This is a genomic window from Streptomyces sp. NBC_01549 (assembly GCF_026339955.1).
In the GTDB taxonomy this organism is placed as follows: Bacteria; Actinomycetota; Actinomycetes; order Streptomycetales; family Streptomycetaceae; genus Streptomyces.
This window is the reverse complement of the sequence record NZ_JAPEPW010000001.1, coordinates 519,044-634,386: the sequence shown is the minus strand read 5'-3', so window position 1 is coordinate 634,386 and position 115,343 is coordinate 519,044. Positions and strand designations below refer to the sequence as shown.

Below are 115,343 nucleotides of genomic sequence, written 5' to 3'. Positions count from 1 at the left end.
GATCGACCGCGCCGACGACGGCGAGCGCGTGCTGCGCACCGTACGGGAGCTCGTCGACCGGGCCGCCGTCGTGCCGGCCACCTACGGCCGGGTGGACCCCGAGTTCCTCTTCGACCGCAGGCCGAACGAGGAGCGTATCGGGCAGCTGTCCTTCGACGACCTCCACCGGCACGACGAGGGCGATCCCCACGGGCACCACGACCACCTGCACTCCGCCTACGAATCGCTGTCCTTCACCTCCGAAGTGCCGCTCGAGCCCCGGAAGTTGATGGACTTCCTCGACAGCAGGCCCGAAGGGCTCTACCGCATCAAGGGGTACGTCGACTTCGGCGCCCACGACCACCGCAACCGCTACTCCGTGCACGCCGTCGGGCGGTTCCTGCGCTTCTACCCGGAGCCCTGGGCCGCCTCCGACGTGCGGCTGACACAGCTCGTGCTCATCGGCTCGGGCATCGACGCGCCCGCCCTCGGCAAGGAACTGGAGGCGTGCGAAGAGGACGCCCCACACGCCGACGAACACAGCATGTGGGGCGTCCTCCGCTACGTTCAGGACAACCACGTTCAGGACGGCCAGGTTCAGGACGCCCACGTACAGGACGAGGAGCCCGACGGTCTCGAAGAGACCGGTTGATCTACACGGGGCCCGCCACCACCGACACCGTCTTCGCCAGGGACACGCCCGAGCCGTCGCGGCGCGGGTCGATCTCCGGCAGCTCGGCCGGTGTGCCGTTCTTCTGCGCGGCCCGCGCCGGAGCCGCGCCCGCCCAGGCCAGCGAGAGGCAGTCCTCGCCCTTGAGGAACCGCTGGCAGCGCACGCCACCTGTGGCGCGGCCCTTGCGCGGGTACTGGTCGAAGGGCGTCAGCTTGGCCGTGGTCTGGACGGAGTCGTCCAGGGTGCCGCGCGAGCCCGCCACCGTGAAGACCACCGCGTCCACCGCCGGGTCGACGACGGTGAAGGAGATCACCTTCGCGCCCTCGGTGAGCTTGATGCCCGCCATGCCACCCGCCGCCCGGCCCTGCGGGCGGACCTGCGAGGCCTGGTAGCGCAGCAGCTGGGCGTCGTCGGTGATGAAGACCAGGTCCTCCTCGCCGGTGCGCAGCTCGACCGCGCCGACGATCCTGTCCCCGTCCTTGAGGGTGATGACCTCCAACTCCTCCTTGTTCGAGGGGTAGTCGGGGACCACACGCTTCACGACACCCTGCTCGGTGCCGATCGCCAGGCCGGGCGAGGACTCGTCGAGCGTCGTGAGACAGACCACCGTCTCGTCCGGCTCCAGCGAGGACAGGAACTCCGGGATCGGCGCGCCTCCGGAGAGGTTGGGCGCCGACGCCGTCTCCGGCAGCTGCGGCAGGTCGATCACGTTCAGCCGGAGCAGGCGGCCCGAGGACGTGACCGCGCCGATCTCGCCGCGGGCCGTCGCCGACACCGCGGAGACGATCAGGTCGTGCTTGGTGCGCTTGGCGTCCTCGGCCTCCCCGAAGGGGGCGCCATTGGCCGTACGGGCCAGCAGGCCCGTCGAGGACAGCAGCACCCGGCACGGGTCGTCGGCCACCTGGAGAGAGACCGTCGCGGCGGGGGTGCCCGCGGACTCCAGGAGCACCGTGCGCCGGTCGGTGCCGAACTTCTTGGCGACCGCGGCCAGTTCCGCGGAGACCAGCTTGCGCAGCTCCGCGTCCGAGTCGAGGATGCCGGTCAGCTCGTCGATCTCTCCGTTGAGCCGGTCGCGCTCCGACTCCAGCTCGATGCGGTCGAACCTGGTCAGACGGCGCAGCGGCGTGTCCAGGATGTACTGCGTCTGGATCTCGGAGAGCGAGAAGTGCTCGATGAGGCGCTCCTTCGCCTGCGCCGAGTTGTCGCTGGAGCGGATGAGGCGGATGACCTCGTCGATGTCCAGGAGGGCGACGAGGAGGCCCTCGACCAGGTGGAGACGGTCGCGCTTCTTGCCGCGGCGGAACTCACTGCGGCGGCGCACGACGTTGAAACGGTGGTCGAGGTAGACCTCGAGGAGCTCCTTGAGGCCCAGGGTGAGCGGCTGGCCGTCCACCAGTGCCACGTTGTTGATGCCGAAGGACTCCTCCATCGGCGTCAGCTTGTAGAGCTGCTCCAGGACCGCCTCCGGCACGAAGCCGTTCTTGATCTCGATGACCAGTCGCAGTCCGTGCGAACGGTCGGTGAGGTCCTTCACATCGGCGATGCCCTGCAGTTTCTTGGCGTTGACCAGGTCCTTGATCTTGCTGATCACCTTCTCCGGACCGACGGTGAAGGGCAGCTCGGTGACGACCAGGCCCTTGCGGCGCGCCGTGACGTCCTCCACCGCCACCGTGGCACGGATCTTGAAGGTGCCGCGGCCCGACTCGTAGGCGTCCCTGATCCCGGTCAGGCCGACGATCCGGCCGCCCGTGGGCAGGTCGGGGCCCGGTACGTACTTCATCAGCGTGTCCAGGTCGGCGCCCGGATAGCGGATCAGGTGGCGGGCGGCCGCGATGACCTCGCCGAGGTTGTGCGGCGGCATGTTCGTCGCCATACCGACGGCGATCCCGGACGATCCGTTGACCAGCAGGTTCGGATACGCCGCCGGGAGGACGTCGGGCTCCTGCTCCTGGCCGTCGTAGTTCGGCGTGAAATCGACCGTGTCCTCGTCGATGGACTCGGTCATCAGTGACGTGGCGTCGGCCATCCGGCACTCGGTGTAACGCATGGCGGCCGGCGGGTCGTCATTGCCGAGCGAGCCGAAGTTGCCGTGGCCATCGACCAGCGGCAGGCGCATGGAGAAGGGCTGGGCCAGGCGCACCAGCGCGTCGTAGATCGACGCGTCGCCGTGCGGGTGGAGCTTACCCATGACCTCGCCGACGACGCGGGCGCACTTCACATACCCGCGGTCGGGGCGCAGCCCCATCTCGTTCATCTGGTACACGATGCGGCGGTGCACGGGCTTGAGGCCGTCACGGGCGTCCGGCAGGGCTCGCGAATAGATGACCGAGTACGCGTATTCGAGGAAGGAGCCCTGCATCTCGTCCACGACGTCGATGTCGAGGATCTTCTCCTCGTACGAGTCGTCGGGCGGCGGGGTCTTCGTGCTGCGGCGGGCCATCGCTGCTGCGGCTCCTTCACAGTCTCTGCCGGGGCATGAACGGGTTCTGACGCGCACCATTGTGGACCGCCGCACTGACAACGCCGACCGCGACCCGTCCATAGGGGCTTCCCGGAGCCCGGTTCCGATCGCTCACGGCGAACGGAAGTCCGGCCTCCCACCTCAGGAATTCTCGCTCTCGGCGTACGAGGTGCGGGAACTTCGCCACCTGTCGGCGCGCTTGCATACAGTGGCAGGACCGGCAGGAATTCTGCAGTTTCCGCGATCGAAGGGACGTACATGCCCATGGGTCACACGGCCACAGCTGAGGCAGGCTCCGGCGGCCTGACAGCGACCGAGCACCGCCTGGCCAACGGCCTGCGCGTGGTGCTCTCCGAGGACCATCTGACCCCGGTCGCGGCGGTGTGCCTCTGGTACGACGTCGGCTCACGGCACGAGGTCAAGGGCCGTACCGGCCTTGCTCACCTTTTCGAGCACTTGATGTTCCAGGGCTCGGGCCAGGTGAAGGGCAACGGCCACTTCGAACTGGTGCAGGGCGCGGGTGGCTCCCTCAACGGAACGACCAGTTTCGAGCGCACCAACTACTTCGAGACGATGCCCGCCCACCAGCTGGAGCTCGCGCTCTGGTTGGAGGCCGACCGCATGGGCTCGCTGCTGGCCGCGCTCGACGACGAGTCCATGGAGAACCAGCGGGACGTCGTCAAGAACGAGCGCCGCCAGCGCTACGACAACGTGCCCTACGGCACCGCTTTCGAGAAGCTGACCGCGCTCGCGTACCCCGAGGGCCACCCCTACCACCACACCCCGATCGGGTCCATGGCGGACCTGGACGCGGCGACCCTGGAGGACGCCCGCGCCTTCTTCCGCACCTACTACGCGCCGAACAACGCGGTGCTCTCCGTGGTCGGGGACATCGATCCGGAGCGGACGCTCGCCTGGGTCGAGAAGTACTTCGGCTCCATCCCCGGGCACGACGGCAAGCCCGCCCCGCGCGACGGCTCGCTGCCCGAGGTCATCGGCGAGCAGGTGCGCGAGGTCGTCGAGGAGGAGGTCCCGGCGCGCGCCCTGATGGCCGCCTACCGGCTCCCGGAGGACGGCACGCGCGCGGCCGACGCGGCCGACGTGGCGCTCACCATCATCGGTGGCGGCGAGTCGTCCCGGCTCTACAACCGGCTCGTACGCCGCGACCGTACCGCCGTCGCGGCCGGGTTCGGGGTGCTGCGGCTCGCCGGAGCGCCCTCCCTGGGCTGGCTGGACGTGAAGACGTCCGGTGACGTCGAGGTCCCGGTGATCGAGTCCGCCGTCGACGAGGAGCTCGCCCGGTTCGCCGAGGAGGGCCCCACGGACGAGGAAATGGAGCGCGCCCAGGCCCAGTTGGAGCGCGAGTGGCTGGACCGGCTGGGCACGGTCGCGGGCCGCGCCGACGAACTGTGCCGGTACGCGGTCCTGTTCGGCGACCCCCAGCTCGCCCTGACGGCCGTACAGCGCGTCCTGGACATCACGGCCCAGGAGGTCAAGGAGGTCGCCAAGTCCCGTCTGCGCCCCGACAACCGCGCGGTGCTCGTGTACGAGCCGATCGCTGCCGACACCACCGAAGAGGACGAGGAGGCGGCGAAGTGACCGAGCTCGCCACCATGGACTTCCACCCGCAGCCCCAGGCCGGCCGGCCCAAGCCCTGGGCCTTCCCGGCGCCCGAGCGCGGCACGCTGGACAACGGCCTGACCGTGCTGCGCTGCCACCGCCCCGGCCAGCAGGTCGTCGCCGTCGAGGTGCTGCTCGCCGCGCCGCTGGAGGCCGAGCCCGCAGGCCTCGACGGCGTCGCCACGATCATGGCGCGCGCCTTCTCCGAGGGCACCGACAAGCTCTCCGCCGAGGAGTTCGCCGCGGAGCTGGAGCGCTGCGGCGCCACTCTCGACGCGCACGCCGACCACCCCGGCGTACGGCTGTCGCTCGAAGTGCCCGTCTCGCGCCTGCCCAAGGCGCTCGGTCTGCTCGCCGACGCCCTGGCGGCACCGGCGTTCGCGGACAGCGAGGTCGAGCGACTGGTGCGCAACCGGCTCGACGAGATCCCGCACGAGACGGCCAACCCGGCCCGCCGCGCCGCCAAGGAGCTCTCCAAGGAGCTGTTCCCGGCGACCTCGCGCATGTCGCGCCCGCGCCAGGGCACCGAGGAAACCGTCCAGAAGATCGACTCGGCGGCCGTCCGCGCCTTCTACGACAAGCACGTGCGCCCCGCCACGGCCACCACCGTGATCGTCGGCGACCTGACCGGCGTGGACCTCGACGAGCTGCTCGCCGAGACGCTCGGCGACTGGACCGGCTCGTCCGGCGAGCCGCGCCCCGTGCCGTCGGTCACCGCCGACGACACCGGCCGCGTGATCATCGTGGACCGCCCCGGCGCGGTCCAGACGCAGCTGCTCATCGGCCGCGTCGGCGCCGACCGGCACGACCGTGTGTGGCCCGCCCAGGTGCTCGGCACGTACTGCCTCGGCGGCACCCTCACCTCGCGTCTGGACCGCGTCCTGCGCGAGGAGAAGGGCTACACCTACGGTGTGCGGGCGTTCGGCCAGGTCCTGCGGGCCGCTCCGGACGGAACCGGTATCGCGATGCTCGCCATCAGCGGTTCCGTGGACACCCCGAACACCGGCCCGGCGCTCGACGACCTCTGGAAGGTGCTGCGCACCCTCGCTGCCGAGGGGCTGACGGACGCCGAGCGCGACATCGCCGTGCAGAACCTGGTGGGGGTGGCGCCCCTCAAGTTCGAGACCGCGGCGGCCGTCGCGGGCACGCTCGCGGACCAGGTCGAGCAGTACCTGCCGGACGACTACCAGGCGACGCTGTACCAGCAGCTCGCCGCGACCGGCACCGTGGAGGCCACCGCGGCCGCCGTGAACGCGTTCCCGGTGGACCGTCTGGTGACCGTCCTCGTCGGTGACGCCGCGCAGATCCAGGAGCCCGTCAAGGCCCTCGGAATCGGTCAAGTGACCGTCGTGTCGGCGGAGTAGAGGCTCAACAGAGGCCGGCGGGAGGCCGGCCGGAAGCGGAGCCGCACGCGGAGCGGAAGAGCACGACTCCGTAGGGCCCGGGTGACTGAAGAGTCGCCCGGGCCCCTTTTTGCTCGGATTTTCGCCCGGACCTCATCCCCAAGATGTCCGTATTGGTAGGGAGGTTGCCCGTCTGCCCTGTGGCATGCACTACAAAAGCCGTGATCCGTTTGTTGATTGAAAGACGCCCCGTCTAGCGTCGGTCCGGCTGTTCGTCAGGCAGTGCGCCGCGCCCGCGGCACCGGACAGTCATCGCCGAGTCCCCGTACGGCGCGAGCCAGGGGAGCCGGGGACCCATACGCAGTCCCTGGGGTGAATCGGACGCCCTCCCTGGAGGGAGTCCGTAGGAGACCTTCCTGCTCCGAACCCGTCAGCTAACCCGGTAGGCGAGAGGGAAGGAAAGGATCAGCCCCTACATGGCGTTCACCTGTGGCCCCGGGAAACACCGCCGTCCGAGCCGCGTGAAGCGCTCCACCACGAACGCCGTCGGCGTCGCCGCGCTCACCACCACCGGTGTCATCGGAACCCTGGCCGCTCCGGCGCTCGCCGCGGACGCCTCCGTCGAGCAGACCGGGCTGACCCAGGCCGTCACCCTCGGGGACAAGGTCGCCGCGCAGATCGACGCTCAGGCCGCCGCCCAGCAGCGCGCCGCCGACGAGGCCGCCGCGCGCAAGAAGGCCGAGGAAGCCGCGCGGAAGAGGGCCGCCGAGGAGGCGAAGAAGGAGCGCGAGGCCAAGGAGCGTGCCGCCCGTGCCGCCGAGCGCAAGCGTCTCAACACCTTCGTCCTGCCGATCACCGGCTCGTACATCTCCACCGGCTACAAGACCGGTGGCAGCCTCTGGTCCTCCGGCAGTCACACCGGCGTCGACTTCCACGCCGCCTCCGGGACCTCGGTCCACGCGGTCGGCTCCGGCACGGTCGTCACGGCCGGCTGGGGCGGCGCCTACGGCAACCAGATCGTCCTGAAGATGCACGACGGCACCTACACGATGTACGGCCATCTGTCGTCCATCGGCGTCTTTGTGGGTCAGACGGTCACCCCGGGCCAGCAGATCGGCCTCTCCGGCTCCACCGGGAACACCACCGGGCCGCACCTCCACTTCGAGGCCCGCACGACGGCGGAGTACGGCTCCGACATGGACCCGGTCGCCTACCTCCGCTCGCACGGCGTGAACGTCTGACGCCCGTACACCCCGAACGTCCGACGACCGGCGTCAACACTTCCGAAGCCCCGGCTCCCCCGAGCCGGGGCTTCGTTGTTTCGAACGGCTGTCTGTCCAAAAAATATCCATGGATTCCGGCCCGCCATCGGAAATTCCGGCTCTCTGCAATAGAGTCACTGAACAAGCGTCAATCGACCGCGTTTCGCGGGGATTAAGGCGGAGGTCCGGTCATGCGCGTTCCCGCGCACTCGGTATGCACGGCGATTCGTGACGACATCGTCGCGGGTGTCTACGAGCGCGGCAGCCGGCTCACCGAGGAACTGCTCGCGCGTCGCTACGGCGTCTCGCGGGTCCCCGTGCGCGAGGCCCTGCGCACGCTGGAGGCCGAGGGCTTCGTCGTCACCCGTCGGCACGCGGGCGCGTGCGTCGCGGAGCCCACCGAGCAGGAGGCGGCGGACCTGCTGGAGATGCGCATGCTCCTGGAGCCGCTGGGCGCCGCCAGGGCCGCGCAGCGGCGCACCGAGGCTCACCTCAAGGTGCTTCGAGGCCTGGTCAGACTGGGCCAGGAGCGGGCCAGGAGGGGGAACAGCGAGGATCTGCGCTCGCTCGGCGGCTGGTTCCACGAGACCCTCGCGCAGGCCTCCGGAAGCCCCGCCCTGACCTCTACGCTGGCCCAGCTGCGGCACAAGATCGCCTGGATGTACGCGGTCGAGGCGCCGGCCAACCCGGCGGAGTCCTGGGCGGAGCACGGCGGGATCGTGGACGCGGTGGCGCGCGGCGACAGCGAGCGGGCGCGGGCCGTCACGGCGCTGCACACGGAGCGCGCGGCGGTCGCGCACCGGCTGCGTTTTCCCGGCGGGGGAGATCGTCCGGAGCGCGTGAGGACTTCGCAACATCCCGTAAACATGACGGGCGTGCGTCATTAACACCGGCACCGTATACAAAGAGAGGTAATTCGCGGGGGATTATTTTTGCTGCCCGCAATTAGGAAAAGCGAAGGGCCCGCCCGATGTTTTCAGGCGAGCCCTTCGAATGTGTACGGGGCGGGGTCTTTTGGTGCGAAGACCACTCCGGCCATCAATTCGGGAACCCCGTGTGGGGGCTCCTTCTCAGACGGTCTCGGGGAGCTCCTCGAGACCCTCCGCCACCAGCTTCGCCAGCCGGTCGAGCGCGGCGTCCGCACCCTCGGCGTCCGACGCGAGGACGATCTCCTCGCCGCCCTGGGCGCCGAGGCCGAGGACCGCCAGCATGGAGGCCGCGTTGACGGGGTTGCCCTCCGCCTTGGCGATCGTCACGGGGATACCGGAGGCCGTGGCCGCCCGGACGAAGATGGAGGCGGGACGGGCGTGGAGGCCCTCGGCCCAGCCGACGTTGACGCGGCGCTCAGCCATGTGATGCTGCCCTTCAGGTGTTCAGGGTTGTCTAGACCAGTGTTCCACAACGTGAAGCGAGTCCGGGGAAAGGTGTTGTTCCTCTCCCGGACTCCGGCGTCGGATCCCGGCCTGGATCCGACGTCGGTGCCCTCAGCCTGCCCCGCGCCGTTGTCGGACGCGAGCCGTACTCTGGGCCCCATGCAGACCTCGTCGGACCGGCACGAGTACCCCTCCCACTGGGAGGCCGACGTGGTGCTGCGCGACGGCGGCACCGCCCGCATCAGGCCCATCACCGTCGACGACGCCGAGCGGCTGGTGAGCTTCTACGAGCAGGTCTCGGACGAGTCGAAGTACTACCGCTTCTTCGCGCCCTACCCGCGCCTGTCCGCCAAGGATGTCCACCGCTTCACGCACCACGACTTTGTGGACAGGGTGGGACTCGCGGCCACGGTCGGCGGCGAGTTCATCGCCACCGTACGCTATGACCGTATTAATGCCGATGGTCGGGCCGCCTCCGCACCCGCCGACGAGGCCGAGGTCGCCTTTCTCGTGCAGGACGCCCACCAGGGCCGTGGCGTCGCCTCGGCCCTCTTGGAGCACATCGCGGCCGTCGCCAGGGAGCGGGACATCCGCCGGTTCGCCGCCGAGGTGCTACCCGCCAACACCAAGATGATCAAGGTGTTCACGGACGCCGGGTACCAGCAGAAGCGGCACTTCGAGGACGGCGTCGTCCGCCTGGAGTTCGACCTCGAACCCACCGACCGCTCGCTCGCCGTGCAGCGCGCGCGGGAGCAGCGCGCCGAGGCACGGTCCGTGCAGCGCCTGCTCGCGCCCGGCTCGGTCGCCGTCATCGGAGCGGGCCGTACGCCCGGCGGGGTGGGACGCAGCGTCCTCGACAACCTGCGCGCGGCCGGGTTCACCGGCCGCCTGTACGCCGTGAACAAGGCGCTCCAGGAGAAGGAGCTCGCCGGGGTCCCGGCCCACCGCTCCGTCCGTGACATCGCCGAGCCCGTCGACCTCGCGGTCGTCGCCGTGCCCGCGCCGTACGTCCCCGAGGTCGTCGCGGAGTGCGGCGAGCACGGGGTGCAGGGCATCGTGGTCGTCTCCGCCGGGTACGCCGAGAGTGGCCCCGCCGGACGCGAGCGCCAGCGCGCACTCGTCCGCCAGGCCCGTACGTACGGGATGCGCATCATCGGACCGAACGCCTTCGGGATCATCAACACCTCCCCCGAGGTGCGCCTCAACGCCTCGCTCGCGCCCGAGATGCCGCGCCCCGGGCGGATAGGCCTGTTCGCCCAGTCCGGCGCGATCGGGATCGCCCTGCTCTCCCGGCTGCACCGGCGCGGCGGCGGCGTCACCGGCGTGACCGGCGTGTCCACCTTCGTCTCCTCCGGGAACCGGGCGGACGTGTCCGGCAACGACGTACTCCAGTACTGGTACGACGACCCGGACACCGACGTCGCCCTGATGTACCTCGAATCCATCGGCAACCCGCGCAAGTTCACCCGCCTCGCCCGGCGGACGGCAGCGGCCAAGCCGCTGGTCGTGGTCCAGGGCGCGCGGCACGCCGCCGCTCCCCAGGGGCACGCCGTACGGGCCACACGGCTGCCGCACGCCACCGTGTCCGCGCTGCTGCGGCAGGCCGGGGTGATCCGGGTCGACACGATCACCGAGCTGGTCGACGCGGGGCTCCTGCTGGCCCGCCAGCCGCTCCCCGCGGGACCCCGGGTGGCGATCCTCGGCAACTCGGAGTCCCTCGGGCTGCTGACGTTCGACGCGTGCCTCGCCGAAGGACTGCGACCGCTGCCTCCCCTGGATCTGACCACGGCGGCTTCGGCGGACGACTTCCACAGGGCGCTGACGCACGCCCTCGCCGATGACCGGTGCGACATCGTGGTGGTGACCGCCATACCGGCGGTGGGGGAGACGTCGGCCCAGGACGCGGCCCTGGCAAAGGCCCTGCGGTCGGCCTCGGCCTCGGCCCCGGCGAAGCCGGTGCTCGTGGTGCACGTCGAGCTCGGTGGACTCGCGGAGGCCCTGTCCGCGGCGGCCAGCACCGCACCACAGACGGCGTCCACGGCACCCGGCGCAGGCCAGACACCCCGTCCCGCCGAACGCCCGGCCGCCGCGGTGAGCGACCCCTCGCAGGCGAGCCCCCGGCTCATCCCCGCCTACCCCGCCGCCGAGCGTGCCGTCCGCGCCCTCGCCGAGGCCGTGAAGTACGCCCAGTGGCGGCGTGAGGTGGCCGACCCCGGCAAGGTCCCCGAGTACGAGGACATCGACGAGAAGGGCGCCGCCGAGCAGATCGACGAGGTGCTCTCCCGGGGCTCCGGACTGACGCTCGCCCCCGAGGCCGCCTGTGTGCTGCTCGGGCGGTACGGCATCGACGTACACCAGGCGCGGCCCGCGCCGACACCCGACGAGGCCGCCGCGGCCGCGCGGACCCTCGGCTACCCGGTGGCACTCAAGACCACCGCCCCGCACCTGAGGCACCGTGCCGACCTGGGCGGCGTACGCCTGGACCTGACGGACGAGGCGCAACTGAGGAGGGCGTACGCGGAGTTGACCGACCTCTTCGGGACGCCGGAGGTGCTGCGCCCGGTCGTGCAGGGCATGGCGCCACGCGGGGTCGACACGGTCGTACGGGCCGTCATCGACCCGGCGGCCGGAGCGGTGCTCTCGTTCGGTCTCGCCGGAGCCGCGTCGGAGCTGCTCGGGGACACGGCACACCGGCTGGTTCCGGTCACCGACCGGGACGCGAGCTCACTGGTCCGGTCGATCCGGACGGCGCCGCTCCTGTTCGGCTGGCGGGGCTCGGCGCCGGTCGACACCGCGGCCCTGGAAGAGCTGATGCTGCGCGTCTCGCGGCTGGTCGACGACCATCCCGAGGTCGTCGCCGTCTCCCTGGAGCCCGTGGTGGTCGCCCCGCGCGGCCTGAGCGTGCTCGGCGCCACCGTGCGGCTGGCCCGCGCCCCCGTCCGCGACGACCTCGGCCCCCGCACGCTTCCCGTCGTCTGAGCCGTACCGGTCCCGTCGCCCGCGCCGTGCCGTCCCGCGCCGTGCCGTCCCGTGTCGTCCCGTGCCGGCCCGTCCTGCGAGCCGCACCGGCGCCCGCCGCCGTAGACGATTCGTTCTGATCCGTCCACGACAGACACCCGCGAGCGGTGCCTCGCAGTCAGTGGGCCACCGTAGGATGGACGTCATGGCCAAGACCAGTACGACGACCCAGGGGCTGCGAGCGGCGATCGAGCGCAGCGGCTACTACCCGGCCCTCGTGGCCGAGGCGGTGGAGGCCGCGATCGGCGGCGACACCATCCGGTCGTACCTGGTCCATCAGGAGACGACGTTCGACGCCAACGAGGTGCGCCGGCACGTGACCGTGCTCGTCCTCACCGGCAACCGCTTCATCGTGAGCCACACCGACGAGCAGAACGCGGACACGACCTCACCGACGCCCTACGCCACCACATCGACCGAGTCGGTGAAACTCGGCCGGATCTCGTCGGTCGTCGTCAGCCGCGTCGTCGCCAACCCGGAGTCGTACACGCCAGGCACACTGCCCCGCGAGGTCGTCCTGACCATCGGCTGGGGCGCGGTCTCCCGTATCGACCTGGAGCCCGCGGCGTGCGGCGACCCCAACTGCGAGGCGGACCACGGCTACACGGGCAACTCGACGGCGGACGACCTGAGCCTGCGCGTCAGCGAGGCCGGGGACGGTCCGGAGACGGTGCGCCAGGCTCTCGCCTTCGCGCAGTCCCTCTCCGAGGCGACCGCGGACGTCGCCCGCTGATGGCGCTGCCCACCTGGGACCACCCGGAACCGCTGGCCATTGATTCCGCGCCCGTCCCCGAGTACGGCGCGGGCTCGCTCGCCGATCTGCTGCCCACCCTCGCCGCCGGCATGGGCGTCCCCGGCATGAGCACCGCCATACCGGAGCTGACCGGGGCCGACCGGAACTGCGTCTTCCTGATCGACGGTCTCGGCTGGGAGCAGCTGAAGGCGCACCCGGACGAGGCCCCCTTCATGAGCTCCCTCCTCGGGAGCTCGCGCGGCGGCACCGGCCGCCCGCTCACCGCGGGCTACCCGGCGACCACCGCGACCTCCCTGGCCTCCGTCGGCACGGGCCTGCCGCCCGGTGCGCACGGTCTGCCCGGCTACACCGTGCGCAACCCGAGGACCGGCGAGCTGATGAACCAGCTGCGCTGGAGTCCCTGGACGGAACCCCGTGTCTGGCAGCCGTACCCCACCGTCTTCCAGCTCGCGGACGCGGCGGGTGTGCACACGGCCCAGGTCTCGTCCCCGACCTTCCAGAACACCCCGCTCACGAAGATCGCCCTGAGTGGCGGATCGTTCCACGGGCGGCTGTCGGGCGAGGAGCGCATGGATCTCGCGGCCGAACAACTGGCTGCCGGTGACCGCTCGTTGGTGTACACCTACTACGCCGAGGTGGACGGCAAGGGCCACCGCTTCGGCGTCGACTCGGACCCCTGGCGCGGCCAGCTGATGTACGTCGACCGCCTGGTCCAGCGCCTCGCGGAGCAACTGCCGCCGCGCGCGGCGCTGTACGTCACCGCCGACCACGGCATGATCGACATCCCCTTCGACGAGCAGCACCGCATCGACTTCGACGAGGACTGGGAGCTGCGCGCGGGAGTCGCCCTGCTGGGTGGCGAGGCCCGGGCCCGGCACGTGTACGCCGTCCCCGGTGCCGAGGCGGACGTCCTGACCTGCTGGCGCGAGGTGCTCGGCGAGCAGTTCTGGGTGGCTTCGCGTGACGAGGCGATCGCGGCGGGCTGGTTCGGGCCGCAGGTCGACGAACGGGTGTACGCCCGGATCGGAGACGTCGTGGCGGCAGCCTGCGACGACGTCCTGATCATCGCGTCCGAGCGGGAGCCGAAGGAGTCGGCGATGGTCGGCAACCACGGTTCGATGGTGCCGGCGGAGCAACATGTTCCGCTCCTGGAAGTGCGTACCTGACCCCTCTCCCTCCGCCTGCCTCCCTTCTTGCCGAAAGGTGCTCAACTCCCCATGCCCGAGCTGGTGTTCTTCTCCGGAACGATGGACTGCGGGAAGTCGACGCTGGCTCTCCAGATCGAGCACAACCGCTCGGCCCGGGGCCTGCAGGGCATGATCTTCACGCGCGACGACCGCGCGGGAGAGGGCAAGCTCTCCTCCCGCCTCGGCCTGGTCACGGACGCCGTGGAGGTCGCCGACGACCAGGACCTGTACGCCTACCTCGTCGACCACCTCTCCCAGGGCGGCCGGGCGGACTACGTGATCGCGGACGAGGCCCAGTTCCTGGCCCCCGGACAGATCGACCAACTGGCCCGGGTGGTCGACGACCTGGGTGTCGACGTCTTCGCCTTCGGTATCACCACCGACTTCCGCTCCAAGCTCTTCCCGGGCTCCCAGCGCCTCGTGGAGCTCGCCGACCGGGTCGAGGTCCTCCAGGTCGAGGCCCTGTGCTGGTGCGGCGCCCGCGCTACCCACAACGCCCGCACGATAGGGGGCGAAATGGTCGTCGAGGGCGCCCAGGTGGTCGTGGGCGACGTCAATCAGGCGGAGGACATCGGCTACGAGGTCCTGTGCCGCCGACACCACCGGCGCCGGATGACGGCGGCGACGGCCCGCGCGGGCGCCCTTTCGCCGGACGTACTGCCGATCGCCTCCGCCTGACCTCGGCGCACAGCGCGCATCACCGCTCGGTGCGGATCACCGAGAACACCGCGCCCTCCGGGTCCGCCACCGTGGCCACCCGTCCGTAGGGCGAGTCGTGGGCCGCCTTGAGGAGGTGTCCGCCGAGGTGGGTGGCCTCGGCGACGGCCTCGTCCACGTCCGCGACCTCGAAGTACGTCAGCCAGTGCGAGCCTCGGTCGCGGGGCAGCCCGTGGCCGACTCCGTGCATGCCGGCCACCGGGCGGCCGTCGATGTGCAGGGTCACGTAGTCGAAGTCGGCCGAGACGACCGCCTCCGGCTCGTGTCCGAAGACCCCCTGGTAGAACTTGACGACGCTCTCGGTGTCGCGGGTCAGCAACTCGATCCAGGCGGGCGTGCCGTGCACCCCGTGGAGCGCCGTGCCCAGATGGGCCGCCGCCTGCCAGACCCCGAAGACGGCGCCTGTGGGGTCCGAGGCGATCAGCAGCCGCCCGGCCTCTCCGGCGTCCAGGGGACCCACGCCCACGGTGCCGCCGCAGTGCCGTACCGACTCGGCGGTGTGGTTCACGTCCTCCGAGGCGAAATACGGCGTCCAGGCGACCGGCAGATGCCGGTCGGATGGCATCTGTCCGATCCCCGCCACCTCGTGGCCGTCGAGCAGGGCCCGCGCATAAGGGCCGAGCTGCCGCGGGCCCGGCTGGAACTCCCAGCCGAACAGCTCTCCGTAGAACTCCTGGGTCGTCGCCATTCCGTGCACCATCAGGCTCACCCAGCAGGGCACGCCGGGCGCGTGCCGAGCGTTCGTGGTGCCTTTCGGGCCGGCCGACTCCCGTGCCTCGGTCATCGTCACTCTCTTCTCGGCCCCTCGCGGTGGCCGTTCACCTTCCGCCTACCAACCGCGTACCGCAATCGCGCGCGTGCACGCCCCGTGCCGATGCTCGCACCACCCGTCACCCTGCGCGCCCCGACGGCGTCATCGTGTAGCGGTCCACCGCCGGAGAATGCCCGATGTGCCGTTTCCCATCCGTTTCCGCGCGATTGCCGGGGGGTGTCCATCGGCTGTACAGCATGTGCCCGATCCCGTACGCCGGGTGATCGGACCTGTCCGGCCGAGCAGAGTAGCCGGACCTGGACGCCGGGGCCACCCCGTAGGCGAGGATGGTGGCCATGAACGCCATCATCTCCGCATCCGAACTCGCGAGCGATCTGGTGGGACCGAACCCGCCGGTCGTGCTCGACATCCGCTGGCAGCTCTCCGTGGCCACGGCCGCCGGGGCCGCTCCCTTCGACGGCAGGGCCGCCTACGAGGCAGGGCACATCCCCGGCGCGGTCTTCGTCGACCTGGATGCCGAACTGGCCGGGGAGCCGGGGGAGGGCGGCCGCCATCCACTGCCCGACCTGGAGGTCTTCGGCGCCGCGATGCGGGCCGCCGGGGTGTCCACGGACCGGGATGTCGTCGTGTACGACGGTGGCGTGGGGTGGGCCGCCGCGCGGGCTTGGTGGCTGCTGGGCTGGACGGGTCATCCGGCGGTGCGCGTGCTTGACGGCGGGCTGGCCTCCTGGAGCGGGCCGGTGGCCTCGGAGGTTTCGAAGCCCGCCCCCGGAACCTTCGAGCCGGTACCGGGCGCCCGGCCGCTGCTGGACGCGGACGGGGCCGCCGCGCTCGCCCGTACGGGGCTGCTGCTGGACGCCCGGGCCGGTGAGCGCTATCGGGGCGAGGTCGAGCCGATCGACCCCGTCGGCGGGCACATCCCGGGCGCGGTCTCGGCGCCGACCGCGGAGAACGTCACGGAGACCGGCGAGTTCCGGCCATCGGACGAGCTCGCTGAGCGCTTCAAGTCCCTCGGCGTGACCGGCACTTCGGAGGTCGGCGTCTACTGCGGCTCGGGCGTCTCCGCCGCCCACGAGGTGCTGGCGCTCGCCGTCGCGGGCATCCCGGCAGCTCTGTACGTGGGTTCCTGGTCGGAGTGGTCGCGGGACGGCGGCCGTCCGGTCGCGGTGGGCCCCGACCCCCAGTAACGGCACGTCGCGGCTGGCCCCGACCCCGAGTAACGGCAAAGGGGCCCGCTCCAGCCTGGCGCGGGCCCCTTTGCCGTACAACCGACTAATCCTGCTTCTTCCGTCGTGTCCCGAAGACGATCTCGTCCCAGCTCGGGACCGCCGCTCTGCGGCCCGGGCGGACGCCGTCGGCCTCGGCCTGGCGGTCGGTCGCGCCGACGAGACGGTCGCGATGGCTGCCGACCGAGCGGGGCATGAGTACGTCCGCGTAGGCGGAACCGGCACCGGCCGAGGCCGCGGGGGCCGGGGGCTCCTCCGCCTCGGGCTCGGTGGGGGGCTCCTCCGTCGCCGGGAGTTCCGTGGTGGCGGGCCGCTCGGGCACCACCATGTCGCCCCGGAAGCTGGGCACCGCTTCCAGGAGGCTGGTGAGCGAGTCGCGGTCGCTCACGCTCTCCTCGACCGGCTCGGGGGAGGGCCCGGGCAGGCTCGGGCGCTCCATCTGCCGGTCCAGGGCACGGTCCAGCGGACGGTCGCGCGGCAGCCGTGCGATGCGCGGGACGAACGGGAAGCTCGGTTCGGGGGCCGCGAGATCGTCGGACTCGCCGATCAGCGAGCGCGCCTCGTCGTCGACGGCCTGGACGAGCCGCCGGGGCGGGTCGTACGTCCAGCTCGCCGAGTGCGGTTCGCCCGCGACCAGGTAGACCAGCAGCACTTCCCACGTGCCGTCGTCACGACGCCACGAGTCCCACTGGACGGTGTCCTTCTCGGCGCCCCGGATCAGCAGCCGCTCCTGGACGGCCTCGCCGAGCTGGGGTCCGGCGTTCTCACCGGGGCGGCGGACAGGAGTCTTTCGGGCCCGCTCGGCCATGAAGGCGCGCTCGGCGAGCACGGGGCCCTCGAAGCGACGCACCCGGTCGACGGGGATTCCCGCGAGCTGGGCGACTTCCTCCGCGGAGGCGCCGGCGCGTATCCGCGCCTGGATGTCTCGGGGGCGGAGATGGCTCTCCACCTCGATCTCGATCTGGCCGAGGCGGGGACGGTCACCGCGAACAGCGGCGCGCAGACGCTCGTCAATCGGAAGCGTGTACTCCGTGCTGTCCGCAGCCTTCAGCACCAGCCGTGTGCCGTCGTTAGAGACGGCCACGACACGCAGTTCGGGCATGGGGACCTCCCGGGTGGTGCCTGCCGACGTCACGTGCGTCGCTGCTTCCGCTAGTCGAGTGTGGCCTGCCCGGGTGCAGCCTGCCACAACCTTGCCGAGTTGCCCGGCGTGTCGGGCACGGGCCCGGGGTCGCCGTTATGGCACGGTTACCTATTCGCAACGCTAAGTGACGAACTCCATCACCCTGTGCAACGAGCCCCCTCCCGGCGGTCCTGTCAGGCCCCGGACACCCTGGCGGGAGTCCGGACCCAGGGCTCGCAACAGTACTCCATTCGGGCCACGTGCGTGGATCGGCGCGCCGCCCAACTTCTAGTGGGGGGTGGTAGTTGGCCGTCCGTTGCGCCGTATTCGTGACCTTGAAACGTGTCGTACTTCACGTAATCGCCGGAAACGGAACTAAAGGTTTCGCCTATTCGTCCCTTTCTCGTGCAAGCGGTCGAGAAGTACGGGAAAGGCAGGCAAGGTCCGGGGATGCGTGAGAAGTCGGCTGGTGGCGAGGAACCGAGGGCGAAGGAGGGGGAACAGAGGAAGAAGCGGGTGGACCTGAGCCTTCCGCAAGTGGCGGGCAGCGCCGTGGCCGCGGTGGTGGCGGCCAAACTCGCCTCCTACTTCGGGGTGTACGGGACGATCCTGGGCGCCGGAGTGGTCAGCGCGATCGCCACCTGTGGGGGCACCGTCTTCCAGCACTTCTTCAAGCGCACCGGCGAGCAGCTCCGCGATGTGACGGTCCAGACGAAGCCGAGGCCCCAGCAGACCCCGGTGACGGGGCAGTTCACCGAGGGCACCGTCTACCGCGCCAGGGTCAGGAGCTGGAAGCGGCCGCTGGTGGCCGCGGCGCTCGTCTTCGGCGTCACGATGGCGGGGATCACGACGTACGAGCTGGTGTCGGGGCAGAGCTTCAGCGGCGACGGCACGAGCACCACCGTCGGTGACGCCTTCAAGAGCGGCGGCTCCAGCTCCCACTCCAAGCCCGGTGCGACGCCGTCGAGCGGATCCTCGTCGAGGGAGCCGTCGGCCACCGACAGCACCCCCGGCACCGAAAGCGGTTCCGGCGCCGACGCCCCTCAGGGTGATGGCGGTGCCACGACCCCGGCGCCGACGCCGAGTTCCAGCGCCGCTTCGCAGGCGCCGGCCGACACCCCGGCGCCCACGGACGGTTCGTCTACGAGCCCAGCACCCGACGCAAGTAGTCGTTCCCGAAGCGCCGATCCGGGTCAAGCCGGTCCCTCAGTGCCGTGAACTCGCCGAAGCGCGGATACACCTTCGAGAAGTACTCCGCGTCGCGGGTGTGCACCTTGCCCCAGTGCGGGCGACCCTCGTGCGCCGTGAAGATCCGTTCGGCCACGGTGAAGTACGCCTGATAGGGCGTACCCCTGAACATGTGGACGGCGATGTAGGCGCTCTCCCGACCGGACCCCGTGGAGAGCGTGATGTCGTCCGCGGGGGCCGTACGCACCTCGACGGGGAAGCTGACCCGCAAGGACGAGCGGTCGACCATCTTCTTCAACTCGCGCAGCGTCTCGACGAGCGCCTCGCGCGGAACGGCGTACTCCATCTCCACGAAGCGCACCCGGCGCGGAGAAGTGAAGACCTTGTAGGGAATGTCGGTGTAGGTCCGCGCGGACAGCGCGCGGCTGGAGATCTTCGCGATCGTCGGGATGGTGGCGGGCACGGCGCGGCCGACCAGATTGGCCACCTGGAAGACCCCGTTGGAGAGGAACTCGTCCTCGATCCAACCACCGATCTGTCCGATGGGCCTCTCCGGGCCGGCGCTGCGGTTGTTGCGCTTGGTGTTGCAGTTGCCGGTGTGCGGGAACCAGTAGAACTCGAAGTGCTCGTTCTCCGTGAAGAGTTCGTCGAAGTCGGCGGTGACCTTGTCGAAGGTCATCGGCTCCTCGCGGGCCGTGAGCAGAAAAATGGGTTCTACGGAGAAGGTGATCGCGGTGACGATCCCCAGGGCGCCGATGCCGACGCGGGCGGCCGTGAAGACCTCGGGGTTCTCCTTCTCGGAGCAGGTGAGGAGCGAGCCGTCCGCGGTGATCAGCTCAAGGCCCTTGATCTGCGCGGCGATCGAGGCCGAGTCGCGGCCCGTGCCGTGCGTTCCGGTACTGGTCGCGCCCGAGACCGTCTGCTCCATGATGTCGCCCATATTCGTGAGCGACAGCCCCTCGCGCGCGAGAGCCACATTGAGACGCTTGAGCGGGGTGCCCGCCTCGACGGTGACGGTTCCGGCCTCGCGGTCGATGTTGCGGATGCCGGTCAACAGTTGAGGGCGGATCAACACGCCGTCGGTCGCGGCGGCGGCCGTGAAGGAGTGCCCGGTGCCGACGGCCTTGACCCTCAGGCCGTCGTCGGCCGCCTTGCGAACGGCCGCGGCGAGCTCCTCGACCGAAGCGGGGGCGACCTCCCGCACGGGACGGGCGGTGACGTTCCCCGCCCAGTTACGCCACGTGCCACTCTTCCCGCTCACTGTGGTGCTCATGGGTCCCCTCCCGCTGCGGAACCGGCCTGCTCAGCCGGCGATACCCGAGGAATCCGACCGCGACCGCGACGGCTCCGGACACCGCCGGAACCCCGTACCCGGCCTTCGCACCGGCGGCGTCGATCACCCAGCCGGCCACGGAGGAGCCGAGCGCGACCCCGACCGCGAGTCCGGTGCTCACCCAGGTCATGCCCTCGGTCAGTTTCGCGCGTGGTACGTGCTGTTCGATGAGGGACATCGTCGTGATCATCGTGGGAGCGATGGACAGGCCCGCAACGAACAGCGCCACGGCCAGAAACGGCAAGTTTCCGACCAGTAGCAGGGGGATCATACTCACGGCCATGGCGCATATGCCCAGCAGCCACCGACGTTCGGGCGCCCCGTTGAGGTGCAGCAGTCCGAACACGGCTCCCGCCACGCAGGAACCCGCCGCGTAGAGGGCCAGAACCACGCTCGCGGCACCCTTGTGGCCCTGCTCCTCCGCGAAGGCCACGGTGACCACGTCCACGGCCCCGAAGATCGCTCCCGTCGCCACGAACGTGGCCACGAGGACCTGGAGTCCGGCCGCGCGCAGTGCCGAGCCACTGGTGTGCTGCTCACGCGGATGTGGCACGGGCTCGGTCGCGTGCTGGGAGGTGAGCCAGAAGACGCCCGCGGCCAGGAAGCAGGCGGCGAGCAGCGGACCGGCCTCCGGGAACCACACCGTGGACAGGCCGATGGAGAAGATCGGCCCGAAGATGAAGCAGACCTCGTCCACCACGGACTCGAAGGAGTACGCGGTGTGCAACTGCGGGGTGCCCCCGTAGAGGGCCGCCCAGCGGGCCCGGACCATCGCGCCGATGCTCGGGACGCAGCCGATCCCCGCCGCGCAGAGGAACAGCACCCAGTCCGGCCACTCGAAGTGCGCGGCCAGCAGCAGCCCGGCGGCCGCGGTGAGCGCGAACAGGGTGACGGGGCGCAGCACCCGCCGCTGACCGTGCCGGTCCACCATCCGGGAGACCTGTGGGCCCATCACCGCGGCCGCCAGCGCCATGGTCGCCGACAGCGCGCCCGCGAGCCCGTACCGCCCGGTGAGCTGGGAGATCATCGTCACCACGCCGATGCCCATCATCGACAGCGGCATCCGGCCGAGGAAGCCCGCGGCGGAGAACCCCCTGGAGCCGGGGGCGGCGAACAGGGCGCGGTACGGGCTCGGCACGAGGGGTCTCCGGTGGGCTCGGCCCGACCGCACGGTCACCGCGTGCGGCCGGACTCCGGTAAGGCGTGAAGATGGCCAATACAGCTTACTGGTTAGGTGACCCTAACGCCTCGGTCGGGTCCTCCCCGATTCCGCTCGTCACGTGGCTGTTGTCCGGCTGTCAGCGACGGATGGCAGGATCGGACGCATGCCAGATGCGCTCGATGCCACCCCCTACGACGCCCTGCTCCTGCTCTCGTTCGGCGGCCCCGAAGGCCCGGACGACGTGGTTCCGTTCCTGGAGAACGTGACGCGGGGGAGGGGCATCCCCAAGGAACGGCTGAAGGAAGTGGGGCAGCACTACTTCCTGTTCGGCGGGGTCAGCCCGATCAACGCCCAAAACCGTGGCCTGCTCGACGCCCTCCGCAAGGACTTCGCCGACCACGGCCTGGACCTGCCCGTGTACTGGGGCAACCGCAACTGGGCGCCGTACCTCACCGACACCCTGCGTGAGATGGTCGCCGACGGCCGCCGCCGCGTCCTCGTCCTCGCCACGAGCGCGTACGCCTCGTACTCGGGCTGCCGGCAGTACCGCGAGGACCTCGCCGGCGCCCTGGCGACCCTGGAGGCCGAGGGCCTGGAGCTGCCGAAGATCGACAAGCTGCGGCACTACTTCAACCACCCCGGCTTCGTGGAGCCCATGATCGAGGGCGTCCTGAAGTCCCTCGCCGAGCTCCCCGAGGACGTACGGGCGGGCGCGCACCTCGCCTTCACCACGCACTCCATCCCCACCGCGGCCGCCGACACCTCCGGCCCGGCCGAGGACCACGGCGAGGGCGGTGCCTACGTCAAGCAGCACCTGGATGTGGCACGGCTGATCGCCGACGCCGTCCGCGAGGAGACCGGCATCGAGCATCCCTGGCAGCTTGTGTACCAGTCGCGTTCCGGAGCCCCGCACATCCCGTGGCTAGAGCCCGACATCTGCGACCACCTGGAGGAGCTGCACGGGGCCGGGGTCCCGGCCGTCGTGATGGCCCCCATCGGGTTCGTCTCGGACCACATGGAAGTTCTGTACGACCTCGACACGGAGGCGAAGGCCAAGGCGGAGGAGCTGGGACTGCCCGTGCGCCGCTCGGCCACCGTGGGCGCCGACCCCCGCTTCGCGGCGGCGATCCGCGACCTCGTCCTGGAGCGCGCCGCGACAGAGAACGGGCTGCGGGTGACACCCTGCGCCCTGGGCGCGCTCGGCGCGAGCCACGGCCTGTGCCCGGTGGGCTGCTGCCCGGCCCGTGCCCCGAAGCCCGCCGCCGCGGGCGCCGACAGCCCGTACGCCTGAGGAGCACCGTGATCGAGCCCCTGCACACCGAACTGCTCCAGCTGGCGCACGACGCGGCCCGCCGCGCCGGCGCGCTGCTGCGGGACGGCCGCCCGGCGGATCTCACGGTGGCCGCCACCAAGTCCAGCCCGATCGACGTCGTCACCGAGATGGACATCGCCGCCGAGAAGCTGATCACCGACCTGATCTCCCAGCACCGCCCCCATGACGGCTTCCTCGGCGAGGAGGGCGGCGCCAGCGAGGGCACCAGCGGCATCCGCTGGGTCGTGGACCCGCTCGACGGCACCGTGAACTACCTCTACGGGCTGCCGACCTGGGCGGTCTCCATCGCGGCCGAGCAGGACGGCGAGACCGTCGTCGGGGTCGTCGCGGCACCGATGCGCGGCGAGACCTACAGCGCCGTGCGCGGCCGGGGCGCCCGGGCCACCGGAGCGTGGGTCGGCGAGCGCCGGCTGGCCTGCCGTCCCTCGCCGCCACTGGACCAGGCCCTGGTCTCGACCGGCTTCAACTACGTGACCGAGGTCAAGGTCCACCAGGCCGAGGTCGCCCATCGGCTGATCCCACTGCTGCGCGACATCCGGCGCAGCGGTTCGGCGGCCGTCGACCTGTGCGACGTGGCCGCGGGCCGCCTCGACGGCTACTACGAGCGCGGCCTGCACCCCTGGGACCTCGCGGCGGGCGACCTGATCGCCCGTGAGGCGGGCGCCCTGACCGGTGGACGCCCCGGAGAGCGCCCTGCGGGCGATCTCGCGGTCGCGGCCTCCCCGGGCGTCTTCGAGCCCCTCCAGCGGCTTCTGGAGGAGTTCGGCGCCTGGCACGACTGAGGACTCCCGCCGTCCTCGGTCCGTACAGCGGCTACGTAATTCGGTACGCACAACTACGGAGCGGGGCCCCGGCACTGGATCGATGCCGGGGCCCCGCTCTTGTACGAACTGCTCAGACGCGCGACGCGCCGACCTCCACACCGTGCTCGGCGGCAAGGCGGCGCAGGTCCTCGAGTTCGGCCTGCTCGACCTCCGCGAGGAAGTCGTCGCCTGTTTCGCGAGCCCGCGTCAGGTCGGACTCGGTCGCCCTTATGCGCTGCAGAAGTCCTGCGGTGAATGCGTCCATGCTGCGCCCCCTCGTCCTGGGTCGTGGGTCGTTGGCACGGGGGTGTGCCGTTGGGAAGGGGCGATCACGTCTCCAGAGGGTGCCCAGCGCTGCCCGGGCTGGGCGGCGACGGTGCCGGACACCCACGTCCGCTCTGCGGAAGCGGTTGGACGTACCACAAGGTGGCTTGCCACATGCAGAGCGTGATCGCGGGGTGTAAAGCCGTCCTCCCCCGGCTCCCTTCAGTGGAAACCTCAACCCGACGAGAAAATCTGGCATTCCCGGGGGCCGGAACCGGCGTACTGGGCGCCTCTCACCCGTCTTACAGCCGGTTTATGGCCGAAAAGGGCAGGATGGAGGCCTTACCCGTGACAGACCCCCTGCCCGCGTGCGCCGAAGTGGCGCTACGCGGGTGGACAGAGGAAGGACAAGCGACGTGCGCGTACTCGTCGTCGAGGACGAGCAGCTGCTCGCCGATGCGGTGGCCACCGGACTGCGCCGGGAGGCCATGGCCGTCGACGTCGTGTACGACGGCGCGGCCGCCCTGGAGCGCATCGGCGTCAACGACTACGACGTGGTCGTCCTCGACCGCGACCTCCCGCTCGTGCACGGCGACGACGTCTGCCGCAAGATCGTCGAGCTCGGCATGCCCACGCGCGTGCTGATGCTCACCGCCTCCGGCGACGTCAGCGACCGTGTCGAGGGCCTGGAGATCGGCGCCGACGACTACCTCCCCAAGCCGTTCGCGTTCAGCGAGCTGACGGCACGCGTGCGTGCCCTCGGACGTCGTACGAGCGTGCCGCTGCCGCCCGTCCTGGAGCGTGCCGGGATCAAGCTCGACCCCAACCGCCGCGAGGTCTTCCGCGACGGCAAGGAGGTCCAGCTCGCGCCCAAGGAGTTCGCCGTCCTGGAGGTGCTGCTGCGCAGCGAGGGCGCCGTCGTCTCCGCCGAGCAGCTTCTGGAGAAGGCCTGGGACGAGAACACGGACCCCTTCACCAACGTCGTCCGGGTCACCGTCATGACCCTGCGCCGCAAGCTCGGGGAGCCACCGGTCATCGTCACCGTGCCCGGCTCCGGCTACCGGATCTGATCCCCGGTGGCCACGACTCCCGCGCCTCCCACGGCGCCTCCGAAGCCCACCTGGGACCCCAGAAGGGCGGAACCCCCGTTCCCCTGGCTGCGTCCGACCATTCGCATACGGCTCACACTGCTGTACGGCGGCATGTTCCTGATCGCCGGCATCATGCTGCTGTCGATCATCTATCTGCTCGCGGCGCAGGCGTTGAACGTGGGCAGTGACCTCCCCTTCAAGATCCTCTCGGGGCAGGTGGGAAGCAGCAGCTGCAACTTCCCGTCGAACCCGACGGCGAACGAGCTCAACAACGCGATGAACGCCTGCGTGAACCAGCAGCGTCAGCACGCCCTGGACGACCTGCTCAGCCGCTCCCTGCTCGCCCTGCTCGGCCTCGCGATCATCGCCTTCGCCTTTGGCTACGCGATGGCGGGCCGCGTCCTGTCGCCGCTCGGCCGGATCACCCGCACCGCGCGCGCGGTGGCGGGCTCGGACCTGTCCCGGCGGATCGAGCTGGACGGCCCGGACGACGAGCTGAAGGAGCTGGCGGACACCTTCGACGACATGCTGGAGCGGCTGCAGCGGGCCTTCACCGCCCAGCAGCGGTTCGTCGGCAACGCGTCGCACGAACTGCGCACCCCGCTCGCGATCAACCGCACGCTCCTCGAGGTGCACCTGTCCGACCCCGGAGCCCCGGTGGAGCTGCAGCAGCTCGGCAAGACGCTGCTCGCCACCAACGAGCGCAGTGAGCAGCTCGTCGAGGGCCTGCTGCTGCTCGCCCGCAGCGACAACCAGATCGTGGAGCGCAAGCCCGTGGACCTCGCCGAGGTCGCCACACAGGCCGTCGACCAGGTGCACGGCGAGGCCGCGGCGAAGGGCGTCAAGATCCGCGGGGAGCGCGCCGCGGCGGTCGTCCAGGGCAATGGCGTCCTGCTGGAGCGGATCGCCCTGAACCTCGTCCAGAACGCGGTGCGGTACAACGTGTCGGAGGACGGCTGGGTCGAGGTCACGACTCTGGTCCAGCACGGACACGCGGTACTGGTGGTCTCGAACACAGGTCCGGTGGTTCCCGCGTACGAGATCGACAATCTTTTTGAGCCTTTCCGGCGGCTGCGCACGGAGCGTACGGGCAGCGACAAGGGCGTGGGTCTCGGCCTGTCCATCGCCCGGTCGGTGGCCCGCGCACACGGTGGCCATATCGCGGCAGAGCCGCGCGAGGGGGGTGGGCTCGTGATGCGCGTCACCCTTCCTATCTGAGAGCATGTCGCGGACACGCGACGATGTTCGCTTTGCGCGGAAATTTCTGGTCGCCCATCCGGGAGGCTCGTGTGTGATCGATCACAAGGGCGAGTTTCTGGCCATCTACTCTCCGTGGCCACGCAGGCTGTCGTAAAGCCGGGAAAATCCGGGTTTTCGGGGGTCTAGATCACGGGAAGTACACGGTGGGACGCCTTTGAAGTGGGCCCTTCGGACCGTGTACGGTCCGCATCGCCATCCAAGCCGATCACTCATGAGGAGTCCGGTTGGGTGTCGATTGAGTAACAGACCTTGATGTGAGGCAAAATCTCCGCCTCAGGTCGGGCACAAGTCCGGCCTCTCACGCGTTACGTGCGCTGAGACACCGCAGACACCCAGAGGGGGAGAGCGACATGGCAACGGATTACGACACCCCACGCAAGACCGACGACGACGTCGACTCGGACAGCCTTGAAGAACTGAAGGCTCGCCGGAACGACAAGTCGACGTCGTCGGTCGACGTAGATGAGTTCGAGGCCGCAGAAGGCCTGGAGCTGCCCGGAGCCGACCTCTCGAACGAGGAGCTGGCTGTCCGGGTGCTGCCCAAGCAGCAGGACGAGTTCACTTGCATGAGCTGCTTCCTGGTGCACCACCGCAGCCAGCTGGCCCGCGAGAAGAACGGTCAGCCGATCTGCCGCGACTGCGACTGAGGCAGGGTCGGCCGTGACTGGCTCGACCCCTCCTTGGAAGCGCCGCTTCCCCTCACGGGCGGCGGACGAAGGGCCCTCAGACGGCCCTGAAGGCGTGCGTGACGACGAGCGGGGCTCTTCCCGACCAGGATCAGCCTCGCTCGAGCGGGCGCCCGCCACAGCGCCGACAGGCGCTTTTGCGCGGGCCGCAGAGGTGACGCCGGCCGGAGACCCCGGACCGGCCGACGATCCGGTGCCGGCGGACGCCTCTGTGCCCGCCACCGGCCGCCGTGCGGCCGACGTCCGGGACGGGGTCAGAAAGAGCGTTCAGAAAGGCGGCAGCAGGGCCAGGGCGGGCCTGTCCTACCTTGCCGACCGGATCATCGACATCGCGCCGCGCGTCCCCGTACGGGACCTCGCGACCCTCCGCAAGCAGTTCCCGGGACTCACCCCCGAACAGCTCGCGGACAAGCTCGTCGCGGGTGCGGCCAACGCGACGTCCACCGTGGGCGCCGGGATCGGTGCCGCAGCGATGCTGCCGGTGCCGCCCGCGATGCCGACCGAGCTCGCCGCCGAGATCACCGGGGTCGCCGCGATCGAGCTGAAGCTGATCGCCGAGCTCCACGAGGTCTACGGCCTGCGGCCGCCGGGCAATCTCAAACAGCGCAGTACCGGGTATCTGAACTCCTGGTCCTCCGAACGCGGGATCGACGTGACCAGACCGTCGACGATCAACGCCGCGCTGGGCGGCCAGATGAAGCGTGAGCTGCGCCAGCAGATCATGAAACGGATGGTCCGGGATCTGCCGAACCTGATGCCGTTCATGGTGGGCGCGGCGGTGGGGGCGGTCATGAACCGCCGGGACACCAAGCGCCTGGCGGCGCGTATCCGCAAGGACCTGCGCAAGTCCCAGGTGCCGTGGGACGCGCTGTTGGAACTGCCGCCCCTGGAGAAACCGACGGATCCACTGCGGATCGGGGAGATCCCCAAGGAACTGGGGCACTGAGCCCCGCCTGACCACCGGCCGCCCGCGGAGCGGAGACAGCGGCGGAGCGGCAGTACTCGGGTGCAGAGGCGCATGGGCCGTGGACTGGTGTGCGCGGGTGCGCAACCGTCACACGAAGGCGCGCCCCTGATTCCGAAGGCCCTACGCCGCGGCCCGAGCCGCCTCGAGCGCCGCGATGAGGCGCTCCGGCTCCCTGGTCGACAGGTACAGGTACGGCGTGGGGTCGGCCGGGTCGGTGACCTGGACGCGGAGGGCCGTGGGGATGTACGCCCGCAGGAGCATGAAGGCACGCGGGTCCGCCTTGAACGTGCGCCAGGCGCGCGCCTCCTCCTGGTCCAGGATCTCCGCGTCGCCCAGGGCCGTGACCGGGATCTTGGCCTCACCCGCGATCAGGGAGTCACCGACGACCCGGATGCGGATCGACCCGTACGCGCTCGCCACGACCGCTGAGACCGCCGTGCCGCCGACCAGCCCGCCCAGCAGCGGCAAGGTGCCGAAGGGGAGGAAGATCAGGGCCATCGCTATCCCGGTCAGGAAGCAGATCGCCCACCAGCTGCGGGGGGCGGTGAGGCGTTCTTCGTACGGGGAGGCGGAGAGCTGCATGAAGCCAAGCTTGGCACGGTGCGAAGACTTGGTGGACGCGCGGGTAAGGTCTGCGGCTGTGAGTCGTACTTCCGCAGCTCTGAAGCCTCCCGCCGACGCCGTCGCGCCGGTGCGGCATGCCGACGCGCCCGCCCCCGGCGAGCTCCTCGGCGCCCACTACGAACAGTGTTTCGGGTGTGGCGGGGAGCAGTCGCACGGGCTGCACCTGGAGGCACGCGCGGGGGAGGGCGTCACCGTCACGGCGGAGTTCACCGTACGGCCCGCCCACCAGGGCGCCCCGGGTCTCGCTCACGGCGGAGTGCTGGCCACCGCCCTCGACGAGACGCTCGGCTCGCTGAACTGGCTGCTGCGCACCACCGCGGTCACCGGCCGCCTGGAGACCGACTTCGCCCTGCCCGTCCCCGTGGGCACGGTGCTGTATCTGGAGGCCGAGGTCACGGCGGTGGCAGGCCGCAAGATCTACTCGACCGCCACCGGGCGGATCGGCGGCCCCGACGGGCCCGTCGCCGTTCGCGCCGACGCCGTCTTCGTCGAGGTCAAGGTCGACCACTTCATCGACAACGGCCGTCCGGAGGAGATCCGGGCCGCCATGAACGAACCGGACCAGATCCGCCGTGTCCGTGCCTTCGAGGTGAACCCGTGACCCGCGAGCCCCGTCAAGAACTCGCTGTGCTGATCCGCCGCGTCGACCCGGACGTACCGCTCCCCGAGTACGCGCAACCGGGTGACGCGGGAGCCGATCTGCGCACCACCGAGAGCCGTGAACTGAAGCCGGGTGAGCGCGCCGTACTGCCCACGGGTGTGTCCATCGCGCTGCCCGAGGGGTACGCGGCCTTCGTGCACCCGCGTTCCGGGCTGGCCGCCCGCTGCGGTGTCGCCCTCGTGAATGCCCCGGGGACGGTTGATGCCGGGTACCGTGGGGAGATCAAGGTGATCGTGGTGAATCTCGACCCGCATGAGTCGGTGCGGTTCGAGCGCTTCGACCGGATTGCTCAACTGGTCGTCCAGCAGGTCGAGAAGGTCCGCTTCCAGGAGGTCGCGGAACTTCCCGATTCGGCGCGGGCTGCCGGGGGCTTCGGGTCCACTGGCGGTCATGCCGCCGTGGGCGGCACAACGGGTGGGAATCGATACGCTTCGGTCGTATCCGACCGGGAAGGACAGTGACGTGTTCGGACGTCGCAAGAAGGGCAGTGCCGCCGAGGACGCGGCGGGCGAGGCCGAGCAGGTCGTCGACAGTGTCGACACTGAGGCGGACGAGGCGGAGCGCGAGCGCGTGAGGCTCGAGCCGGAGCCGCGACCCGACGGACCCTGGGACGACTCGGAGGTGCGGGACCCCGCCGAGGGGCGCGTGGACCTGGGCGGTCTCTTCGTCCCCGGAGTCGACGGGATGGAGCTGCGGGTCGAGGTCGCGGGTGACGCGATCGTGGCGGCCACCGTCGTCCTCAAGGACAGCGCCATCCAGCTGCAGGCCTTCGCCGCTCCCAAGCGCGAGGGCATCTGGGGCGAGGTGCGCGAGGAGATCGCCTCCGGCATCACGCAGCAGGGCGGTGTCATCGACGAGGTCGAGGGCCCGCTGGGCTGGGAGCTGCGGGCGCAGGTGCCGGTGCAGCTGCCGGACGGCACGGGTGGTTTCCAGGTCGTGCGGTTCGTCGGCGTGGACGGCCCCCGCTGGTTCCTGCGCGGAGTGATCTCCGGGCAGGGCGCCGTGCAGCCGCAGGCCGCGGGTCTGCTGGAGCAGATCTTCAGGGACACGGTCGTCGTACGCGGTGAGGGTCCGATGGCCCCGCGCGACCCGATCGTCCTGAAGCTGCCGAACGACGCGCAGATGGTGCCCGAGGGTGTCCAGCAGGAGGAGCAGAGCGGTTCCCGCTTCTCCGGAGGCATGGGACAGCTGCAGCGCGGACCGGAGATCACCGAGGTCCGCTAGGTCCTGTCGTCGCAGGGCAGACGGGGATTTGACGACAGGGCTCAGGACAGGCCTAGGACCTGTCTGTCGGACTTCGCGGGCAGAGCAGCCACAGGGCTTCAAAGGGCCGCACCCCTCGACGGGGGTGCGGCCCTTTCTTGTGCGCGATCCCTTGACGGGCGGTTGGTCTGTACCTATGGTCTCGGCCCAGCGCCTGAGTTCACGGAGGCGCTCATCGTTCACATACGAGAACGGATGGCCCCCCACCATGCGCCGTACCGCCCTCCTCGCCACCGTCACCGCCCTCGTCGCGGGCGCCCTCGTCTGGCCCGCCGCCCGACAGGCCGACGCCGCCCCCACCACCTTCGCGCACCCCGGAGTCACGGTCTCCAGGAGCCAGCTGGACTTCGCCCGCACCAAGGTCAACGCCGGGGCCCAGCCCTGGAAGGCCGCGTACGACCAGATGATGGCGAGCAAGTACGCCGACCTGAACCGCGTCCCGAAGCCCCGCGCGACAGTGGAGTGCGGCTCCTACTCCAACCCCAACTACGGCTGCACGGACGAGCGCGAGGACGCGATAGCCGCGTACACCGACGCCCTCGCCTGGTACATCACCCGCGACGACCGGTACGCGCAGAAGTCCATCGCCTTGATGGACGCCTGGTCGGCCGTGATCAAAGAGCACACCAACAGCAACGCGCCCCTGCAGACCGGCTGGGCCGGCTCCTCGTGGCCCAAGGCCGCCGAGCTCATCAAGTACACGTACACCGGCACCTGGGCCAACTCCGGCCGTTTCGCGACCATGCTGCGCACCGTCTACCTCCCCGAGGTCATCAACGGCTCCAACTCCAACGGGAACTGGGAACTGTCGATGATGGAGGCCGCCGTCGGCATCTCCGTCTTCCTTGAGGACCGGACGTCGTACGACAAGGCCATGGCGAAGTTCCGGACCCGCACGGCCGCGTACGTCTACCTCTCCTCCGACGGCGCGCTGCCCAAGACCGTGCCGAGCCAGAACCTCGACACCACCGCGAAGATCGTCAACTACTGGCAGGGGCAGTCCACCTTCGTCACCGGGCTCACTCAGGAGACCTGCCGCGACTTCACGCACACCGGGTACGGCATCTCGGCCATCTCGCACATCGCCGAGACCAGCCGGATCCAGGGCGAGGACCTGTACGGCACCGACGTCGGCGAGCGGCTGCGGCAGGCGCTCGGATTCCAGTCGAAGTACCAGCTGGGCGAGGCGGTACCGAGCTGGCTGTGCGGTGGCTCCCTCACCCTCGGGCTGGGGCCGGTGACCGAGACCGGCTACAACGCCCTGCACAACCGCTTGGGCATCGCCATGACCAACACCCAGAAGCTGACCGAGCAGAACCGGCCGTCCGGCAGCAACAACCTCTTCGTCGCCTGGGAGACTCTCACCGACGGGGACAATCCGAACTGACGCCCTGTCCGGCCGGGCGCCCTGGTGGCGACACCGGGGCGCCCGGCCGGCGGGGAAGGTATTCGCCCGGTGGACCGGGGAGGGACATGAGCCAGGTCGAGGTCGCCACAAAGACCATGGTGCGCGTCGAGAAGGTGCATCGCTGGTACGGCGGTGGAGCCGCCGTCGTACCCGCCCTGCGCGGCGTCTCCTTCGACGTGCCACGCGGCGAACTGGTCGCCCTCACGGGCCGCCCCGGGTCCGGCAGGACCACGCTCCTCAACCTCGTCGGCAGCCTCGACGAACCGGACGCGGGGCGGATCACCGTCGACGGGTTCGCGCTGGACGGGCTCGGCGAGGACGGCCTGCTGGAGCTGCGCAGGGACCGGATCGGCTTCGTCTTCCAGCCCCTTGGGCTCATCCCGCTGCTCACGGTCGCCGAGAACATCGGTGTGCCGCTGAGGCTGCGCGGGGTCGCCGGGCACGCGCGCGAGGAGCGGATCGCCCGGCTGCTCTCGCTCGTCGGGCTCACCGACCACGCGGCGTGCCGGCCCGGGGAGCTCACCGGCGGGCAGCAACAGCGTGTGGCGATCGCGCGCGCCCTCGCGGGCGAACCCGCGCTCCTCGTCGCCGACGAGTTCGCGGCCGGGCTCGACGCGGGGAGCGGCCGTGCCCTGATGGAGCTGCTGCACGTGATCGTCCGCAGCGAACAGGTGACGGCCCTGGTCTCCCCCTCCCGGGCCACCCCGCTCGACCTGGCCGATCGGGTCATCGAGCTGCGCGACGGAGGGATCGTCGAGCACTGAGTCGGGCGGCATCAGGGTTGCGTCAAAGACGGCCGCCGGCCGGCCTCCCACCCCATTTGTCGAGATTGTTGGCCGTAAGGTCGACGCTGCGTACACAGCGGTGACAGGAAGACAATGGGGCCATGGGACGCGGCAAGCTTCGGATCTACCTCGGTGCGGCACCGGGCGTCGGCAAGACGTACGCGATGCTCTCAGAGGCGCACCGCCGTATGGAGCGGGGTACCGACTGCGTCGTCGCCTTCGTGGAGCACCACAACCGGCCGCGCACCGAGGTGATGCTGCACGGCCTGGAGCAGGTTCCGCGCAAGCAGCTCGAGTACCGTGGCTCGGTCTTCAGCGAGATGGACGTGGATGCCGTCCTGCTCCGCGCCCCGGCCGTCGCTCTGGTGGACGAACTCGCCCACACCAATGTCCCCGGCTCACGCAACGCCAAGCGCTGGCAGGACGTGGAGGAGCTGCTCGCCGCCGGGATCGACGTCGTCTCCACCGTCAACATCCAGCACCTGGAGTCACTGGGCGACGTCGTCGAGTCGATCACGGGTGTACGGCAGCGCGAGACCGTCCCGGACGAGGTCGTGCGGCGGGCGGACCAGATCGAGCTGGTCGACATGTCGCCCCAGGCGCTGCGCCGCCGTATGGCGCACGGCAACATCTACAAGTCCGACAAGGTCGACGCGGCCCTGTCCAACTACTTCCGCCCCGGCAACCTCACCGCACTGCGTGAGCTCGCGCTGCTGTGGGTGGCCGACCGGGTCGACGAGTATCTGACCGAGTACCGCAGCGAGCACCGGGTCTCGAAGATCTGGGGCTCCCGTGAGCGGATCGTGGTCGGGCTGACCGGCGGTCCCGAGGGGCGCACACTGATCCGCCGGGCCGCCCGGCTCGCCGAGAAGGGCGCGGGCGGCGAGGTCATGGCCGTGTACATAGCCCGCAGCGACGGACTGACCTCCGCCTCGCCCAAGGAGCTCGCCGTCCAGCGCACCCTGGCCGAGGACCTGGGCGGCACCTTCCACCATGTCGTCGGGGACGACATACCGGTCGCGTTGCTCGACTTCGCGCGCGGGGTGAACGCCACCCAGATCGTGCTCGGCTCCTCGCGCCGCAAGACCTGGCAGTACGTCTTCGGGCCCGGCGTCGGCGCCACCGTCGCCCGGGAGTCGGGCCCCGATCTGGACGTCCACATCGTCACCCACGACGAGGTCGCCAAGGGGCGCGGGCTGCCCGTCGCCCGGGGCGCCCGGCTCGGCCGCTCCCGGATCATCTGGGGCTGGCTGATCGGAGTCGGCGGCCCGGTGGTGCTGGCCCTGCTGCTGAACACCATCCACCTCGGCCTCGCCAACGACATGCTGCTGTTCCTGACGGTGACGGTCGCGGCGGCGCTGCTCGGCGGACTCTTCCCGGCCCTCGCCTCGGCGGCCTTCGGCTCGCTGCTGCTGAACTACTACTACACGCCGCCGCTGCACCGGCTGACGATCGCCGACCCCAAGAACATCGTCGCCATCGCGATCTTCGTCGGGGTCGCCGTCTCCGTGGCCTCGGTCGTGGACCTCGCGGCCCGACGCACCCATCAGGCGGCCCGGCTGCGCGCCGAGTCGGAGATCCTCTCCTTCCTCGCGGGCAGCGTGCTGCGCGGCGAGACCAGCCTGGAGGCCCTGCTGGAACGGGTCCGGGAGACCTTCGGGATGGAGTCGGTCGCCCTGCTGGAGCGGGCCGGCGACGTCGACCCGTGGACGTGCGCGGGCAGCGTGGGCCCCCAGGCACCGACACGGCCCGAGGACGCGGACGTGGACATGCCGGTCGGCGACCACATGGCGCTCGCGCTGTCCGGACGCGTCCTGCCCGCCTCCGACCGCCGGGTGCTCGCCGCCTTCGCCGCCCAGGCCGCGGTCGTCCTGGACCGTCAGCGCCTCCAGCACGAGGCCGACCAGGCCAAGGAGCTGGCCGAGGGCAACCGCATCCGCACCGCGCTGCTGGCCGCCGTGAGCCATGACCTGCGGACCCCGCTGGCCGCGATCAAGGCCGCCGTGTCCTCGCTGCGGTCCGACGACGTGGCCTGGTCGGAGGAGGACCAGGCGGAGCTCCTGGAGGCGATCGAGGAGGGCGCCGACCGCCTCGACCACCTGGTGGGCAACCTGCTCGACATGTCCCGCCTGCAGACCGGTACGGTCACCCCACTGATCCGCGAGATCGACCTCGACGAGGTGGTCCCGATGGCGCTGGGCGGCGTACCCGAGGGCAGTACCGAGCTGGACATCCCCGAGACGCTGCCCATGGTCGCCGTCGACCCCGGCCTGCTGGAGCGCGCGGTCGCCAACCTCGTCGAGAACGCCGCCAAGTACAGCCCCGCCGACGAACCGGTCCTGGTGTCCGCGAGCGCCATGGCCGACCGGGTGGAGGTACGGGTGGTGGACCGCGGCCCCGGAGTCCCGGACGAGGCCAAGGACCGCATCTTCGCGCCCTTCCAGCGCTACGGCGACGCTCCCCGCGGCGCGGGCGTCGGCCTCGGCCTCGCGGTCGCCCGCGGCTTCGCCGAGGCGATGGGCGGCACACTGAACGCCGAGGACACGCCTGGCGGCGGACTCACCATGGTGCTCACGGTCCGGGCGGTGGACAACCGACGCGCCCTGGCCACGGCAACAGCAGAAAGGCAGGCTTCATGACCAGGGTGCTCGTGGTCGACGACGAGCCGCAGATCGTGCGTGCCCTCGTGATCAACCTGAAGGCACGCCATTACGAGGTCGACGCGGCCGCCGACGGCGCCGGTGCCCTCCAGCTCGCCGCCGCCCGCCATCCGGACGTCGTCGTCCTCGACCTCGGGCTGCCCGACATGGACGGCGTAGAGGTGATCAAGGGGCTGCGCGGCTGGACCCGGGTGCCGATCCTGGTGCTCTCCGCCCGGCACTCCTCGGACGAGAAGGTCGAGGCGCTCGACGCAGGTGCCGACGACTACGTCACCAAGCCCTTCGGCATGGACGAGCTGCTGGCCCGGCTGCGCGCCGCCGTGCGCCGCGCGGAGCCGACCGGGGGCGGCGAGGACGACGTCGTCGTCGACACCGAGGACTTCACGGTCGACCTGGCCGCCAAGAAGGTCAACAGGGCGGGGCGGGACGTACGGCTCACCCCCACGGAGTGGCACCTGCTGGAGGTGCTGGTGCGCAACACCGGCCGCCTGGTCAGTCAGAAGCAGCTGCTCCAGGAGGTGTGGGGACCGTCGTACGGCACCGAGACGAACTATCTGCGGGTCTACATGGCGCAGCTGCGCCGCAAGCTGGAGGTGGACCCCTCGCATCCTCGGCACTTCATCACGGAACCGGGGATGGGATATCGGTTCGAGAAGTAGTCCCTGCGGGAAGGGGTACAGGGCGGGCAGGGCCACAGGAACGGCACAGGCGCGCGGAGGAGCGCTGGTGAGCGCACGCGTTCATCCGACGTCAGCGCTCCCCGGTACGCTTTCGGTATGAGTGCTGTTCCTCGTTCCGAAAAGCCGGCGGGCCGGTTCCGGCGCATGATCGACCGGCTCTCCTCGTCCCAGGAGGACCTGGAGTCCGAGGAGCTGCGCGAGGACTCCGAGACCGCGGGGTGTACGCGTATCGGTGACTGCCACGACCGACAGATCGTCACGGTTACTGGTACCTTGCGCACGGTCACTCTGCGCCCACGGGCCGGAGTCCCGGCCCTCGAGGCCGAGCTGTTCGACGGTTCGGCCGCCCTGGACGTGGTCTGGCTCGGCAGACGCTCCATCGTGGGCATAGAGCCGGGACGCAAGTTGATCGCCTCGGGCCGGATCTCGATGAGCCGGGGCCGTAGGGTGCTGTTCAATCCGAAGTACGAACTCAGACCCCTTGGACGGGAGTAGCCGGTGACGTCGCTCGACAAGCCGACCGAAGACGCCCAGGACGCCCAGAACGCCCAGCAGGACGCGCGGGCGGTGACCGAGGCCGCACTCTTCGAGGCGTTCGGCGGCGTGCGGGGCATGGTCGAGACGGTGGTGCCCGGCCTGCTCTTCGTCACCATCTTCACGATCAACAAGAACCTGCACTGGTCGGCGATCGCCGCCCTCGGGGTGTCCCTGCTGCTGGTCGTGGTCCGCCTCGCGATGCGGGACACCGTCAAGCACGCCTTCAGCGGCGTCTTCGGCGTCGCCTTCGGCGTGGTCTTCGCGATGATGACGGGCAACGCCAAGGACTTCTATCTGCCGGGCATGCTCTACACGCTCGGCCTGGCCGTCGCCTACATCGTCACGACCCTCGCCGGCGTGCCTCTGATCGGTCTGATCCTCGGCCCGGTCTTCAAGGAGAACCTCTCCTGGCACACCCGCAACCCCGGCCGCAAGAAGGCGTACGCGAAGGCCAGCTGGGCCTGGGGCCTGATCCTGCTCGCCAAGTGCGCGATCCTCTTCCCGCTCTACTGGTGGGCCAACACCGCCCAGCTGGGCTGGGTCCTGATCGCGTTGAAGATCCCGCCCTTCCTGCTGGCCGTCTGGCTGACCTGGGTGTTCCTGGCCAAGGCCCCTGCGCCCATCGACGTGTTCGCCGAGATGGAGGCGGAGGAGCAGGCCGAGAAGGACCGCAAGGCCGCCCTCGCGAACGAGTCCGGTGACGAGGCCACGGCCGGCCGTCACCGCCGCGACGCGTAGCGGTTTCCCGTACGACGGCGGGGGCGCCCGGAGATCTCCGGGCGCCCCCGCCGTCGTATCGGAGCTGTCGGGGCCGACTGGCGACTAGTACTGCAACCGCATCTGGAGAATGTGGCCTCGGCGTTTATAGTGGGAGCGGCGGGCTCGGGCTTGGCTGCGTCGTCGGAAGCGTGACCAGTGCAGATGGTGCTCGTTGCTGTGACAGTGGCGCGTGACGACGACGTGGCCCATCAACCGGCGGATCTCCGGGACGCTGAGGGGTATGAGGTCTTGCTCGTCGTCGAGAGTGCCCCTTTGTGGCTTCTGCGGCGCGGACGGCGGTCAGGTAGGCAAGGGCGGCCATGGCCAGGGTGATGTGGCGGTACCAGGCCCGGTAGAGCCGCACCTGGTAGTGGTCCAGACCGCACTCTCCCTTCGCGGTCTGGAAGCACTCCTCGACCGCCCACCTCGCGGCAGCTACTTTGACCAGGTCTTTCAGTCGGGAGGCGACCGGGCCGTAGCAGACGTAGTAGGCGATCTCGCTCGGGTCGCTGACGCTGCGTCGGGCCAGCACCCAGTGCCCGAAGCCGTTTTCCCAGGACGGGCGGATCGCGACACGCGCCCAGTCGTAGATCCGCTCACCGTGCGCGCCGGCCCCGCCGGAGATTCGTTTCCACCGCTGGCGGGGCAGCGCGGCGACCAACTGGTCCACCCGCGTGTCCGCCCCGTGCGTGGTGATCACAGTGTCGTTGACCTTCGTAGCCAGCACGTGCGCGACCCGACGTTCCTCCAGCCACACTCGCAGGTGCTTGACCTGCCCGTATGCCTCGTCAGCGGTGACCCACGCGAACGGGACACCCGCGTCGATGGCGCGTTGCAGCATCCACTTGAAGTGCTCGTTCTTGGTCGCGAAGGGGACCTCGTCGTCGATCCCGGCCGCGCGGCAGCGGTCACGGTCATCCGTCCAGGAGACGGGGATGTAGAGCTCGCGGTCGATCAACGCCCGCCCCTGGCGGAGGCGTAGGCCAGGAATGTTCCGATCTGGCTGTTCTCCGTGCGGCCGGCTGTGCCGGTGTACTGCCGCTGGACGCCGGCGGACTTGGTGCCCTTCTTCAGGAAGCCGGTGTCGTCGCCGATCAGCACCGCGTCCTTGGCGCCGATGGTCTCCACGACGAAGTCCCGGACATCGTCGCGGACCGCGTTCTCGTCCCAGTCGGAGTGGTTGAGCAGGCGCTGGACGCCGTCGGGGCGCAACTGCCCGACCTGCTCCGACAGCGTCCACCCGTTCTTCTTCTCAAGCGGCGCGAGCAACCCGTTCAGGTAGTCCGACGCCCGCTCGCGGGGCTCCGACCTGCCGAAACGGTGGGCGAACCGGGCATGGAACCCGGCTATCCCCTCGGACCACGACTCGACCTGCTCAACCGTCAACGATTCATCGCACAGTCGGAACAACGAGCCAACCCAGCACCTGTCACGGCAGATGCGGTTGCAGTACTAGCTCGTCGCGTCGTCGCGGCGGACCGAGAGCAGGTCCTCGAGCTGCTCTTCGCGGGCCTGGGCGGCCACGAAGAGGAGTTCGTCGCCCGCCTCCAGGGAGTCCTCGTGGGAGGGGGTGAGGACGCGGGTGCCGCGGATGATCGTGACCAGGGAGGTGTCCTCGGGCCACTCCACGTCGCCGACCTGGGTGCCGGCCAGGGCCGACTCCGGCGGGAGGGTCAGCTCGACCAGGTTCGCGTCGCCGTGGCTGAAGCGCAGCAGCCGGACCAGGTCGCCGACGCTCACCGCCTCCTCGACCAGGGCCGACATCAGACGCGGGGTGGAGACCGCCACGTCCACGCCCCAGGCCTCGTTGAACAGCCACTCGTTCTTGGGGTTGTTCACGCGGGCGACGACGCGCGGGACGCCGTACTCGGTCTTCGCGAGCAACGAGACGACCAGGTTGACCTTGTCGTCACCGGTGGCCGCGATGACCACGTTGCAGCGCTGCAGCGCCGCCTCGTCCAGCGAGGTGATCTCGCAGGCGTCGGCGAGCAGCCACTCCGCCTGCGGGACGCGCTCGACCGAGATGGCGGTCGGCGCCTTGTCGATCAGCAGAATCTCGTGCCCGTTCTCCAGGAGCTCGCCCGCGATGGAGCGGCCGACGGCACCGGCACCGGCAATGGCGACCCTCATCAGTGACCGCTCTCCTCTTCGGGGCCCTCGGCGAACGACGCCTCGACCTTCTCAACGTCGTTCGTGCGCATCATCACGTGCACGAGGTCGCCCTCCTGCAGCACCGTCTGCGAGGAGGGCAGGATCGCCTCACCCAGCCGCGTGAGGAAAGCCACACGCACCCCGGTCTCGTCCTGGAGACGGCTGATCTTGTGGCCGACCCAGGCGGCGGAGGCGTGCACCTCGGCGAGCTGCACCCCGCCGGTGGGGTCGCGCCACAGCGGCTCGGCGCCCGAGGGGAGCAGCCGCCGCAGCATCTGGTCGGCCGTCCAGCGGACGGTGGCGACGGTCGGGATGCCCAGGCGCTGGTAGACCTCGGCGCGGCGCGGGTCGTAGATGCGCGCCGCGACGTTCTCGATGCCGAACATCTCGCGGGCCACCCGGGCGGCGATGATGTTCGAGTTGTCACCGCTGGAGACGGCGGCGAAGGCGCCGGCCTCCTCGATGCCCGCTTCGCGCAGGGTGTCCTGGTCGAAGCCGACTCCGGTGACACGACGGCCGCCGAAGCCGGAGCCCAGTCGTCGGAAGGCGGTGGGGTCGTGATCGATCACAGCGACCGTGTGCCCCTGTTGCTCCAGGGTCTGGGCGAGAGCGGAACCCACTCTTCCGCAGCCCATGATGACGATGTGCACGACCGTCCTTCCGGATGTGATTGGTTACGGCTCAGGCTGAACAGGGTCTCAGACCGCCGCCCAAGCTACACACGCGCGGTCGATCAGGGGCACCCCTGTGCACGTTCGCCTGCGCGTCTTCGACGATCAGCGGCGATTGAAGCTGCGCACACTGAGAAGAGTCAGGATTCCGAGTCCGACGAGTCCTGCCGTGGCACCGATGAGCTCAGCGGTCGCATGCATGGAACCTCCATAGTGGGGCAAACAGGGGCTTTGTCATATAGGCATGCGGAAGTACGTGGCTACGGAATCCGCAACGGGACCCCTTCCCGTTTTCACTCGGAGAGCAGATGTCGAGCGGCGGGTGGGCGACGTCCCGTTCGAACGCTTACGATCCTCTGCGTGTCCAAACTGACCGACGTGCCCAAACGGATCTTGATCGGGCGCGCACTGCGCAGTGATCGGCTCGGGGAAACCCTCCTGCCGAAGCGCATCGCACTCCCCGTCTTCGCGTCCGACCCGCTCTCCTCCGTGGCCTACGCACCCGGGGAAGTGCTTCTGGTCCTCTCCATCGCGGGCGTGTCGGCCTACCACTTCAGCCCCTGGATCGCGCTCGCGGTCGTCGTGCTGATGTTCACGGTGGTCGCTTCCTACCGGCAGAACGTGCACGCCTACCCCAGTGGTGGCGGCGACTACGAGGTGGCCAACACCAACCTCGGCCCCAAGGCCGGCCTCACCGTCGCCAGCGCGCTGCTCGTGGACTACGTCCTCACCGTCGCCGTGTCCATCGCCTCCGGCATCGAGAACCTCGGCTCCGCGATCCCCTTCGTCGTCGAGCACAAGGTGCTGTGCGCCGTCGTCGTCATCGTGCTGCTCACGTTGATGAACCTGCGCGGAGTGAAGGAGTCCGGAAAGCTCTTCGCGATTCCGACGTACGTCTTCGTCGCGGGCGTCTTCATCATGATCGCGTGGGGTGCCTTCCGCGGGCTCGTACTGAACGACACCATGCGCGCACCGACGTCCGACTACCACATCAAGGCCGAGCACCAGGGCCTCGCGGGCTTCGCGCTCGTCTTCCTGCTGCTGCGTGCCTTCTCCTCCGGCTGCGCGGCGCTCACCGGCGTCGAGGCCATCTCCAACGGCGTTCCCGCCTTCCGCAAGCCCAAGTCCAAGAACGCCGCGACCACACTCGCGGCGATGGGCCTGCTCGCCGTCACCATGTTCTGCGGCATCATCGCCCTGGCCATGACGACCAAGGTCCGGATGGCCGAGAACCCGGCCACCGACCTGATCCACAACGGCGTCCCGATCGGCTCCGGATACGTCCAGAACCCGGTGATCTCGCAGGTCGCCGAGGCGGTCTTCGGCAAGGGCAGCCTCCTGTTCATCGTGCTCGCCGCCGCGACCGCGCTGGTCCTGTTCCTCGCGGCGAACACCGCGTACAACGGCTTCCCGCTGCTCGGCTCGATCCTCGCCCAGGACCGCTATCTGCCGCGCCAGCTGCACACCCGCGGCGACCGCCTCGCCTTCTCCAACGGCATCGTGCTGCTCGCGGGCGCGGCCACGCTCCTGGTCGTCATCTACGGCGCCGACTCGACGCGGCTGATCCAGCTCTACATCGTCGGCGTCTTCGTGTCCTTCACGCTCAGCCAGACCGGCATGGTCCGGCACTGGAACCGCCACCTGCGCACCGAGAAGGACCCGGCCAAGCGCAGCCATATGATCCGCTCCCGCGCGATCAACGCCTTCGGCGCCTTCTTCACCGGTCTGGTGCTGGTCGTCGTCCTCGTCACCAAGTTCACCCACGGCGCCTGGGTGGCCCTGCTCGGCATGGTGATCTTCTACGCGACGATGAGCGCGATCCGTAAGCACTACGACCGCGTCGCCGAGGAGATCGCCGCTCCCGAGGGGCCCTCCGACGACAGCGTCCGCCCCTCCCGCGTCCACTCGGTGGTCCTGATCTCCAAGATCCACCGCCCGACCCTGCGCGCCCTCGCCTACGCCAAGCTGATGCGCTCCGACACCCTCGAAGCGCTCAGCGTCAACGTCGACCCGGCCGAGACCAAGGCGCTGCGCGAGGAGTGGGAGCGGCGCGGCATCGACGTACCGCTGAAGGTCCTCGACTCGCCGTACCGCGAGATCACGCGGCCGATCATCGAGTACGTCAAGGGCCTGCGCAAGGAGTCCCCGCGCGACGCGGTGTCCGTGATCATCCCCGAGTACGTGGTCGGCCACTGGTACGAGCACCTGCTGCACAACCAGAGCGCCCTGCGGCTCAAGGGGCGGCTGCTGTTCACGCCCGGTGTGATGGTGACCTCCGTGCCCTACCAGCTGGAGTCCTCCGAGGCCGCGAAGAACCGGGCCCGCAAGCGGCAGGACTGGAACGCGCCGGGTGCGGTGCGCCGGGGTCCGGCGGAGGAGCGTCCGAAGGAGACCTCGAACACCAAGGGCTGACGGTCTTGTGGTGAGCGGCCGGGCAACGTCCACGTAGACTGGTGGGCTGTTGTCCGGCCGCTCGTCGTTCCGCGACCCCTTCCTTCATCCCCTTTCGCATCTGGAGTCACCCCGCCATGCAGGCAGAACCGAAGAAATCGCTGGTGGGGGAGGAGTACGAGGTCGAGATCGGCCCCGTGGCCCATGGCGGGCACTGCATCGCCCGTACGAGCGAGGGCCAGGTCCTCTTCGTCCGGCACACTCTGCCCGGGGAGCGCGTCGTCGCGCGCGTCACGGAGGGCGAGGAGGGTGCGCGCTTCCTGCGCGCGGACGCGGTGACGATCCTCTCGGCCTCCAAGGACCGCGTCGAAGCCCCCTGCCCCTATGCCGGCCCAGGCCGCTGCGGCGGCTGCGACTGGCAGCACGCCAAGCCGGGCGCGCAGCGCCGCCTCAAGGGCGAGGTCATCGCCGAGCAGCTGCAGCGGCTCGCGGGCCTCACGCCCGAGGAGGCGGGCTGGGACGGCACGGTGATGCCCGCCGAGGGCGACAAGCTGCCCGCCGGCGAGGTCCCAGCCTGGCGCACGCGCGTCCAGTACGCCGTGGACCCCGACGGCAACGCCGGACTGCGCCGCCACCGCTCGCACGAGGTCGAGCCGATCGAGCACTGCATGATCGCGGCGCCGGGCGTCAGCGAACTCGGCATCGAGGAGCGCGACTGGTCCGGCATGGCCTCGGTCGACGCGATCGCCGCGACCGGTTCCCAGGACCGCATGGTCATCCTGGAGCCCCGCCCCGGCGCCCGCCTGCCCCTCGTGGAACTCGACAAGCCCGTCTCGGTGATGCGCGTCGAGGAGCACGACGGCGGCATCCACCGCGTCCACGGCCGCGCGTTCGTGCGCGAGCGGGCCGACGGCCGTACGTACCGTGTCGGCAGCGGCGGCTTCTGGCAGGTCCACCCGATGGCAGCCGACACCCTGGTCAAGGCCGTCATGCAGGGCCTGATGCCGCGCAAGGGCGAGATGGCGCTCGACCTGTACTGCGGCGTCGGCCTCTTCGCGGGCGCCCTCGCGGACCGACTGGGCGACAAGGGCGCGGTCCTCGGCATCGAGTCGGGCAAGCGCGCGGTCGAGGACGCCCGGCACAACCTCGCCGCCTTCGACCGGGTCCGCATCGAACAGGGCAAGGTCGAGTCGGTCCTCCCGCGCACCGGCATCACCGAGGTCGACCTGATCGTCCTCGACCCGCCCCGCGCCGGCGGCGGCAAGAAGACGGTCGAACACCTCACCTCCCTGAGCGCCCGCCGCATCGCGTACGTCGCCTGCGACCCGGCGGCGCTGGCCCGCGACCTCGGGTACTTCCGCGACGGCGGGTACAAGGTGCGGACGCTGCGGGCGTTCGATCTGTTTCCGATGACGCATCACGTGGAGTGCGTGGCGATTCTGGAGCCGGGGGCGAAGGGGATCTGACCTGCGGTTTTGCGGTTTGGGTGGGTTGCTCGACCTGTTTCCATCCGTGGAGCGGGTCGAGTGCCCGGCTTGACCCTTGAAGCCGCCTGAACTGCGAATTCATCAGGGAGTCGCTTGCGTCGGCGACGCCTTCAAGGTCTCGATCGGAGATTCTTGACGCTCGTATGACGCTCGAATCAGGAGTCTCAACCTCACGGGCCTCTCCGGCTCCTGCCCTGCGGACCGGGCCATCGGCCAGGGGGAAGCAATCCGGCAGGGTGTCCCGCTGCACCTTCCAGCCGTGCGAGCTGACATCCCGGCCTCAGGCTCGTTGCAGCTGAGAGCGCGGCCCGTCCAAGTCACAGAACGTGGCGCCGTAGTCCGAGGACCTGAGTGGCTAGTGTCACCTCGCCACCTAGATACCAGTCAGGTATCATCGCTGTATGGCGATGACACTCCGACTCCCCGATGACCTTGATGCAAAGCTTACCGAGCGTGCTCGTCGGGAACACCGCAGCAAGCAGGAACTTGCCATTGAGGCCATCCGTGACGCCCAGAATCGGGCCGAGCTGAAGGTCGATGACGTCCTGGCCGAGCTCATGGACAGCGATGCGGAAATCCTGGACTACCTGAAGTGACCGAAGTGCGCTACATCCAGATCGACGAGATTCTGGCCATCGCTCGCACGGTCAACGGTACCGAGCACAGCGTGCGTGACATGGGACTTTTGGTGTCAGCTATTGAGCGGCCCCGGACCAACGTGTTCGGAGCTGAGCTGTATCCCACGCTGCACGAGAAGGCGGCGGCACTGCTGCACTCCGTTGCCCGCAATCACGCGCTGATCGATGGCAACAAGCGCACCGCCTGGCTCGCCATGCGCGTCTTCCTGCGGCTCAATGGCGTCAGTGCCAGTACCCTTCCGCCGCCCGTCTCCATTGCCGGCCCGTTCGTCGAGGAAGTCGCGCAGGACAACGTCGATGTACCGGTCATTGCCAAGCGCCTGTCGGCCTGGTTCCCCGTTTCCTGACAATCGACGACGTGAGGGACGGGCGCCTGCGCCCGGGCCTCACTCACCCCGCTCAGGTCAGGCTGGAACCGGGGCGTAGGCGCAGACCGGGCACCGCGCAGCGGCAACTCCATGATCCCCGGGCGGCCCTGTGACGCGTACGGCGATTCCAGCAGACGTCGCCGGAACTTCTCCCGGTACGGCAAGAGGAGGCCCTCGGCCACCTCCCCCGAGAGATATTCCTTCGTGGAAGCGGGCGCTGTGCATTGGAGGGATCCGGCTCGGAGCGATCACACCGCCCTGCGGTGCGGGCCTTGCCGGGGCACGTCTCCACGCGGAAATGGCATCCGTTCTGGCCTGAGTGGGGAGGTGGCAACGACCCCGGCCAGGGGTGAGAGCCGGGGCCGTTGCGCGGGCTCCCGCCGATTCCGGTGCGGTCGGTCGCGGCGGGGGCGTCTCGGGGATGGGGATCAGACGAGGACGCGGAGCCCGGCCGGCAGGCCGAACTGGTCCCGGGACCATCCCTCGTAGATGCTGTCGGCGACGTTGCACAGGTGGTTCATCGCGGCGTGGACGTCGCGCCAGTAGCGCTGGAAGGGCTGGTCGCGGCGGAGCGAGCCGCCGCCGGCCCGGCGGAAGAGCTCGTCCACGGCGTCGGTGGCGCGGCGGGAGGCGCGGACCTGGTTGCGGCGGGCCTCGGCGCGGGCCTCGATGGTGACGGTCTTGCCAGCGAGGACGTCGTCGTACATGCGGTCCATGGTGGCCAGCAGGTGGGTGCGGCTGGCGTCCAGGTCGGCGGCGGCCTCGCCCAGGCTGGACAGCTGGTGCGGGTCCTCGGCGGCCCGGCTCCCGACGATGGTGACGCGCTGGCGGGTGTAGGCGAGGAAGGCGGCGAGCGCACCTTCGGCGATGCCGAGGGTGGAGGCGCTGATGGCGCTGGAGAACATCACGCCGAACGGCATCGCGTACAGGGGGTTTCCGGGCCGGTTGCGTTCGGCGAGAACGCCTTCGCTCACTTCGTGCGCGTCGAGGGCGCGGTGGTCGGGAACGAAGGCGTCCCGGACGATGATGTCCTTGCTGCCGGTGCCCGCGAGGCCGATCACGTCCCAGCTGTCCTGCTGGATCTCGTAGTCGGCGCGGGGCAGGACGAAGTGCCGCATGTCCGGCGGCATGGGGATGTTGCCGTCGTCGTCGGTGACGATGCCGCCCAGGACGGCCCAGTCACAGTGGTCGCTGCCCGAGGCGAAGGGCCAGCGTCCGGAGAACAGGTAACCGCCCTCGACCCTGCGGGCGCGGCCGTTGGGCGCGTAGGGGGAGGAGACCCAGGTGTCGGCGTTCTCCCCGTGCTCGCCCCACAGCTCCTGCTGGAGTTTCCGGTCGGCGAGGGCCAGCTCCCAGGGGTGGATGCCGACGACGCCGCCCACCCAGCCGGCGGCGGGGTTGCGGGCCGCGAGCGCCATCACGGTGCGGTAGAACTCGCCGGGTGTGGCCTCGTAGCCGCCGAACTCGCGGGGCTGCAGCAGACGGACGACTCCGGCGGAGCGCATCATCGCGGCGGTCTCGTCGGTGAGCCGGCCTGCTTCGTCGTCCTTGACGGCCTGCTGTTCGAACTGCGCGGCGAGCTTCTCGACGCGCTCGGTTACCTCGTGCATGAAAGTGAAACCTCGTCCTTGAGGGGCAAGTGGACCAGTGGACCAGTGGACCAGTGGGTCGGTGGTCAGTGCTGGTCGATGAAGTCGGCGACCAGGCGGTTGAACTCGGAAGCGTGCTCCAACTGCGCCCAGTGGCCGCAGCGGTTGAGGAGCACCAGGCGCGAGTCGCGAATCGTCGACACCAGGCGCAGTGAGTTCTCGAAGTGGACGACACGGTCGTCACGTCCGTGGATGAGCAGCGCGGGCGCGGAGATGGCCGCGATCTCGCTGTCGGTGGCGGAGGTGCCGACCTGATGTGTCCGCTGCAGGTACTCCAGGAAGTTCTTCAGGTGGTCGGGGCGGGCCTGCGCGGCCGCGGCCCGGGCACGGGCGAGTTCCTCACGGTCGGGGCCGCTGTGGAAGGTCATGACGTCGACCAGTTCGGCCATGGTGGCTTCTGTGGGCTCCGCGTAGCCGCGGACGAGGACCTTCAGTCCCTCGCTGGGGCCGTCGCCGGGGCCGAAGAGACAGGGACCGCCCTTCCCCGCGGGCGCGCCCATGGTGACGAGGTGCGAGACGCGGTCGGGGTGCAGGGCGGCCAGCCGCAGGGCGGTCATGCCGCCCATGGAGTTGCCCACGAAGGCGGCCTTCTCGATGCCGAGTTCGTCGAGGAACTGGATCGCGACGGCGGTGTGGTCCCGCTCCTCTCCTTCGACGGTGTCGGACCGGCCCCAGCCCGGCATGTCGACGGCAAGTACCCGGTAATGCTCCGCGAGCGCGGGAATGTTGGCGGAGAAGTTGCTCCAGCCGGTGGCGCCGGGACCGCTGCCGTGCAGGAAGATCACGGGGTGGCCCTTGCCTGCCTCGTTGTAGTGCAGCGTCCAGTCCTTGGTGGTGACGGTGCGGCTGGTGTTTTCCTCGGTGAGGACGACGGCTGTCACAGCCAGGCTCCTTCCAGGGGCAGGGACGAGAGGGCGGCGGTCGCGGTGGTGGAGGTTCCGTACCGGCCGCGGTGGAAGACGAGCGGGCGTTGCGCCTGTTCGCCGGGTCGCAGGGCGAGTCCCGTGACGTGGCCGACGACGAGGTCGTGGTCGCCGACGGGGTGGTCGTCGGCGAGTCGGCAGTCGGCCCAGGCGATGGCGTCAGTGAGGACCGGTGAGCCGGTCGGGCCCGGCACCCAGTCGACGGCGGCGAAGCGGTCGACGTCCCGGGACGCGAAGACGCGGCAGACGGCCTCGTGGTCTTCGCCGAGGATGTTGGCGCAGAAGGCTCCCGCGGTGCGGATGCGCGCCCAGGTCGAGGAGTTGCGGTCGGGGAAGAACCCGACCAGTGGCGGGTCGAGCGAGATGGAGGTGAAGGTGCCTACCGCCATGCCGATGGGACCTTCCGGGGTCATTGCGGTGATGACCGCGACACCGGTGGGGTAGTGCCCCAGGACTCTGCGGAAGGTGGCAGGGTCCTGGTGGTCGACGAGTGTCACCGCGGGCTCTTTCTGTCGTTCCTGTACGGCGGGCTGCACAGGGCGCTCACGCCTGCTGGACGCGGGTGATGAGGGCGGGCGGCAGTTGCTTGGACGCCTCGGGCTGGTGGTGCCCCCAGATGCTGAAGCGGTCGAAGGTGCGCGACTCCCAGGAGAGGTCGTCCACGGCGATGCCGCCCCAGCCGTCATCCGGGCGCTCGACGGGCTGGACATCGAGATCGTGGTCGCTGCCGACGCCGCGTCCCGCGAACAGCTCGGCGAACTCCCGGGCAACGTCCGGGTCCTCGACTCGCCGCCCCTGCACCTGGTGCTCGGCGACTGCGACGCCATCGTCCACCAGGGCGGCTCGGGCACCGTGTTCAACGCGATCCGCGCCGGCCTCGGCCAACTGGCCATCTCCCACATGGCCGACCAGGACAACATCTCCGCCGCGCTCGCCGAGTCGGGCGCCGGCATCCACCTGCAGGGAGAGCAGGCGGACGAGCAGGCAATCCGCGCCGCGGTGATCAGGCTGCTGGAGGACCCCGAGATCCGCACCGCGGCGGATCGGCTGCGCGCCGAGATGCTCTCCCAGCCGACCCCCGCCCACGTGGCCGCCGAACTCGCCGAGTTGGCCACCGCATCCACCCACCACTGAGGAAGAGGGATCGTGACACAGACCACCGTTTCCACCGATCGACGAGTTCACCCTGCTCAACATGGCCCAGGCGGTACGCCGCGCCGGAGTGCTGTGCGCCGGGCTCGACCTCGCCGTGTTCGACACGATGGCGGACGGCCCGGCCGAGGCCGAGACCGTCGCCGCACGGCTCGGCGTGCCCCCTCGGGGCGTACGCGTCCTGCTGCGGGCGCTCGCCGCCATCGAACTGCTCCACACGGACGGCGAACGGTTCTGGCTGGCTCCGGGCGTCGACCGCATCCTGGTCAAGTCGAGCCCCGGCTACTTCGGCGACACCCTTCGGCTCGCGGTCAGCCGCTACGAGTGGGAGGCCCTGGGCCACCTCTCCGACGCGGTCAAGCGCGGCGGGACCGTGCTGGACACCAACGCCGAGACCCCCGAGTACCCGTTCTGGGAGGACCTGGCCCGTAATCCCACCCCGCACACGCCCCTGATCGCCGACCTGCTGGCCGACACGCTGGCCCCGTGGACGGCGGGCCGCGAGCGCCTGGACATCCTGGACGTCGCCTGCGGGCACGGGCTGTACGGCTACACGGTGGCGCAGCGCAACCCACAGGCCCGGGTCCGCTCCGTGGACTGGGCCAACGTCCTGGAGCACTCCCGGGGCCACGCGGAGTGCCTGGGTGTGCTGGACCGGGTCGAGCTGACCTCCGGTGACATGTTCGAGCTGCCGCTGGGCGGCCCGTACGACCTGTCGCTGATCACCAACGTGCTGCACCACTTCTCCGCAGAGCGCGCCGGGGACATGCTGCGACGGCTGGCGGAGGCGACCCGGCCGGGCGGGCGGATCGGCATCGTCGCGGTCACTGCGGACGGCCGCGACCCGGCCTCCGATCCGGTGCCCCACCTGTTCGCCGCGTTGATGCTGGCCTGGACTCACGAGGGCGATTCGCATGCGCTGGAGACGTACCGGGACCTGCTGACCGCCAACGGCTTCGGGGAGCCGCAACTGCACCAGATGGACGGGGTGCCGCTGCGCCTTCTGATCGCCGAGCGGATCTGACCCGCTGCCCGATTCCCTCTCTCGACCGAAAGGCACGTGATGACGAACGCCACGTCGAACGCCCCCTCGCTGGCCGACGCCCGCGAGATCCTCCAGCTCAATGTCGCCTACACCCGGGCCCGAGTGCTGCACACCGCCCTGGAGCTGGACCTCTTCGAGTTCCTCGCCGAGGGCCCGCGTACCGAGGCGGAGATCCGCGAGCAGGGTCGGCTGCACTCCCACCTCGTGAGCGACTGGCTGGACGCGCTGGTCGGGCTCGGCCTGCTGACCTTCGACGGCGTCAGGTACGCCAACACCCCCCGCGCCGAGCACTTCCTGGTCTCGGGCCGCCCGCACTACATCGGCGGCGCCGTGCTCCAGCACGGCCGGGTCCACTACGAGTTGTGGAACCGCTTCGCCGACGCGCTACACGACGGCAAGGCCACTTCGGGGAAGAACATCACCGCGGGCGCGGTGGTGGAGGAGCATCCGGACCTGGACCGGGCCCGCCGGTTCCTCGACCACATGGACACCTTCAACCAGTTCGTGGCCGCGGAACTGAGCCAGGTCCTGGACTGGAGCCGGTGGGCCACGTTCGTGGACGTCGGCGGGGCCCGCGGCAACGTCGCGGCACAGTTGGTGCTGGACCACCCGAACCTGAAGGGCTCGGTCTTCGATGTGCCCGGCATCGAGCCGCTGTTCGACGAGCACATGGCGGCCCGCGGTACCGCGGGCCGGGTCGGCTTCGTGGGCGGCGACTTCTTCGGCGATCCCCTGCCCGCCGCCGACGTGATCCTCTTCGGCCACGTCCTGCACGACCACCCCGAGGAATCCCGCAAGAGGCTGCTGGCCCAGGCGTTCAGTGCCCTGCCCCCGGGGGGCACGCTGCTGGTCTACGACGCGATGCTCGACGACACCTCCGAGGCGGGGGCGTATCTGCAGAGCCTGGTGTGCTCCGTCATCCTCGACGGCGGCTCGGAGTACCGGGTGTGGGACATCTCGGCCTGGGCGGAGGTGGCCGGCTTCAAGGTGGAGCGGGTGATTCCCCTGGACACGATGACGCACGACCGGCTCCTGGTGGCCCGTAAGCCTGCCTGACCGCGGCAGTACGGCGGTCCCGCGAGCACACCGGGCCCGCCGTACCGTCTGCCCGACGACTCCGCACGGCCGGACGACCGATGCACGCCGTCCGCAGTACCGGGACCGACCGTACGGCCGGACCGAACCCGCACGAAGATGCGCCGCTGTCCCCGGTACCGGGACGGCGGCGCATCCGTCTTCTCCTGCGGCGTCCTGCTCAGCCGAACGCGGCTGTGAGCCCCGCCGCGACCTCGGCGGGCGCCGGCCGGTAGTCCTGCTCCGCGGCGACCTCGGCGGCCCGGACGCGCCAGGAAGGCTCGGTGAGCAGCGCCCGGCAGGCCGCGACGACCCGCTCCGCGTCGAGGTCGAGAGCGGGCAGGGCGATGCCCAGCCCCGACGCCTCGATGCGCTGCGCGTTGTCCGGGGCGTCGGCGATCGGCACGGTCAGCACGACCTGGGGCACCCCCGCGGCCATCGCGGCCATCGTCATGCCGGAGGCCCCGTAATGGACCAGGACGGCACAGCGCGGCACCACGTGGTCCAGCGGCTGCCAGCCCACGGACAGCACGCCGGGCGGCGCCGGCCGCAGCCCCTGCGCACCCGCCGGGTCGATGGCTACCACCACCTCCACGTCGAGCGCGGGCAGCGTGTGCATCAGCCGGGTGATCAGGGTCCGCATCCGGTCCGGCGCCAGTGACGGCAGCACGCTGCCGAAAGTGAGGCACACCAGGGGGCGGCGCCTGGGCTCGTCCAGCCAGCCGGGCAGCTCGGCGGGGCCGGTCACCGATATATAGCGCATGGGGTCGCCGAACGTGCCCGGGCGCTGGAGACTGGGCGAGCAGGTGTCGAGGACGCGGGCCGGCCGGGGGAGCCCGGTGAGCCCGAACGCGCCTAGCTCCGGCTCGAGTTCCTCCTCGGCGGCCAGCGCGAACTCGGGGCTGGGCCGGATGCCCCAGCCGTGCTCGATCCAGGGGATGCCCAGGCTCGCGGCTGCCAGCGGGCCCGCGAACTCCACGGGGTCGGTGACGACGAGGTCCGGGCCCCATCGGCGCATCAGCGCGATGGTCTCCGCCAGATGCCGGGCGCCCAGCCGCCCCCAGCCGCGACCGCTGCGCCACATCCGGTCCGCCTCGGCCGTGTGCGGCACCGGCCGGCCGGCCCGGTCCCGTGCCATCACCTCCCGCAGCTCCACGGGCGACAGCGACGCCACGGGCAGCCCGCGCTCGAGGACCCGCGGCGCGAAGCTCTCGTCCGTGGCCACCAGGACCTCGTGCCCCTCGGCCCGCAGCGCCCAGGACAGCGGAAGCAGGGGGTTGAGGTGACCGAGCAGAGGAATGGAACAGACCAGAACGCGCATATCAGACAATCGCCTTCATTGCGGCCCACCTTCGGATAGGAGAGAAGTCCCGGCGCCCGGCCGTCAGCCGCGCCGCCGCGCCCCGAACACTCCTGGAAGTGGGTCGCGCTGTCCTCGAGCGGTGCTGGAAGAAGCGGACACGGTCCGGGCTCATGCCAGCCTCTAGGGCCCCTGCCTAATTTCGGTGCGGTCTCCCGACGCCCAGGATCAGGGGCTTTCATGCGCATCTTGTTCGTGACGTCCGTCTCCAGTTCGCACCTCGCTCCCATGGTTCCGCTGGCCTGGGCCCTGCGGGCCGCCGGGCACGACGTGCGGGTGGCCTGCGACGCCGACACGGCGCCGGGCGCGCTGGCGCTCGGGCTGACCGTGGTGCGGGTGAGCGCGGACGGCGGGTTCGCCCGGCGGCACCGCGAGAGCGTGCGGGGAGTCCCCGGCGAGCCGTACTACCAGGAGCGGGGCGCGCTGCCCCGCATGTTCGCCGACAACGCCCTGGCCATGCTGGACGGGCTCGCGGCGCTCGTCGACCGCTGGCGGCCGCACGCGGTGGTGCACGAGCCGGTGGCCTTCGCCGCCGAGGCGGTCGCCGCGGCACGGGGCATCCCCACGCTGCGGCACCTGTGGGGGCCGGACCTTTTCGGTACGCCGCCCGGCGCCTGGCTGCGAGAGAGGGTGCGCGAGCTGGTGACGGCCGAGGTGCCGGGGAGTGTGTGGCCGTCGGCGCGGGAGTTCGTGATCGATCCATGTCCCGCTCCGATGCAGCGGCTGGGACCTGGCATCGGGGTTCCGGTCCGCTTCGTCCCAGTGGACAGGCCAGGGAGGGTGCCCACCTGGTTGTTCGATCCTCCCGAACGGCATCGGCTCTGTGTGACGTGGGGGACGTTCACCGACGGCGTGCCGGGCGGTCACCCGCTGATGCGGGCGGTGTGCGGGCTGCCGCGGCTCGGCATGGAGGTGGTGCTCGTCGCGCGCGCCGAGGACCTCGCAGGGCTGGGTGAACTCCCCGCCGGGGTGCGGGCGGTGACCGGCGTGCCGCTGCACGCCGTACTGCCCTCGTGCACGGCGGTCGCGCACCACGGCGGGGCCAACACGCTGCTGGGCGCTGTCGTGCGTGGACTGCCTCAGCTCGTCGTGAGCGACACCTTCGAACGGGCTCTGAATGGAGGCAGGTTGGCGGAAACCGGCGCCGGACTGCACCTGAACGCGCAGGAGGCGGATCCGGGCGCCGTCGATGCGGCGGTACGGCGGCTGGTCACCGACGACCGGCACGCGCGGGCCGCCGCGGCACTCCAGGACCGGGTCCTGACCCGCCCGTCCCCGGTCCAGGTCGCCGGTTCCTTCGAGGAGTTGGTCGTCCAGTGGTCCCTACCGGCTGCACCGATCACGAAAGGCGCATGATGCACAACGGCAATGCAGACGACGCCGCCCTGACGACGGATGTCGTGGTGGTGGGAGGAGGCCCGGTCGGCCTGATGCTGGCTGGGGAGCTGCGGGCCGGCGGGGTGGAGGCCCTGGTGCTCGAGAAGCTCGTCGAGCCCGCCGGACACGACCGGGCAGGGGCCCTGCACACCCGGACCGTGGAGATGCTGGACCTGCGCGGGCTGCTGGACCGCTTCCTCGAGGGGACGCAGGTCGCCAAGGGGCTGCCCTTCGCCGGGATCTTCAGCCAGGGCCTGAACTTCAGCCTGCTGGACACCCGGCACCCGTACACGGCCCTGGTGCCGCAGTCGCGCACCGAGGTCCTGCTGGCGGAGCACGCGCACCAGGCCGGCGCGGAGATCCGCCGCGGCCACGAGGTGACCGGACTGCGCCAGGACGCGGAGGGCGTGGAGGCGACGGTGGAGGGGCCGCGCGGCCCCTACCGGGTGCGGGCCCGCTACGTGGTCGGCTGCGACGGCGGGCGCAGCGCGGTGCGCCGGCTGGCCGGGATCGGCTTCCCCGGCACCGAGGCCACCGTCCGCGCGCTGATCGGCTACGTGGCCACTCCCGAGCGCGATGTGCCGCGCCGCTGGGAGCGCACCCCCGACGGCATTCTGGTTCTGGCCTTCCCGCCGGAGGGCGGCACGGGCCGGGCGGTCGTCATCGAGTACGGGCACGCCCCGGCGGCGGACGAGGGTCCGGTGACCCTGGAGGACCTCAACGCCGCGGTCGCGCGCGTGCGGGGCACGCCACTGAAGCTGACCGAACCGGTGACGTGGCTGTCCCGGTTCGGGGACGCCAGTCGGCAGGCGGAGCACTACCGCAGCGGGCGGGTGCTGCTCGCCGGTGACGCGGCGCACGTGCACTTCCCGATCGGCGGCCAGGGGCTGAACACCGGCCTGCAGGACGCGGTCAACCTGGGCTGGAAGCTGGCGGCCCGGGTCCGCGGGTGGGGTTCGGAGGAACTGCTCGACACCTACCACGGCGAGCGGCATCCGGTCGCCGAACGGGTCCTGCTCAACACGCGGGCGCAGCTCGCCCTGATGCGCCCGGACGAGCAGCACACCACTCCGCTGCGCGGCTTCATCGAGGAGTTGCTCGGCATCGACGAGGTCAACCGATACTTCGGCCGCATGATCACCGGCACCGACGTGCGCTATGCGACGTTCACCTCCGCTTCGCCGGGCCAGGCGCATCCGTGGACAGGGTGTTTCGCGGGCTGGCTGGTGCTGTCCGGTCGGCCGGAAGGGCCGGTGCCGGTGGCCGAACTGCTGCGCCCGGCCCGGCCGTTGCTGCTCGATCTGGCAGGGAGGGCCGATCTGCGGGAGGCGGCGCGGCCGTGGGCCGACCGGGTGTCCGTGGTCGCCGGGGAGGCGGCCGTGGAGCCGTCGGCGCAGGCGCTGCTGGTCCGTCCGGACGGCTATGTCGCCTGGGCGGGTTCGGCGGCCGACACGGCCGACGAACTGCGCGCGGGGCTGGCCCGCTGGTTCGGTCCACCGGCCGCCGAGGGCCGTCACCCAGCACCTTGATCCCGATATAGCCGAACCCATATATTCGGAACCGACTATCTGAGTCCGAGGAGGGTGTTATGGGATCTGGGGAACACGCCATCGAGGTGGTCGGTGCCCGCACGCACAACCTGGACGACCTGACGGTCTCCGTGCCCAAGGGGAGAATCGTCGCGTTCTCGGGGGTGAGCGGCAGCGGCAAGACCTCACTGCTGATCGACACCATCCACGCCGAGGCCCAGCTGCGGTATCTGGAGGGGATCAGCCCGTTCGTCCGCCAGTTCATCACCCCGCGCGACCGCCCGCAGGTGACCCGGATCGAGGGGCTGCCCCCCACGCTCGCTGTTGACCAGCGGGTCCCGGCGCGCAGCCCGCGCTCCACGATGGCCACGGTCACCGGCGTCAACGACTACCTCGGCCTGGCCTTCGCCCGACTGCCTCCGCTGGGCCGGGACTGGGACCCCGCGCTGGGCGCCGCACTGAAGCCCGCGCAGTTCAACCCGACCATGCCGGAGGGGTGCTGTCCGGAGTGCCGCGGGAGCGGCGGCCGGGCCCGGTCCGAGGAGGCGCTGCTGATCACCGAGCCCGGCCTGCCGCTGCCGGCCGGGGCCTCGCCGTGGTTCGCCATGGCGCGTACTCCCGAGCGGGCGACGATGGCGGCGCTGGCCCGCAGCTTCGGGACGGATCTCGACCGGCCCTGGCGGGAGCAGCCCGCGGACTTCCGGGAGGCGGTGCTGCACGGCACGGGCGAGGAAGCCGTGGAGATCGCCTACGAGACGACCATGAAGAAGAGCGGCACCGCGATCAGCGTCCGCGACAGCCGGCCCTGGCCGGGGGCGATCGCCGAGGTCGAACGACTGTACGCCGCCGCGGCCAACCCGGCCATGCGGGAGACGTACGAGCCCTTCGTCCGCAACGAGTCGTGCGCCGAGTGCGAGGGGACGGGCCTGGGCGCGGTCGCCCGTACCGTGCGGCTCGGCGGACGGCGCCTGCACGAACTGCTCGACCGTCCGGTCGAGGAGGTCCTCGACTGGGGTGAGGGCCTGGCCGCGACGCTCGGACCGGCCCAGCGGGAGGCGGCGCAGGCTGTCCTGCCCGCGGTGCAGGCGAGGCTTCGGCTGCTAGTTCGGCTCGGCGTCGGGCACGTCCAGCTCTCCCGGCCGGCGCCCACGCTCTCCGGTGGAGAACTGCAGCGGGCGCGGGTGGCGGCCCAGCTGTGCACGGAGCTGTCGGGGGTGGCGTTCGTCCTCGACGAGCCGTCCGCGGGGCTGCACCCGGCCGACAAGGCGCGGCTGGCCGAGCTCATCGAGGACCTGCGCGGCTCCGGGAACACCGTCCTCATGATCGAGCACGATCCCGAGCTGATCGGCCGGGCGGACTGGGTGATCGACGTCGGCCCGAGGGCCGGGCGCGGGGGCGGGCGGCTGGTGGCCCAGGGCACTCCGCAGGAGGTGGCGGCCTCTCCCGAATCGCTGACCGGCCGCTACCTGGCGCTGCAGGGCGGGCGGGTACGGCGCGCCCGGCGCCCGGTCCGCGACGACCGGATGCTGACGCTGACCGACGTCGCGGTGCGCACGGTGCGCGCCGACCGGATCGACATCCCGCTGGGAGCGCTGACCTGCCTCACGGGCGTGAGCGGCAGCGGCAAGAGCACCCTGCTCATCGAAGGGGTGGCCGGCGCGGTGCAGGCCCGTCTCGACGGTACGAGCGCGCCGGGTGTGGGCAAGGCGGCCTGGACCGGCCCGCTGCACTGGGCGACCGTGGTCGACCAGGAGCCCATCGGCCGGACCCCGCGCTCCAACCCGGCCACGTACACCAAGGCGTTCAACCTGATCCGCAACCTGTTCGCGGGCACCGACGCCGCCGCCCGCCGCGGGCTGACGGCGGCTTCCTTCTCCTTCAACTCGCCGGGCGGCCGCTGCGAACCGTGCACCGGGTACGGCGTGCGGCAGGTCGACATGAACTTCCTGCCCGACGTCTGGGTCACCTGCGACGTCTGCGACGGCAGGCGGTACGGGCCCGAGGTGCTCGCGGTGACCTACCGGGATCTGGCCATCGACGAGGTGCTGGACCTGACCGTCGACGAGGCCGCCGAGCGCCTCGACACCCCCGCGCTGCGTCCGGTGCTCACGGCGCTGCGGCAGACGGGGCTGGGCTATCTGCATCTGGGGCAGAGCGCCACCGTGCTGTCCGGCGGTGAGGCGCAACGGCTGAAGCTCGCTGCCGCGCTGACCAAGGGTTCGCGGCAGCCCGGACTCGTGGTACTGGACGAACCGGTCACGGGTCTGCATCCGGCGGACGTCCAGGTGCTGGTCGATGCGTTCGACGTGCTCATCGCCGCGGGCAATACGGTCGTCCTCGCCGAGCACGACCTGCATCTGGCCGCCGCCGCGGACTGGCTGGTCGACATGGGGCCGGGCAGCGGTGAGGCCGGCGGCAGGGTGCTGCACTGCGGCCGCCCGGACGCTCTCCGCCCGGACTCGGGCCCCACGGCCGAGTATCTGCGGGAGATCCTCCCCGGGGCGGCTGCACCGTGAGTATCAGTCGATACCGTATAGTCGGATCCGACTAAAGGAGATGACCTGTGACGGTGCGTAAACGGCCGGTGTCCAATCTGCTGGGACTCGCGGTCCTCGGACTGCTGCTGGAGCAGCCGATGCATCCCTACGAGATGGCCGCGACCTTGCGGGAGCGCGAGAAGGACGCCAGTTTCAAGGTCAAGACCGGTTCGCTCTACGACGTCGTCGAATCCCTGGTGCGGGCGGGCTGGATCGCGGAGCACAGCACCGAACGCGCCGGACGCCGGCCGGAGCGCACCGTGTACGCCCACACCGAGCTGGGCCGCAAGGAGTTCATGAGCTGGCTCGACGAACTCGTCCGCACCCCGGTGAAGGAGTACCCCAGCTTCCTCGCCGCGGTGAGCTACCTCGGCGCCCTGGGGCCCGAACGCGCCGTCCAGGCTCTCGGGGAACGCATCGCCCGCCTGGACGAGCAGATCGACGAGGCCCGCCAGGCGCAGGCCGACGTGCTGGGCCAGCACACGCCACGGCTGTTCGTGATCGAACTCGAATACGCCCTGACCATGGCCGAAGCCGAGCGGGACTGGGCCCGGCAGATCGTCGGCGAGATTCAGAACGGCACCCTCACCTGGCCCGAACTCATCACCAGGGAAGGCCGTCAGGTGTGGACCGACCACAACGAGACCGAAGGACAGCAGGCATGACCGCACCACCCGCAACGCACCAGCGGGCCGAACCGTATCCGCCAAGGAAGGCGTTACCCATGATCCAGGCCAAGGGGCTGGCCAAGACGTTCCACACCAAGCAGGGCTCGGTCCAGGCGGTGGCCGGAGTCGACTTCACCGTCAACGCGGGAGAAATCGTCGGCTTCCTCGGGCCCAACGGCGCCGGCAAGACGACCACCATGCGGATGCTGACCACCCTGCTCCCACCGAGCTCGGGCACGGCCGTCATCGCCGGCTGCGATCTGCTGCACGAGCCCGCGAAGGTCCGCACACACATCGGTTACGTCTCCCAGGCGGGCGGCGCCAAGCCCAGCTCCCCGGTCCGCCGGGACCTCGTCCTGCAGGGCCGCCTCTACGACATGTCCCGCCCCGAGGCCGAGGCCCGCGCCGACGAGGTGATCGCCCAGCTCGGTCTCGGGGACCTCGCGAGCCGCGTCATCCGGACGCTCTCGGGCGGCCAGCGACGCCGCGTCGACATGGCGCTGGGCCTGGTGCACGAGCCGAAGCTGCTCTTCCTCGACGAGCCCACCGCCAACCTCGACCCCGAGAGCCGCAACGGCGTCTGGGACCACATCCGCCGCCTGCGTGACGAGCAGGGCACCACCGTGTTCCTCACCACTCACTACCTCGACGAGGCCGACAACCTCTGCGACCGTGTCCTGATCATCGACAAGGGCCGCATCATCGCCGAGGACAGCCCGCGGAGCCTGAAGGCCGCCATCTCCCACGACACCATCGAGATCGAGGTCGACGGCGACGCCGCGCGCGCCACCGACCTGCTCGCCGCCCACTCCGACGTCCACGACGTGTCGGTGGACGGCGTCGTTCTGTCGGTCAGTTGCCGCGACGCCGAGCGCCTCCTCGCCGACCTGCTGCGCGTGCTCGAGTCCGCGCGCATCCGGGTGGAATCCCTGCGTGTGGTGAAGCCCACGCTCGACGACGTCTTCATGACCATGACCGACCGCCGTCCGCAGCGAGACGCGGACGCCGTCCACGCCTGAGGGGAGTTGTAGATGCACACGATCCGAGACGCGGCGATCGTCTTCCGCGACGAGGCCGCCGCTGTGGCACAGAAGAGGATGGGTCTGCTCATCGGCCTCGTCCAACCGTTCGTCTACATGGCCCTGTTCGGCCCCCTCCTGGTCAAAACGCTGCCGGAGAGCGGCGCGTCCGCCTGGCAGATCTACATCCCGGGCCTGCTCGTCCAACTGGGCTTGTTCGCCACCGGCTACGCGGGGTTCGGACTGATCCCCGATGTCCGTTCGGGCTATCTGGAACGACTGCGGGTGACCCCGGCGAGCCGACTCGGGCTACTGCTGGGACGGGTGATCTGGGACGTGCTGGCGCTGTTCGTCCAGTCGGTCGTCATCGTCCTCATCGCCATGCTCTTCGGGCTGCGTGCTCCGGTAGGGGGCGTGCTGGCGGCCATCGCCATGATGATGCTCGTGGGAATCAGCCTGGCCTTCCTCTCGTACTCGCTGGCGCTGAAGCTGACGTCGGAGTGGCTCTTCGCGCCCGTCCTCAACGGCATCGCCCTGCCTCTGATGCTGCTGTCCGGCATCCTCCTTCCCCTGACCCACGCTCCCGGCTGGCTGAAAGCGATCGGCTCCGCCAATCCCCTGCGCTACGCGGTGGACGCCATGCGCGGATTCTTCGCCGGCGAGTACGGCTCACACGCCGTCCTGACCGGCATGTGCGTGGTGGTCGGCCTGATGATCGTGTCGGCGGTGGCCGGCACCCGCATCTTCGCCAGGTACAACGCTTGAGCCTCTTACGCCTTCGCTGTCGTCACAGGCGTGGTGGGCAATCGGCGCGGTACTGCCACTCGATGACGTTCACGGCAGCCGGCGGACCCCCCTTCGGCTGCCGCAGCTGATCAAGCTCCTCCGCCAGCACCGGGAGGAGCGGAGTGGGAATGCATCGTGGCCGGTGCCGACTGGGCGGACAAGGGCACATTTTCGCCTCGCCGACCGGGGGGCCGCCGGTCCCGTTGCGGGCGTGCACGAAATGGGCCGGCGGCTGTCGCGCCCATCATCCGCCGGCTCATCGGGGAGTGGCAGGCCAGAGACGGTGTGTCCCGGAACGCCGGGACGCGCCGTCGGGCTCCTGCACTGCTCAGGCTCCTTGGAGGGCTTCGCTCGTGTGGGCCGACACTCCCCTGGTCTTGCCATGCGTCCTTGCCCTGGAAGCCGCCGTTCAAGCCCTCGCTGCCAGCCTTTGGCGAGATGCCCCGCTTCGGCGGGTTGGCCTGAGAGGGCACGGCAGGAGAACTCCCCCCTTATGACCAGCACCAAGCCCGCCGGATCCGGCCCGGCCCCCGGCCGAAGCGCCGCACTTTCAGCGCCGAGTACAAGCTGCGGATCGCGGCCGAGTACGACGCCGCGCCCAAGAATGAGAAAGGCGCGATCCTGCGCCGTGAGCGGCTGTACCACTCGCACGTGAAGGAACGGCGGGCCGCGCGGGATGCCGGGGCTTGTAGAAGCTGGTCGACAAGCACACCAGCCCGGCGAGGCCGAAGAAGTCTGCTGCCGAGGTGGAGAACGATAGATTGCGGCGCCACGTGGAGCGTCTGGAGAAGAAACTGGCCTGGAACAAGGCCGCGTTAGAGGTCATGGGAAAAGGTGTGCCACGAACGCGGAGGCTGCTTGTGGTAGTTGAGTAGCTGAACGCGGTGCTGCACGAGAGATGAAGGATTTTCGGCCCTTCGGAGTCGCCCTGCGGGGGGAGACTTCAAACCGCCACATGCTGCGGGAGCGGTGACGTGACCGTGGTGAGCGACTGTGGAAAAGGCGTCCGTGAGGCGTCAGGTGGGGATCAGGGAGACGGAGCGCAGTCCCCTTGTGGGGATCGCTGTTGACGCGTCGTTATTGATGAAATGGCATCAGAACCGGGTGTTACTTTTTGGCCCGGGATGAGTCTGGCGGAAACCCGTTTACTGGCCAGGTGGTGCCCGGCGTGGAGGTGACGTGAATCTGGTCTGCTGCTTTCGTGTGGAACGTGGGAAGACACACTTCGATGCCTCAACTCTGCGTTCTTTGCGCAGTGTTGTGAAAGGGAGCCTTCCAAGCGGACAACCCGTGAGGAACTGAGTACCGAAGCGAAGTGTGTTGGCGGACCGGTTCGTAGTAGTGGTGAACCTCCTGCTGGGCGCGGTGGGAGCGGAGCGAAGGGGCCGGATTGTCCGTGGTTCGTTTGTTCGGTCAACCAGGAGTTCCCTGGGAGGAGCTGCGTGGGCGAGCTGAAGTCACAGATCAAGTCGTTCGAGATCTCAAAGACGGAGGTCTGGGAGGCGTACCTGAAGGTCAAGGCCAATCAGGGTGCTCCGGGGGTGGATGGCTGCACGATCGAGGAGTTCGAGAAGGATCTGAAGGGGAACCTCTATAAGATCTGGAATCGGATGTCTTCGGGAAGCTACTTTCCCCCTCCGGTGAAAGGCGTGGAAATCCCGAAGGCGCATGGCGGAGGGGTTCGTTTGCTCGGTGTGCCCACGGTCGCGGACAGAATCGCCCAGACGGTGGTGGCCGCTCATCTGGAGAAGCGGGTGGAACCGGTGTTCCACCCGGACTCCTACGGCTACCGGCCGGGTAGGTCGGCTCTGAACGCGGTTGAGACATGCCGGCGGCGGTGCTGGAAGAAGAAGTGGGCCGTCGATCTCGATGTCTCCAAGTTCTTCGACAGCGTCCGCTGGGACCTCGTCATTAAGGCGGTGGAGACCCATACCGATGCCGCGTGGGTCGTGTTGTATGTGAAGCGGTGGCTTGCCGCTCCACTGCAACTTCCCGACGGCAGCTTGCAGCAGCGGGATCGCGGAACCCCACAGGGATCGGCGGTTTCGCCCGTGCTGGCGAATCTGTTCCTGCACTACGCATTCGACCTGTGGCTCTCCCGGAGTTTTCCGGATTTCCAGTTCGAGCGCTATGCGGATGATGCAGTCGTGCACTGCGATTCCGAGCGCCGGGCCCGTGCGGTCCTGAAGGCGATCGGGGACAGGATGGAAGAGGTCGGCTTGCAACTGCACCCGGCCAAGACCCGGATCGTGTACTGCGGAAGAGACGGGCGCCACGACGGTGTCGTGGCGACGTCGTTCACCTTCCTCGGTTTCACGTTCCAGCGTCGTCCAGCGCGAGACCGGAACGAAAAGATCTTCACTTCATTCCTTCCGGCGCCCAGCAAGGACGCCCTCAAGAAGATGAGCGCGGAGGTCCGCTCCTGGCGGCTCCACATGCACATCGGCTACACCCTCGGCGAATTCGCGCGATGGCTCAACCCCATCATCCGCGGCTGGATGCAGTACTACGGTGCCTTCTATCGCACCGAGTTGTATCCCCTCCTCAAGCGCATCAACTACTACCTGATGCGCTGGGTCCGCAAGAAATACCGACGGCTGAAGACCTTCAAGAAGTTCCACCGGCGATGGAAGCAGGTCACCACCGCGTACCCGCTCTTCTTCGCCCATTGGAAATGGGTCCACTCGATCTGGTGACCAGGACAATAGGAGCCCGGTGACGGGAGACTGTCACGCCGGGATCTGTGGGAGCCTGGGGGTGAAATTCCCCCGGGCCACCCGCAGGGCGGTTGCAAGTTCCGGGGTCGTGCGGCTGGTCGGGTTGTGACCGGTTGGGGCGCATAGCAGAGCAGGCACGGGCTTCGTGATCATTGTGGTGTCTAAGCCAGATGATCATGAGGTGGCCCGTGCCTGCTGCTGCATCCTCTCCCATCCCTGCCGTGCTGGTGAAACTGGGGCCGCTGGACACCGGCCGGATCGCCGACCTGCGCCCCTACTTCGACTCAGTGCCCGACCCGCGCGCACGGCGGGGCCGGTGGTACTCGCTGACAGCGGTCCTGCTGGTGTGTGCCTGCGCGGTCGTCTCGGGAGCGAGGAGCATCGACGAACTCGCCGAGTGGGGTCAGCGTGCCTCGAACGCACTGCTGACAGTGATCGGGATCCGCCGCCACCTGCTCAGATGGCGGCGCACTCCGTCGCCGGCCACGATCGGCCGTGTGCTGGGGGCTGTTGACGGTGACGCCCTGGACCGGGCGGTGGGCGCCTACCTGGCCGACCGGCACCGCGCCGCCACCGAGTCCGCCCAGGCGCCGTCACCCTCCGTGTCCGGCCGGCCGCGCGTGATCGCTGTCGACGGCAAAGCACTCAAGGGATCAGCCCGTCTCACCGCGACGCGCCGGCATCTGCTCTCCGCGGTCACCCACGGCACCGTCGTGACCCTCGCCCAGGTGGAGGTCGGCGCGAAGACGAACGAAACCACACACTTCCGTCCGCTGCTGGCACTCCTGGACCTGACCGGCACCGTCGTCACCTTCGACGCCCTGCACTCGGTCAAGGCGAACATCTCCTGGCTGGTCGAGACCAAGAAGGCCCACTACATCGCCGTGATCAAGACCAACCAGCCCACCGCCCACGCCCAACTCGCCGCCCTGCCATGGCAGTCCATCGCAGTCCAGCACACCGCCTCCGGGACCGGACACGGACGCCACGAGTCGCGCTCGATCAAGACCTGCGGGATCGCCGACGAACTCGGCGGAATCGCCTTTCCCCACGCCCGCCTCGCCATCCGCGTCCATCGCCGCCGCAAACAGACCGGCCGGCGTGAGACCCGTGAGAGTGTCTACGCCGTCACCAGCCTCGACGCCCACCAAGCCGGCCCCGCCGACCTGGCCGCCGCGATTCGCGGGCACTGGGGAGTGGAGAACTCCTCGCACCACATCAGGGATGTCACCTTCGCCGAGGACGCCTCCACCGTCCACGCCGGAACCGCACCACGGGCCATGGCGACCCTCCGCAACCTCGCCATCGGCGTGCTGAAAACCCTCGGAGCCGACAACATCGCCAAGACCACCCGGGCCATCCGCGACGATCCCCAACGAGCACTCCCCATCCTGGGCATCACCAACGATCCGGACACCTACGGAACTTGATCAAGCCCTGGGCCACCCGACCTTCCGCGCTCTTGGAAACGATCTCCGAGGGCGCGGACTGACGCGCGGCCGACCCGGTTGCGGACGATGCTTTTGCCGACGTGGGGCGCGCACTGGGCATCACTGCCGCATGCCGGTTGACTGGCCGCTCGCGGGCCACCCACTACCGCAGGCTGCGGCCCCCGGCGGAGGGAAAACCCAGCAGACCGCAAGTCCAGCCCTCGGCTCTGGCGGCCGAAGAGCCGGCCGCAGTACTGGAGTTGATGAACTGCGACGAGTATGCCGAACTTGCGCCCGCCCAGATCTGGGCCCGTGAGCTGGATGCCCGGCGGTACCACTGCTCCGTCTCCACGATGTACCGGATCCTGCGCGGGAAAGGCCAGTCCGGGGAGCGCCGAAGGCAGGCTACCCACCCCGCCAGGACGGTGCCCGAGCTGGTGGCCACCGTCCCGTCGCAGGTGTTCACCTGGGAGATCACCAAGGCGGCCGGACCTGACAGAGGGATCTGATATCACGCCTACGTCATCATCGACATCTTCAGCCACTACATGATCGCGGCGCGGTGGGCCGGTCCGAGGCGAGGTCGGAGTCACCTCCTACGAACCCGCGGTGCCAGCGTCCCCAGCTCTCGCGGCGACCACCGCCTCCAGCAGGCGCCAGCCGTCGACCTCAAACGCCCGCTGCTCTCCCGGCTGCCACCCGCGGGCCGACGCCACATCGAGCAGAGCCCGGACGGCGCCCCACTGCTGCCCTGCGGGGTGACGGGTTGGAGTGAAGCCCTTTCCTCGCTTGTGATCAGGGACGGCAGATCGTTCCGTTTGGCGGAGCGGGAGCCGCCGGAGATCTCCTCTACGGAGGGGGCCGTGGCTGAGGTGTGGATGTCGGCGGTGAGATGGCGTGTGCGGTGAGGGCAGCAAATCGAGCGTCAACATTTTTGACGTGGCGCCCACTCTGCACGTAATGCACATCGGCACCGTGTCTGATTTGTGGAGAGTGGGGCTCTGACCTGCATTTTCCTTCCACATGTTTTTGTTGCACATGTTTCCGATGACCTCGCACGTGGAGTGTGTGGCGATTCTTGAACCGGTCACGAAGGGCGCCTGACCTGCTGTTTTCCGGCTTCTGTCGATCCTGGTCAGAACGAGTCGACGTGTTTCCCGGAGTGCACGACGTGGACTGTACCGAAGGGCCGGGCAGTGCTGTTGACCTGCTGTCCACTGGGGCGCCGTGGGAATGACGGATGGGGTGCCCCGTCTGTGAGTGGACGAGAGCGAAGTCGCCGCGACGCTCTTTTGACGCTTGTTCTGATGAAGCGTCAGGACACGGACCCACCCTGCATGCCTCCGCCTGGAAGGCGGAGGCGCGCGGGAACGCGTTGGTGCGTTCGCCCGTCCGGCGGCCCTCGACCTCATCATGCTCGATCCACTCCCTGGGACTGCTTGCAGCGGGTTCTTGCCGCTGTGGTTGCTCAGTGGTCGGATCAGCTGAATTCGTCCATGGTCCAGGCGCTGACGTCGGTGATCGCAGCGCGGTACAACGGCCACGGACGGCGGCCTGAGGTGGGCGTGCCCGCCGGTGTCCCGGGCCGTGCACTCGCTCGTGTCTGAGGCGTGCCGCGTGATCGTTTCCTCTGGTGACGGGGTGTGTGGGCGTGTAGCGTCTGCGTCAGCTGTCGTGGTTCGGAAGTTCCCTTTGTCCACTCCTTTGGTGTGGGCGTTTTGCTGTGCTGTGCCGCAGGGACCAGGGCGATCACCTCCGCCTTCCACATGGAGTGGGAGACGTTCATCGACTGGAAGGCATGAGACATGGCTACGGGAACTGTGAAGTGGTTCAACGCGGAGAAGGGCTTCGGTTTCATCGCCCAGGACGGCGGCGGCCCGGATGTCTTCGCGCACTATTCCGCGATCAACTCCTCGGGCTTCCGTGAGCTTCAGGAGGGCCAGATCGTGACGTTCGACGTCACCCAGGGCCAGAAGGGCCCGCAGGCCGAGAACATCAACCTGGCCTGACCTTCCCCACCCCCCGCCCGCGCTCGGCGTGCACGGCTGTCCCATGCGGCCGTACCGCCCGCCCCGGACGACGGGCGCCTGGGCTTGTCCGGCGCGTCGGCGGGATCTGAGATGCACGGTTCAGGGCCGCGCAGCGGCTGGCTGTGCGGCCCTGAACCGTGTGGAGAGCGGCGTACCGCGAGGATGGGGCTGGCGCGGGGCAGCGTGCCACGCATCGAAGCTCATCGCCCCGCACGGCGGGGTGCCTCCGGTTGAGCTAGTTGGGGTGTGCGGTCAGCGGGGTGGGTGTTCCCTTCCAGGTGAAGCTGGCGCAAGGTGCTTTCTGTCTCGTGCCTGAGGTGTTCGGGAGAAGCCAGACGCTGCCACAGCGGGTCGGGGCGGCAGGGGACGGTGGCGCCGCGGGCGGCCCATTCCGCGGCGAGCTGTGTGTATACGGGTGTGCCCTGGTCCGGGGCTTCTGCTGGGGTCTGGCCACGGGCGTGCGCGGGGTGCCTTCGGCGCGTTTGTTCAGGAAGACGGGCGTCGGCTCTGCGTTTGCCGCTGCCTGCCTGTGTGCCCTGGCTGGAGGTCATCCAATGATCATCCGTCACGTTCGTCAAAACGATCCGTCTGCCCTCTTGGACACCGTTTCTGGTCCGCTGCGACGACCTCGGCCACCGTCCTCCCTCAGCGAGGTGCGACACCGTTGGGCTGCCCGGCCGCAAACCGGTTGGTCCATCTGGTCGTTGGGCGGTCTGGGATGAACTCCCACCCCGGCGAGTTTCCCCGAGCGCCCGCGGGGCGGGGCCCCGCGGACCTGGCACCTGACCCCGCTCCGCCCGCGCCGTCACGTCGAGCGGGATTGCGTGGAGCGGGAAGCTGCCGGGGCGGGGCCGTGAGCGGGCGGCTGGCCGGCACGTTCTGCCGCTGCGCTCCGTCTCTGTCAAGGCGCTTGCCGCCGGTGGTTCGCTTCCTGGAGGGCGCCCTTGTGTGTCTCCGCGGCTTCGAGGGGCCGGCCTGCGCGGGCGCCGAGGTCGGCCGCCAGCAGCCTGTTGAGGGCGCTGGGGTTGCTGCTTTCGGCGTACTCGAGCAGGTGCAGGAGGGCTGTGAGCTCGCCCTGGCGGAGGTACAGGTGGGTCAGGGGGTCGGAGGCGCGGGAGACCAGTGCCCGGCGCACGCGGTTTTCGTAGGCGCGTCTGTGCAGGTCGGCGAAGCGGATCTGGGGTTCCTCGAACAGGCAGGGCTGGGCGGGAAGGTAGGGGGCCAGGCTGTCCAGCAACATGGGGAAGTCCTGGCCCTCCTGAGGGTAGTACGGCTGTTCGCTGCTGCCGGCCCCGGCCGGGTCGAGACGGAAAGCATCGACGAAGGCCGCGACGAGCCGGGGCTCGGGAAGCAGGCCGGCCCCAGGCCACCGGACACCGGACAGGTACCGGTCCTCCTTGTCGGTGGTGTAGAGACACCAGCCGGACGTGCCCGCCCAGTGGAGCCCGCCGTCGCCCCCGCCATGCTGATCCGCGAATGCCTGCGTGAACGAGATGCCGGCCTCGACGTCGAGGTACTCGCCGTCCGTGTCGCGCCAGGGACCGCAACTCTGAATCCCGGTCACCGGCAGACCCGCTTCCAGGAGGCACTCGGCGACAGCAGCGGCATAGTGGCCCGCCCGCCTCGCGAGCTCAGCTGACATCTGGGGGCTCGGTTCGCTGGCCACGGAACTCTCTCTCCGCTGTCGGGATCGGACGGTGACGTCGCCGTAGGTCGTGCCGAGCCGGATTGGCGTCCGCCGCAGCGCGTGCGGCAGCCCGTACCGGCTCGCGTCCGCGGGGTACGGCGACCGGTGAGGGTACCGACCTGAACTCGGCGCGGCTGGCACTGCTCCCTGTGTTGCGCGTCGGCGGCGCCGGGGGAACTGCCGTGTTGTTCGAGCTCGATTACCTTCTCACGGGCCATGCGGAAATCTATGTTGGCCAGAGTAGACATTGGGTGGTGGCTTGGTTATGGTTTCTCTCGTAGCCAGGAAGACAGCAGAACCCGGCAGACACGAACTGCCAGGTAGCAGTACGTAGTTGCAGTGCGCAGGACGGTGCGGTGGTGGAGTTTCGAAGCCATATTTGTTGCAGGACGGCGACGGGACTGACGACCGGACCGGGTGGCCCGCAGTGATCAGGGGCCACCATCAGTAGGACCGCAGGTAATGCGGTGGCAGTACCGGTAAGTGCAGTACGCAGTACCCAGCAGTGGAGTCAGTGAGCGGTACCTCGGTGAAGGCGTCGGCTGCGGGCGCGCGCACCGGGAAGTTCGGCAGTGGGGTTCTAAGCCAGGGCAGTTGCAGGACGGGCGACGGGGCTGACTGCCGGAGAGTGGCGCTGTCACAGGCCACTGAGCAGTACGCAGTACCAGCAGTACGCAGTCCTCGTTCAGTAACGACGTGGTGCGCGGTAGCTGAAACCCCGGTCTGAGCATGCGAACGGCCGTGCGGGACGATCATGATTGTGACGTCAAGAGGGGCCCGCACGGCCTTGAGCCATCGTATCTGCACCGGGATCCCGCGCCGTCGCCTGGGCAAGCTGGTCGCGGAGTTGGCCGGGCCGTGGGTGGCCGGGCAGGAGTCCCAGCTGCGTGAACGCCGGGGCCATGACCGGCAGCGCGCCGCCGGAGCGGGTCCCGACCACCAACTCGTCTTCACCGACCGGGTCGTCGCCACCCTGGTCATCCTGCGCTTCCAGCTTCCGCATGCCGTCCTCGCCCTGTTCTACGAGGTGGACCGCTCCACGATCACCCGCGCGGTCCACGAGATCCGCCCCCTGCTCGCCGCCCGCGGCTTCGCCGTCCCTGGAAGTCCCGACCTGCGCCTTCGCACCCTGGCCGATGTCTTCGCCTACGCCGCCTCCCACGGAGTGGAACTGCGGATCGACGCCACCGAGGTCCGGGTCCGACGTCCACGGGCGAACAAGCCCGGACGCCGGGCATTCATCTCCGGGAAGATGCGGCAGAACACCAAGAAGGCCACCGTCGTCACCGACGAGAAGGGCCGGACCCTGTGGGCGGGTGCCTTCCGGCCCGGCCGCCAGCACGACCAGACCGCGCTGAAGACCGAGGGCATCTGCGACCTGTTCGAGAGGTTCCCCCAGGTCAAGGCCAAGGTCGACGCCGGCTACCGGGGACTGGCCAAGCAGTTCCCCGCCCAGGTCCAAGCGCCGCCGCTGAAGCCGAAGAAGGATGCCCCGCCCGAGGACCTGGCGGCCTGGGAGGAAGCGCGCAAGCAGCAGTCCTCCGAGCGGATCTGCGTCGAGCACGCCAACGCCGAGCACAAGCAGTGGCGGCCCCTGCAACGCTGGATCGGACGCCGCGAGTACTTCGACCAGACCTACCAGGCCATCGCCGGCCTGGTCTCCGACCGCGCGGCCATGCGGTAATCAACCACCAGCCAACCCGCCAGGCCAACACGGCCCGACCTCAATCGCGCACCCCGTCGTAAGTGATGACAAGAGGGAAAGAACGGAGGGGCCGAGCGCCATCAGGATCGCCCGGGCGTGAGTGTTGAGTCCGGGTACCGCAGGACATCGATAGTGAGGTGGTCTCCGGTCAAGCAACCGCGATCCCCGCATCCCCGACAGCATCTCGGTCGGTTCAGCGGAAACAGAAGGCCGGCGCAGTATCAGGGCCGGTAGATGGTGTAGTAGTTCCTTCGGGGCCCTGGCGGCAATAGCGCCAGGGCCCCTCCACGCGTTCCACAGAGAGGTGCAATGACCGCAGACGACTCGTACGGCCGGCTCGATGACGACGACTACCCCGCCTACACGATGGGCCGGGCCGCCGAGTTGCTCGGCACCACCCAGGGCTTCCTCCGCGCCATCGGCGAAGCCCGCCTCATCACCCCGCTGCGTTCCGCGGGCGGCCACCGCCGCTACTCCCGCTACCAGCTGCGCATCGCCGCCCGCGCCCGGGAACTCGTCGACCAGGGCACTCCGATTGAGGCCGCCTGCCGCATCGTCATCCTCGAAGACCAGCTCGAAGAAGCCCAGCGCATCAACGCCGCACACCGCCGCGCCGCCGAATCAGCAAACCCGACGGCCGCAGCCTGACGCGCTTTGGACCAGCAACTCCGTCTTCCGGTCCGGTACTCAGCTCGGCCTCGACGGCAGGCCGTTTCAACCCCTGATCGGCTGCGCTCTTGTGCTGGCTGGCGTCATCGGGGGAGGGAAGGCGCCGGGACAGGATGCCCCGGCGCTTTCACACGGTCGTCAGCTGCATGACGGCGCATTGGCCGGGCAGGCAACAGCAGCCCGATGGCGGGGCTCCGGTGATGACGTCAGCGGAGCCTCTTCCCGTTCCTACCGCGCCCTCAGTCATCACAGATGCCCTTGTGCGAACGGGTCACGGGGATGACCGTGGGCGCGATGCCTGGTCCTGTCCGAAGCTGTCAGGCGGCCTGGGTGAGTTCGGCGCGGCCGAACAGCAGGGCGTATCCGGAGGGGAGCTGGTTGAGGATGCGGTCCAGGAGGGCGGTTCCGACAAGGTGGCAGATGACGGCGAGGACGGCTCCGGTGTCCCAGCGGGCCACCGCGGGAGTGGTACCTGTGCGGGTGGCGAGGTCCTTGACGAAGCCCCAGCCGGTGAGCGGTTGAGGGTCGGGGATCTGGCTGGTGAAGGCGAGGGCGGCATCGGTCGGGAGGCAGGCGGCGAGGTCGACGCGTTCGTCGCCGGTGAGCTGGCGGCCCAGGGCCCTCAGCACGGCGCGTGTGACGTCCTCGGCGCGCTCCCAGGTGAAACACGAAGCGGCGCACAGTCCGTTACACGGTCGGCTGGAAGATCACGCCCGAGGACGAGTCGGCGATCGCGAGGCTTCCCGAAAGCGCCTGGGAGACCTCGCTGAAGCAGGACGGCGACCTCCAAACGGGCTACCAGGTCGCGGAGTTGACCTACCTGAACACCCGCGACGGCTGGCCGGAGGGCATGCGGCTGATCGTCCGCCGCGTGCGTTGAAGATCTTTCGGACGGCCGCACACGTCATAGCGTCCTGGCGGCCCTGGTAGCGGCTGACGACTCCGCTCCTTTTTTGGAACGTTGCACTGCGAGTGAGTCAATATCTGTGCTCTTGAGGTGAGAGTTTGACGGACCATGCCGTGAGGGTTTGACGGACGATGCAGTGAGAGTTTTTGCCGCAACGGGTGGAGTGGAATTACTCAACCGACGCGGGCCGTTGCGGCGTGCTACTGTCCATCTCAGTTGCAGTTGTGGTTCCCGAAACTTCAAGTGTTCCAACCCGGCTCCTGTCGGGTCGAGCGCTTTGTATTTCCGGTCATTTTCCGGCGGGGTAATCATCGCGGCGACACGGCGTCCGCACAGTGCGGACGCCGGTGTACTGCCCCAAAGGAGATATGACATGGCTGCTGGTACCGTGAAGTGGTTCAACGCGGAAAAGGGTTTCGGCTTCATCGAGCAGGACGGTGGCGGCGCTGACGTGTTCGCCCACTACTCGAACATCGCCGCCCAGGGCTTCCGTGAGCTGCTCGAAGGCCAGAAGGTGAACTTCGACATCGCGCAGGGCCAGAAGGGCCCGACGGCCGAGAACATCGTTCCGGCCTGACGCTGACGCACACTTTGTAGCTGGGGCCCGCATCCTTCGGGGTGCGGGCCCCAGCTGCAGCCATTTCCCGCGGCGATTTCACCCGCGGGACGGCTCGGAGGAATCCGCAGCCTCACCACACGCGGCTCCTCCTTCGGGGATGCAGGCGCATCCTGAAGAGCTGCACCGCAGTCGGCGCCCGGATTTCACGTCCCCACTGCGTCACCTATTTCAGTATCTCCGCCCGCGTGGATTCCCGTCGGCCGGATTTGCTTTGACATCGGTCCATACTTGTAATTCCGTGCTGCTCATCACTTGCGGGAATTCCTTGGTATGTGCCACATCGAGGAAGGTTCCGCATGAACCGCACACGTACGAACGACCGCTCCGCCCGCACCCGTAAGGGCGGTGCCGACGCAGGGAAGGGCGGCAGTCGCTTCGGCTCGCCGGCACCGCGCCGTTCCGGCGGCCCGGCCCGTTCTGGCGGTTACGGCCGTCGGCCCGCCGCGGTGCAGGGGGAGTTCGCGCTCCCCAAGACGATCACCCCCGCGTTGCCTGCCGTTGAGGGCTTTGCCGATCTCGGCATGCCCGAGCAACTGCTGGCCGAGCTCGGCAGGCAGGGCGTGAGCGCGCCGTTCCCGATCCAGGGCGCGACGCTGCCGAACTCCCTGGCGGGCCGTGACGTCCTGGGCCGCGGGCGCACCGGTTCCGGCAAGACCCTCGCCTTCGGCCTCGCCCTGCTCGCCCGTACTGCCGGACGGCGTGCTGAACCCGGCCAGCCGCTGGGGCTGATCCTCGTCCCGACGCGTGAGCTGGCGCAGCAGGTGACCGACGCGCTCACTCCGTACGCCCGCTCCGTCAGGCTGCGGCTGGCCACGGTGGTGGGTGGGATGTCGATCGGCAGGCAGGCCGGCGCGCTGCGAGGCGGAGCGGAGATCGTCGTCGCGACCCCTGGCCGGCTCAAGGACCTCATCGACCGTGGCGACTGCCGGCTGAACCAGGTGGGGATCACGGTGCTGGACGAGGCCGACCAGATGGCTGACATGGGTTTCATGCCGCAGGTCACCGCGCTGCTCGACCAGGTGCGTCCGGAGGGGCAGCGGATGCTGTTCTCCGCGACCTTGGACCGTAACGTCGACCTGCTGGTGCGCCGCTATCTGACCGACCCCGTCGTGCATTCGGTCGACCCGTCGGCGGGTGCGGTCACGACGATGGAGCACCACGTCCTGCACGTCCACGGCGCCGACAAGCACGCCGCCACGACCGAGATCGCCGCTCGCGACGGTCGGGTGATCATGTTCCTGGACACCAAGCACGCCGTCGACCGGCTGACCCAGGACCTGCTCAACAGCGGGGTACGGGCCGCCGCGCTCCACGGTGGCAAGTCGCAGCCGCAGCGCACCCGCACGCTGGCGCAGTTCAAGACGGGGCACGTCAGCGTGCTGGTAGCGACCAACGTCGCGGCGCGTGGCATCCATGTCGACAACCTCGACCTCGTCGTCAACGTCGACCCGCCGACCGACCACAAGGACTACCTCCACCGCGGCGGACGTACCGCCCGCGCCGGCGAGTCCGGCAGCGTCGTCACCCTCGTCACACCGAACCAGCGCCGCAATATGGTGCGCCTCATGTCGGACGCCGGGATCCGGCCGCAGACCACCCAGATCCGCTCGGGCGACGAGGCCCTGAGCCGGATCACCGGCGCCCAGGCCCCCTCCGGCATCCCGGTCGTCATCACCGCACCGGTCGTCGAACGCCCCAAGCGCAGCGCGTCCTCCCGAGGCCGGCGCCGCCCCGCTTCGGCAACCCGGCGCGCGCCCGTACGAAAGTCCGTCTTCGATGCGGCGGCCTAGACCTTCGTGTTCAGGAAGCTGACCCATCTCTGCAGGAGGCACCTTTTGACGCTGGTTCAGATGCAGCCCCGCCCGGCGAGCGCCAACCCCGTGCACAGGACGGTGGCTGAGGTCATGGACGCGGCCAGACCACAGGTCTGTGACGACATGAGCGTCGAGGTTGCGCTGTCCGTCATGGCAGCCGCCCGCACGGGCCGACTGGTCGTCTGCGACCAGGACGGCCAGTGCACCGGACTGGTCACCCAGAGCGAACTCACCGCCGTCCGCGACAGCTCCGCTTACACGGACCGCGTCCGTCTGCGCGACATCCTCGGCGACCACAGGTCGTTCACCTCACCCGTGATCACGATGGCCGAAGCCGAGCACGCGATGCGCTCCCGCCGGCTCGGTGCCCTGCCGGTGGTCGACGGGCAAGGCAGCGCCCTGGGCGTCCTCGCCCTCTCCCTCTGAACCGCCTCACCCTGGTCGGACCGTTCTCCCCTTCTCCCTGTGAGGCCACATGCGCTGCGTCATCGCCCGCTTCCCCTTCGAGCTCACCAAGAACGGCGTGCTGGAATCGATGAAGGGCATCAAGCCCGAACCGGTCGCCGGCGAATCCGTGATCATCGGCCGCCGCCACTACCCGGTCAAGCAGGTCGGCCAGGTCATCACCCGCCAGGACCGCCGTGACTTCAGCGCCGCCGAAGTCCTCCGGGCCATGACTCAGCTCGGCTTCACCTGCCGCACCCTCCCCGAGGCCGCACCCGTACGCATCCTCAGCTCGCTCCAGCAAGCTTCCGCGATGCTCGGTACTCCCGTGTCCGTCTGACCGACGGGACAGGCAACGAGCCGACGCCTGAACAGCAGTGTGGGCCCGACCGGCGCGAGCCGGTCGGGCCCACACTGCTTGCGACGGGGTTCCGTCGCAGTGGTCGCTCAGTGGTCGGAATAGCTGAAGTCGCCCATGGTCCAGGCGCTGACGTCGCCGATCGCCACACGGTACATCCCGCCTGTCTCCGGGATGCCGACCGTGCCCTGCAGGATCCGGGCGACATGGAAGTGCAGATGAGTGGGCGGCCCGTCCTTCTTCGCGGGGGTGTCGAAGACGGCGGAGAACTCTCCCAAGCGGGCGGAATCCGTCAGCACATCCGACACCCTCTGCCTCCACACTGCTTCGGGAGCCAGCCGACCGGTGATGACAGCACCACCGGTGACCACGGTCAGGGACATCTGGTTGCTCTGCACGGACTCCACCAGGGCGGCGACGTCAACGAGCAGCTCGTCAGGCTTCGACATGAGGCAGATTATATTTACTGGACATCCAGCTCTCTGAGCGATGGCGACAGCGGGCGCGAAGGGCGTTCACGGACTTGGCGCGGAAGGCCCAGATGGTGACCGGGGTGGCGCGTGCGAGGCGATCAATCAGGGTCAGTCGAAGCCGGCGCCGCGCCGTTCAGGTCAGGGGCGTGCCGGTGGCGGACGGTCCGGGGTTCATGGCCCGCTGGGCGGCTGCCGGTGTCGTCGGCCAGGTCCGGGCCGCGCTGACCCGGTGGATCCGCCGGGAGACGGACGAAGGACCAATGCGGTCGCCACGATAATCGACTCGCAGTCAGCCAAAGTGGCATCGAGCGTCGGGGAAAGGATCAGCGACCGCAAGCACATCTCGCGGTCGACATCCGCGGGGCCTGCCGCTGATAGTGATGGGCACCAAACTCGCTGTGGGTATCCCAGCTGGTCAGCATCGAAGAACGGGGCAGATCGTGAACGAGCAGGCCGGGAAGTGGAGCTTCCTCACCAGCCACGCCCGCGTGCTGATCGTCGTCCTCACGGCGGCGAGCGCTGAAGCCTCGGCCCGCTCCCTGGCGCACTGCGGGAGCTGTCAGTACCGCACACCACTGGTGCGTCTCTGTCAGCCGTGGGCCGTATGACAAACACCCCTCGTTACACGCTCGTCCAGGCGTCGAGGAAGGCTTTTCGTCCAGCGGGATCGTCTGACCTGTGGTCTGCGTGCAGAATGCGCCAGGCGGTGAGCTCGAGGTCTCGGAGCCACAGTTCTCCGATGACCCGTGTTTTGAGGTCGGGAAAGTGGTCGGACTCGGCGAGGGCTTGACCGATCACTTCCCCGGCTGCGACACGCTGGGGTGGGGTCATCTGATCGACGGCCGAGAGGATCTGTCGGGCCAGGGCGGTTCCTTCACCTGTCAGGGAACGCAGCACCAGAGCCTTGATGTTGGCGGGTAGCAGGTACGCGGTGCCGGACGACCTCCACAGCTCCGCCCAGAAGCGTTCTCCTGCCTTGGTGGGGGCAGGGAGTGCGGCCAGCAGCCCGAGGAGATGGCCGGTGGCCGCATAGCCGTCGGAGTGGGCGGCTGCGACGACTGCGATGCCGGCGACGCGCTCCACATCGAGATGGCCCGCTTCGAGATGCGGAGCCAGGCCCAATTGGTGTTCCACCTGGTGTGCGAGGGGGGCGGATACGTGGGGGCGGACCTCAGGAAGCATCGGCGATCCTTGTGCGTAGGCGGGCCCAATGCCCGTTCGGAAGTCCTGATCGTTCCCATGACCAGCCGATCTACTCGGCTTCGGCGGGCCCAATTGACGCCAGGATCAACGAGGTCGGAGTTCAAACGGTTGCGGAGCACACGCCGGCGACGTGGGCGTGGTGTTCGCGACCGGACTCCTAGAATGCCGTCGGGGTGTCGTCTTCTAGCATGACCCCGTGATCACCGGTGACGTTCAGGAGTCCGAGGGAGGACGAGAAGCTGTGTCCCGCGACGCCGCTGAAGCCGAATACTTTCACGCCGCCTCGGGTCGTGGAGAGGGTCGTGAAGACGGGCTGCCCGTCGGATCACAAGGTGACGAGGCAGGCGAGAACGCTCACCCGGTTGCCGCTCTGGTGGAGCGGGCAGCCGACCTGGCCGAACCGATCAAGCCGAGGTTGCGTGGCTGGCTCCATGCCGGAATGGTTCCCGCCGCACTGATCGCGGGCATCGTGCTCATCTGCCTGGCTCGCACTCCGCAGGCGGCGCTGGCCTGCGCCGTGTACTCGGTTACCGCCTGGCTGCTGTTCGCAACGAGCGCCATCTACCACCGCGGAACCTGGGGGCCGCTCGGTGAGGCTCTCCTGCGACGTCTCGACCACGCCAACATCTTCCTGATCATCGCCGGCACCTGCACCCCGCTGGCGGTGCTCCTGCTCCCGCCGGACCAGCGGTCCGTGCTGCTGTGGATCGTGTGGGCGGGCGCACTGGCCGGCATCGCGTTCCGGGTCTTTTGGGTCGGGGCTCCGCGCTGGCTGTACACCCCGTGTTACCTGGCTCTGGGGTGGGCACCGGTGCGGTACCTGCCCGACTTCCTGCACGCCGGCGGAGGGGCCGTACTCACCCTGATCGTGGTCGGCGGTCTCCTCTACAGTGCGGGCGCGGTCGTCTACGCCCTCAAGCGCCCCGACCCCTCACCCCGCTGGTTCGGCTTCCACGAGGTGTTCCACGCCCTGACCGTGGCAGCCTTCACCGCGCACTACATCGCCATCTCCCTGACCACCTACTGACCCCGCGACAGGTGTTGCGGCCCGCGCCGCTCATCTCCCACGCTCCCGCGCGCTGGACCGCGACGGTCTGGGCGGTCTCCGAGGCATCGCGCCACGCGTGAAGGTCGTCCGTCGTCCGGCCTGCAAGTTGGCTGTTCTCCAGGGTGTGACGCTCGGTAGGCAGGTAAGGAGGAAGGAGCGAGAGAGCGACGACAGCGGTCTTCAGCTGACCTGCGACGGAGGGGGCCCCGTGTTCGAGGCGCAAGACATCAGGGAATGGCGAGGCCACGACGTGGTCGACCACGAGCGGCACAAGATTGGCGTCCTGGAGGCGGTCTACGTCGACACGGCCACGGACCAGCCCGTGTTCGCGACGGTCACGGTCGGCCTGCCGACCCGGCACCGGCTGGTGTTCGTCCCCCTGGGCGACGCGACGGTCGGTCCCGGTTATCTGAAGGTCGCCTACGACAAGAAGCAGGTAAAGGAAGCGCCCTCGATCGGCACGGACGGCGAACTGCTCGCGGAGGACGAGAAGTCGGTCTTCGCGCACTACGAGCTCGCCTACCGAACGGGTGCGGGCGGCGAACGTCGCCTCGCCCGCCGCTGATGCCCCCAACAACGTCTCCCACCATGAGGTGACACCAATGGCTCTCTTCCTCCTGCTGGTCATTGTGGCCATCGTGCTCGGCATCATCGGTGTGGTGGCGAAGGGCCTGTTCTATCTGTTGTCATCGGCGTGTTGGTTCTGGTCGCCGACTTCGTCCTCATCGGCCTGCGCCTGGGCCGCCGCCGCAGGCATCTTCCCCGGTGACGCGGTCAGCCGGTCAAGCGCCCCCCCGGGTCGCCCGCCCGGGGACCGGACGTAGCGCGGTGTCGGAGCAGTCGTCGAGTCAGTGCCCAGGAGTGGTACGCCCCGTCCGAGACGGGGTTCGTGTGGTACGCATAATTCCGCGACCGTCAGCTCCCCTGCCGTCGGAGCAGTGCGTGACGGTCACGAGCGCCCGAGGCGCGCACCGCCGGGTGCACCAACTCGGCGAAGTGAGAAAGGCCGTCGGCCCTGACGCTCGTTTGACGCTCTGAGCGTCTGACAGACTGGAAGAACGACCCGCATAATGCTTCTGACCTGGTGTTTCTCCCGGATCGAATCGGGGCGACATCTTTTCGATGACGTCGCACGTGGAGTGCGTGGCGGTTTTGGAGCCGGTGTCAAAGGGGATCTGACCTGCAGTTTCTCGGGTTTTCTAAACGCGGCCGGTAGTGCTTGAGTTGTTTCCCGCACCGCATGACGTCAAGCGTGTCGTATCCGTCGCCGACGAACGTTTGACCTGGCGTTACGCCGGGTCTTTGCCGGGATGGTGGGGGAGTTCCGATTGCCGTCGCCACGGGTGACTGTCCGCCGTTTCGACGCTTGTTTGACGCTCGTTCTGACGAGCCGTCACTGTAGGTCTGACCGCTCCAGGACGAGCGCCGGCCGCCCGACGCTGTGTCGGCGCGGCTGCGGTTGCGTATGCCGACAGAAGTGGCTGAGCGGACGCGCAGGCCGGGCTTCCCAGCGGCAGCGGCGGACGCGAAGGTCCGCCCGCCGGGTGTCCGGTGGGCGCGGGGGGCAGGGGCACGCGGCGCGGGCAGCAGGTTCTACGCGTCCCGTGCGTGAAGCGGTACACCGAGCGCAAGCCGACGGCGTACGAGCACGCGTGGGAGATCCGGGATGCCCACGCGTACCACGAGTACGAGGACGCGGAGTGGTCGCGGCGGTTCCGTACGTTCCTGCACGGGCGGGCGTGGACGCACGCCGAGGGACCGGTGACGCTGTTCGACCAGTCGGTGGGCTGGTTGCGCCGTCACCGGGTGCTGCTGCCTGGGGTATCGGTGCTTGCCCGGAGGTGTCGGAGGCGCGGAAGGCTGCGGAGAAGCGGCTGCATGCCACGGTCGCGGGGCCGCGCGGCGGGCGGACCCGGCGTTGCCCGGCGACTTGGTGGCGACGCTGAAGACGCCGGAGGGCTCGCGGTTCTCGGAGCTGGAGCGGTTGCACCGGCCGCCGACGCGGATAACGGGCACCGCGTTCGCCCGCGCGCTGGAGCGCGCGGATGAGATCAGTGCGTATCGGCTCGCCGGCTGAAGCTGTCTCAGTTCCCACCTGACCGCATGGCGGCGCTGGCCCGGTACGACGGAAGGCCACGAGCTCCGCGAGGAGGACATCGCCCGGCTGTCCCCGCTCAAGCACGCGACCTGAAACTGCTCGACCGCTACAGCTTCACGCCTCGACCCCGGCCGCCGGTACCCTGCGCCCGCTGCGCGACCCGGACGCGCCGGAGCTGGACGAGAACGACGAGTCGGCCGCCGACCGACGGGGCGCGCCAGGGACTGCCTGGCCTGGGGCCTCGACGCCGACCGCCCACACAGCAGTGGTGTGGGCGGTCGGATCTCGGGCTGTCAGGCGGTGACCCTGCCGAAGAGGTGGTTGGCAGGAGCATCCGGGTCGTTGCCGTAGAAGAACTCGGTGAGAACCTGGTGGAATTCGGCGCGGTCCAGCCCACCGGAGCCGTCCCTGTCCAGAGCGGCGAAGACCGTGGCGCAGTCCTCGCCGGGCACACCGGCGACCGAGTCGAACATCTGCTGGAACTCGGCCTGGTCGATCTTGCCGTCTGCGTTGAGGTCGACGAGGTCGAAGAAGCAGTTGGTGACCGGCGCGATCTGCTGCGGATAGAGGGCGGGGTCGGTCAGGACGCTCCTGAAGCCTTCGGTCATCTCCCGCAGGTCGACCTTCCCGTCGCCGTCCTGGTCCATCGGGGCGATCACATTCGTCCAGAACCCGTCCATTCCCTCGATGAGTCGGCGGGCGGTCGCGGAGTCCGGCGCGGTGTCTCGGGCGGCGATGTAGCGCTCGCTCATCGCGCGGACGTCTTGCTGGGTGATGAACCCGTCGCCGTCGACGTCGGCGCCCCTGAACCACTGGCCGTACTTGAGGTCTTGAAGTGCAGTCACGACTGCGCACAGTATTCATCTGATTACGCAATTGCAAAACGGGGGGTGGAGCCTCTGGCAGCCGGGGCGGCCCGCTGCGCGCTTGACGACGGCGAACTCGAAGAACCTGCCCGAAGAGGCAGGCAGCTTGCGTGTCAGCGTTCGAGGTGTGGTGGTGTGAAGGCGAGCACATCCGGAAGGGGGCCGTCGTAGAGCTCGACATCGACGAGCGCACTGTGGGCGCTCGGTCCCTGGGACAGTCGCGAGCACCCTCGGTCGGCCGTGAGGGTGTTCGGATTGCCGTGGCGGTCCAAGGTGCCGCTCTGGCCTGGCTGGGCCGGGTCCCACCATGCTCCGGTGGACAGTTGGATGACGCCTGGCATGACATCGTCCGACAGGACTGCGCCCGCCAGGCAGCTGCCGCGGTCGTTGTGGACGCGTACGATCATGCCGTTCTCGATGCCACGGGACGCGGCGTCCAGCGGATTGATCGTCACGGGCTCACGGCCACGGATCTTCGACTTGAGGCTGTGGCCGCCGTTGTCGTACTGGCTGTGCAGACGTGAGGCGGGCTGATTCGAGATCAAGTGCAGCGGGAATCGGTCCGATAGGCCGGCACGGAGCCACTCCACTGGTTCGAACCACGCCGGATGCCCGGTGCAGTCGTCGTAGCCGAACGAGTTGACCTCCTCGGAGAAGATCTCGATCCGGCCCGACGGGGTCGTAAGGGGGAAACGCTGCGGATCTGCGCGGAGCGCCTCGAAGCTGCCGGGGAACGGGCCGCTCAGCGCCGGTAGCTCAGCCGTGGAGCTTCGCCAGAAGTCGTCGAAACTCGGCAAGGCCCCGTCGTCGCCGAGGTCGGCCCTCGTCTGCTCGTAGAGGTGCCGGACCCATTCGATCTCGGAGCGTGACTGCGTGAACTCGCACTCGTATCCGAGTCGGGAGGCCAGGGCGGTGAAGATGTGGTGGTCGGTGCGTGACTCGCCCGCCGGCTCACGGACTTTCGGCATCGCGACGAGGTGGGGGTCGGAGAATCCGGCGGCGAAGTCGTCGCGCTCCAGGCTGGTGGCGACGGGAAGGACGATGTCGGCGAACTTGGCCGTGGTGTTCCACCAGGCTTCGTGAACCACCACCGTGTCAGGGGTCTGCCAGGCGCGGGTCAAGCGGTGGAGATCTTGGTGGTGGTGGAACGGGTTCCCTCCGCACCAGTAGATCAGGCGGAGCTCGGGCAAGGTCAGGCGCTGGCCGTCGTAGTCGATGGTCTTGCCCGGATGCAGCAGGGTGTCGGCGATCCGTGCGACAGGGATGAAATCCGCGACAGGGTTGGGAACCCGGGGAATCGACGCCACGGAGGGCCGGCCGGGGGCGACGCCGGTCGCGTCCATCGTCGCGTAGCCCGCGCCCCAGCCGCAGCCTGGCCGCCCCATCGAGCCCGCCATGGCAGCCAGCACGACCGACATCCAGATCGGCTGTTCGCCGTGGTCCGCCCGTTGTATCGCGTAGTTGACCATGATGAGCGAACGTTGCGTGGACAGGCGGCGAGCCAGTTCGGTGATCGTGTCCCGGCTCATGCCCGTGATCCTCGCTGCCCAGGCGGCATCCTTGGCAACGCCGTCGAATTCGCCGGTCAAGTAGGAGGCGAAGCGGTCGAACCCGACGCAGCAACGGCGAAGGAAGTCCTCGTCGTGCCAGCCGTTGACCAGCATGGTGTGTGCGATGCCGAGCATCGCGGCGGTGTCGGTGTTGGGGATGACGGGCAGCCACTCGGCGTCGAGGAAGCTGGCGGTGTCGCTGCGGATGGGGCTGATGTTCACGAACCGCACCCCGGCAGCACGGCACTTTCGCTGAAGGTCCTGCGTCTGGTGTCTGGCCAGTCCGCCGGGGTTGATTTGGCTGTTCTTGAGGGCCAGCCCTCCGAACGCCACCACAAGCTCACAGTTGTCGGCGATGTCGTCCCACATCGGCATCCGGGACTGGTAACTCCACGGAGCTCCGCCGATCACATGGGGGAGGATGACCTCCAAAGCTGCGGTGCTGTACGTGTTGCGAGAGTCGGTGTATCCCCCGCCTAATGCCAGGAACCGGTGGAGTTGCGCCTGCGCGTTGTGGAACGCGCCTGCACTCGCCCAGCCGTAGGAGCCGCCGAACACGGCGCTGTCTCCGTGCTGTGAACGCACTCGGCGCAGTTCCTCGCTCACCAGGGTGATCGCGTCGTCCCAGCTCACCTCCACGAAGGCGTCCGCGCCCCTGGCCATGTCGTGGGCGCGCGGCAGGCCGTTCAGCCAGCCCTTGCGCACCGCGGGGCGCAGCACGCGGGCGCTGTCGTCGGCGGCTGTCACCATTCCGGGTCCGATAGGCGACGGCGCGGGGTCATCGCCCCTCGGCTCGATTCGCACCAGCCGACCGGAATCAACCACCGCGACAAAACTGCCCCAGTGCGTCGCAACCGACATGCGTCGTTCCACGATGCATCAACTCCGTCTCTGAAGTTCCCCGGCTCTAGTAGGGCTTTGTTACGTACCCTGGTTGATCGTTCCGAGGTAGTCTCGTGATGTCCTGTCAGGTGTGACACCTGAGGAGATGGACGAGATCCGCCCCCGCTTGGAGGCGTTCGCAGCCGAGATGCTCGGCACGGTGAAACGCCGGGACCAGCGGGCCAAGGGCGAGCTGTACGTGCGTGGGCTGATGCTGGACGGCAAGCGCAAGTCGATGCAGCCGATGGCCGAGCGTCTGGGCGTGGACCACCAGCAGCTGCAGCAGTTCATCTCCTCCTCCACCTGGGACTACGTCGAGGTGCGGCGCCGGGTCTCGCGGTGGGCAGCGGCGCACATCACCCCGGAGGCGTATGCGATCGACGACACGGGCTTCCCAAAGGACGGGTACGACTCCCCTGGGGTGGCCCGGATGTACTGCGGCGCCTTGGGCAAGCGCGGAAACTGCCAGATAGCGGTCAGTGTCAACTTGGTCAGCGACCACGCCTCAGCGGCCGTCAACTGGCGGCTGTTCATCCCCGACAGCTGGGACGACGCCGCATCCGGGGACGACCCGCTGCTGGCCGAGGCGATCCGCCGACGCCGCCAGCGGGCGGGCATCCCCGACCAGGTCCGCCACAAGGAGAAGTGGCGCCAGGCGCTGGAGATGCTCGACGAGGTCCGCGGCCAGTGGGAACTGCCCGGTCTGCCGGTGGTCGCCGATGCCGGTTACGGCGATGCCACCGGCTTCCGCCTGGGCCTGACCGAACGCGGTCTCGCCTACGCGGTCGCCGTCAAAGGAACCACCACCGCCTACCCCGGTGAGGCGTTGCCCGAGCGTCCGCCCTACAGCGGCCGCGGCCGCCCGCCCCGGCCCGCCTACCCGATGCCGCACAGCACCCTGCGTGACCTCGTCCTGGCCGCCGGGCGGGGCGCCGCCCGCACCGTCACCTGGCGCCAGGGCACCAAGAGCGGTCCGCGCAACCCACGGGCCGACATGCGCTCGCGCTTCGTGGCCATGCGCGTGCGCCCGGCCAACCGCGACATCCCCCGTGACCTGGACGGCAGTCTGCCCGAGTGCTGGCTGCTGGCCGAATGGCCACCCGGCGCCGCCGAGCCCACCGACTACTGGCTCTCCACCCTGCCCGCCGGCACCCCGCTACGCGAACTCGTCCGTATCGCCAAGATCCGCTGGCGGGTCGAGCACGACTACCGTGAGCTCAAGGACGGCCTCGGCCTGGACCACTTCGAAGGCCGCAGCTACCTCGGCTGGCACCGGCACGTGACCCTGGCCGCCCTCGCCCAGGCCTTCTGCACCATGCTCCGCCTCGACCCAAAAGTCCCTGCGCCGGCCTGACCCTCTACGCGGTTCTGCGCGCGTTACAGAAGATCCTGGCCACCTGGACCGGCGCCTGCTCGATATGCGGCCACCCCGCCCCCACACCCGAACCCCACCACAGGACCTAACAAAGCCCTACTAGGACAGCGGCCACTTATGTCACAGTGGCTCCACGTCAGTTGACGGGCCGCAGGACACAGACTCCCCCTGCGGCCCGCTGCCCAACCCTGCACGTGCACGACCCTTCCAACGGCCGCACAGAAGCGCCGTCCGCGTCGACTCGCCTCAGGGAGCATGTGTCGTCATGGGCTGGCAATACGTCCGGGACACCGGCGGCACGGTATCCATCCCGACCTCCCGAGATCTCCCCGTCGGCAGCTACCAGCTGTGGATTCAGACGAACGACGGCTACGTCCCCCTCGCCGGCCCCTACGACCTGAAGATCGTCTGACAGACCGCCGAAACCTGCGGCGACCGGCAGCCGCTCCCGCTGTGTTGCTCTCCTGGCTGCGGCGCGGGCGCACCTCGTCCTCAGCCGCGTTCACCCATCAGGCCACCGGCACGACCGGGGCGGTGACGCGGTCGGCGGCGCCTCCCTGGAGGCGGTCCAGGGAGGCGGCGATCCCCTCGTGGGGCACGCCGAGCGGCACCGCGCTGACCTCGGCCAGGCGGGTGTACTGCTCATCGGTCAGCTGGACGTCGAGTGCGCCGAGGTAGCTGTCGAGCTGGGAGAGACTGCGCGGGCCGATGATCGGGACGAGCGTGGCCACGGAGCGGGCGGCACGCTCGCGCACCCAGGCCACCGCCACCTGGGCGGGCGTCACGCCGGTCTCCTCGGCGATCGCCAGGACGGTGTCGACGACGGCGGTCTTCTGGCCGGTGCTCTCGGTGTGGATGACCATGCCCAGGTCGCTCAGGCGTCCCTCGGCGGAGCTGCGGTACTTGCCGGTGAGCAGTCCGCCGCCGAGCGGGGACCACAGGGCTGCGCCGAGCCCGAGGCTCTCGGCCATGGGCAGGAGCTCACGGTCGGCGGTGCCCTCGACGAGGCTGTACTCGTGCTGGATGCCCACGATCGGGACCCAGTTCTTCAGGTCCGCGAGGGTTACCGCCCAGGGTGCAGTCGTGAGCTTGAAGGCATCCCGTCTTACGGGGGCCCGTTTCTCTCCCCCAACGCATTCGTTGTCGCAGTGGATCACCGTCGTCGAGTGTGCTGGCTGGGGCTGTACTGGTGGAAGTCATTGATGTGCACCACTGCTACGGGAAACGGCGCGTGCTGCGGGGAGTCGATCTGCGACTGCCGGCAGGGGCGCTGACCGGCATTGTGGGAGAAAACGGTGCAGGCAAGTCCACCCTGCTGAAGATCCTGGCTGGGGAGCTTCGGCCGTCCGGCGGCCAGGTTCGACACGCCGGCCGGTTTGGATACTGCCCGCAGCAGGTGGTGCTCAACGACGCGCTGACCGTGCGCCAGCACCTCGCCTTCCTCCAGGCGGCGTTCCGGCTGGATGACCTGCGACACGCTCAGGAGGTGATGGAGGTGCTCGGCCTGGCCGAGTACGTCGATGAGCGGGCCGGGGTGCTCAGCGGCGGCACGCGGCAGAAGCTGAACCTCACTTTGGCGTTGATGCACGATCCGCAGGTGCTGCTGTTGGACGAGCCGTACCAAGGGTTCGACTGGGACACTTACCTGCGGTTTTGGCAACTGGCGGGCCGTCTGCGTGATCGGGGGCGTTCGGTCCTGGTGGTTTCCCATCTGGCCTACGACACCGAGCGTTTGGATGAGCTGTGGTGTTTGAGCGGCGGCCGGCTTCAGCCGCAGATGGCAGGTGTGGCATGAGGAATCAGATGATGCTGCTCACCACGGCCACGCGGTACGCGCTGGTGGAGCACGCCCGCAACCGCTTTGCCGTGGTGCTGATCGCCCTGTTCCTGCCCGTGTGGGTCCTGCTGGCGCACGCTGCGATCCCCGATACCCCGGCCCGTCTGCACCTGCGGGCCACCGGGGAGCTGCTGGCTCCTCGGGGTAACGAGATCACCGCGATCAGCGGCGCGCTCAACGCCGTCACTCTGATCACTGGTTTCCTCATGTTCGCCGCGACCTTCACCAGCAGCGGCTTCGACCGGCGTCTGGCCATGGCCGGCTATCCCCGCACACATCTGGTCGCGGCGAAGGTCGTGGCGCTCACCTTCGTCTGCGCCCTGATCGCCGCATACGCCACCGCGGTGACCTGCCTGACCTGGACACCCCGCCAGCCGGTGCTGCTGACCACGGCGTTCTTCTGCGCCGGGCTGACCTATGGCGTGCTGGGGGTCGGCTTCGGTGCGCTGCTGCGCCGCGAGGTCGAGGGCATGTTCGCCATCGTGATGACCAGCATCGTGGATCTTCTGCTGCAAAACCCGATCACGAGTTCTGGTGCGGGCAGCACGATCACCCGGTTCCTGCCGTCCTACGGCGCCATGCAGGCGGCCACCGCCGCAGGTTTCTCCTCCGTCTCGGTACCCCGGTACGTGCTCTGGCAGCTGGCCTGGTTCACCGCGGCGGCGCTGCTGGGCCTGCTCGCCTTCCACCGGCGTACCCGCACCACCCTGACGGTGACACCGCACGGGCCTGTGTCGGAGCAGTCCGCCCGGCATCAGCAGACCGTTGACCTGCTGTGACATGACGCGACTAGGCCGCAACCGGATGCCTGCCGGCATCGTTGGGCGCGATGTGACAGCCACGGATGAACGCACCTCCCAGGTCCAGCAGACCGCAGTGACGACGCCGGCGCGGCCCCTGGCGAAGTCGTCCCGGGCGGTGATCGGCAATGATCGGACGCTGCGGGCGGCGTACCGGCATTGCCGGCAGCTGACCAGGGAGCAAGACCGGGCCGAGTACGCGCTGATCCAACTGGTGCCCGCCGCACTGCGCCCCGCCTGCTGGGCCCTGTGGGCGGCAGCCAACGCCATCGACGACCTGGCCGACGACCGTACCGTCCCCCCGCCTGAGCGGGCCGCACGGGTCGAGCAGTGGATCACCGCGCTGGAGCGCGAGCTGATGACCGGGACCAGCACGGACCTGGTCCGCCACGCGCTGGTGGACACCGCGCAGCGCTGGCGCCTGGACCTGAGCGAACTGCACGATGCGATGTCCCTGGTCCAGGACGACGCCCATGGCCGGCGCTTCGCCGACTGGAGCGCCTGGCGCTCCTGGGGCCGCGGCAACCTGCTGCCCTGGTTCGACCGGGTCCGCGAACTCTTCGACAAGGCCGGCGTCCCCGTGGCACTGCGCCTGGACACCCAGGAGATCTACGAGGAGTTCCTTGACGGCTTCCGGCTCACCGACATCCTCACCGACCTGTCCGCCGACCTCGCCCAGGGCGATCTCCTCCTGCCCGACGACGCCCTCGACCGTTACCCGGAAGCCGCAGGCGACCTGGCAGACCTGCGCTGGAGCCCCGCTGTCAGCAGCTTGGTCACCCACCTGAGCGGTCTGGCCCGCCGGTGGGTGACCCAGCCCGCTCTCACCCGGGGCATGCATCCCGGACCCGCCACCGTCCTGAACACCATGGCCGACCTGCTCCGCGCCCAACTCGACGCCATCACCAACGCCGGTCCCGCCCTCCTGCGCACCCCGCCCCGCCCCAGCCTCCTCACCAGCGCCCGCATCCTCGCCCCCGCCCGAACCCGCGCCGCCCTGGCCTGGACCCTCACCCCCGTCACCGTGCCACCCCCGCACCGCCCAACCCGGCACGACGCCCTGCCCGCCGCGCGGGCAGCGCGAAACGGTACGTTCAGCGCACCACCTCCCCACCCCGCCGGCCACCCTCCCCCGCGAATCCCGGCCGAGCAGATGCCCGTCCACGTCGCCGTGATCATGGACGGCAACGGCCGCTGGGCCCAACAACGCGGCCTGCCCCGGCACGCCGGGCACCGAGCCGGAGCCGCCGCCATGCGCGAGACGGTCCACGGCGCACTCGAGATCGGCCTGCGCCACCTGACCCTGTACACCTTCTCCACCGAGAACTGGAAACGCGACGCCGAGGAAGTCGACGCGATCCTCGACGTCGTCCGCGGTGAGCTGACCGACAACCCCTTCCGTGATCTCGACGTCCACATGCGCTGGCACGGCCGCACCGGCAAGCTCCCCACCGACGTCGTAGACCTGCTCCGCCGACGCGAGCGCACCACCCGCGGCCGCACCAGCCTGACGCTGACCATGTGCATCAACTACGGCGGCCGCGACGAGATCACCCGCACCACCGCCGCGCTCGCCCACCACGTACACGACGGACAACTCGACCCCGACCACATCAGCGAAAGGGACTTCGCCCGCCACCTGCCCCACCCCGACATGCCGGATGTCGACCTGCTGTGGCGTACCGGGGGCGAACAACGCAGCTCCAACTTCCTGCCCTGGCACACCGCCTACGCCGAGCTGCACTTCACCCCCGACTTCTGGCCCGACATCGACCGACGCCACCTATGGCACGCGATCACCGAATACAGCCGCCGTCAACGCCGCCACGGCGCCGCTCCCACCCCATCGTCCACCACGACATCCGTCTCCTGATCGGAACTGAGTCGAACCCGGTCGCCGTCGTCGGGTCGGACAGCCGTGGCTTCGACGGCGGCAAGCTGATCAATGGGCGCAAGCGGCACGTCGTGGTCGACCCCCTCGGTCTGCTGCTGGGGGTGATGGTCACCGCCGCGGACACCGGAGACCGCGCCGCCGCCCAGGTCCTGCTTGAGCAGGTGGCCGATGCGCACCACCGGCTGACCCTTGTCTGGGCCGACGGCGGCTACACCGGCAGCCTCGTCGAGCACTGCCTGGCCGCGCTTGCGCTGGTCCTCGCGATCGTCAAGCGCAGCGACGACATGCGTGGCTTCGTGGTCCTGCCCAAGCGGTCCTACCTTGTTCGTGGGTTGGACGGGCCGTCGTAAGGTCCAGAGACCCAGAGACACCGGGGCGCCGCACCGTCAGTGCTGAGGCGATGTTCTACTGGTCGATAATCCTGCTCATGACCCGCCGCCTGGCCCGGCCGCACCCTGCGCGAGCATGAACCGGCCCGGCGTCGGCCCGGCCAGCCAGCCCCGCGCGACCAGGCGTTTCGCCTGCCGAACAGGCGTAGGGCCGTGACGCTCATTTGACGCTCCGGGGGCCCGGCGGCCCTCATTCGGGACCCCAAAGCATCTCTGACCTGCTGCTTTCCTGCCTGCGTCCAGGCCGACACCTTTCCGATGACGCATCACGTGGAGTGCGTGGCGGTCCTGGAGCCGGTGGCGAAGGCGCACTGACCTGCATCTTCTTGGGTCGGTGCGTCAGCTCGACGTGTTTCCGTCTATCCAACGGGTGAATCGTTGGATTTGCTGCCCGCATACCGTCTGACCTGCGGTATCAGGCAGGGGCGTCGACTGCTGCGTCAGCGGCAGCGGCGCAGTCCTTGGATTGCTGACGCTCAAACGACGCACGTTCTGACGCCCCATCGCACTCCCGGGCCGCGTATGCGTGCGTGACTGGGTCCGTTGATTCCGGGAGTCGTGCCGCGCCGTGGACGGGTGGCGCTTTAGCATTTCGAATGCCAAAATAGTTCCATGGGTGATGGCGATGACTTCCTCCCGGGAGACGGTCCGAGTAGCGGTATCTCCGTGTCGCTGACCGCCGGCACTCTGCAGGCGATCCGCGAGCGGGTGGGTAGGCGTGGTGTCTCCGCGTATCTCGAGCGGGCTGCGCAGCGCCAGATCGAGCGCGACAACCTGGACGAGCTCATCGCAGACTTCGAAAAGGCCCACGGTCCGGCAGATGCGGAGGCCGTGGCTGCCAAGCGGGCCAAGCTCACCGGCTCTGCGCCCGAGTCCGGGGCTGCTGCGTGAGTGGAGCCCTGGTTCTGGACAGTGAGGGTCTGGCCAAGGCCGTCCAGCGGGATCAAGAGGTTCACGAGTGGCTGACGGCAGCTCGTGACGCGGATCTGCCTGTGATCACCTCGGCCGCGGTACTGGTCGAGGTCATCCACCCGAGGATCAATGACGCCGCGCTGAAGTGGACCCTTTCCCGCCTCCGCGTCGAGCCGGTCACCCAGGCTGTCGCGCAGTCGGCGGCAGTCCTACTGCGGGGTGCCGGGCTGCACGGGCACGAGTACGCCATTGACGCCATGCTGTGTGCGACGGCGCTGGCGCAGCCAGGTCGGGTGACGATCCTGACCTCTGACGTAGTGGACGTCGAGATGCTTACGGTCGAGCACGCCCGGGTGGTGGCTGAGAAGGTTTAGCAGCACCTCGCGACCTCGCAGGAAAGAAGTACACGTGGGCGCTGAGGCGCCCACTCTCGTGCGGGGTACTGTTCTCTCGAGCCGCACCCCTGGGCCAGGATCACGTGCTTGAACTCGGAGGCCAGGAACTCCGCGTCGAAGTCGTAGATCCCCTCCTCCGCACACACCATGTGCCACAGGTTCAGCGCCGCCTCGTCGTCCAGCGGGCTGCCGAGGTCGTTGGTAAGACGGGTCTGCCTCAGCTGCGCTGCGGGAAGCACCCACTGAGCCTCTCCCACGGCCTACCCGGCCCAACTGACGAGCTATGGCAGCGGCGTGGGATGACCACGACCCGCCACCCAGTGTGCGTGAGCTGCGGCAGGGGCGGTTACTTCCCGCACTGGCTCCTGGAACGGCGCCGCCGGACCGCGCAGGGCCCTGATCGGTGTGGTGGCCACTGCTTGGCCGCTGAGTGTGTCCACCCGCAGGGGCGAGGAACTCGCGGAGTCCCTCGGCGTCACCCAGCCGCCGAAGTCCCAGGTCAGGACGCGTGCGCCCTGCCCGCGGGCGGACTGTGCGGCGCTGAAGCTGCGTTTTTGCCGCCGACCGCGATGACGTCCCCGGGCCCGGTCGTATACGTACACACTGCTGTCGTGGGAAAGGGCCGGTCCGGAGCGGGTGCTCCGGACCGGCCTCCTGGATCCGCGGCTGTGTCAGCCGATGGAGGGCACCGGCTCCAGGGCCGGTTCGGGCGTCACGGCCTTCGGCTTGGGCGCGGGCGTCACCGGGACGGGGACGTAGGGGATCTCGCCGCGCAGGACGGCCTTGGCGCGGTCCTCGTCGAGCTGGCCCTCCCATCGGGCGACGGCCAGGGTGGCGACGCCGTTGCCGACGAGGCTCGTGAGGGCGCGGGCCTCGGACATGAAGCGGTCGATGCCGAAGATCAGGGCGAGGGCGGCCACCGGGACGTGCGGGACGGCGCTGAGGGTGGCGGCGAGGGCGATGAATCCGGAGCCGGTGACGCCGGCCGCGCCCTTGGAGGTGAGCAGCATGATCGCGAGCATGGACAGCTGCTGGGTGAGGCTGAGGTCGATGCCGAGGGCCTGGGCGAGGAACACCGAGCCCATGGTCAGGTAGATCGCGGTGCCGTCGAGGTTGAAGGAGTAGCCGGCGGGCACTGTGATGCCGACGACCGGCTTCGAGGCGCCCACGTGCTGTAGCTTGGCCATCATGCGCGGCAGAACGGGCTCGGTGGACGAGGTTCCCAGGACGATCAGCAGCTCCTCCTTGATGTAGCGCAGGAAGGGGAGGATGCGCAGGCCGTTGAGGCGCATGACCGTGCCGAGGACGACCAGGACGAAGAAGAGCGCCGTGAGCCAGAACGAGCCGACGAGCAGGGCGAGATGGCTCAGTGTGTCCAGGCCGTAGTTGCCGATGGTGAAGGCCATCGAGCCGAATGCGCCGATCGGGGCGAGCCGCATGATCCAGCGGATCAGCGTGAAGAGCACCGTGGAGAACTTCTCGATACCGCGGGCGATGCTCAGGCCGGCCTCGCCGCTGGCGTGCAGGCCGAAGCCGAACAGCGCCGAGACGAGGAGCACCGGCAAGATGTCGTTGCCGGTGAAGGCGCTGACCAGCGTGGCCGGGATCATCGCCAGGACGAACTCGACGAAGCCCTCGTGCTCCGTCGCGGCCGGTGGCAGGCCCTTGGTGGAGAGCGACGCGACGTCGATGTGCAGTCCGCTGCCGGGCTTGACGATGTTGACGACGACGAGGCCGATCACCATGGCGACGGTGGTGAGGACCTCGAAGTAGATCAGCGCCTTGAGGCTGACCCGGCCGACCGCGCGCAGGTTGTCCATGGAGGCGATGCCGTGTACGACCGTGCAGAAGATGATCGGCGCGATCATCATCTTGACCAGTGCGATGAACCCGTCGCCCAGGGGTTTGAGCTCGGCGCCGAAGGTGGGCCACAGCCAGCCCACCACGGCGCCGGCCATGATGCCGATCAGGCACTGGATGTAGAGGTGGGAGAGCAGCCGGCGCAGGCGGCTCGGTGGAGCGGTGACGGTACCCGGGGCAGCGTCGTTGCGGCTCATGCGGGGCGTCCTTCCAGGACGGGAACGAGGAGTTCGGCTCGGGCGATGCGCCGGGCGGCGCGGTGCAGCAGCACCGTGGGGGACGCGCCGTCCGGTGCGGGGACGGCTTGGGCGGTGATCACGCCCGCGGGGGTGCCCAGGCGCAGCGTTCCGTCGGCGGTCTGCCGGGCGACACGGTGGGCAAGGGTGCCGGGGGTGGCGGCGGCGGTGGCCAGGGCGACGGCGGAGGTGAGGCCGATCGCCGGGTGGGGTGCGTGCATGGAGACCATCCGGACGGCCAGGTCGTACTCGTCCTGATTGACCAGAATGCCATGGGTGGTGCGGTACGAGGCGGGACGGGCGACGATGCCGACCTTCGGGACCGCGTGGCTGACCGGGTCGTTCTCCTTGGCCAGGCCCATCGCGAGGGCCGCCTGGCGGCGCAGCACGGTGAGCGCGGGGACGACGGCGGCGAACTGAGTGAGGGACTCGGTGCCGTCGAGGCCGAAAGCCTTGGCCTCGAAGAGCGCGGCGGGGGCGCCGGCGTCGACGAGGGTCGCCTCCACGGGACCTTCGGGGCCGGTCAGGGTGTCCACGGCGTGGCCGGTGGGCAGCGCCCGCCCGGTGGTGGAGCCCGCCGGGTCCTCGAAGCCGAGCAGGACCGGCACACCGGGCGCGGCCGTGCCGGGCACCAACGCCACGCCCTCGTCCGGGGCGATACCGCACGGGGTGGAGATGGTGCCGGTGAGGCGGGCCCTGGTGTTGACGTTGCGCATGCGGACGGTGGTGGTGTCCGCGGTGATCGGTACGAGGCCGTGGTGAACGGCGTAGAGGGCGACCGCGGTGGCGCAGTTACCGCAGTTGCTCGCCCACTCCACGCGTTCGTCACCGATGCCGACCTGGGCGAAGGCGTACTCGATGTCGACGTCCGCCTCGGCCGAGATCTGGACGACCGCGGCCTTCGACGTGGTGGAGGTGGCGCCGCCGACGCCGTCGATCTGGCGGGGGTCGGCGGCGTTGAAGGCGGCCAGCAGGACGGAGTCGACGTCCACGCCGGTCGCCGCCACGTCGTGGTGGGCGAAGATCCAGCACTTGCTGGTTCCTCCGCGGATCATCTCGCCCTGCAGACGCAACACAACAGACTCCCCATGAATGCGGACATAGAAGTGAAAATAGCCGGGAACTCCGGATCCGCCGGAGGCTTCTCTGCCCGGTGGTGGGATCCACGGTGAGTTACGTCGGCGTGAAGTACAATCTCCAAAATCTATAGAGGCATTAAGCTGGGGTTAAGTCTTGAGGTGAGGCAGTGCTCGACGTGCGGCGTATTCTGCTCTTCGCGGAGGTCGCCCGCCGCGGCTCGGTGACCGCGACCGCACGTGCCCTCAACTACACCCCGTCGGCGGTGTCGCAGCAGGTCAGCCGCCTAGAGGCGGAGGCGGGCCAGCCCCTTCTGGAGCGTCACGCGCGAGGGGTCACGCTGACCGACGCGGGGCGCGCCCTGGCCGACCGGGCGGCCCGGATCGAACGCGAACTGACGGCCGCGGAGAACGAGCTCGCCGACTTCGCCGGCCTGCGCGCGGGCACCCTGCGTATCGGCACCTTCCCCACCGTCGGCGCCTCACTGCTCCCCCGGGCCGTCATCGCCTTCCGGACGGCGCATCCCGACGTACGGCTCACGGTGCGCAGCGCCCGCATCGCCGGCCTGTGGTCGATGCTGGAGAACCGGGAGATCGAACTCTCCCTGATGTGGGACTACGACTGGAGCCGCATCGACCGCGAGGACGTCGTCGTCACGCCACTCCTCGACGACCCGCCAGCCCTCCTCGTCAGCGACCAGCACCCGTTCGCCGGGCGCGACTCGGCCACGCTCGCCGACCTCGCGGACGACCCGTGGATCACGCGAGCCGAGCACCACCCCGTGGCCGAGGCCCTCGACCGCAGTTGCCGCGCCGCCGGCTTCGAACCCCAGATCGCCTACGAGGCCCACGACTACCAGGAGGCCCAGGCCATGGTCGCCGCCGGCATCGGCGTCGCCCTCGCCCCCACTCTCGCCCTGGAAGGCATCCGCCCCGGCGTCAGCGTCCTGCCCTTGCTGCCGCCCGCTCCGGTGCGCCGCATCCTCCTGGTCCGCATGGCCGACCACGCACTCACCCCCGCCGCCAGCACCTTCACCGAACTCCTGCTCGACACCACCGCGGCCCGGCTCGAACCCACCCGCTGACAATGCGCTGACTCCCGGTGAAGGGTGTGTCAATTTAATTTAACGGCTGATCTTGGTTGTTGAAGCGGTCAGTGGTTGGTGGGAGTGAGGCGGCCTTCAAAGGCGATCTGGAAGGCGTTCAAGGGGGCCTTCCAGCGCATGGTCCACCTCTAGCGGCCCTTCCCTGTCGGGTCCATGCTCATCAGCGCCATGTAGACGCACTTGAGGGCGGCGGCTTCGGGTGCCGGGTTCTCGGTGGCGACATCAAGGTCCTGGCTGGGGCGGTTCACGCGCGCCCGCACGGCGTATCCACCGGTGAGGACCAGCGGATACGGGGCCCCGAGGGCGATCACATCCGCCAGGAACCGCGTGTGCAGATCCGGCATGTCCGTCACGCGGCTGCCCGGGTGCGGGAGGCGAGCTGGGGGAAGGCGTCTTCCCACACGGCGCGCACGGTGCGACCGACGAGAGTGCGCAGCACTGGCCACATCTGGAGGAGCAGGCCCCGGTTGAGGTAGCAAGGCAGATCGTCGTGCAGGCCCTCGTGCAGGACGGTGCGGTACAGGCCCATGCGCTGGCGAGGCTTGGCCATGTCGTACGAGGCCATCCCGGACCAGGCCATGTGCAGCGGCAGCTCCACGACCCCCTGAGTGGGGTCCTGCAACTCGTCCAGCGACTTCGGTAGGCGTCGCCGGAACTTCTCCCGGTACAGCGCGAGGTCCTCGGCGACCGCTCCCGAGAGGTCCCTCGGCGTGGGTGCGCGGCGCTTTGGGTTGGAGGGCTGGCTTTATTAGGGCGGCCGGAGAAGTGCTGCGGGTCACGATGTTGCGAGCTGACGTCCGGAGTGTGCGGAGGCGGATCCTGCCGGGTGAGCTGGTTGTCGCAGCCTGTTCTGCCCTGAGCGGGAGGGACGGACTGCGGCCGTGACGCTCGATTGACGCTCTGGGCGCCCGCACGCAAGGCCGTGAGACGAGAAAACGGCTGCGACCTGGGCATTTCCGTGACTCGCTCAGGCCGACATCTTCCCGATGACCTCGCATGTGGAGTGCGTGGCGGTTCTGGAGCCTGTTGGGAAGGGCGTCTGACCTGCGGTTTTGTCGCAGGCTGCGACTCGTTCGACCTGTTTCCCGGTGAGCATGATGTGGTCTGCGTCGGATATTTTTGAGAAGGCAGGCTGACCAGGTGTTTCAGTGCGTTGTGGCAAACCGGATCTCGTTCGAAGCCTGCGGCGCGGGTGATCGTTCGGACAGAGTTGCCGGTGTGGTCGCGGGCATGAAGAAACGGGCCCCTTGGTAGTGACGTGGTTGTTGAGGCCGGTCACGAGCAAGGAGACCCGTTGTCCGACCAGTTGACCATCTCTGCTGTACCCGCGTCCACCGCGGTCACCCCGGAGTGCGACTGCTACGCGCACAGGTTCGGTTCGATCGCTCCGGGACGGCGGGCAGGCTGCTATCCCAGTGACATGACGGACGCGGAGTGGGCCGAGGTCCGCGCGGCGATGCCGGTACCGGCCTGGCTCCTCAAGCAGGGCGGGCGTCCGGAGGCGTATTGCCACCGCGAGATGCTCGACGCTGTGCGCTACCTGGTCGACAACGGCGTGAAGTGGATGGCCCTGCCGGTCGACTTCCCGTACTGGCGGGCGGTTTACGACTTCTTCCGCCGCTGGCGGGCCTGCGACTACGTGCGTGAGCTGCACGAACGCCTGCGCTGCGTGGCGAGGGAACGCGCAGGCCGCAACACCGAGCCCAGCGCGGGAATCATCGACAGTCAGTCGGTGGACGCCTCCGAGACCGTCGGCGAGGACAGCCGCGGATACGACGGCGGGAAGTCACGTGACGGGCGCAAGCGTCACATCCTGACCGATACCGAGGGCCTGCTCCTGGAGGTCACCGTGACCACGGCCGACGTGCACGACTCCAAGGCCGCCCCCGCGCTGCTGGAGACGTTCATGGACCAGCCGGGCCGGCTGCTGAAGTTGGTGTGGGTCGACAGCGCCTACCAGGGTCCGGCACTGGCGAAGGCGTTTGCCCGCCACGGAGTGCGGATCGAGGTCGTGCGCCGCTCCGACGGCAGGCGCGGATTTGTCGTACTGGCCCGCAGGTGGGTGGTGGAGCGCACGCTGAGCTGGCTCTCCCGCTCACGCCGCCTCAACCGCGACCACGAACGCCGCCCCGACCACCACACCCAGATGGTGTGGTGGGCCGCTGTGATCAGGCTGTCGAGGCGCCTGGCCGGGGACGCTCCGCGCTGGCCGGAGAGGCGCCCCGGCCGACTGCTGCGGGCGCGGGCATGAACCGTCCGTCCCCCGCCCGCACCAGCCAGCCCCGCTTCTCCAGCACATAGGCACGGTGACGGATCTTCTCCACCTCGTTCTTGATCTCCGCCTCCCGGCCCACCGCCCGCGTCAGCTCCACTCCGTTCACCGGCCCCGACGCAGCCACCACCGCGGCGAACACCTCCCGGTACAAGCCCCTGAGCGCTTCCTCGCCCATGCCCGACCGCCACACCGGCGGCCGCTCGCCCTGCCCCGCGCCGGGGCCGCTCGATCCCACACCGGCAGCCGTCTCACCGCCAGACGACACGGAAACCGGCGTATCAACGTCGCTCTCCTCGGCCAGCACCGACACGAGCTCCTCACGCCCCACCCGGGCCCGCTCGACCCGCTCCCGCGCGGCATCCACCTCCGCCTGAGCCTGCTCCAGAACCTCCGTCCAAGACTCCAGATCCCGCCTCGCCCGCGCCTCACGCTGTTCCATCAACCCCAGCACCGACGGCATCGCACCCTCCTCGATCCACAACAAGCCGTCCGCTGCCTGCCCCTATCCCTCCGCAATCATGCTCCGCACACGGAATAGTCCCTGCTCATCGAACAGGGACTCCCTTTGCCACAACGCACTCACTCGGTTTGCGCGATGAACCCGGCTGCCGTGTCTGGGTCTATCATGATTTAGGTGTTTTTAGGCCCTTTGGCCTAGTGGTTTTTGGTTGGTCCGACTGGCTTATACCCGTCCGGCGGTAAGGCGGCCGTCGAAGAGCTGGTCGAACTCGTTCAATGCTGCCTTCCACTTGTTGTTCCAGCGTTTGCGTCCCCGGCCGGAGGGGTCGAGGGCGAGGGTGGCCAGGTAGATCCTCTTGAGTGCTGCCTGTTCGTTGGGGAAGTGTCCGCAGGCGGTGGCCGCGCGGCGGTAGCGGGCGTTGAGGGACTCGATGCTGTTGGTCGTGTAGACGACCTCGCGGATGGAGTCGGGGAAGGCCAGGAAGGGTACGAACTCGCTCCAGGCGCGCTGCCAGACGGTGGCGATCGAGCCGTATTTGTGGCCCCACTTGGCGTCGAACTCGTCGAGCCGCTCGCGGGCCTGGGCCTCGTTGACGGCGGTGTAGACGGGCTTGAGGTCGGCGGCGACCTCGGGCCAGTCCCGCCGGGAGGCGTAGCGCAGGCTCTGCCGGATCAGGTGAACGACGCAGCGCTGCACAACGGTTTGGGGCCACACGTTCGCGACCGCGTCCGGCAGAGCGGACAGCCCGTCACAGACGAGCATGAGGACGTCTCTGACCCCGCGATTACGCAGGTCGGTGAGGACTTGCTGCCAGAACTTGGCGCCCTCGCCACCGTCGCCGGCCCACAGGCCGAGGATATCGCGGTAGCCGTCGGCGGTGACCGCGATGGCCACGTAGATCGGCCTGTTGGCGACCTGCCCGTCCCTGATCTTGACGTGGATGGCGTCGACGAAGACGACCGGGTAGACCGCGTCGAGCGGGCGGGTGCGCCACTCGTTCATCGAGTCCAGGGCCTTGTCGGTGATCGTGGAGATCGTCTCCTTGGACGTCTTCATCCCGTACACCTCCTCAAGGTGCGCGACGATCTCCCCGGAGGTCATGCCGCGGGCGGTCAGCGAGAGCACCATCTCGTCCAGAGCACCGGTGCGACGGGCACCCTTGGGCAGGATGCGGGGCCGGAAAGTGCCCAGCCGGTCACGGGGGATCTGCAGCGTGATCGGCCCGACCTCACTCATCACCTTCTTCGTGCGATACCCGTTACGGCCGTTGCCGCCCGAACGCGAGCCCCGCCCGCCGCCGCGCTCGGCCTCGGCGGCCAGATGCTCATCCAGCTCGGCCTCCAGGGCGGCCTGCATCAGGTGCTGCGTGATCGCGGGCAGCAGACCGTCCTCACCGACCAGCCTCAGCCCACCACCGCGGACCCTGTCCTGGGCCAGCAGCGTCAGCGCGTCCAGCAGGTCCAGGCCCAGCCCGTCCACGGACTCCTGCGTTCTCCTCATGCCCGCACCGTCCGCGGCCGCCCCGTCAGTGGCAAGCGACACGCCGCCCACCGTCTCGAGAGAGTGAGTCTTCTGGATCGTCATCAGGTGTCCCTTCCGGTGAAGTTCCCACCTAATTCATGACACTCCCCCGTGTCTCGGCTTTGTGAGGCGGTCGGGAGGTTCTTCTGACGCTCATCTGACGTTAGCGCTGATGGCGCGTCAGGTTGGTAGAGCAGTGTCCGGTGAGTTACGTCCGCGGATCCGACGGATCGTTTCATCGTTGGGTACCGAGGTGTCGTCAGAGCGGCGCTGCCATTTCGTCTCGGCCGAGGACACGAAGGGGCCCCGCCGCTCCTGGTGGGTGCGGCGGGGCCCGGGTGGCGGTGGTGGGGTCAGTGCAGTGCGCCGACCTCGGTTGCTGAGAGCGTCCGTGGGTAGACGTGGAGGTCGGCCACGGAGCCGGGGAAGGCCAGGTAGGGGCTGCTGGCTGCTGCGCTGTTGACGCAGCCGCCGATGGTCAGGGGCATGGAGGAGTCGTACTGGGGGCTGAGGTTGGTGGCGGTTCCCATCAGGGTGCCGTTTTGGTAGAGGGCCATCGAGCCGGTGCCGGACTTTCCAGCGACGGGTGCGCGGTAGGCGGCGACGAGGTGGGTCCAGGTGCCGATGGGGCCGGTGTTGGGGTCTCCTTCTGCGGTGGGGAAGTCGGAGTTCTCGTCGTTGGTGGTGGTGGTCTGGAACATCCAGGCTTTGCTGGGCTTGTCGTAGGAGAGGTAGAACGCCTGGTGTTGGGTGGTGCCCTGGCAGACGGCGGTGGTGCCGAGGGCTGAGTTGATCTTCACCCAGGCTGAGACGGTGTAGTCGCTGAGTGTGTTCACCGCGCTCTGCTTGCTCTTGAGGAAGCCGGTGTTCCCGTCGAAGACGACGCTGCCGGCCATCCCGCTGGGTGCGTCGGTGCCGTAGGTGGCGCTGCCGGAAGCGGTGAACGGGTTGAGGGCGGCGGTGTCGGTCCCGCTGGTGGCGAGCTTCCATTCGTCCTCGGGCATCCCGTTGTCCCAGCCCATGGGAACGATCACGCTGTCTGCGCTGGCCTGGTCACTCGGCATGGCGTACGGGTAGGTGTGGACGTCTGCCACGGAGCCGGGGAAGGCGGCGTACGGCGTGGTCGCGTCGACGCTGTTGACGCAGCCGCCGATGGTCAAGGGCATGGACGAGTCGTACTGCGGAGTGACGTTGTTGGCCGTCCCCATCAGGCTGCCGTTCTGGTAGAGCGACATCACGCCCGTGCTGGAGTCGCCGTCGACCGGGGCCGTGTAGGTGACCAGCAGGTGCGCCCAGGTGCCTACGGCGGCGGTGTTGCTGTCTCCCTCTGCGGTGGGGAAGCCGGCGTCGGCGTCGTTGGTGGTCGTGGTCTGGAACATCCAGCCCTTGTTGCCGCTGTCGTAGCCGATGTAGAACGCCTGGTGCTGGCTGGTGCCCTGGCAGATGGCGGTGGCACCGACGTCCGAGTTGATCTTCACCCAGGCGGAGATGGTGTAGTCACTGGAGGTGTTGACGGCGGTGTGGTCGCTTTCCAGGAATCCGGTGCTGCCGTCGAAGGACGCCGCACCGGCGCCGGCGTTGACCGCGTCCGGGCCGTCGGAACTGAAGGTCGCGCCGCCGACTGTGGTGAGCGGGTTGTCTGCGTTGGTGTCGGTGCCGTCGGTGGCCAGTTCCCAGTCGTCCTCTGGGGTGTCGCTGCCGGTGGCGAGCGGGACGATCAGGTTCGGCTTGATGTCGACCACGGTTTTGGTGTCGTTGAGGTACTGGCCGGCGAGGTCGGTGTAGTAGGCGTTGGAGGGGTTGCCGCCTGAGAGGTCGGCTGCTTTCACGGTCGAGGAGGTGGCGTTGCCGTCCGTGGAGACCGCGGTGGCGAAGTCGATGACCTGGCTGGGGAGGTTGTTGAGCAGGTAGTTGTTGACCAGCTGACGTGCGGATTCCTGGGTTGCCGTGCCTGGGTGGGAGGCGGTGAAGGGCGGGATGGTGGCGAGGTAGACGGTGATGTTGGAGTACTGGGTGACCCCGGTCTGGCTGTCGTCGGTGTTGTACGAGCCCAGCTGGCTGTTGAGGGAGGCCAGTCCGTTCTCCACGTTGGTGGCGCAGGTGTTGGCGTCGCTGGTGCAGTTGAGCAGGTCGGCGGCGCCGGTGGCGACGAGGACGGTGCGCACGTTGCCCTGAGTCAGCACGTTGCGGTCCAGGGGATTGAGTGCGTTGGTCGGGGTGGTGTTGTTGGTGATCTGGGGCAGCAGGTTGTTGCTCAGGCTGGCGCTGTTGGTGCCTGCGTTGAGGATGCCGTAGTCCACGGAGTTGTCCCCGTTGGTGTCGCTGACCAGGGCGTTGGTGATGGCGTCGCTGAGGTGGTGCTGTCCGTCGCCGTTTGGGGAGTTCCCGTCGCCTTTTGCGGTATCACCGTTGACGCTCTGGTCGCCGTAGAGGACCAGCGAGCCGGTGGGGGCGGCGGTGGGGGTGGTGACGTCGATGCCGGCGAGATAGGGCAGACCGGTGTAGGTGGTCTGCGTGTAGTTGGTGGCGGCGGTGTCACCGGTGCGGTTGGCGGCATCGCTGGCCCAGACGGGGGTCTGGGCCACGGCGTGGCCGGGCATCGCGGACATCGAGCCGGGCACATGCAGGCTGACCAGGACGGTCGCCTGTTGCGTGACGGACAGGGTCACCGGGTTGCTCGTGACGTCGCCACCCGCCGGGATGGTGACGGAGTTGGAGGGGGAGGGAGAGGTGCCGAAGGTCAGCGGGGTCGGGGCTTTGTCCGCGGTGGCGCCTCCCGCGGTGGTGTCCTGCAGCGCGACGGAGGCCGCGTCGAAGGTCACCGGGGTGGTGCCCATGGCGTTGGACAGGTGGATGCGTACGCCGTTGCCGTCGTCGGTACCGACACTGACGTGCGCCGGGATGCGGAGCGTCTGCCCCCCGTTGATGACGGCAGTACTGCCGCTGGACAGCTGCACTTTGGCGGTGTCCTGGACCGAGGACCAGGTGCCGACCCAGTGCTGGGCGTCTGTTCCGCTGCCGGTGATGGTCATCGGCCGCAGGCCGAGCCCGAGGACGTGCAGGGAGGGCTGGCCTGCCTGGACGCCGTTGGTGAACAGCGGCAGAGAGATGCTGCTGATGACCGAGCCGGGGCATTGCAGCGGGACGCTGATGGCATAGATCTTCGGGCCGGAGGTCGGGCTGGTCTGGGTGTTGTTGTTGTGGTTCTCGTGGATCAGGCTGATGGAGGCTGCGGAGGCCGGGCCGGAGAGCCAGTCGGGCACGGTGTCCAGCTGGTAACTCTGATCGACTGGGTTGTTTAGGTCCACACAGTTGTTCTTGGCGTAGGTGATGGTGCCGCCGGTGCCTTTGGCGGCGCCGCCGGTGGCGAAGGCGAGGAAGACCAGGGCGTCGCCGGTGTTGACGACTCCGCTGCCCGGCAGGGTGATGGTCTGGCCGGAGGCCAGCATGTTGTCGTACGTGCCGGTGCCGAACTTCGGCAGTGTGACGGTGGCGCCGTCGACGGTGACCGTCTTGTTGCTCTGCCAGCCCGAGGTGCTCGTCAGGTCGGCGGAGTTGATGCTGTTGCCGGAGCCGTCGGCGTCGGCGGGGCTGGTTGTGGTGGTGAAGGTGCTGGTGGCGGTGTTGTTCAGGCAGCTGGTCGTGTCGTTGATCGCGCAGGTCAGTGCGGGACCGAGGCGCAGTACGTCGATGCCGGCCTGGTAGCCGGTGGAGCTGGGGTTCTTGCCGGTGAGGGTGAGGGTGAGGGTGTGGATGCCCTGTTTGAGGGTGAGCAGTTGCCCGCTTGTGTCCTTGGGGATGCCGAGGTTGAGGAACTGGGTGGTGGTGTAGGAGTTGTAGGCGTCGAAGCCGCTGATCAGGGTGGACTGGGTGCTCTGGCCCGCGTCCAGGACCAGGTGGTAGATGCCGTAGTCCTTGGCCTTGGTGAGGTTGGCTCCGAAGCTCCAGGGGCCGTCTTTGGGGATGTCGAAGCTGAAGGTGGCGCTGTCACCGCTGACGGCCTTTGAGGTGGTGCTTTTGTTGGCGAGCATGGCCTGGTAGCCGTCGGCGAAGTCGTAGCCACTGCCGGCGGCCTGGCTGATCAGCTGGCCGCCGGTGCTGGTGGTCGTGGCCTTGGGCACGGCGGTGGTGGTGCCGTCGGTGTTGGTCGCGGTCCAGCCGCTGATCATCTTGTCGCCGTAGGCGTACGTCGGGCTGCTGGTCCCGGCGTAGAAGACGTAGGCCGTCTGGGAGAGGGACGTCGAGCCGGCCTGGTCCACCGCCTTCGCGTACAGGGTGTGGGATCCCGTTACGCCCGGGGCGAAGGCGGGGGAGGCGCTGCCGTTGATGACCGAGGTCCCGGTGCCGGGACCGTTATCGGAGGTGGCGTAGTAGATGTTGGCCTTTGTGATTTTCGTGCTTGCTGTCAAGTGGATGACGCCGCTGCTGGTGTACACCGTGCTGGCGAGTGTGGCGTCCAGGGAGAACAGGTAGCCGGTGATGTTGTTGGTGTGGTTGTTGCCCAGGACGAAGGTGCCCTGGTCGCCGAAAGCGGCGCCGATCTGCTTGGCGGGGAACTGACTGGAGGTCACCGTGGGGGAGGGCGGGGCGCTGGTGTCCACGGTGAAGGTCTGGGTCTTGGTCCAGATGCCGGAGCCAGGGCCGACCCAGTACCCGGCGGCGTTCTGCGCGGTGGCCTTCCAGGTGTAGGTGCCGTCCGGCAGCTTCGGGGTGGTCCAGTCGCTGCCGTTGGTGTTGTACCGTGCGCGTTTTTTGGAGTCGAGGTTGGGGCCGAAGCCCTGGCCCACGAGGGTGCCTGAGGAGTTGTAGACGCTGTAGTCGATGCGCACCAGCTCGCTGCCGCCGGCCAGGTCGGGGTCGACCGCGCGGGCGGACAGCGTGGGGGTGTTGGTGGTGGTCATCGTCTTGCCCGAGCTGACGATGGACGGCTTGATGGCGGGGGTACCGGTGCCGTTCTTGAGCTTGGGCCGGTAGCTGTAGGTGACCGACAGGGTGGCGCCGCCACCGTAGGCGAGCTGCTTCCACTGGGAGGCGTCGTTCATGTCGGGCGACTGCACCATCAGCGTCATGCTGCTCCAGCTGCCGCCCGCAGCGCTCTGGGCCCGGGAGGTGACATCGAACTCCAGCGACGGCGGGCTGACCCAGGAGTTGGAACCATCCGTGACCGGGCAGGTGCCGGCCTCGTGGCTCTTCGGGTTGGTGCCGAGTGCGCCGGTGCGCCCCCCGGGCTCATGCCCCCAGTACAGGGAGGACGAGCTCCATCCGGCGGGGCGGTCGGTGCCGTAGACGGCGGCCGGGGTGTCGGAGCAGGAGGCGGCGGAGAGCTGCTTCACGTACAGCGAGGCGTGGCTGACCACGGCACCCTTAATGCCGCTGGTGTTGATCTGGTAGTAAGTGCGGGCGCGTTCACCGTTGCCGGGGGCGGTGTTGTCCCACCCCTCCCGGGCGTTGGTCCCTCCGCTGGTGGACGTCGAGTTGTAGACGTTCCACCCGTTGTCGGAGATCCGGGCCCAGTCCAGCTGGGAGGGCCTGCCGCTCCACTCAGGGTCCACATAGACCGGGTAGGTCGTGGTCTTGGCGGTGAGCAGGGACTTGTCCAGGCCGAGCAGCTGCTTTCCGTGCTTGAGAGTCACATGGACCCGGGCACGGTGCTTGCCGACCTTGGCCGCCGCGGTGTGCTCGGCCCGCGCGGCCGAGACGGTCGCGGTGCGGGCTCGGACAGTGCCACCAGCCTTCTGTCCGGTGCCGGTGCTGTCCCACATCAGCGCGGTGTCGCTGTGGAACACCGTCTTGCCGGTGCGCTTGTCGGTGGCCTGCGCGCCGCCGTTCGAGGTGGCGGCCAGCTTGAGGTTGGCCGAGGTGGTGTTCCACGCGAGGCTTTGCAGCCGCGGATCGGCTGCGGCCTTGGGGGTCTTGACCACCAGGATCGAGGAGTAGCCGGAGGCGTCCGCGGTCAGCTGGAGGTCGACCCCGGGCAGCACCTCCGGATAGGTGGCGGTGTCTTTGGAGATCACCGGTTTGGGAAGTGCGCCCGGCCAGGAGAAGCCCAGCTTGTCCGCGCCGTCGCGCATCGTGACCAGCGTGCTGGAGCCGCCGCCGGAGAAGGCTACGTGCGTGACGGCGGCTTTGGGTGCCCAGGTTCCGTCCGGCTGCCGCACCAGGGTGGTGTCGATCGGGACCCATTTCCCTTGCTGCTGCACACGCTGGGGCATCGAGGTATCGGTCCGGGTGAAGGTGCCGTCTGGGTTGGCCACCACCTGGGTCCCGGTGCCGGTGAGCTGGTCGATGGTCACCGGCTGGCCGGTCGCCTTCGCCTGCGCGGACGCCGACTCCGTGGGGTTGAGGCGCCTGGCGGCGGATTTGGGGCGGTTGCTCGGCGAGGTGGCCTGGTGTGAGGTGGCCGACGCGTCGGATGCGGCGTGGGCCGGTGCCGTGGCGGCCAGTGATCCGGCAGCCAGGGCGGCGACGACGGCGGTGGCGATCGGTCTCGACGTGGGGCGTCTGGACGCGCGCACGGTTTTGCGAGAAGCGGACATCGAGGTTGGGGTCCTTCGCAGGTTCATGCGGTTCCCCCCGTGGGCTCCGCGCCGCTGTGCATTCTGTGGGGCCTGTGCGTGCGGGGTCCATCGTCAAGGGATCGCCAAGTGCCCGGCTGTAGTTCGTTTTTGACGCATTGGTATCAACTTGCGTTCCAGTTTGGGTGATTCTTTTGTTCTTCCTGTGGAGATACTTTGCGTATTGGATCGACCTCAGGCCGTAGCGTGATCGTCCGCGGGGGGCTTGACCGATGTGTGCCTCCGTTTTGACGTGCACTCAAATCGCCGAAGTTGAGGGGAACTTGGGCGGTTCGGGGCTGGGAGGGGACGCACAGCATGGCGCGGATTTCGGAGTGGAGACGCGGTCGGGCGGCCTGGGCTGCCCGGAGGGTTCGTCGCAAGGCAGTGGTGATGGCCGGTGCCTTGGTAGTGGGCCTGCTGCCCGCCAGCGTGGCCACGGCGGCCTCTCCGGCCAAGCCGCACCTGGCGGCTTCCGCCGCTCCACACGACAAGCTGATCCCCTTCACTCGTGCCACACCCAAGCGAGGGCCCTCTCTCAAACCGTTTAAGCACTTCGACCCCATCGGGCACACGAAGCTCCCCGCGCCGGGTAGCGCCGTGGTGACCCTGCCCGACGCGGCTGCCTCCGCGAGCCTGAGCGCCAAGGCGACTCAGGTACAGGCCGGAAGCCTGCCCGTCCTGCTCGGTACTGGTCCGGGTTCGCAGCCCCGGTCAGCCGCCGTCACCCGGTCGCAGCGAGTGCGGGTGACGATGCTGGATCAGAAAGCCGCGCGCTCCGCCGGTGTCCACGGCGTGCTGTTCACGCTGCAGCGCACCAGCCCGGGGAGCGGGAAGGTCGCGCTACGGGTGGACGACTCCTCCTTCCGCTACGCCTTCGGCGGCGACTTCGCCTCCCGTCTCCACCTGGTCCAGCTGCCCGCCTGCGCGCTGACCACGCCGAAACTGACAAGGTGCCAGGCGCAGACTCCTGTGCACGCGGCCCCCGGTGCGCCGCTGTCCACCCAGGTCTCGGTGCCGGGCTCCCCCACTACCTCCGGCAGGGTGCTCTCTCCTCGCTCGGCAACGGCTGCGTCCGGTGCGATGGTCGTCATGGCGGCGACCGCAGGCACTTCCGGCTCATCCGGTGACTACTCGGCGACCAGTCTGTCGCCGGGCGGCTCCTGGTCGACCTCGGGGAACACCGGCGCGTTCACCTACACCTACCCGATCACGGTGCCGCCGGCGATCGGCGGAGCGGCACCGAATGTGGACCTGTCGTACAGCTCCGCCAGCCAGGACGCGCGCACTGAGGGCACGAACAACCAGTCCTCGTGGCTGGGTGACGGCTGGGCCTCGACGGAGAACTACGTCGAACGCACCTACAAGTCGTGCAGCGAAGACTCCTCGTCCGGCGCTCCGAAGGACGACGGCGACGAGTGCTGGGCGGGACAGATCCTGACCCTGTCGCTGAACGGCACCTCCACCGACATCGTCTACGACGACGCGACCAAGACCTTCCGTCCCGCCGACGACAACTCCACCACCAAGATCGAGGACCTGAGCAACGGCACGAACGGCACCAAGAACGGGGAGTACTTCAAGGTCACCGAGGGAGGTGTGCAGTACTTCTTCGGCCTCAACCGCCTGCCGGGCTGGTCCAGCGGCAAGGACGAGACGAAGTCCGTGTGGACCGTGCCGGTGTACCACGCGCACAGCGGCGTGTCCGACTGCCCGGACAGCACCGACTTCGCCTCCACTGCCTGCACGCTGGGCTACCGCTTCAACCTGGACTACGCCGTGGACCTGCACGGCAACGCCACCGCCTGGTACTACGCGCCGGAGACCGGCTACTACGGCGCGGACCTGAAGAACACCGCGGTGGCCTACACCCGCGGCGGCGCCCTGTCCCGCATCGACTACGGCATGACCTCATCGAGCATCTACTCGGGTACGGCGCCGGCGCAGATCGTGTTCGACGCCTCCGCCGAACGCTGCATCGCCGGCACGCCCTCCGGTAACACCTGCGCGGACAGCCAGTTCACGACCGCCAACGCCGCGTACTGGCCGGATGTGCCGATCGACCTCAACTGCACCAAGGACTCCACCACCTGCACCAACCACGGCCCGAGCTTCTGGTCGCGCAAGCGCCTGACGTCTATCACCACCCAGATCCAGACGGGCGGCGTGACCAAGCAGGTCGACAAGTACAGCTTCATCCAGTCCTTCCCCGACGGCGGCGACCACGCCCCCACTCTGTGGCTGGACTCCATCCAGCGCACCGGCCTGGACACCCTCGGAGGTGCATCGGGCAGCACCTCCACACCGGCGGTGAGTTTCGACCCGCCGCTGCAGCTGTCCAACCGGGTCGGAACGATCCCGCAGATGCCGCTGATGTACCACGACCGGATCCAGACGGTCACCAGCGAGACCGGCGCCCAGACCACCGTCACCTACGACCGGCCCAACTGCTCCAGCGCCCCGGCCAGTGATCCCAACGACCCGACGGACGCAGCCGCCCAGACATTCGCCTCGACCAACACGCTGTCCTGCTTCCCGGTGTACTGGACGCCTTACGGGCAGCCGGCGCCGATGATGGACTGGTTCTACAAGTACAAGGTCACCGCGGTCGTCACCGAGGACACGCACAACTCCTACCAGGACGGCACCGAGCCCAAGCTGGAAACGGACTACGCCTACAAGGGCAACCCCGGCTGGCACTACGACGACAACGAGGTCGTCAAGGCCAAGTACCGCACCTGGGGCCAGTTCCGGGGCTACCCGGAGGTGGACGTCACCACCGGTGACCCCAATGTGTTCCACAAAACAGACGGCGCCCAGGTCTACGACCAGAAGACCCTGAGCAAGACCTACTACTTCCTCGGCATGAACGGCGACACCCTGCCCGGCGGGAAGACCCGCTCGGTGCCAGCGCTGACCAGCCAGGACGGCGCGACCTCCGTCGCGGACGACAAGGCGCTGACCGGGCAGGTCTTCGAGACCGACACCTACAGCAGCGCCACCGGCAGCCTGAACACAGCCACCGTCACGGTTCCCACGATCATCGGGCCCACGGCATCCCGGTCCCGCAGCGGCCTGCCGGACCTCACAGCACGAATGGTCCGCACCGCCAAGAGCCTCAGCCGGCAGGCGGTCTCCTACGGCTGGCGCAAGACCGAGACCGACACCTTCTACAACACCACCCTGGGCAAGCCGACGACCGGCATGCCCGTGCAGGTCGACGACCGCGGCGAGACCGCAGACAGCGACAACGTCACCAATTGCACGTACAACCGCTACATCACCGGCAGCGTGGACACCCTCGTGCTGCCGGCCGAGACCATCGCCACCGACCAGGACTGTTCCGCAGCCGGAGCGACTCCCGGCGGCACGCTGATCTCCGACGTCCGCACCTCCTACGACAAGAACGCCTTCATCTACGACGGGGACGGCCAGCAGAACCCCGCGCTTCCCACGACAGGTGACGTCACCCTGGTCCAGAAGGCGTCCGCTGCCACCGGCGCCACCGCGACCGCGTTCGTCGACGAGGCGACGACCACCTACGACGGCTACGGCCGCAGCACACTGACCACACGCACGCCCCACTCCACCGCCCCCAACGGCACCAGCCTGTCGCAGAGCACCGCCACCGGCTACACGCCGGCCATAGGAGAACTCCCGACCAGCGTCGTCACCGCCACCCAGGTCACCCCCGGAGCCACCTGCACCACCGGCACGACCAGCTCCAAGGACTGCCACGTCGCCAGCAGCACCATAGACCCGGCCCGAGCCCTGCCTACCGCCACCACCGACGCGGCCGGCCTGCTCACCTCACTCACCTATGACGCGCTCGGCCGCCGCGCGGGGGTGTGGCTGCCCAACGAGAGCAAAGTCAACGGCGCACCGGCGAACACGACCTACACCTACAACCTGTCCCGGACAGGCCCCTCGGTCATCGCCACCAACACCCTGCTGGACAACGGCAGCTACGCGACCAGCGAAACGCTGTACGACGCCATGCTGCGCCCCCTGCAGACGCAGGTGACTGGGGAGAACTCGACCACCACGGTCAGCGACATCCAGTACGACTCGCACGGCTGGACCGTTGTCACCAACAACGCCTACAACCTCGCGGGCAACCCCAGCACCAGCCTGGACACCATCTCCCAGACGATCATCCCTGACGCCACCGTCACCGACCACGACGGACTCGGCCGCGCCGGCCTGGTCACCGAGCAGCACAACGGTTCCAAGACCTGGACCACGACCACCGCCTACACTGGAGACAAGACCACCGTCCTGCCCCCCAAGGGCGGCGTCGCCACCACCACGGTCGTCAACGCACGCGGCCAGAGCACCGAACTCGACCAGTACACGGCCGCCCCCGCCCTCTCCGGCACCGCGGCTACCGGGTTCACCGCCACCGGCGGCACCCCCTCACCCACCACCTACACCTACACCGCCGCAGGCCAGCAGCACCAGGTCACCGGACCCGACCATGCCGTGTGGACGTCCGACTACGATCTGCTCGGGCGCAAGAAGTCCCAGAACGACCCGGACGCGGGCAGCAGCGGCTACGGGTACGACGACGCCAGCAACCTCGTGTCCACCAAGGATGCCAAGCAGGTCGAACTCGACTACACCTACGACCTTCTGGGCCGCAAACTCACCGGCAGCGACAAGGCGAAGTCCAACTTCCAGTTCGCCTCCTGGCTGTACGACACGAAGCGCATCGGCTACCTGACCTCCTCGACCCGCTACGTCCAGGGCACCACCGGCGGCTATACCATCGCCGCCACCGGCTACACCGTCCTAGGCAAGCCGACCGGCACGCAGATCACCCTCCCGGCCTCCGAGACGCCGCTGCCGTCGACCTACACGACGAACTACACCTACACCATCAACAACCAGCTGCTCGCCACGCAAACAGACCCAAGTACCAAGGGGCTCAACAGCGAGCTCATCACCTATGGCCACGACGTGCTGGGCAACCCGACCACCACGGGCAGCAGCGCCTTCGTCTATGTCAGCTCGACTGTCTACACGCCCTTCGGCGCGCCCTCCCTGGTCACCCAGGGCGCCTCGACCAACCCGGCCACGACCACCTACGACTACGACGCCCAGACCCTCCGGCTGACCGACCGTGTGATCAAACGGACCCAGGCTCCCGGCCCGATAGTCGATGACACCAAATACGCCTACGACGCCTCCGGTAATCCGACCTCCATCACCGACCTGCAGTCGGAGACCGGTAACACCGTCACCGACCAGCAGTGCTACAGCTACGACGCCCTGGACCGGCTCACGGATGCCTGGACCGGCAATAACTGCACTGTCAACCCGCCCACGGCCGGCACACTCACCACAACGGCGGGCTCTTACTGGCAGTCGTTCAGCTACGACGCCATCGGCGACCGCCAGCAGAGCGTCGACCACGCCATCGGCAGCTCCGGCACCAACGTCACCACCACCTACGCCAACGGATGCACCGCCAACTGCAACTCCACCGGCGCCCAGCCCCACACCCTCACCGCCACCACCGGCGGCACCAACCCCACGGCCTTCGGCTACGACGAAGACGGCAACCTGCACACCCGCACCCCCACCACCGGACCCGGCCAGGGTCTGACCTGGGACGACGAAGGCCACCTGGCCCAGGTGGACACCAGTGGCTCCACCCCCACGACCACCAAGTACCTGTACGACGCCGACGGCAACCAGCTCATCCGCCGCGACCCCGGCCAGACCACCCTCTTCGCCGGCGACACCGAGATCGTCGTCAACACCAGCGTCACCCCCAACGTCCTCCTCGGCGCCGTCCGCACCTACACCCACGGCGGCGCCGGGACCCCCGTGGCCGTCCGCTCCAGCCTCGCGAACGGTGGAGTGAAGTACCTCTTCAACGACCCCAACGGCACCGCGACCCTCTCGATGGACACCACCACCCAGCAGGTCGCCCGCCAGCAGAACACTCCCTACGGCCAGCCACGACCCAGCGCCAACACCACCACCTGGCCCGACCCCACCCACTCCTACCTCGGCAAACCCCAGGACACCACCACCGGCTACACCGACGTCGGCGCCCGCAAGTACGACCCCACCCTGGGCCGCTTCATCAGCGCCGACCCCGTCTTCGACGCCACCAGCCCCCAGCAACTCGGCGGCTACACCTACGCCGGCGACAACCCCGTGGCCAACAGCGATCCCACCGGCCTGTGGCTCGACGACGGAACCGGCCACAACGAACCCCGCAGCGACGGGCCCTCCGGACCGGCCAGCCCCACCCCTGGAATCCCGGCAGGCGGAACCGGCCCCGGCGGCTGCTACTACACATGCGGCTCCGGCAGCACAACCAGCAACACGAGCGACACATCCGCGAACTCCAATGACTGCTGGCCGCTCTCTGCCTGCTCGAGTCCGTCCTACAGCCTCGACGTAGGGGACACCAGCAAATCCCCGAAGGTCACGCCTGTCGCGAAGAGGATCATAAAAGCCCTCAAGGAATACTGGAAATACCTAAACAAGGGAACCTGCACGGAGGATCAAAAGCGCCTACAGTTGGCATGTTCACCGATGGGTGGCAGCTTCCAGATAGGGCCGCTGGGAGAAGGAGGGGGAGCTCCCGAAGGCAAAATTAATGATGCGCAGAACATGTTGACCGATCTTCAGGCTGCTGCCGATGGCGGGAAAACGGCCGTGGTTGCTCGTCTCGATATCCCTGGGCGGGATCCCATATATGGGGTGAATGGACACGGGCAGGCGTATCCGCGTCCAGCCAGTGTGATGCCTCAATCGATGGGACACGCTGAATCCGATACCTTCATCCAGGCGGCGAACGCAGGAGTGAGCGGTGGCACTGCTGATCTCTACGTAGCAGGAAAAATCCCTTGTGGGTTCTGCCGATCCAGTCTAGGCGGATGGGCAAAGCACCTGGATCTCGATAAGTTGAACGTTTATGGCCCGAACGGATATGTGGGCCAGTATGTCAAGGGTGGGAGGTATCGCACGCTAGAGTGGGGCGACAATCCCCATTAGTGAAGGGAGCCGTGATGTTCGATGTAGCCGCACAGCTCGCGGTGTTGCCATCCAGTGCTGATGAGATGCTCAGATTGCTGCAGGGCGCGGTTCGGGCATGGCGAGGTGAGGCCGCAGGGTGGGCTGGCTGCACTCCAGAGGAACTCACTGCTGCGCAGGAGAGGCTTGGTGTGCAGATCCCAGGCCCTCTGGAGGGGTTCCTGTTCCTGTGCGGAGGCAGGGAAGAGCTGATGGGGTTCCAGGACCCGCTCTTGCCACCTGGCGGCATGAGGATCGAAGATGACGTACTCGTGATCCAAGAGGAGAATCAAAGGTGTGCGCTCTGGGGGGTTTCCGTTCAACGGCTAGGCGAGCCTGATCCGCCTGTTGTTTTCAAGGATCCGAATCGAGCAGGTGGCGATTGGCAGCCCTATCAAGACCGGCTTTCCGTGCATCTGCTCGAAGCCGTTCTCAATGAGCTTATGATCTCTTCGGAGAGCTGTATCTTCCGCGAAGCGAATGAGAATGCCATCGAGGAGCTCACTCATTCCCTAAATCCTGTTGGTATTCCTGAACATGTCTTTTGGGCCGAGCCGGAAGGGCCGGGGGTTAAATGGCTCGCTGGCGCTAAATTCCTGGTTCGTATTGACGGAAACTCGATTGTCTGGGCTTCAGCCCCATTGGGGGGCGAAGCGCGGGACGTCCTCAACATTGTTCCCGAGGGCTGGGATAGAGCTGATTCCTGAGTTTCTCGATGCACCGCAGCGGCCCCGTCGGATTCTCTTCCGGCGGGGCCGCTGTGGCGTGCTGAAGGTGTTTGACGGCAGTAGTTGACGGCAACGTGAGCGGACGGGTGCTGCACACAAACCGGCGGATGGCCGCCGTCGTCGGGCTCGGCGGCGGTTTCGGCGAGGCTGACGCGGAACTGATCGGCATAGTCAATAAGAGGCTTCAGAAGGCGGGCGTACTGTCAGGCAGGTCGACTTCAAGTCGCGCTAACGATGCCGAACAGAAATTTGCCGCCCTTATGCTACGGGACGGGATTAAGAAGGCGGATCTCCATATAAACAATCCCGAGGGGCCATGCAAGCAGAGGCTCGGGTGCGATGACGTACTGAGTATAATTCTGGGTAATAAGAGGCAGCTTACGGCACACTGGCCCGACGGAAATGGTGGCTGGGAATCGCAGCCTTATGGAGGCGCGCCTTGATGCATAACCGAGTGGAGGCTTATTATCGTAAGGAACACGCCGGAAATCGGTCCATAATCTGCAGTGCCGAGGATGTCGACGAGCTAATCGACTCTCTCCTAACGGCGCCGGCCTACCATAATATGGCGGAATTGCATTCTTTGGAGAGGATGCCCCTGCCTTCCGGGTTTCCCGACCATGAACTATTGGTGGGGGTTGATAACAATCTTCAAGCGGGCGTCCTGGAGTTCATGGATGCTGAGGGGAACGTGGTAACGCTAGGTTCGCCGGAGGGGCGGGGGGAGGTTTCCTATTTCATCGTGGGCAACGCGACTGAGTTTCCAGACCGCTCGGAAATCCCTATTGATCTTGTGCGTCAAGCGGTCAAGGAGTTCCTGGCTTCCGGAGGGAAGCGTCCCACGTGCGTTCGATGGCAAGTGCCGGAATTCTGGTGATTCGCTCAAGTGCTTCAGTGTTTACGGAAATTTTAAGCGGCGATTAAATGTCTAATGAGTGAGGTTTTCTCAGCGGTGATCACTTCCAGATTGTGTTGAGGACGAGGGCGGCGCGGGCGATGTCGCCGATCCGGCTCGGGCTAACCGTGACGTGCTGCAGAGCCCGCCATCGCTGCTTGAGCTCGGCGGCGGTGCGCTCACCGAGGGCCCGGACATGCCGTAGCAGCATGTTGAGCATGCGGGTGTCGGCATGAAGTGCCTGTTCGGACTTGCCCTTTGGGCGGCGAACCGGGATTCGGATGCCGATGCCGGCTCCGATGTAGCCCTTGTCGGCCAGGGTCGGCAGGCCATCGGCCGCAGCCTTGTAAAGGGCGGGCAGGACGTGGATGCGGGCGGCGGTGATGTCGGGGGTGGAACCGGGTTCGACGTCGGAGACCCACAGCGGGGTGCCGTCCGGGCCGGACAGGAACTGGATGTTCCCGCCGAACGCCTTGTGTTTCTGACTGACACGGCAGCTGTAGTTCGTGAGGCGTGAGGCATCGCCGCTGGCCAGCGTGGTGGGTGGGGTGCCTGCGGCAGGGGTACGGCCACCGGCATCGTGATCTTGTGTGACGAAGAATCAAGAAGCGGTGGCCGCGCAGGCCACGGTAGTACACGCCGGGTGGGACGGGTTGTTCGAGGGGTTGATGGGCCGGTTCGCGAGCTGCTTCCCGCGCCGGGAGACCCGGCTGACCTGCCGGAACATGGTCTCTGGGCTGCTGATGGTCAAGGAATCGGCGAACTGCTGGTCGTTGGCCGAGGCGATCGGCCACAGCGGTCCGCATGTCCTGCAGCACTTCTTGTCGAGGGCCCGCTTCGACACCGAGGCAGTCCGCCGGTCGGTCGCGGCCTGGACGGTGGAGCAACTCGGCGAGAGGGAGGTGATGTTGGTGGTGGACGAGACGGGCGATGAGAAGTCGTCCCTCGACGCGGTCGGCGCGGCCCGGCAGTACTCCGGGGCGCTGGGCGGGATCGGGCTGTGCCAGGTCGCGGTACACCTCTCCTACGTGAGTGCCGAGGGGCACGCGCTGGTCGACCGTCGGCTGTACCTGGGCGAGGCATGGGCGGCGGACGACGAGCGCCGTGAGCTGGTCGGGGTGCCCGACGAGAGGGTGTTCGCCACCAAGCCGCAACTGGCCGGCGACATGCTGGAGGACGCCCACGCCTCGGGGGTGCACACCGCGTGGGTGGCCGCCGACGAGGTCTACGGTGGACGGGAGTTGCGTGCGCGGATCCGTGCGCTGGGCTACGGCTACGCGATCGCGGTACCCACCAGCCACCGGGTCACCACCCCGGGCGCCGGGAAGAAGAAGGTCACCGCGCTGCTGGAGCGGGTGCCGAAGCGGGCCTGGATGCGGCTGAGGACCGGCCATGGCACCAAGGCCGAGCGGCTCTACGACTGGGCGATGATCGACGTGAACCCCGACGATGCGCCGCCCGGACAGGCCGCCGGGCACAGCCAGGTCCTGGTCCGACGCCACCGCCGCACCGGCACCCTTTCCTTCTACCGGACCTGGCACCCCGACCCGCAGCCGATATCGGTGCTGGTCAGCGCGGTCTGCCGCAGGTGGCGGGTCGAGGAGGACTTCCAGGGAGCCAAGGGCCTGGCCCACCTCGACACCGGCCAGGTCACCTGCTGGACGTCCTGGCACCGCTGGAGCCTCATGTCAATGATCGCCT

General features: G+C 68.9%; 96 protein-coding genes, 7 pseudogenes and 1 riboswitch (2 of these 104 running past the window's edge). Of the genes and pseudogenes, 71 read left to right on the top strand and 32 right to left on the bottom strand.

The window, feature by feature from the left end:
• Nucleotides 1–631, top strand: partial view of a GTP-binding protein gene (locus OG819_RS02665; RefSeq protein WP_266652546.1) — the 3' portion only. The gene continues 479 nt to the left of window position 1, outside the view; 631 of the gene's 1,110 nt are visible here — the last part of the coding sequence; its start codon lies off the left edge, out of view; the stop codon is at nt 629–631.
• A gap of 1 nt (nt 632) precedes the next feature.
• Here OG819_RS02665 and OG819_RS02660 read toward each other — a convergent pair whose 3' ends face one another.
• A complete protein-coding gene (locus OG819_RS02660) occupies nt 633–3,092 on the bottom strand; it encodes a DNA topoisomerase (ATP-hydrolyzing) subunit A (RefSeq protein ID WP_266629503.1) in 2,460 nt (819 codons plus the stop codon).
• A 279-nt stretch (nt 3,093–3,371) separates the two neighbouring features.
• Here OG819_RS02660 and OG819_RS02655 point away from each other — a divergent pair, with 279 nt between their 5' ends.
• From OG819_RS02655 to OG819_RS02640, 4 genes are all read left to right on the top strand, one after another.
• Nucleotides 3,372–4,712 carry a pitrilysin family protein gene (locus OG819_RS02655; RefSeq protein WP_266647828.1) on the top strand — a complete coding sequence of 447 codons (1,341 nt, stop codon included), beginning with the start codon at nt 3,372–3,374 and terminating at the stop codon, nt 4,710–4,712.
• Nucleotides 4,709–6,097: a pitrilysin family protein gene (locus tag OG819_RS02650; protein WP_266586574.1), complete on the top strand. Its 1,389-nt coding sequence runs from the start codon at nt 4,709–4,711 to the stop codon at nt 6,095–6,097. Before OG819_RS02655 ends, OG819_RS02650 begins: the two co-directional genes overlap by 4 nt.
• A gap of 282 nt (nt 6,098–6,379) precedes the next feature.
• A riboswitch (cyclic di-AMP (ydaO/yuaA leader) is annotated at nt 6,380–6,540 on the top strand.
• Between the two features lie 12 nt (nt 6,541–6,552).
• Nucleotides 6,553–7,317: a M23 family metallopeptidase gene (locus OG819_RS02645; RefSeq protein WP_266430164.1), complete on the top strand. Its 765-nt coding sequence runs from the start codon at nt 6,553–6,555 to the stop codon at nt 7,315–7,317.
• A gap of 212 nt (nt 7,318–7,529) precedes the next feature.
• The gene (locus tag OG819_RS02640; protein WP_266430163.1) at nt 7,530–8,225 is read left to right on the top strand and encodes a GntR family transcriptional regulator; all 696 of its coding nucleotides are present in this window, start codon (nt 7,530–7,532) and stop codon (nt 8,223–8,225) included.
• 183 nt (nt 8,226–8,408) lie between these two features.
• On the opposite strand, the gene OG819_RS02635 is transcribed toward OG819_RS02640, so the two are convergent.
• Entirely contained in the window at nt 8,409–8,690 is a 282-nt protein-coding gene (locus OG819_RS02635; RefSeq protein ID WP_054229914.1) for an HPr family phosphocarrier protein, read from the bottom strand.
• A gap of 180 nt (nt 8,691–8,870) precedes the next feature.
• Here OG819_RS02635 and OG819_RS02630 point away from each other — a divergent pair, with 180 nt between their 5' ends.
• From OG819_RS02630 to OG819_RS02615, 4 genes are all read left to right on the top strand, one after another.
• Nucleotides 8,871–11,690 (top strand): bifunctional GNAT family N-acetyltransferase/acetate--CoA ligase family protein, encoded by a 2,820-nt coding sequence (locus OG819_RS02630; protein ID WP_266629509.1) that lies wholly within the window; start codon nt 8,871–8,873, stop codon nt 11,688–11,690.
• Between the two features lie 184 nt (nt 11,691–11,874).
• Nucleotides 11,875–12,462 (top strand): DUF5998 family protein, encoded by a 588-nt coding sequence (locus OG819_RS02625; protein ID WP_206300944.1) that lies wholly within the window; start codon nt 11,875–11,877, stop codon nt 12,460–12,462.
• A complete protein-coding gene (locus OG819_RS02620; protein WP_266430147.1) occupies nt 12,462–13,649 on the top strand; it encodes an alkaline phosphatase family protein in 1,188 nt (395 codons plus the stop codon). The genes OG819_RS02625 and OG819_RS02620 overlap by 1 nt, the downstream gene beginning before the upstream one ends.
• Nucleotides 13,650–13,700: 51 nt before the next feature.
• Entirely contained in the window at nt 13,701–14,348 is a 648-nt protein-coding gene (locus OG819_RS02615) for a thymidine kinase (RefSeq protein WP_266430144.1), read from the top strand.
• Nucleotides 14,349–14,367: 19 nt separating this feature from the next.
• Here OG819_RS02615 and OG819_RS02610 read toward each other — a convergent pair whose 3' ends face one another.
• On the bottom strand, nt 14,368–15,171 hold the full coding sequence (locus OG819_RS02610; RefSeq protein ID WP_266629512.1) for a VOC family protein: 804 nt from the start codon (nt 15,169–15,171) through the stop codon (nt 14,368–14,370).
• 323 nt (nt 15,172–15,494) lie between these two features.
• Here OG819_RS02610 and OG819_RS02605 point away from each other — a divergent pair, with 323 nt between their 5' ends.
• Nucleotides 15,495–16,346, top strand: coding sequence for a sulfurtransferase (locus OG819_RS02605; protein WP_266647826.1), 852 nt, complete (start codon nt 15,495–15,497; stop codon nt 16,344–16,346).
• An 85-nt stretch (nt 16,347–16,431) separates the two neighbouring features.
• Here the strand turns inward: OG819_RS02605 and sepH are convergent, their stop codons facing one another.
• Nucleotides 16,432–17,487, bottom strand: coding sequence for a septation protein SepH (sepH, locus tag OG819_RS02600; protein ID WP_266629516.1), 1,056 nt, complete (start codon nt 17,485–17,487; stop codon nt 16,432–16,434).
• Nucleotides 17,488–17,958: 471 nt separating this feature from the next.
• Between sepH and OG819_RS02595 the strand changes: the two genes are divergently transcribed.
• Nucleotides 17,959–18,726 carry a hypothetical protein gene (locus OG819_RS02595; RefSeq protein WP_266629518.1) on the top strand — a complete coding sequence of 256 codons (768 nt, stop codon included), beginning with the start codon at nt 17,959–17,961 and terminating at the stop codon, nt 18,724–18,726.
• Here the strand turns inward: OG819_RS02595 and OG819_RS02590 are convergent.
• Both OG819_RS02590 and OG819_RS02585 read right to left on the bottom strand, forming a co-directional pair.
• Complete coding sequence (locus OG819_RS02590; RefSeq protein ID WP_266647824.1) at nt 18,650–19,969, bottom strand: D-arabinono-1,4-lactone oxidase; 1,320 nt, start codon at nt 19,967–19,969, stop codon at nt 18,650–18,652. The two genes, OG819_RS02595 and OG819_RS02590, sit on opposite strands and share 77 nt — an antisense overlap.
• On the bottom strand, nt 19,929–21,167 hold the full coding sequence (locus tag OG819_RS02585) for an MFS transporter (RefSeq protein ID WP_266647822.1): 1,239 nt from the start codon (nt 21,165–21,167) through the stop codon (nt 19,929–19,931). Before OG819_RS02585 ends, OG819_RS02590 begins: the two co-directional genes overlap by 41 nt.
• A 187-nt stretch (nt 21,168–21,354) precedes the next feature.
• On the opposite strand from OG819_RS02585, the gene OG819_RS02580 reads away from it, so the two are divergent.
• Together OG819_RS02580 and OG819_RS02575 are read left to right on the top strand one after the other, a co-directional pair.
• Nucleotides 21,355–22,482: a ferrochelatase gene (locus OG819_RS02580; RefSeq protein ID WP_266647821.1), complete on the top strand. Its 1,128-nt coding sequence runs from the start codon at nt 21,355–21,357 to the stop codon at nt 22,480–22,482.
• 8 nt (nt 22,483–22,490) lie between these two features.
• Nucleotides 22,491–23,306 (top strand): inositol monophosphatase family protein, encoded by an 816-nt coding sequence (locus OG819_RS02575; protein ID WP_266586593.1) that lies wholly within the window; start codon nt 22,491–22,493, stop codon nt 23,304–23,306.
• A 112-nt stretch (nt 23,307–23,418) separates the two neighbouring features.
• Here the strand turns inward: OG819_RS02575 and OG819_RS02570 are convergent, their stop codons facing one another.
• Nucleotides 23,419–23,592: a hypothetical protein gene (locus tag OG819_RS02570; protein ID WP_165854003.1), complete on the bottom strand. Its 174-nt coding sequence runs from the start codon at nt 23,590–23,592 to the stop codon at nt 23,419–23,421.
• Nucleotides 23,593–24,007: 415 nt separating this feature from the next.
• On the opposite strand from OG819_RS02570, the gene OG819_RS02565 reads away from it, so the two are divergent.
• The 4 genes from OG819_RS02565 to OG819_RS02550 all read left to right on the top strand — a co-directional run bounded on the left by OG819_RS02565 (nt 24,008) and on the right by OG819_RS02550 (nt 27,574).
• Complete coding sequence (locus tag OG819_RS02565; protein WP_010983842.1) at nt 24,008–24,661, top strand: response regulator transcription factor; 654 nt, start codon at nt 24,008–24,010, stop codon at nt 24,659–24,661.
• A 6-nt stretch (nt 24,662–24,667) separates the two neighbouring features.
• Entirely contained in the window at nt 24,668–25,900 is a 1,233-nt protein-coding gene (locus OG819_RS02560) for a HAMP domain-containing sensor histidine kinase (RefSeq protein ID WP_266647820.1), read from the top strand.
• Nucleotides 25,901–26,292: 392 nt separating this feature from the next.
• Nucleotides 26,293–26,589, top strand: coding sequence for a DUF4193 domain-containing protein (locus OG819_RS02555; RefSeq protein WP_003997302.1), 297 nt, complete (start codon nt 26,293–26,295; stop codon nt 26,587–26,589).
• Between the two features lie 13 nt (nt 26,590–26,602).
• Nucleotides 26,603–27,574 (top strand): hypothetical protein, encoded by a 972-nt coding sequence (locus OG819_RS02550; RefSeq protein ID WP_266647818.1) that lies wholly within the window; start codon nt 26,603–26,605, stop codon nt 27,572–27,574.
• Between the two features lie 141 nt (nt 27,575–27,715).
• Here OG819_RS02550 and OG819_RS02545 read toward each other — a convergent pair whose 3' ends face one another.
• Nucleotides 27,716–28,177: a DUF3093 domain-containing protein gene (locus tag OG819_RS02545; protein WP_266586599.1), complete on the bottom strand. Its 462-nt coding sequence runs from the start codon at nt 28,175–28,177 to the stop codon at nt 27,716–27,718.
• 58 nt (nt 28,178–28,235) lie between these two features.
• Here OG819_RS02545 and OG819_RS02540 point away from each other — a divergent pair, with 58 nt between their 5' ends.
• From OG819_RS02540 to OG819_RS02500, 9 genes are all read left to right on the top strand, one after another.
• A complete protein-coding gene (locus OG819_RS02540; protein WP_266647816.1) occupies nt 28,236–28,820 on the top strand; it encodes a PaaI family thioesterase in 585 nt (194 codons plus the stop codon).
• Nucleotides 28,817–29,341: a dUTP diphosphatase gene (gene dut, locus OG819_RS02535; RefSeq protein ID WP_095852176.1), complete on the top strand. Its 525-nt coding sequence runs from the start codon at nt 28,817–28,819 to the stop codon at nt 29,339–29,341. The genes OG819_RS02540 and dut overlap by 4 nt, the downstream gene beginning before the upstream one ends.
• Before the next feature lies 1 nt (nt 29,342).
• Nucleotides 29,343–30,104: a DUF3710 domain-containing protein gene (locus OG819_RS02530; RefSeq protein ID WP_266430079.1), complete on the top strand. Its 762-nt coding sequence runs from the start codon at nt 29,343–29,345 to the stop codon at nt 30,102–30,104.
• Between the two features lie 247 nt (nt 30,105–30,351).
• Nucleotides 30,352–31,530, top strand: a complete 1,179-nt coding sequence (locus OG819_RS02525; RefSeq protein WP_266629534.1) for an alginate lyase family protein — start codon at nt 30,352–30,354, stop codon at nt 31,528–31,530.
• Between the two features lie 86 nt (nt 31,531–31,616).
• Nucleotides 31,617–32,315 (top strand): ABC transporter ATP-binding protein, encoded by a 699-nt coding sequence (locus OG819_RS02520; protein WP_266647814.1) that lies wholly within the window; start codon nt 31,617–31,619, stop codon nt 32,313–32,315.
• Nucleotides 32,316–32,437: 122 nt separating this feature from the next.
• Nucleotides 32,438–34,975: a sensor histidine kinase KdpD gene (locus OG819_RS02515; RefSeq protein ID WP_266629537.1), complete on the top strand. Its 2,538-nt coding sequence runs from the start codon at nt 32,438–32,440 to the stop codon at nt 34,973–34,975.
• Nucleotides 34,972–35,655: a response regulator gene (locus tag OG819_RS02510; protein ID WP_266430067.1), complete on the top strand. Its 684-nt coding sequence runs from the start codon at nt 34,972–34,974 to the stop codon at nt 35,653–35,655. Before OG819_RS02515 ends, OG819_RS02510 begins: the two co-directional genes overlap by 4 nt.
• A 117-nt stretch (nt 35,656–35,772) precedes the next feature.
• A complete protein-coding gene (locus OG819_RS02505) occupies nt 35,773–36,171 on the top strand; it encodes an OB-fold nucleic acid binding domain-containing protein (RefSeq protein WP_079090087.1) in 399 nt (132 codons plus the stop codon).
• A 3-nt stretch (nt 36,172–36,174) separates the two neighbouring features.
• The gene (locus tag OG819_RS02500; protein ID WP_266647813.1) at nt 36,175–36,951 is read left to right on the top strand and encodes a DUF3159 domain-containing protein; all 777 of its coding nucleotides are present in this window, start codon (nt 36,175–36,177) and stop codon (nt 36,949–36,951) included.
• Between the two features lie 124 nt (nt 36,952–37,075).
• On the opposite strand, the pseudogene OG819_RS02495 reads toward OG819_RS02500, so the two are convergent.
• The 3 genes and pseudogenes from OG819_RS02495 to OG819_RS02485 form a co-directional block, all read right to left on the bottom strand.
• A pseudogene (locus tag OG819_RS02495) lies at nt 37,076–38,322 on the bottom strand (IS701 family transposase).
• 102 nt (nt 38,323–38,424) lie between these two features.
• Nucleotides 38,425–39,102, bottom strand: coding sequence for a TrkA family potassium uptake protein (locus OG819_RS02490; RefSeq protein WP_266647811.1), 678 nt, complete (start codon nt 39,100–39,102; stop codon nt 38,425–38,427).
• A complete protein-coding gene (locus OG819_RS02485; RefSeq protein ID WP_266629542.1) occupies nt 39,102–39,773 on the bottom strand; it encodes a TrkA family potassium uptake protein in 672 nt (223 codons plus the stop codon). The genes OG819_RS02490 and OG819_RS02485 overlap by 1 nt, the downstream gene beginning before the upstream one ends.
• A gap of 381 nt (nt 39,774–40,154) precedes the next feature.
• On the opposite strand from OG819_RS02485, the gene OG819_RS02480 reads away from it, so the two are divergent.
• The 4 genes from OG819_RS02480 to OG819_RS02465 all read left to right on the top strand — a co-directional run bounded on the left by OG819_RS02480 (nt 40,155) and on the right by OG819_RS02465 (nt 44,657).
• The gene (locus OG819_RS02480; protein WP_266430046.1) at nt 40,155–42,206 is read left to right on the top strand and encodes an APC family permease; all 2,052 of its coding nucleotides are present in this window, start codon (nt 40,155–40,157) and stop codon (nt 42,204–42,206) included.
• A gap of 116 nt (nt 42,207–42,322) precedes the next feature.
• Nucleotides 42,323–43,651 carry a TRAM domain-containing protein gene (locus OG819_RS02475; RefSeq protein ID WP_266647809.1) on the top strand — a complete coding sequence of 443 codons (1,329 nt, stop codon included), beginning with the start codon at nt 42,323–42,325 and terminating at the stop codon, nt 43,649–43,651.
• A gap of 422 nt (nt 43,652–44,073) precedes the next feature.
• Nucleotides 44,074–44,268 (top strand): ribbon-helix-helix protein, CopG family, encoded by a 195-nt coding sequence (locus OG819_RS02470; RefSeq protein WP_266629546.1) that lies wholly within the window; start codon nt 44,074–44,076, stop codon nt 44,266–44,268.
• Nucleotides 44,265–44,657, top strand: coding sequence for a type II toxin-antitoxin system death-on-curing family toxin (locus OG819_RS02465; RefSeq protein WP_266629548.1), 393 nt, complete (start codon nt 44,265–44,267; stop codon nt 44,655–44,657). Before OG819_RS02470 ends, OG819_RS02465 begins: the two co-directional genes overlap by 4 nt.
• A 449-nt stretch (nt 44,658–45,106) precedes the next feature.
• Here OG819_RS02465 and OG819_RS02460 read toward each other — a convergent pair whose 3' ends face one another.
• From OG819_RS02460 to OG819_RS02445, 4 genes are all read right to left on the bottom strand, one after another.
• Nucleotides 45,107–46,288, bottom strand: a complete 1,182-nt coding sequence (locus OG819_RS02460; RefSeq protein ID WP_266629550.1) for an acyl-CoA dehydrogenase family protein — start codon at nt 46,286–46,288, stop codon at nt 45,107–45,109.
• A 65-nt stretch (nt 46,289–46,353) separates the two neighbouring features.
• A complete protein-coding gene (locus tag OG819_RS02455; RefSeq protein ID WP_266629552.1) occupies nt 46,354–47,208 on the bottom strand; it encodes an alpha/beta fold hydrolase in 855 nt (284 codons plus the stop codon).
• Nucleotides 47,205–47,747 (bottom strand): flavin reductase family protein, encoded by a 543-nt coding sequence (locus OG819_RS02450; protein WP_266629554.1) that lies wholly within the window; start codon nt 47,745–47,747, stop codon nt 47,205–47,207. Before OG819_RS02450 ends, OG819_RS02455 begins: the two co-directional genes overlap by 4 nt.
• Before the next feature lie 46 nt (nt 47,748–47,793).
• The gene (locus tag OG819_RS02445) at nt 47,794–48,051 is read right to left on the bottom strand and encodes a hypothetical protein (RefSeq protein WP_266652942.1); all 258 of its coding nucleotides are present in this window, start codon (nt 48,049–48,051) and stop codon (nt 47,794–47,796) included.
• On the opposite strand from OG819_RS02445, the pseudogene OG819_RS02440 reads away from it, so the two are divergent.
• The 3 genes and pseudogenes from OG819_RS02440 to mtmMI form a co-directional block, all read left to right on the top strand.
• A pseudogene (locus OG819_RS02440) lies at nt 47,932–48,384 on the top strand (glycosyltransferase); the annotation flags it as partial. The gene OG819_RS02445 and the pseudogene OG819_RS02440 sit on opposite strands and share 120 nt — an antisense overlap.
• 61 nt (nt 48,385–48,445) lie before the next feature.
• Nucleotides 48,446–49,426, top strand: coding sequence for a class I SAM-dependent methyltransferase (locus OG819_RS02435; protein ID WP_266647807.1), 981 nt, complete (start codon nt 48,446–48,448; stop codon nt 49,424–49,426).
• A 39-nt stretch (nt 49,427–49,465) separates the two neighbouring features.
• Nucleotides 49,466–50,503 carry a demethylpremithracinone o-methyltransferase gene (gene mtmMI, locus OG819_RS02430; RefSeq protein ID WP_266647806.1) on the top strand — a complete coding sequence of 346 codons (1,038 nt, stop codon included), beginning with the start codon at nt 49,466–49,468 and terminating at the stop codon, nt 50,501–50,503.
• 199 nt (nt 50,504–50,702) lie between these two features.
• On the opposite strand, the gene OG819_RS02425 is transcribed toward mtmMI, so the two are convergent.
• Nucleotides 50,703–51,842 (bottom strand): nucleotide disphospho-sugar-binding domain-containing protein, encoded by a 1,140-nt coding sequence (locus tag OG819_RS02425; RefSeq protein ID WP_266647804.1) that lies wholly within the window; start codon nt 51,840–51,842, stop codon nt 50,703–50,705.
• A 219-nt stretch (nt 51,843–52,061) separates the two neighbouring features.
• On the opposite strand from OG819_RS02425, the gene OG819_RS02420 reads away from it, so the two are divergent.
• From OG819_RS02420 to OG819_RS02370, 11 genes and pseudogenes are all read left to right on the top strand, one after another.
• Nucleotides 52,062–53,237 (top strand): nucleotide disphospho-sugar-binding domain-containing protein, encoded by a 1,176-nt coding sequence (locus OG819_RS02420; RefSeq protein ID WP_266647803.1) that lies wholly within the window; start codon nt 52,062–52,064, stop codon nt 53,235–53,237.
• Nucleotides 53,234–54,787, top strand: coding sequence for an FAD-dependent monooxygenase (locus tag OG819_RS02415; protein ID WP_266647801.1), 1,554 nt, complete (start codon nt 53,234–53,236; stop codon nt 54,785–54,787). Before OG819_RS02420 ends, OG819_RS02415 begins: the two co-directional genes overlap by 4 nt.
• A 59-nt stretch (nt 54,788–54,846) precedes the next feature.
• Nucleotides 54,847–57,303, top strand: a complete 2,457-nt coding sequence (locus OG819_RS02410) for an excinuclease ABC subunit UvrA (RefSeq protein WP_266629657.1) — start codon at nt 54,847–54,849, stop codon at nt 57,301–57,303.
• A gap of 47 nt (nt 57,304–57,350) precedes the next feature.
• Entirely contained in the window at nt 57,351–57,989 is a 639-nt protein-coding gene (locus OG819_RS02405; protein ID WP_266629659.1) for a PadR family transcriptional regulator, read from the top strand.
• 59 nt (nt 57,990–58,048) lie between these two features.
• Nucleotides 58,049–59,011, top strand: a complete 963-nt coding sequence (locus tag OG819_RS02400) for an ATP-binding cassette domain-containing protein (RefSeq protein WP_266647800.1) — start codon at nt 58,049–58,051, stop codon at nt 59,009–59,011.
• 12 nt (nt 59,012–59,023) lie between these two features.
• Nucleotides 59,024–59,776 carry an ABC transporter permease gene (locus OG819_RS02395; protein ID WP_164189879.1) on the top strand — a complete coding sequence of 251 codons (753 nt, stop codon included), beginning with the start codon at nt 59,024–59,026 and terminating at the stop codon, nt 59,774–59,776.
• Between the two features lie 552 nt (nt 59,777–60,328).
• Nucleotides 60,329–60,484, top strand: a pseudogene (locus OG819_RS02390) (IS3 family transposase); the annotation flags it as partial.
• A 755-nt stretch (nt 60,485–61,239) separates the two neighbouring features.
• Nucleotides 61,240–62,493 carry a group II intron reverse transcriptase/maturase gene (gene ltrA, locus OG819_RS02385; protein WP_266647799.1) on the top strand — a complete coding sequence of 418 codons (1,254 nt, stop codon included), beginning with the start codon at nt 61,240–61,242 and terminating at the stop codon, nt 62,491–62,493.
• A 242-nt stretch (nt 62,494–62,735) separates the two neighbouring features.
• Nucleotides 62,736–63,944: an ISAs1 family transposase gene (locus tag OG819_RS02380; RefSeq protein WP_266647797.1), complete on the top strand. Its 1,209-nt coding sequence runs from the start codon at nt 62,736–62,738 to the stop codon at nt 63,942–63,944.
• 137 nt (nt 63,945–64,081) lie between these two features.
• Complete coding sequence (locus OG819_RS02375; protein WP_266647796.1) at nt 64,082–64,453, top strand: hypothetical protein; 372 nt, start codon at nt 64,082–64,084, stop codon at nt 64,451–64,453.
• 1,296 nt (nt 64,454–65,749) lie between these two features.
• On the top strand, nt 65,750–65,953 hold the full coding sequence (locus OG819_RS02370) for a cold-shock protein (RefSeq protein ID WP_097282459.1): 204 nt from the start codon (nt 65,750–65,752) through the stop codon (nt 65,951–65,953).
• Between the two features lie 922 nt (nt 65,954–66,875).
• Here OG819_RS02370 and OG819_RS02365 read toward each other — a convergent pair.
• On the bottom strand, nt 66,876–67,616 hold the full coding sequence (locus tag OG819_RS02365; protein ID WP_266647794.1) for a DUF6292 family protein: 741 nt from the start codon (nt 67,614–67,616) through the stop codon (nt 66,876–66,878).
• A 799-nt stretch (nt 67,617–68,415) separates the two neighbouring features.
• Between OG819_RS02365 and OG819_RS02360 the strand changes: the two genes are divergently transcribed.
• Together OG819_RS02360 and OG819_RS02355 are read left to right on the top strand one after the other, a co-directional pair.
• On the top strand, nt 68,416–69,345 hold the full coding sequence (locus OG819_RS02360; protein ID WP_266647792.1) for a transposase: 930 nt from the start codon (nt 68,416–68,418) through the stop codon (nt 69,343–69,345).
• A gap of 330 nt (nt 69,346–69,675) precedes the next feature.
• Entirely contained in the window at nt 69,676–70,014 is a 339-nt protein-coding gene (locus OG819_RS02355; protein ID WP_266629673.1) for a MerR family transcriptional regulator, read from the top strand.
• Between the two features lie 338 nt (nt 70,015–70,352).
• Here the strand turns inward: OG819_RS02355 and OG819_RS02350 are convergent, their stop codons facing one another.
• The gene (locus OG819_RS02350; RefSeq protein ID WP_266652544.1) at nt 70,353–70,718 is read right to left on the bottom strand and encodes a DUF2267 domain-containing protein; all 366 of its coding nucleotides are present in this window, start codon (nt 70,716–70,718) and stop codon (nt 70,353–70,355) included.
• 597 nt (nt 70,719–71,315) lie between these two features.
• Here OG819_RS02350 and OG819_RS02345 point away from each other — a divergent pair.
• The 4 genes from OG819_RS02345 (at nt 71,316) to OG819_RS02330 (ending at nt 74,159) form a co-directional block, all read left to right on the top strand.
• Nucleotides 71,316–71,519, top strand: coding sequence for a cold-shock protein (locus OG819_RS02345; protein WP_003973099.1), 204 nt, complete (start codon nt 71,316–71,318; stop codon nt 71,517–71,519).
• Between the two features lie 338 nt (nt 71,520–71,857).
• Entirely contained in the window at nt 71,858–73,351 is a 1,494-nt protein-coding gene (locus OG819_RS02340; RefSeq protein WP_266647790.1) for a DEAD/DEAH box helicase, read from the top strand.
• A gap of 45 nt (nt 73,352–73,396) precedes the next feature.
• Nucleotides 73,397–73,801, top strand: coding sequence for a CBS domain-containing protein (locus OG819_RS02335; RefSeq protein ID WP_266647788.1), 405 nt, complete (start codon nt 73,397–73,399; stop codon nt 73,799–73,801).
• A 49-nt stretch (nt 73,802–73,850) separates the two neighbouring features.
• Complete coding sequence (locus OG819_RS02330) at nt 73,851–74,159, top strand: SCO5918 family protein (RefSeq protein ID WP_266629679.1); 309 nt, start codon at nt 73,851–73,853, stop codon at nt 74,157–74,159.
• A gap of 107 nt (nt 74,160–74,266) precedes the next feature.
• Here OG819_RS02330 and OG819_RS02325 read toward each other — a convergent pair whose 3' ends face one another.
• Nucleotides 74,267–74,626: a hypothetical protein gene (locus tag OG819_RS02325; RefSeq protein ID WP_266647787.1), complete on the bottom strand. Its 360-nt coding sequence runs from the start codon at nt 74,624–74,626 to the stop codon at nt 74,267–74,269.
• A gap of 191 nt (nt 74,627–74,817) precedes the next feature.
• Between OG819_RS02325 and OG819_RS02320 the strand changes: the two are divergent.
• Nucleotides 74,818–75,039, top strand: a pseudogene (locus tag OG819_RS02320) (IS5/IS1182 family transposase); the annotation flags it as partial.
• 51 nt (nt 75,040–75,090) lie between these two features.
• On the top strand, nt 75,091–75,258 hold the full coding sequence (locus OG819_RS02315; RefSeq protein ID WP_266652940.1) for a hypothetical protein: 168 nt from the start codon (nt 75,091–75,093) through the stop codon (nt 75,256–75,258).
• Nucleotides 75,259–75,271: 13 nt separating this feature from the next.
• Here OG819_RS02315 and OG819_RS02310 read toward each other — a convergent pair whose 3' ends face one another.
• Entirely contained in the window at nt 75,272–75,832 is a 561-nt protein-coding gene (locus OG819_RS02310; protein WP_266629685.1) for a hypothetical protein, read from the bottom strand.
• Between the two features lie 394 nt (nt 75,833–76,226).
• Here OG819_RS02310 and OG819_RS02305 point away from each other — a divergent pair, with 394 nt between their 5' ends.
• The 4 genes and pseudogenes from OG819_RS02305 to OG819_RS59060 all read left to right on the top strand — a co-directional run.
• Entirely contained in the window at nt 76,227–76,880 is a 654-nt protein-coding gene (locus OG819_RS02305; protein ID WP_266634742.1) for a hemolysin III family protein, read from the top strand.
• A 229-nt stretch (nt 76,881–77,109) separates the two neighbouring features.
• The gene (locus OG819_RS02300; protein ID WP_266629687.1) at nt 77,110–77,466 is read left to right on the top strand and encodes a PRC-barrel domain-containing protein; all 357 of its coding nucleotides are present in this window, start codon (nt 77,110–77,112) and stop codon (nt 77,464–77,466) included.
• 37 nt (nt 77,467–77,503) lie between these two features.
• Nucleotides 77,504–77,725 (top strand): hypothetical protein, encoded by a 222-nt coding sequence (locus OG819_RS02295; RefSeq protein WP_266652938.1) that lies wholly within the window; start codon nt 77,504–77,506, stop codon nt 77,723–77,725.
• A gap of 784 nt (nt 77,726–78,509) precedes the next feature.
• Nucleotides 78,510–79,025: pseudogene (locus OG819_RS59060) on the top strand (DUF4158 domain-containing protein); the annotation flags it as partial.
• A 267-nt stretch (nt 79,026–79,292) separates the two neighbouring features.
• Here the strand turns inward: OG819_RS59060 and OG819_RS02280 are convergent.
• Together OG819_RS02280 and OG819_RS02275 are read right to left on the bottom strand one after the other, a co-directional pair.
• On the bottom strand, nt 79,293–79,844 hold the full coding sequence (locus OG819_RS02280) for an EF-hand domain-containing protein (protein WP_266647785.1): 552 nt from the start codon (nt 79,842–79,844) through the stop codon (nt 79,293–79,295).
• A gap of 134 nt (nt 79,845–79,978) precedes the next feature.
• Nucleotides 79,979–82,276: a molybdopterin-dependent oxidoreductase gene (locus OG819_RS02275; RefSeq protein ID WP_266647783.1), complete on the bottom strand. Its 2,298-nt coding sequence runs from the start codon at nt 82,274–82,276 to the stop codon at nt 79,979–79,981.
• A gap of 127 nt (nt 82,277–82,403) precedes the next feature.
• Between OG819_RS02275 and OG819_RS02270 the strand changes: the two genes are divergently transcribed.
• Both OG819_RS02270 and OG819_RS02265 read left to right on the top strand, forming a co-directional pair.
• A complete protein-coding gene (locus OG819_RS02270; RefSeq protein WP_266652542.1) occupies nt 82,404–83,651 on the top strand; it encodes an IS701 family transposase in 1,248 nt (415 codons plus the stop codon).
• Between the two features lie 286 nt (nt 83,652–83,937).
• Entirely contained in the window at nt 83,938–84,084 is a 147-nt protein-coding gene (locus OG819_RS02265) for a hypothetical protein (RefSeq protein ID WP_266647782.1), read from the top strand.
• A 97-nt stretch (nt 84,085–84,181) separates the two neighbouring features.
• Here OG819_RS02265 and OG819_RS02260 read toward each other — a convergent pair whose 3' ends face one another.
• On the bottom strand, nt 84,182–84,829 hold the full coding sequence (locus OG819_RS02260) for an aldo/keto reductase (RefSeq protein WP_266647780.1): 648 nt from the start codon (nt 84,827–84,829) through the stop codon (nt 84,182–84,184).
• Between the two features lie 32 nt (nt 84,830–84,861).
• Here OG819_RS02260 and OG819_RS02255 point away from each other — a divergent pair, with 32 nt between their 5' ends.
• The 6 genes from OG819_RS02255 to OG819_RS02230 all read left to right on the top strand — a co-directional run bounded on the left by OG819_RS02255 (nt 84,862) and on the right by OG819_RS02230 (nt 89,878).
• Nucleotides 84,862–85,467, top strand: coding sequence for an ABC transporter ATP-binding protein (locus OG819_RS02255; protein ID WP_266647778.1), 606 nt, complete (start codon nt 84,862–84,864; stop codon nt 85,465–85,467).
• Nucleotides 85,464–86,288, top strand: a complete 825-nt coding sequence (locus OG819_RS02250; RefSeq protein ID WP_266647777.1) for an ABC transporter permease — start codon at nt 85,464–85,466, stop codon at nt 86,286–86,288. The genes OG819_RS02255 and OG819_RS02250 overlap by 4 nt, the downstream gene beginning before the upstream one ends.
• Before the next feature lie 52 nt (nt 86,289–86,340).
• Entirely contained in the window at nt 86,341–88,182 is a 1,842-nt protein-coding gene (gene uppS / locus OG819_RS02245) for a polyprenyl diphosphate synthase (RefSeq protein ID WP_266647775.1), read from the top strand.
• On the top strand, nt 88,095–88,553 hold the full coding sequence (locus OG819_RS02240) for a transposase (protein ID WP_266647773.1): 459 nt from the start codon (nt 88,095–88,097) through the stop codon (nt 88,551–88,553). Before uppS ends, OG819_RS02240 begins: the two co-directional genes overlap by 88 nt.
• A 651-nt stretch (nt 88,554–89,204) precedes the next feature.
• Nucleotides 89,205–89,483, top strand: coding sequence for a hypothetical protein (locus OG819_RS02235; RefSeq protein WP_266647771.1), 279 nt, complete (start codon nt 89,205–89,207; stop codon nt 89,481–89,483).
• Complete coding sequence (locus OG819_RS02230) at nt 89,480–89,878, top strand: DNA-binding protein (RefSeq protein WP_266629717.1); 399 nt, start codon at nt 89,480–89,482, stop codon at nt 89,876–89,878. The genes OG819_RS02235 and OG819_RS02230 overlap by 4 nt, the downstream gene beginning before the upstream one ends.
• Here OG819_RS02230 and OG819_RS02225 read toward each other — a convergent pair.
• The 3 genes from OG819_RS02225 to OG819_RS02215 form a co-directional block, all read right to left on the bottom strand.
• Nucleotides 89,875–90,138, bottom strand: a complete 264-nt coding sequence (locus OG819_RS02225; protein ID WP_266647770.1) for a hypothetical protein — start codon at nt 90,136–90,138, stop codon at nt 89,875–89,877. The two genes, OG819_RS02230 and OG819_RS02225, sit on opposite strands and share 4 nt — an antisense overlap.
• A gap of 432 nt (nt 90,139–90,570) precedes the next feature.
• Nucleotides 90,571–91,956, bottom strand: coding sequence for a C4-dicarboxylate transporter DctA (gene dctA, locus OG819_RS02220; RefSeq protein WP_266647769.1), 1,386 nt, complete (start codon nt 91,954–91,956; stop codon nt 90,571–90,573).
• Nucleotides 91,953–93,071: a PrpF domain-containing protein gene (locus OG819_RS02215; RefSeq protein WP_266647767.1), complete on the bottom strand. Its 1,119-nt coding sequence runs from the start codon at nt 93,069–93,071 to the stop codon at nt 91,953–91,955. Before OG819_RS02215 ends, dctA begins: the two co-directional genes overlap by 4 nt.
• A gap of 170 nt (nt 93,072–93,241) precedes the next feature.
• Between OG819_RS02215 and OG819_RS02210 the strand changes: the two genes are divergently transcribed.
• Nucleotides 93,242–94,156, top strand: coding sequence for a LysR family transcriptional regulator (locus OG819_RS02210; protein WP_266430030.1), 915 nt, complete (start codon nt 93,242–93,244; stop codon nt 94,154–94,156).
• Between the two features lie 68 nt (nt 94,157–94,224).
• Here the strand turns inward: OG819_RS02210 and OG819_RS02205 are convergent.
• Together OG819_RS02205 and OG819_RS02200 are read right to left on the bottom strand one after the other, a co-directional pair.
• Nucleotides 94,225–94,374, bottom strand: a pseudogene (locus OG819_RS02205) (IS256 family transposase); the annotation flags it as partial.
• Between the two features lie 152 nt (nt 94,375–94,526).
• Nucleotides 94,527–94,847 carry a transcriptional regulator gene (locus OG819_RS02200; protein WP_266634755.1) on the bottom strand — a complete coding sequence of 107 codons (321 nt, stop codon included), beginning with the start codon at nt 94,845–94,847 and terminating at the stop codon, nt 94,527–94,529.
• 624 nt (nt 94,848–95,471) lie between these two features.
• On the opposite strand from OG819_RS02200, the gene OG819_RS02195 reads away from it, so the two are divergent.
• Nucleotides 95,472–96,428 carry an IS5 family transposase gene (locus OG819_RS02195; RefSeq protein WP_266647766.1) on the top strand — a complete coding sequence of 319 codons (957 nt, stop codon included), beginning with the start codon at nt 95,472–95,474 and terminating at the stop codon, nt 96,426–96,428.
• Here the strand turns inward: OG819_RS02195 and OG819_RS02190 are convergent.
• The 3 genes from OG819_RS02190 to OG819_RS02180 all read right to left on the bottom strand — a co-directional run bounded on the left by OG819_RS02190 (nt 96,346) and on the right by OG819_RS02180 (nt 104,969).
• Entirely contained in the window at nt 96,346–96,912 is a 567-nt protein-coding gene (locus OG819_RS02190) for a hypothetical protein (protein ID WP_266647764.1), read from the bottom strand. The two genes, OG819_RS02195 and OG819_RS02190, sit on opposite strands and share 83 nt — an antisense overlap.
• A 222-nt stretch (nt 96,913–97,134) precedes the next feature.
• Nucleotides 97,135–98,496 carry an IS256 family transposase gene (locus OG819_RS02185; RefSeq protein ID WP_266647762.1) on the bottom strand — a complete coding sequence of 454 codons (1,362 nt, stop codon included), beginning with the start codon at nt 98,494–98,496 and terminating at the stop codon, nt 97,135–97,137.
• A 290-nt stretch (nt 98,497–98,786) separates the two neighbouring features.
• Nucleotides 98,787–104,969: a LamG-like jellyroll fold domain-containing protein gene (locus OG819_RS02180; RefSeq protein ID WP_266647758.1), complete on the bottom strand. Its 6,183-nt coding sequence runs from the start codon at nt 104,967–104,969 to the stop codon at nt 98,787–98,789.
• A gap of 411 nt (nt 104,970–105,380) precedes the next feature.
• Here OG819_RS02180 and OG819_RS02175 point away from each other — a divergent pair, with 411 nt between their 5' ends.
• The 4 genes from OG819_RS02175 (at nt 105,381) to OG819_RS59055 (ending at nt 113,624) form a co-directional block, all read left to right on the top strand.
• Nucleotides 105,381–112,001, top strand: coding sequence for an RHS repeat-associated core domain-containing protein (locus OG819_RS02175; RefSeq protein WP_266647756.1), 6,621 nt, complete (start codon nt 105,381–105,383; stop codon nt 111,999–112,001).
• 14 nt (nt 112,002–112,015) lie between these two features.
• Nucleotides 112,016–112,726 carry a hypothetical protein gene (locus OG819_RS02170; protein ID WP_266647754.1) on the top strand — a complete coding sequence of 237 codons (711 nt, stop codon included), beginning with the start codon at nt 112,016–112,018 and terminating at the stop codon, nt 112,724–112,726.
• 128 nt (nt 112,727–112,854) lie between these two features.
• A complete protein-coding gene (locus tag OG819_RS02165; RefSeq protein WP_266647752.1) occupies nt 112,855–113,190 on the top strand; it encodes a DddA-like double-stranded DNA deaminase toxin in 336 nt (111 codons plus the stop codon).
• Complete coding sequence (locus tag OG819_RS59055; RefSeq protein WP_353963235.1) at nt 113,190–113,624, top strand: Imm1 family immunity protein; 435 nt, start codon at nt 113,190–113,192, stop codon at nt 113,622–113,624. Before OG819_RS02165 ends, OG819_RS59055 begins: the two co-directional genes overlap by 1 nt.
• 79 nt (nt 113,625–113,703) lie before the next feature.
• On the opposite strand, the pseudogene OG819_RS02160 reads toward OG819_RS59055, so the two are convergent.
• Nucleotides 113,704–114,129, bottom strand: a pseudogene (locus OG819_RS02160) (transposase family protein); the annotation flags it as partial.
• Between the two features lie 103 nt (nt 114,130–114,232).
• On the opposite strand from OG819_RS02160, the gene OG819_RS02155 reads away from it, so the two are divergent.
• On the top strand, nt 114,233–115,343 hold the 5' portion of the coding sequence (locus tag OG819_RS02155; RefSeq protein WP_266647750.1) for an IS701 family transposase. 257 nt of this gene lie beyond the right edge of the window; only the first 1,111 of its 1,368 coding nucleotides appear in the window; the start codon lies at nt 114,233–114,235; the stop codon falls past the right edge of the window.

Coding starts and splice junctions, on each gene's coding strand:
- OG819_RS02270 (WP_266652542.1), top strand. CDS start 82,404: ATGGACGAGATCCGCCCCCGCTTGGAGGCGTTCGCAGCCGAGATGCTC.
- OG819_RS02635 (WP_054229914.1), bottom strand. CDS start 8,690: ATGGCTGAGCGCCGCGTCAACGTCGGCTGGGCCGAGGGCCTCCACGCC.
- OG819_RS02625 (WP_206300944.1), top strand. CDS start 11,875: ATGGCCAAGACCAGTACGACGACCCAGGGGCTGCGAGCGGCGATCGAG.
- OG819_RS02435 (WP_266647807.1), top strand. CDS start 48,446: ATGGCCCAGGCGGTACGCCGCGCCGGAGTGCTGTGCGCCGGGCTCGAC.
- OG819_RS02425 (WP_266647804.1), bottom strand. CDS start 51,842: ATGCGCGTTCTGGTCTGTTCCATTCCTCTGCTCGGTCACCTCAACCCC.
- OG819_RS02250 (WP_266647777.1), top strand. CDS start 85,464: ATGAGGAATCAGATGATGCTGCTCACCACGGCCACGCGGTACGCGCTG.
- mtmMI (WP_266647806.1), top strand. CDS start 49,466: ATGACGAACGCCACGTCGAACGCCCCCTCGCTGGCCGACGCCCGCGAG.
- OG819_RS02265 (WP_266647782.1), top strand. CDS start 83,938: ATGGGCTGGCAATACGTCCGGGACACCGGCGGCACGGTATCCATCCCG.
- OG819_RS02645 (WP_266430164.1), top strand. CDS start 6,553: ATGGCGTTCACCTGTGGCCCCGGGAAACACCGCCGTCCGAGCCGCGTG.
- OG819_RS02545 (WP_266586599.1), bottom strand. CDS start 28,177: ATGCAGCTCTCCGCCTCCCCGTACGAAGAACGCCTCACCGCCCCCCGC.
- OG819_RS02310 (WP_266629685.1), bottom strand. CDS start 75,832: ATGCTTCCTGAGGTCCGCCCCCACGTATCCGCCCCCCTCGCACACCAG.
- OG819_RS02325 (WP_266647787.1), bottom strand. CDS start 74,626: ATGTCGAAGCCTGACGAGCTGCTCGTTGACGTCGCCGCCCTGGTGGAG.
- OG819_RS02185 (WP_266647762.1), bottom strand. CDS start 98,496: ATGACGATCCAGAAGACTCACTCTCTCGAGACGGTGGGCGGCGTGTCG.
- OG819_RS02555 (WP_003997302.1), top strand. CDS start 26,293: ATGGCAACGGATTACGACACCCCACGCAAGACCGACGACGACGTCGAC.
- OG819_RS02475 (WP_266647809.1), top strand. CDS start 42,323: ATGCAGGCAGAACCGAAGAAATCGCTGGTGGGGGAGGAGTACGAGGTC.
- OG819_RS02525 (WP_266629534.1), top strand. CDS start 30,352: ATGCGCCGTACCGCCCTCCTCGCCACCGTCACCGCCCTCGTCGCGGGC.
- OG819_RS02340 (WP_266647790.1), top strand. CDS start 71,858: ATGAACCGCACACGTACGAACGACCGCTCCGCCCGCACCCGTAAGGGC.
- OG819_RS02595 (WP_266629518.1), top strand. CDS start 17,959: ATGCGTGAGAAGTCGGCTGGTGGCGAGGAACCGAGGGCGAAGGAGGGG.
- OG819_RS02470 (WP_266629546.1), top strand. CDS start 44,074: ATGGCGATGACACTCCGACTCCCCGATGACCTTGATGCAAAGCTTACC.
- OG819_RS02360 (WP_266647792.1), top strand. CDS start 68,416: ATGATTGTGACGTCAAGAGGGGCCCGCACGGCCTTGAGCCATCGTATC.
- OG819_RS02640 (WP_266430163.1), top strand. CDS start 7,530: ATGCGCGTTCCCGCGCACTCGGTATGCACGGCGATTCGTGACGACATC.
- OG819_RS02630 (WP_266629509.1), top strand. CDS start 8,871: ATGCAGACCTCGTCGGACCGGCACGAGTACCCCTCCCACTGGGAGGCC.
- OG819_RS02365 (WP_266647794.1), bottom strand. CDS start 67,616: ATGTCAGCTGAGCTCGCGAGGCGGGCGGGCCACTATGCCGCTGCTGTC.
- OG819_RS02275 (WP_266647783.1), bottom strand. CDS start 82,276: ATGTCGGTTGCGACGCACTGGGGCAGTTTTGTCGCGGTGGTTGATTCC.
- OG819_RS02520 (WP_266647814.1), top strand. CDS start 31,617: ATGAGCCAGGTCGAGGTCGCCACAAAGACCATGGTGCGCGTCGAGAAG.
- OG819_RS02580 (WP_266647821.1), top strand. CDS start 21,355: ATGCCAGATGCGCTCGATGCCACCCCCTACGACGCCCTGCTCCTGCTC.
- OG819_RS02615 (WP_266430144.1), top strand. CDS start 13,701: ATGCCCGAGCTGGTGTTCTTCTCCGGAACGATGGACTGCGGGAAGTCG.
- OG819_RS02505 (WP_079090087.1), top strand. CDS start 35,773: ATGAGTGCTGTTCCTCGTTCCGAAAAGCCGGCGGGCCGGTTCCGGCGC.
- OG819_RS02355 (WP_266629673.1), top strand. CDS start 69,676: ATGACCGCAGACGACTCGTACGGCCGGCTCGATGACGACGACTACCCC.
- OG819_RS02345 (WP_003973099.1), top strand. CDS start 71,316: ATGGCTGCTGGTACCGTGAAGTGGTTCAACGCGGAAAAGGGTTTCGGC.
- OG819_RS02490 (WP_266647811.1), bottom strand. CDS start 39,102: ATGAGGGTCGCCATTGCCGGTGCCGGTGCCGTCGGCCGCTCCATCGCG.
- OG819_RS02655 (WP_266647828.1), top strand. CDS start 3,372: ATGCCCATGGGTCACACGGCCACAGCTGAGGCAGGCTCCGGCGGCCTG.
- OG819_RS02415 (WP_266647801.1), top strand. CDS start 53,234: ATGATGCACAACGGCAATGCAGACGACGCCGCCCTGACGACGGATGTC.
- OG819_RS02395 (WP_164189879.1), top strand. CDS start 59,024: ATGCACACGATCCGAGACGCGGCGATCGTCTTCCGCGACGAGGCCGCC.
- OG819_RS59055 (WP_353963235.1), top strand. CDS start 113,190: ATGCATAACCGAGTGGAGGCTTATTATCGTAAGGAACACGCCGGAAAT.
- OG819_RS02460 (WP_266629550.1), bottom strand. CDS start 46,288: ATGCACGAGGTAACCGAGCGCGTCGAGAAGCTCGCCGCGCAGTTCGAA.
- OG819_RS02590 (WP_266647824.1), bottom strand. CDS start 19,969: ATGAGCACCACAGTGAGCGGGAAGAGTGGCACGTGGCGTAACTGGGCG.
- OG819_RS02515 (WP_266629537.1), top strand. CDS start 32,438: ATGGGACGCGGCAAGCTTCGGATCTACCTCGGTGCGGCACCGGGCGTC.
- OG819_RS02400 (WP_266647800.1), top strand. CDS start 58,049: ATGATCCAGGCCAAGGGGCTGGCCAAGACGTTCCACACCAAGCAGGGC.
- OG819_RS02240 (WP_266647773.1), top strand. CDS start 88,095: ATGGCACGCGATCACCGAATACAGCCGCCGTCAACGCCGCCACGGCGC.
- sepH (WP_266629516.1), bottom strand. CDS start 17,487: ATGCCCGAACTGCGTGTCGTGGCCGTCTCTAACGACGGCACACGGCTG.
- OG819_RS02605 (WP_266647826.1), top strand. CDS start 15,495: ATGAACGCCATCATCTCCGCATCCGAACTCGCGAGCGATCTGGTGGGA.
- OG819_RS02660 (WP_266629503.1), bottom strand. CDS start 3,092: ATGGCCCGCCGCAGCACGAAGACCCCGCCGCCCGACGACTCGTACGAG.
- OG819_RS02510 (WP_266430067.1), top strand. CDS start 34,972: ATGACCAGGGTGCTCGTGGTCGACGACGAGCCGCAGATCGTGCGTGCC.
- OG819_RS02295 (WP_266652938.1), top strand. CDS start 77,504: ATGGCTCTCTTCCTCCTGCTGGTCATTGTGGCCATCGTGCTCGGCATC.
- OG819_RS02420 (WP_266647803.1), top strand. CDS start 52,062: ATGCGCATCTTGTTCGTGACGTCCGTCTCCAGTTCGCACCTCGCTCCC.
- OG819_RS02610 (WP_266629512.1), bottom strand. CDS start 15,171: ATGACCGAGGCACGGGAGTCGGCCGGCCCGAAAGGCACCACGAACGCT.
- OG819_RS02620 (WP_266430147.1), top strand. CDS start 12,462: ATGGCGCTGCCCACCTGGGACCACCCGGAACCGCTGGCCATTGATTCC.
- OG819_RS02170 (WP_266647754.1), top strand. CDS start 112,016: ATGTTCGATGTAGCCGCACAGCTCGCGGTGTTGCCATCCAGTGCTGAT.
- OG819_RS02175 (WP_266647756.1), top strand. CDS start 105,381: ATGGCCGGTGCCTTGGTAGTGGGCCTGCTGCCCGCCAGCGTGGCCACG.
- OG819_RS02180 (WP_266647758.1), bottom strand. CDS start 104,969: ATGTCCGCTTCTCGCAAAACCGTGCGCGCGTCCAGACGCCCCACGTCG.
- OG819_RS02570 (WP_165854003.1), bottom strand. CDS start 23,592: ATGGACGCATTCACCGCAGGACTTCTGCAGCGCATAAGGGCGACCGAG.
- OG819_RS02235 (WP_266647771.1), top strand. CDS start 89,205: ATGGGTGATGGCGATGACTTCCTCCCGGGAGACGGTCCGAGTAGCGGT.
- OG819_RS02190 (WP_266647764.1), bottom strand. CDS start 96,912: ATGCCGTCGGTGCTGGGGTTGATGGAACAGCGTGAGGCGCGGGCGAGG.
- OG819_RS02410 (WP_266629657.1), top strand. CDS start 54,847: ATGGGATCTGGGGAACACGCCATCGAGGTGGTCGGTGCCCGCACGCAC.
- OG819_RS02370 (WP_097282459.1), top strand. CDS start 65,750: ATGGCTACGGGAACTGTGAAGTGGTTCAACGCGGAGAAGGGCTTCGGT.
- OG819_RS02165 (WP_266647752.1), top strand. CDS start 112,855: ATGGCCGCCGTCGTCGGGCTCGGCGGCGGTTTCGGCGAGGCTGACGCG.
- OG819_RS02330 (WP_266629679.1), top strand. CDS start 73,851: ATGCGCTGCGTCATCGCCCGCTTCCCCTTCGAGCTCACCAAGAACGGC.
- dctA (WP_266647769.1), bottom strand. CDS start 91,956: ATGAGCCGCAACGACGCTGCCCCGGGTACCGTCACCGCTCCACCGAGC.